The organism is Bifidobacterium sp. B4111, assembly GCF_026537235.1.
Classification (GTDB): domain Bacteria; phylum Actinomycetota; class Actinomycetes; order Actinomycetales; family Bifidobacteriaceae; genus Bombiscardovia.
The window spans coordinates 56,653-171,995 of record NZ_JAFNMO010000005.1; the positions used below are offsets into that span (position 1 = coordinate 56,653).

The 115,343-nt window shown below is 60.4% G+C and carries 90 protein-coding genes, 1 tRNA gene and 2 pseudogenes (2 of these 93 only partly in view); 63 read left to right on the forward strand and 30 right to left on the reverse strand.

The features are described 5' to 3' along the window. The 4 genes from J3T93_RS08315 to J3T93_RS08330 form a co-directional block, all read left to right on the forward strand. Positions 1 to 3,689 carry the 3' portion of an acyl-CoA dehydratase activase-related protein gene (locus J3T93_RS08315; protein ID WP_267431291.1) on the forward strand. Its footprint begins 1,615 nt before the window's first position, so 3,689 of the gene's 5,304 nt are visible here — the last part of the coding sequence; its start codon lies beyond the left edge, outside the window; it ends in the stop codon at positions 3,687 to 3,689. A 133-nt stretch (positions 3,690 to 3,822) separates the two neighbouring features. After that, positions 3,823 to 4,107, forward strand: a complete 285-nt coding sequence (locus J3T93_RS08320; RefSeq protein ID WP_267431292.1) for a hypothetical protein — start codon at positions 3,823 to 3,825, stop codon at positions 4,105 to 4,107. After that, positions 4,100 to 4,477: a DapH/DapD/GlmU-related protein gene (locus J3T93_RS08325; RefSeq protein ID WP_267431293.1), complete on the forward strand. Its 378-nt coding sequence runs from the start codon at positions 4,100 to 4,102 to the stop codon at positions 4,475 to 4,477. Before J3T93_RS08320 ends, J3T93_RS08325 begins: the two co-directional genes overlap by 8 nt. A gap of 113 nt (positions 4,478 to 4,590) precedes the next feature. Then, a complete protein-coding gene (locus J3T93_RS08330) occupies positions 4,591 to 5,220 on the forward strand; it encodes a TetR/AcrR family transcriptional regulator (RefSeq protein ID WP_324123871.1) in 630 nt (209 codons plus the stop codon). Positions 5,221 to 5,276: 56 nt separating this feature from the next. On the opposite strand, the gene J3T93_RS08335 is transcribed toward J3T93_RS08330, so the two are convergent. Then, positions 5,277 to 7,556 (reverse strand): alpha-L-rhamnosidase C-terminal domain-containing protein, encoded by a 2,280-nt coding sequence (locus J3T93_RS08335; protein ID WP_267431295.1) that lies wholly within the window; start codon positions 7,554 to 7,556, stop codon positions 5,277 to 5,279. Between the two features lie 247 nt (positions 7,557 to 7,803). Here J3T93_RS08335 and J3T93_RS08340 point away from each other — a divergent pair, with 247 nt between their 5' ends. From J3T93_RS08340 to J3T93_RS08370, 7 genes are all read left to right on the forward strand, one after another. Continuing rightward, entirely contained in the window at positions 7,804 to 9,144 is a 1,341-nt protein-coding gene (locus tag J3T93_RS08340; RefSeq protein WP_267431296.1) for an MFS transporter, read from the forward strand. A gap of 267 nt (positions 9,145 to 9,411) precedes the next feature. After that, positions 9,412 to 11,685: a glycoside hydrolase family 3 N-terminal domain-containing protein gene (locus J3T93_RS08345; RefSeq protein WP_267431365.1), complete on the forward strand. Its 2,274-nt coding sequence runs from the start codon at positions 9,412 to 9,414 to the stop codon at positions 11,683 to 11,685. A gap of 74 nt (positions 11,686 to 11,759) precedes the next feature. After that, complete coding sequence (locus J3T93_RS08350) at positions 11,760 to 13,034, forward strand: glutamate-cysteine ligase family protein (protein WP_267431297.1); 1,275 nt, start codon at positions 11,760 to 11,762, stop codon at positions 13,032 to 13,034. Positions 13,035 to 13,143: 109 nt separating this feature from the next. Next, on the forward strand, positions 13,144 to 13,611 hold the full coding sequence (locus J3T93_RS08355; protein ID WP_267431298.1) for a GNAT family N-acetyltransferase: 468 nt from the start codon (positions 13,144 to 13,146) through the stop codon (positions 13,609 to 13,611). Then, positions 13,608 to 14,528, forward strand: coding sequence for a ribonucleoside hydrolase RihC (gene rihC / locus J3T93_RS08360; RefSeq protein WP_267431299.1), 921 nt, complete (start codon positions 13,608 to 13,610; stop codon positions 14,526 to 14,528). The genes J3T93_RS08355 and rihC overlap by 4 nt, the downstream gene beginning before the upstream one ends. A 31-nt stretch (positions 14,529 to 14,559) precedes the next feature. Further along, positions 14,560 to 15,939 carry a C4-dicarboxylate transporter DcuC gene (gene dcuC, locus J3T93_RS08365; protein WP_267431300.1) on the forward strand — a complete coding sequence of 460 codons (1,380 nt, stop codon included), beginning with the start codon at positions 14,560 to 14,562 and terminating at the stop codon, positions 15,937 to 15,939. A gap of 229 nt (positions 15,940 to 16,168) precedes the next feature. Next, a complete protein-coding gene (locus tag J3T93_RS08370) occupies positions 16,169 to 17,296 on the forward strand; it encodes a LacI family DNA-binding transcriptional regulator (RefSeq protein ID WP_267431301.1) in 1,128 nt (375 codons plus the stop codon). Positions 17,297 to 17,478: 182 nt separating this feature from the next. Here the strand turns inward: J3T93_RS08370 and J3T93_RS08375 are convergent, their stop codons facing one another. Next, positions 17,479 to 18,906 carry an MFS transporter gene (locus J3T93_RS08375; RefSeq protein WP_416378847.1) on the reverse strand — a complete coding sequence of 476 codons (1,428 nt, stop codon included), beginning with the start codon at positions 18,904 to 18,906 and terminating at the stop codon, positions 17,479 to 17,481. 60 nt (positions 18,907 to 18,966) lie between these two features. Further along, positions 18,967 to 19,923, reverse strand: a complete 957-nt coding sequence (locus tag J3T93_RS08380) for a nucleoside hydrolase (RefSeq protein ID WP_267400737.1) — start codon at positions 19,921 to 19,923, stop codon at positions 18,967 to 18,969. Between the two features lie 471 nt (positions 19,924 to 20,394). On the opposite strand from J3T93_RS08380, the gene ileS reads away from it, so the two are divergent. Beyond that, positions 20,395 to 23,739 (forward strand): mupirocin-resistant isoleucine--tRNA ligase, encoded by a 3,345-nt coding sequence (gene ileS / locus J3T93_RS08385; RefSeq protein ID WP_267431302.1) that lies wholly within the window; start codon positions 20,395 to 20,397, stop codon positions 23,737 to 23,739. 85 nt (positions 23,740 to 23,824) lie between these two features. Here ileS and J3T93_RS08390 read toward each other — a convergent pair whose 3' ends face one another. Next, on the reverse strand, positions 23,825 to 24,772 hold the full coding sequence (locus J3T93_RS08390) for an aldo/keto reductase (RefSeq protein WP_267431303.1): 948 nt from the start codon (positions 24,770 to 24,772) through the stop codon (positions 23,825 to 23,827). Positions 24,773 to 24,938: 166 nt separating this feature from the next. Between J3T93_RS08390 and J3T93_RS08395 the strand changes: the two genes are divergently transcribed. Continuing rightward, positions 24,939 to 25,907, forward strand: a complete 969-nt coding sequence (locus tag J3T93_RS08395) for an SPFH domain-containing protein (protein ID WP_267431304.1) — start codon at positions 24,939 to 24,941, stop codon at positions 25,905 to 25,907. 78 nt (positions 25,908 to 25,985) lie between these two features. Here J3T93_RS08395 and J3T93_RS08400 read toward each other — a convergent pair whose 3' ends face one another. Together J3T93_RS08400 and murI are read right to left on the reverse strand one after the other, a co-directional pair. Further along, the gene (locus J3T93_RS08400; RefSeq protein ID WP_267400733.1) at positions 25,986 to 26,837 is read right to left on the reverse strand and encodes a patatin-like phospholipase family protein; all 852 of its coding nucleotides are present in this window, start codon (positions 26,835 to 26,837) and stop codon (positions 25,986 to 25,988) included. Between the two features lie 68 nt (positions 26,838 to 26,905). Continuing rightward, positions 26,906 to 27,691 (reverse strand): glutamate racemase, encoded by a 786-nt coding sequence (murI, locus tag J3T93_RS08405; RefSeq protein WP_267431306.1) that lies wholly within the window; start codon positions 27,689 to 27,691, stop codon positions 26,906 to 26,908. A 67-nt stretch (positions 27,692 to 27,758) separates the two neighbouring features. Here murI and dapF point away from each other — a divergent pair, with 67 nt between their 5' ends. Beyond that, the gene (dapF, locus tag J3T93_RS08410) at positions 27,759 to 28,724 is read left to right on the forward strand and encodes a diaminopimelate epimerase (RefSeq protein WP_267431307.1); all 966 of its coding nucleotides are present in this window, start codon (positions 27,759 to 27,761) and stop codon (positions 28,722 to 28,724) included. Here the strand turns inward: dapF and J3T93_RS08415 are convergent, their stop codons facing one another. After that, the gene (locus tag J3T93_RS08415) at positions 28,725 to 29,333 is read right to left on the reverse strand and encodes a vitamin K epoxide reductase family protein (RefSeq protein WP_267431308.1); all 609 of its coding nucleotides are present in this window, start codon (positions 29,331 to 29,333) and stop codon (positions 28,725 to 28,727) included. A gap of 71 nt (positions 29,334 to 29,404) precedes the next feature. Between J3T93_RS08415 and J3T93_RS08420 the strand changes: the two genes are divergently transcribed. Further along, the gene (locus tag J3T93_RS08420; RefSeq protein ID WP_267400730.1) at positions 29,405 to 30,292 is read left to right on the forward strand and encodes a PHP domain-containing protein; all 888 of its coding nucleotides are present in this window, start codon (positions 29,405 to 29,407) and stop codon (positions 30,290 to 30,292) included. Positions 30,293 to 30,356: 64 nt separating this feature from the next. Here J3T93_RS08420 and J3T93_RS08425 read toward each other — a convergent pair whose 3' ends face one another. Both J3T93_RS08425 and J3T93_RS08430 read right to left on the reverse strand, forming a co-directional pair. Beyond that, entirely contained in the window at positions 30,357 to 30,596 is a 240-nt protein-coding gene (locus J3T93_RS08425) for a DUF3107 domain-containing protein (RefSeq protein ID WP_220237019.1), read from the reverse strand. Positions 30,597 to 30,685: 89 nt separating this feature from the next. Then, the gene (locus tag J3T93_RS08430) at positions 30,686 to 32,314 is read right to left on the reverse strand and encodes a phosphotransferase (protein WP_416378846.1); all 1,629 of its coding nucleotides are present in this window, start codon (positions 32,312 to 32,314) and stop codon (positions 30,686 to 30,688) included. A gap of 103 nt (positions 32,315 to 32,417) precedes the next feature. On the opposite strand from J3T93_RS08430, the gene J3T93_RS08435 reads away from it, so the two are divergent. Beyond that, positions 32,418 to 33,908, forward strand: coding sequence for an ATP-dependent helicase (locus tag J3T93_RS08435; protein WP_267400729.1), 1,491 nt, complete (start codon positions 32,418 to 32,420; stop codon positions 33,906 to 33,908). Between the two features lie 36 nt (positions 33,909 to 33,944). Here the strand turns inward: J3T93_RS08435 and J3T93_RS08440 are convergent, their stop codons facing one another. Next, entirely contained in the window at positions 33,945 to 35,561 is a 1,617-nt protein-coding gene (locus J3T93_RS08440) for a zinc-dependent metalloprotease (protein ID WP_267431309.1), read from the reverse strand. A 94-nt stretch (positions 35,562 to 35,655) separates the two neighbouring features. On the opposite strand from J3T93_RS08440, the gene J3T93_RS08445 reads away from it, so the two are divergent. After that, positions 35,656 to 36,522 carry a S16 family serine protease gene (locus J3T93_RS08445; RefSeq protein ID WP_267400726.1) on the forward strand — a complete coding sequence of 289 codons (867 nt, stop codon included), beginning with the start codon at positions 35,656 to 35,658 and terminating at the stop codon, positions 36,520 to 36,522. Between the two features lie 51 nt (positions 36,523 to 36,573). Beyond that, a complete protein-coding gene (locus tag J3T93_RS08450) occupies positions 36,574 to 36,990 on the forward strand; it encodes a DUF3052 domain-containing protein (RefSeq protein WP_024627263.1) in 417 nt (138 codons plus the stop codon). A gap of 147 nt (positions 36,991 to 37,137) precedes the next feature. On the opposite strand, the gene J3T93_RS08455 is transcribed toward J3T93_RS08450, so the two are convergent. Beyond that, on the reverse strand, positions 37,138 to 38,682 hold the full coding sequence (locus J3T93_RS08455) for an MDR family MFS transporter (protein WP_267431310.1): 1,545 nt from the start codon (positions 38,680 to 38,682) through the stop codon (positions 37,138 to 37,140). A gap of 129 nt (positions 38,683 to 38,811) precedes the next feature. Between J3T93_RS08455 and J3T93_RS08460 the strand changes: the two genes are divergently transcribed. From J3T93_RS08460 to J3T93_RS08500, 9 genes are all read left to right on the forward strand, one after another. Then, positions 38,812 to 38,885: transfer RNA gene (locus J3T93_RS08460), tRNA-Val, on the forward strand. Between the two features lie 100 nt (positions 38,886 to 38,985). Beyond that, the gene (locus J3T93_RS08465) at positions 38,986 to 40,749 is read left to right on the forward strand and encodes a DivIVA domain-containing protein (RefSeq protein WP_267431311.1); all 1,764 of its coding nucleotides are present in this window, start codon (positions 38,986 to 38,988) and stop codon (positions 40,747 to 40,749) included. Next, positions 40,746 to 42,029 carry a 1-deoxy-D-xylulose-5-phosphate reductoisomerase gene (gene dxr / locus J3T93_RS08470; protein WP_267431312.1) on the forward strand — a complete coding sequence of 428 codons (1,284 nt, stop codon included), beginning with the start codon at positions 40,746 to 40,748 and terminating at the stop codon, positions 42,027 to 42,029. The genes J3T93_RS08465 and dxr overlap by 4 nt, the downstream gene beginning before the upstream one ends. Then, positions 42,026 to 43,255 carry a flavodoxin-dependent (E)-4-hydroxy-3-methylbut-2-enyl-diphosphate synthase gene (ispG, locus tag J3T93_RS08475; RefSeq protein WP_416378845.1) on the forward strand — a complete coding sequence of 410 codons (1,230 nt, stop codon included), beginning with the start codon at positions 42,026 to 42,028 and terminating at the stop codon, positions 43,253 to 43,255. Before dxr ends, ispG begins: the two co-directional genes overlap by 4 nt. Before the next feature lie 101 nt (positions 43,256 to 43,356). After that, positions 43,357 to 45,009, forward strand: coding sequence for an alpha/beta hydrolase family protein (locus J3T93_RS08480; protein ID WP_267431367.1), 1,653 nt, complete (start codon positions 43,357 to 43,359; stop codon positions 45,007 to 45,009). A gap of 15 nt (positions 45,010 to 45,024) precedes the next feature. Further along, positions 45,025 to 45,747, forward strand: a complete 723-nt coding sequence (gene recO, locus J3T93_RS08485) for a DNA repair protein RecO (protein WP_267431314.1) — start codon at positions 45,025 to 45,027, stop codon at positions 45,745 to 45,747. A 3-nt stretch (positions 45,748 to 45,750) separates the two neighbouring features. Next, a complete protein-coding gene (locus J3T93_RS08490) occupies positions 45,751 to 46,545 on the forward strand; it encodes an isoprenyl transferase (protein WP_267431315.1) in 795 nt (264 codons plus the stop codon). Between the two features lie 165 nt (positions 46,546 to 46,710). Then, a complete protein-coding gene (locus tag J3T93_RS08495; RefSeq protein WP_267431316.1) occupies positions 46,711 to 48,141 on the forward strand; it encodes an amidohydrolase in 1,431 nt (476 codons plus the stop codon). Between the two features lie 88 nt (positions 48,142 to 48,229). Next, on the forward strand, positions 48,230 to 49,426 hold the full coding sequence (locus J3T93_RS08500; protein ID WP_267431317.1) for an MFS transporter: 1,197 nt from the start codon (positions 48,230 to 48,232) through the stop codon (positions 49,424 to 49,426). Between the two features lie 240 nt (positions 49,427 to 49,666). Here J3T93_RS08500 and J3T93_RS08505 read toward each other — a convergent pair whose 3' ends face one another. The 4 genes from J3T93_RS08505 to J3T93_RS08520 all read right to left on the reverse strand — a co-directional run bounded on the left by J3T93_RS08505 (position 49,667) and on the right by J3T93_RS08520 (position 54,269). Beyond that, on the reverse strand, positions 49,667 to 51,190 hold the full coding sequence (locus tag J3T93_RS08505) for a glycoside hydrolase family 32 protein (RefSeq protein ID WP_267431318.1): 1,524 nt from the start codon (positions 51,188 to 51,190) through the stop codon (positions 49,667 to 49,669). Positions 51,191 to 51,242: 52 nt separating this feature from the next. Continuing rightward, the gene (locus tag J3T93_RS08510; RefSeq protein WP_267431319.1) at positions 51,243 to 52,535 is read right to left on the reverse strand and encodes an MFS transporter; all 1,293 of its coding nucleotides are present in this window, start codon (positions 52,533 to 52,535) and stop codon (positions 51,243 to 51,245) included. A gap of 266 nt (positions 52,536 to 52,801) precedes the next feature. Continuing rightward, positions 52,802 to 53,875 (reverse strand): LacI family DNA-binding transcriptional regulator, encoded by a 1,074-nt coding sequence (locus J3T93_RS08515; RefSeq protein WP_267431320.1) that lies wholly within the window; start codon positions 53,873 to 53,875, stop codon positions 52,802 to 52,804. A 58-nt stretch (positions 53,876 to 53,933) separates the two neighbouring features. Next, positions 53,934 to 54,269 (reverse strand): MTH1187 family thiamine-binding protein, encoded by a 336-nt coding sequence (locus tag J3T93_RS08520; RefSeq protein WP_267431321.1) that lies wholly within the window; start codon positions 54,267 to 54,269, stop codon positions 53,934 to 53,936. A gap of 199 nt (positions 54,270 to 54,468) precedes the next feature. Between J3T93_RS08520 and J3T93_RS08525 the strand changes: the two genes are divergently transcribed. The 16 genes from J3T93_RS08525 (at position 54,469) to glnA (ending at position 72,813) form a co-directional block, all read left to right on the forward strand. Further along, complete coding sequence (locus J3T93_RS08525) at positions 54,469 to 55,986, forward strand: glycine--tRNA ligase (protein WP_267431322.1); 1,518 nt, start codon at positions 54,469 to 54,471, stop codon at positions 55,984 to 55,986. After that, entirely contained in the window at positions 55,973 to 57,151 is a 1,179-nt protein-coding gene (gene dusB, locus J3T93_RS08530; RefSeq protein ID WP_416378844.1) for a tRNA dihydrouridine synthase DusB, read from the forward strand. Before J3T93_RS08525 ends, dusB begins: the two co-directional genes overlap by 14 nt. A 231-nt stretch (positions 57,152 to 57,382) precedes the next feature. Then, positions 57,383 to 58,555, forward strand: a complete 1,173-nt coding sequence (gene ftsZ, locus J3T93_RS08535) for a cell division protein FtsZ (protein WP_267431323.1) — start codon at positions 57,383 to 57,385, stop codon at positions 58,553 to 58,555. 18 nt (positions 58,556 to 58,573) lie between these two features. Continuing rightward, positions 58,574 to 59,041 carry a cell division protein SepF gene (locus J3T93_RS08540; RefSeq protein WP_267431324.1) on the forward strand — a complete coding sequence of 156 codons (468 nt, stop codon included), beginning with the start codon at positions 58,574 to 58,576 and terminating at the stop codon, positions 59,039 to 59,041. 41 nt (positions 59,042 to 59,082) lie between these two features. Further along, positions 59,083 to 59,367, forward strand: coding sequence for a YggT family protein (locus J3T93_RS08545; protein WP_220237037.1), 285 nt, complete (start codon positions 59,083 to 59,085; stop codon positions 59,365 to 59,367). Between the two features lie 91 nt (positions 59,368 to 59,458). Beyond that, positions 59,459 to 60,751 carry a DivIVA domain-containing protein gene (locus tag J3T93_RS08550; RefSeq protein WP_267431326.1) on the forward strand — a complete coding sequence of 431 codons (1,293 nt, stop codon included), beginning with the start codon at positions 59,459 to 59,461 and terminating at the stop codon, positions 60,749 to 60,751. Between the two features lie 21 nt (positions 60,752 to 60,772). Further along, complete coding sequence (locus J3T93_RS08555) at positions 60,773 to 61,303, forward strand: signal peptidase II (protein ID WP_267400702.1); 531 nt, start codon at positions 60,773 to 60,775, stop codon at positions 61,301 to 61,303. After that, positions 61,300 to 62,229 (forward strand): RluA family pseudouridine synthase, encoded by a 930-nt coding sequence (locus tag J3T93_RS08560; RefSeq protein ID WP_267400701.1) that lies wholly within the window; start codon positions 61,300 to 61,302, stop codon positions 62,227 to 62,229. The genes J3T93_RS08555 and J3T93_RS08560 overlap by 4 nt, the downstream gene beginning before the upstream one ends. A gap of 43 nt (positions 62,230 to 62,272) precedes the next feature. Next, the gene (gene dnaE, locus J3T93_RS08565; RefSeq protein WP_267431327.1) at positions 62,273 to 65,830 is read left to right on the forward strand and encodes a DNA polymerase III subunit alpha; all 3,558 of its coding nucleotides are present in this window, start codon (positions 62,273 to 62,275) and stop codon (positions 65,828 to 65,830) included. A gap of 82 nt (positions 65,831 to 65,912) precedes the next feature. Beyond that, the gene (gene hisD / locus J3T93_RS08570; protein WP_267431328.1) at positions 65,913 to 67,310 is read left to right on the forward strand and encodes a histidinol dehydrogenase; all 1,398 of its coding nucleotides are present in this window, start codon (positions 65,913 to 65,915) and stop codon (positions 67,308 to 67,310) included. Then, complete coding sequence (locus J3T93_RS08575) at positions 67,307 to 68,455, forward strand: histidinol-phosphate transaminase (RefSeq protein ID WP_267431329.1); 1,149 nt, start codon at positions 67,307 to 67,309, stop codon at positions 68,453 to 68,455. Before hisD ends, J3T93_RS08575 begins: the two co-directional genes overlap by 4 nt. A 98-nt stretch (positions 68,456 to 68,553) precedes the next feature. Then, positions 68,554 to 69,156, forward strand: a complete 603-nt coding sequence (hisB, locus tag J3T93_RS08580) for an imidazoleglycerol-phosphate dehydratase HisB (protein ID WP_267400695.1) — start codon at positions 68,554 to 68,556, stop codon at positions 69,154 to 69,156. After that, positions 69,153 to 69,905 carry a hypothetical protein gene (locus J3T93_RS08585; RefSeq protein WP_267400693.1) on the forward strand — a complete coding sequence of 251 codons (753 nt, stop codon included), beginning with the start codon at positions 69,153 to 69,155 and terminating at the stop codon, positions 69,903 to 69,905. The genes hisB and J3T93_RS08585 overlap by 4 nt, the downstream gene beginning before the upstream one ends. A 31-nt stretch (positions 69,906 to 69,936) precedes the next feature. After that, the gene (gene hisH / locus J3T93_RS08590) at positions 69,937 to 70,695 is read left to right on the forward strand and encodes an imidazole glycerol phosphate synthase subunit HisH (RefSeq protein WP_267400691.1); all 759 of its coding nucleotides are present in this window, start codon (positions 69,937 to 69,939) and stop codon (positions 70,693 to 70,695) included. A gap of 2 nt (positions 70,696 to 70,697) precedes the next feature. Then, entirely contained in the window at positions 70,698 to 71,429 is a 732-nt protein-coding gene (gene priA / locus J3T93_RS08595) for a bifunctional 1-(5-phosphoribosyl)-5-((5-phosphoribosylamino)methylideneamino)imidazole-4-carboxamide isomerase/phosphoribosylanthranilate isomerase PriA (RefSeq protein ID WP_267400688.1), read from the forward strand. Between the two features lie 46 nt (positions 71,430 to 71,475). Continuing rightward, a complete protein-coding gene (glnA, locus tag J3T93_RS08600; RefSeq protein WP_267431331.1) occupies positions 71,476 to 72,813 on the forward strand; it encodes a type I glutamate--ammonia ligase in 1,338 nt (445 codons plus the stop codon). A gap of 9 nt (positions 72,814 to 72,822) precedes the next feature. Here glnA and J3T93_RS08605 read toward each other — a convergent pair whose 3' ends face one another. Genes J3T93_RS08605 through J3T93_RS08615 form a run of 3 tightly spaced genes read right to left on the reverse strand, consistent with a single transcriptional unit; the run spans position 72,823 to position 78,433 of the window. Beyond that, positions 72,823 to 73,710: a hemagglutinin gene (locus J3T93_RS08605; protein WP_267431332.1), complete on the reverse strand. Its 888-nt coding sequence runs from the start codon at positions 73,708 to 73,710 to the stop codon at positions 72,823 to 72,825. Further along, the gene (gene hrpA, locus J3T93_RS08610) at positions 73,707 to 77,774 is read right to left on the reverse strand and encodes an ATP-dependent RNA helicase HrpA (RefSeq protein ID WP_267431333.1); all 4,068 of its coding nucleotides are present in this window, start codon (positions 77,772 to 77,774) and stop codon (positions 73,707 to 73,709) included. The genes J3T93_RS08605 and hrpA overlap by 4 nt, the downstream gene beginning before the upstream one ends. After that, complete coding sequence (locus tag J3T93_RS08615; protein ID WP_267431334.1) at positions 77,771 to 78,433, reverse strand: class I SAM-dependent methyltransferase; 663 nt, start codon at positions 78,431 to 78,433, stop codon at positions 77,771 to 77,773. Before J3T93_RS08615 ends, hrpA begins: the two co-directional genes overlap by 4 nt. 222 nt (positions 78,434 to 78,655) lie before the next feature. On the opposite strand from J3T93_RS08615, the gene hflX reads away from it, so the two are divergent. From hflX to J3T93_RS08630, 3 genes are all read left to right on the forward strand, one after another. Next, positions 78,656 to 80,122 carry a GTPase HflX gene (gene hflX / locus J3T93_RS08620; protein WP_267400796.1) on the forward strand — a complete coding sequence of 489 codons (1,467 nt, stop codon included), beginning with the start codon at positions 78,656 to 78,658 and terminating at the stop codon, positions 80,120 to 80,122. A gap of 99 nt (positions 80,123 to 80,221) precedes the next feature. After that, positions 80,222 to 81,184, forward strand: coding sequence for an L-lactate dehydrogenase (locus J3T93_RS08625; RefSeq protein ID WP_024627229.1), 963 nt, complete (start codon positions 80,222 to 80,224; stop codon positions 81,182 to 81,184). A gap of 71 nt (positions 81,185 to 81,255) precedes the next feature. Beyond that, a complete protein-coding gene (locus J3T93_RS08630) occupies positions 81,256 to 82,185 on the forward strand; it encodes a cation diffusion facilitator family transporter (protein WP_267400677.1) in 930 nt (309 codons plus the stop codon). 3 nt (positions 82,186 to 82,188) lie between these two features. Here the strand turns inward: J3T93_RS08630 and lexA are convergent, their stop codons facing one another. Next, positions 82,189 to 83,004, reverse strand: coding sequence for a transcriptional repressor LexA (gene lexA, locus J3T93_RS08635; protein ID WP_267431335.1), 816 nt, complete (start codon positions 83,002 to 83,004; stop codon positions 82,189 to 82,191). A gap of 322 nt (positions 83,005 to 83,326) precedes the next feature. Here lexA and J3T93_RS08640 point away from each other — a divergent pair, with 322 nt between their 5' ends. Continuing rightward, on the forward strand, positions 83,327 to 83,584 hold the full coding sequence (locus J3T93_RS08640; RefSeq protein WP_267400675.1) for a LysM peptidoglycan-binding domain-containing protein: 258 nt from the start codon (positions 83,327 to 83,329) through the stop codon (positions 83,582 to 83,584). A gap of 158 nt (positions 83,585 to 83,742) precedes the next feature. Beyond that, positions 83,743 to 84,225, forward strand: a complete 483-nt coding sequence (nrdR, locus tag J3T93_RS08645; RefSeq protein ID WP_024627226.1) for a transcriptional regulator NrdR — start codon at positions 83,743 to 83,745, stop codon at positions 84,223 to 84,225. A gap of 130 nt (positions 84,226 to 84,355) precedes the next feature. Here nrdR and J3T93_RS08650 read toward each other — a convergent pair whose 3' ends face one another. Next, a complete protein-coding gene (locus J3T93_RS08650) occupies positions 84,356 to 86,590 on the reverse strand; it encodes a HelD family protein (RefSeq protein ID WP_267431336.1) in 2,235 nt (744 codons plus the stop codon). A 276-nt stretch (positions 86,591 to 86,866) separates the two neighbouring features. Here J3T93_RS08650 and mraZ point away from each other — a divergent pair, with 276 nt between their 5' ends. From mraZ to J3T93_RS08710, 12 genes are all read left to right on the forward strand, one after another. Further along, the gene (mraZ, locus tag J3T93_RS08655) at positions 86,867 to 87,349 is read left to right on the forward strand and encodes a division/cell wall cluster transcriptional repressor MraZ (RefSeq protein ID WP_024627224.1); all 483 of its coding nucleotides are present in this window, start codon (positions 86,867 to 86,869) and stop codon (positions 87,347 to 87,349) included. An 11-nt stretch (positions 87,350 to 87,360) separates the two neighbouring features. Further along, positions 87,361 to 88,452 carry a 16S rRNA (cytosine(1402)-N(4))-methyltransferase RsmH gene (rsmH, locus tag J3T93_RS08660; RefSeq protein WP_267400669.1) on the forward strand — a complete coding sequence of 364 codons (1,092 nt, stop codon included), beginning with the start codon at positions 87,361 to 87,363 and terminating at the stop codon, positions 88,450 to 88,452. After that, positions 88,449 to 88,940: a hypothetical protein gene (locus tag J3T93_RS08665; protein ID WP_267400667.1), complete on the forward strand. Its 492-nt coding sequence runs from the start codon at positions 88,449 to 88,451 to the stop codon at positions 88,938 to 88,940. The genes rsmH and J3T93_RS08665 overlap by 4 nt, the downstream gene beginning before the upstream one ends. Then, the gene (locus J3T93_RS08670; RefSeq protein ID WP_267400664.1) at positions 88,937 to 90,718 is read left to right on the forward strand and encodes a peptidoglycan D,D-transpeptidase FtsI family protein; all 1,782 of its coding nucleotides are present in this window, start codon (positions 88,937 to 88,939) and stop codon (positions 90,716 to 90,718) included. The genes J3T93_RS08665 and J3T93_RS08670 overlap by 4 nt, the downstream gene beginning before the upstream one ends. Positions 90,719 to 90,764: 46 nt before the next feature. Beyond that, entirely contained in the window at positions 90,765 to 91,646 is an 882-nt protein-coding gene (locus tag J3T93_RS08675) for a UDP-N-acetylmuramyl peptide synthase (protein ID WP_121914017.1), read from the forward strand. Between the two features lie 9 nt (positions 91,647 to 91,655). Next, a complete protein-coding gene (locus J3T93_RS08680; protein ID WP_267431337.1) occupies positions 91,656 to 93,182 on the forward strand; it encodes a UDP-N-acetylmuramoyl-tripeptide--D-alanyl-D-alanine ligase in 1,527 nt (508 codons plus the stop codon). A 74-nt stretch (positions 93,183 to 93,256) separates the two neighbouring features. Then, positions 93,257 to 94,360 carry a phospho-N-acetylmuramoyl-pentapeptide-transferase gene (gene mraY, locus J3T93_RS08685; protein WP_267400657.1) on the forward strand — a complete coding sequence of 368 codons (1,104 nt, stop codon included), beginning with the start codon at positions 93,257 to 93,259 and terminating at the stop codon, positions 94,358 to 94,360. A 79-nt stretch (positions 94,361 to 94,439) separates the two neighbouring features. After that, positions 94,440 to 95,879: a UDP-N-acetylmuramoyl-L-alanine--D-glutamate ligase gene (gene murD, locus J3T93_RS08690; protein ID WP_267431338.1), complete on the forward strand. Its 1,440-nt coding sequence runs from the start codon at positions 94,440 to 94,442 to the stop codon at positions 95,877 to 95,879. Next, positions 95,863 to 97,086, forward strand: coding sequence for a peptidoglycan glycosyltransferase FtsW (locus J3T93_RS08695; protein WP_267431339.1), 1,224 nt, complete (start codon positions 95,863 to 95,865; stop codon positions 97,084 to 97,086). The genes murD and J3T93_RS08695 overlap by 17 nt, the downstream gene beginning before the upstream one ends. Before the next feature lie 70 nt (positions 97,087 to 97,156). Beyond that, a complete protein-coding gene (locus tag J3T93_RS08700) occupies positions 97,157 to 98,389 on the forward strand; it encodes a UDP-N-acetylglucosamine--N-acetylmuramyl-(pentapeptide) pyrophosphoryl-undecaprenol N-acetylglucosamine transferase (protein WP_267431369.1) in 1,233 nt (410 codons plus the stop codon). Between the two features lie 99 nt (positions 98,390 to 98,488). Then, on the forward strand, positions 98,489 to 100,099 hold the full coding sequence (gene murC / locus J3T93_RS08705; RefSeq protein WP_416378849.1) for a UDP-N-acetylmuramate--L-alanine ligase: 1,611 nt from the start codon (positions 98,489 to 98,491) through the stop codon (positions 100,097 to 100,099). 362 nt (positions 100,100 to 100,461) lie between these two features. After that, a complete protein-coding gene (locus J3T93_RS08710) occupies positions 100,462 to 101,358 on the forward strand; it encodes a cell division protein FtsQ/DivIB (RefSeq protein WP_267431340.1) in 897 nt (298 codons plus the stop codon). On the opposite strand, the gene dtd is transcribed toward J3T93_RS08710, so the two are convergent. From dtd to J3T93_RS08725, 4 genes and pseudogenes are all read right to left on the reverse strand, one after another. Beyond that, entirely contained in the window at positions 101,351 to 101,851 is a 501-nt protein-coding gene (dtd, locus tag J3T93_RS08715; protein WP_267400646.1) for a D-aminoacyl-tRNA deacylase, read from the reverse strand. The genes J3T93_RS08710 and dtd overlap by 8 nt on opposite strands. Positions 101,852 to 101,869: 18 nt before the next feature. Then, complete coding sequence (locus J3T93_RS08720; protein ID WP_267431342.1) at positions 101,870 to 102,472, reverse strand: helix-turn-helix transcriptional regulator; 603 nt, start codon at positions 102,470 to 102,472, stop codon at positions 101,870 to 101,872. Positions 102,473 to 102,508: 36 nt separating this feature from the next. Continuing rightward, positions 102,509 to 102,736 (reverse strand): annotated as a pseudogene (locus J3T93_RS10070) (AraC family ligand binding domain-containing protein); the annotation flags it as partial. Between the two features lie 57 nt (positions 102,737 to 102,793). After that, the gene (locus J3T93_RS08725; RefSeq protein ID WP_267431344.1) at positions 102,794 to 105,112 is read right to left on the reverse strand and encodes a beta-L-arabinofuranosidase domain-containing protein; all 2,319 of its coding nucleotides are present in this window, start codon (positions 105,110 to 105,112) and stop codon (positions 102,794 to 102,796) included. Positions 105,113 to 105,570: 458 nt separating this feature from the next. Between J3T93_RS08725 and J3T93_RS08730 the strand changes: the two genes are divergently transcribed. Next, positions 105,571 to 107,136: an oligopeptide:H+ symporter gene (locus J3T93_RS08730; protein ID WP_198219728.1), complete on the forward strand. Its 1,566-nt coding sequence runs from the start codon at positions 105,571 to 105,573 to the stop codon at positions 107,134 to 107,136. Positions 107,137 to 107,217: 81 nt separating this feature from the next. On the opposite strand, the pseudogene J3T93_RS08735 reads toward J3T93_RS08730, so the two are convergent. Continuing rightward, positions 107,218 to 107,514 (reverse strand): annotated as a pseudogene (locus tag J3T93_RS08735) (DMT family transporter); the annotation flags it as partial. Between the two features lie 109 nt (positions 107,515 to 107,623). On the opposite strand from J3T93_RS08735, the gene J3T93_RS08740 reads away from it, so the two are divergent. Continuing rightward, the gene (locus J3T93_RS08740; RefSeq protein ID WP_267431349.1) at positions 107,624 to 109,063 is read left to right on the forward strand and encodes an FtsX-like permease family protein; all 1,440 of its coding nucleotides are present in this window, start codon (positions 107,624 to 107,626) and stop codon (positions 109,061 to 109,063) included. 195 nt (positions 109,064 to 109,258) lie between these two features. Here the strand turns inward: J3T93_RS08740 and J3T93_RS08745 are convergent, their stop codons facing one another. The 5 genes from J3T93_RS08745 to J3T93_RS08765 all read right to left on the reverse strand — a co-directional run bounded on the left by J3T93_RS08745 (position 109,259) and on the right by J3T93_RS08765 (position 114,491). After that, on the reverse strand, positions 109,259 to 110,014 hold the full coding sequence (locus J3T93_RS08745) for a triose-phosphate isomerase family protein (protein WP_267431350.1): 756 nt from the start codon (positions 110,012 to 110,014) through the stop codon (positions 109,259 to 109,261). A gap of 158 nt (positions 110,015 to 110,172) precedes the next feature. Continuing rightward, on the reverse strand, positions 110,173 to 110,622 hold the full coding sequence (locus J3T93_RS08750) for an RpiB/LacA/LacB family sugar-phosphate isomerase (RefSeq protein WP_267431351.1): 450 nt from the start codon (positions 110,620 to 110,622) through the stop codon (positions 110,173 to 110,175). Between the two features lie 2 nt (positions 110,623 to 110,624). Further along, positions 110,625 to 111,677, reverse strand: coding sequence for a 4-hydroxythreonine-4-phosphate dehydrogenase PdxA (gene pdxA / locus J3T93_RS08755; protein WP_267400634.1), 1,053 nt, complete (start codon positions 111,675 to 111,677; stop codon positions 110,625 to 110,627). Between the two features lies 1 nt (position 111,678). After that, positions 111,679 to 113,079 carry a four-carbon acid sugar kinase family protein gene (locus J3T93_RS08760; RefSeq protein ID WP_267431353.1) on the reverse strand — a complete coding sequence of 467 codons (1,401 nt, stop codon included), beginning with the start codon at positions 113,077 to 113,079 and terminating at the stop codon, positions 111,679 to 111,681. Positions 113,080 to 113,123: 44 nt separating this feature from the next. Further along, complete coding sequence (locus J3T93_RS08765) at positions 113,124 to 114,491, reverse strand: MFS transporter (protein WP_267431354.1); 1,368 nt, start codon at positions 114,489 to 114,491, stop codon at positions 113,124 to 113,126. Positions 114,492 to 114,618: 127 nt separating this feature from the next. Here J3T93_RS08765 and J3T93_RS08770 point away from each other — a divergent pair, with 127 nt between their 5' ends. Continuing rightward, positions 114,619 to 115,343: the 5' portion of a sugar-binding transcriptional regulator gene (locus J3T93_RS08770; protein WP_267431355.1), read on the forward strand. The gene runs 241 nt beyond the window's last position; only the first 725 of its 966 coding nucleotides appear in the window; its start codon is at positions 114,619 to 114,621; its stop codon lies off the right edge, out of view.

The following is a 115,343-nucleotide window of genomic DNA, read 5'->3' on the forward strand; positions in this document are numbered from 1 at the left end:
TTGCCGTCAACGATGGGGTCATTGATTCGATTTGCGTCAATGAGGCCTGCTCGGCAGGCTGCGGATCCTTCCTGCAGACCTTCGCCCAGTCCATGGGCATCAGCATCCAAGACTTCACCAAGCAGGCGCTGGCCTCCGAGGCCCCGACCGATCTGGGCTCCCGTTGCACGGTATTCATGAACTCCTCGGTCAAGCAGGCTCAGAAGGAGGGCGCATCCCCGGAGGATATCGCCGCCGGTCTTTGCTACTCGGTGGTCAGGAATGCCCTCTACAAGGTCATCAAGCTGCGTGACGCCAACGCTCTGGGGCCGGTGGTCGTTGTCCAGGGAGGGACCTTCCTCAATGATGCCGTTCTGCGGGCTTTCGAGCTCCTGACCGGTCGCAAGGTGACCAGGCCCAACATTGCTGGGCTCATGGGAGCCTATGGTGCTGCACTCACGGCCCGTATGCACTGCCCGCAGAATGAAGAGATCGAGGATCTGACTGTGGCCAGCTCTATCCTGGCAGGGGACGACTTGGATAACCTCTCCATGACCACCACCCACGATGTCTGCAAGCTCTGCCAGAACCACTGCAAGCTGACCATCACCGAATTCAAAGATGGCGGCCGCTATGTGACTGGGAACCGTTGCGAACGTGGCGGAGACAAGAACCGCAAGCGCTCCGACAGGCCTAACCTCTACGACTTCAAATACAAGCGGGCCTTCGCCTACCGCCGTCTGACCCCGGACAAGGCCACCAGGGGCGATATCGGCATTCCCCGTGTGCTCAACATGTACGAGGACTACCCCTTCTGGTTCACCCTGCTGACCTCATTGGGCTTCCGGGTCATGATCTCGGGGCGTTCCAACCATGAGCTCTTCGAGAGCGGGATGGAGTCCATCGCTTCCGAGAACATCTGCTACCCGGCCAAGCTGGTCCACGGGCATATCCACTCCCTGGTGGACAAGGGCATCAAGACCATCTTCTATCCCTGCGTCACCTACGAGCAGGAGCTGGTTCCCGATACGGACAACCATTACAACTGCCCCATCGTGGCCAACTACCCGGTGGTGATCGAGGCCAACATGGCCGAGCTCAAGGAGAACGGTGTCCGCTTCATGCGGCCCTATTTCAACCTGTCCAACAAGGAGAAGATGGTCGAGCGGATCGTCAAGGTCTTCGACTGGGCCAAGGTGAGCGAGGAGGAGGCCCGGACCGCCGTTCAGGAGGCTTACAGGGAGGATGCCCGGTTCAAGGAGGACATCCGCCAGGAGGGGCTTCGCGCTCTGGCTTACATGCAGGAGTACGGGGTCAAAGGCGTGGTGCTGTCCGGACGCCCCTATCATGTGGATCCCGAGGTCAACCACGGCATTCCCGAAACCATCTGCTCCTTGGGCATGGCCGTGCTCTCCGAGGACTCCATCTGCGAGCTGGACGTACATGACCTGCCTAAGCTGAGTGACTACATCATTCCAGCGGCAGGTGAACGGGCGCTGGCCTCCAACAACCCCACGGCCGCCAAGTTCCGCAAGACCGTACCAAGCTTCGGCGACGATCATCAGAAGATGCCCTTGAGGGTGACCGACCAGTGGGCCTACCATTCCAGGCTCTACTCGGCCGCCAAGTTCGTCTCCGAGTATCCCGACCTGCAGCTGGTCCAGCTGGTCAGCTTTGGATGCGGTGTGGATGCCATCACCACCGACCAGGTCCAGGAGATTCTAGCTGACAAGGGCGATGTCTACACGCAGTTAAAGATCGACGAGGTCTCCAACCTGGGTGCGGCCAAGATCCGTCTGCGCTCGCTGAAGGCCGCCATGGACGAACGTCACCAGCGGGGTCTGGCCCAGGAGAACAGCGAAGACCAGGAGGAAGCCCCCGTTATGGAGCAGGCGCATGTGAAGGCCGGGGTCAAGGAAGTTGATTCGTTGCCTGACCTTGTTCAGGCGGAGGATCCATCTGATTCCCATGATTCTCAGGAATCTCAAGAGTCTGCCAGCCATATTGCAGTAATGGATGCAGGTGCGTCTGACAAGCAGAAATCCGATGGGTTCCGGTCCACCAACGCACAGAAAATCAACCTGTCTCAGCGCAAGGCCGGCATTGTGGCTCTGGCCCGGTTCGTGGCCCTGCACGATAAGAGCGATCAGGGTCTGATAGGCCTTCATCCCATGGGCGTCAGGCACATCCGGGAGGACATGGCTTCGCAGCAGAAGAAGCAAGAAGCCGACAACCAAGGCAAGGATGTCCAGGCTACCGGAGCCGCCGCCAAACCGACCCTGTCCAAGTACGCCACAGAGCATCGCTTCACCAAGGAGATGGGGCACAAATTCACAGTGGTGGCACCGCAGATGTCCCCTGTGCACTTCTCTCTCCTGGAGGCAGTCTTCTCCAGCGCCGACTACCACTTCGAGCTTCTGAAGCATGCCACGGCCGAAGACATCAACACCGGTGTCAAATACGTCAACAACGATGCCTGCTTCCCGGCCATCATCGTGGTGGGGCAGCTGGTCAACGCCTTCCTTTCCGGCAGGTTCGACCCGCACAAGTGCGCGGTCATCGTCACACAGACCGGCGGCATGTGCAGGGCCACCAACTACTATGGCCTTCTGCGCAAGGCCCTGGCTGATGCGGGCTACGGCTATGTGCCGATTATCACGCTGAGCGTGCAGGGCTTCAAGGCCAATCCCGGCCTTCAGGTAACCCCGGCGTTGCTGCATCGTGCTGTCAAAGCCTTCTATCTGGGCGATGCCATGATCGAGTGCCTGCTCAGGGTCCGTCCCTACGAGCAGGAGCCAGGATCAGCCAACAGGCTCTACAAGCTTTGGGACACGATCTGCAAAGAGACCATCGAAAACCACGGGTATTCCAAGACTGCCAAGGAGGTCTACGGTCATGGATATCTGCCTTACCGCACGCTGATGAAGAGGATGATCCGGGCTTTCGACCAGCTGCCGCTGCGCGATATTCCCCGCAAGCCTCGTGTGGGGGTAGTAGGCGAAATCCTGGTCAAGTACCATCCGGATGCCAACAACCATGTGGTCGACCTGATTGAGAGCCAGGGCTGCGAGGCCGTGCTCCCCGGTGTCTGTGACTTCATGGTCAACGGCATTTCAAACGCCGAATGGAACGAGGAGATGCTGGGCACAGGCGGCCGGGTGGGTGTCAAGAAGATCGTCCTGAAGGCGGCGGATGCCTACCGCGCCCCCATGATCGCCGGGTTCAAGGCCTCCCATGGGAAGTTCGACATTCCCGCCCATATCAGTGATCTGAGGGAAAAGGCCGCATCAGTCACCTCCCTGGGCGTTCAGGCTGGAGAGGGTTGGCTCCTCACCGGAGAGATCATTGAACTGATCCAGTCCGGCGCCCCCAACATCGTCTGCGCGCAACCCTTCGCCTGCCTGCCCAACCACGTGACAGGACGTGGCATGTTCGGCAAGATCCGTAGGACCTACCCTGAGGCCAACATCGTCTCGATCGACTACGATCCCGGCGCATCGGAGGCCAACCAGCTCAACAGGATCAAGCTGATGATCGCCGCTGCCAAGAAGCCGGGCGACCAGGAAGACCTGAACCTGGATCAGGGGGATGCCGCAGAAGCAGAAGCATCGGATTCGACCGGTAAGGTTGTGCAGCAGGAAGATCTGGAGTCCAATGGTTCTGGCCTTGTGCAAGACGAGGGCCGGAAGAAGGTCCTAGAGAGCCTGTAATCAAGCCGGGGCCGACGAATGTAAATGGCATCCGCCGACCCTGGAACCGATCGCCTCCCATCCGGGAGTTGGTGAATTCGGCCCGCCCACATCTTGGGAAAGTCTGTCAGAACCAAGGAGAGAGAGGGAACCGATGACCAGCCGCGAGGAGATTGTGGCACTACTGGACACCGACCAGATCTACATTGCCGATACGCTTGAGATGAAGGAGATCCAGGACGCCCAGCAGGATAGGGTCTTTGACTTCAATGCCTGCCGCCCCTCCCAAAGGGAGGAGAAGAAGGCCCTCTGCAGGAAGCTTTCGGTCCCTTCGGCGAGGGAAGCTGGGTGGTGGGGCCGATCCGGGCTAACTGGGTCTGCAACACCTACTGGGGGGGGGCAGGTGCTATGCCAACTTCAACCTGGTTCTGGTGGATGACGGGCGTATCGATATCGGCGACCACACCATGTTCGGACCCAACGTCACCATCGTCACCACAGGCCACGCCATCCGCCCCGATGTGCGCGAGTGCAGTAAACCCCAGTTCACAGTTCCGGTCACCATCGGCAGGAACGTGTGGATCGGGGCCGGGGCCATCATCATGTCGGGCGTTACCATCGGAGACAATACGGTCATCGGGGCCGGGTCCCTGGTCAGCGAGGAAATCCCCTCAGATGTGGTCGCCTACGGCCACCCCTGGAAGGTCGTGCGGCCCATTGACGACCACGACTATGAGTACTTCTGGAAGGACCGCAGGTACTGGGCCCCCTATGACGTCCGCCCCTTCAGGATGGACCAGGAAGGCTGAGTGTCAGAGTCACCGGTTGATCGTATTATAGTCTTCGATAAAGTTCTGTTTCGTTGTTTACGGCAAGCAGGCGACGGGGCTGTAAACCATACTGAGCAAAGGGAGCAATATTGGTGAGTAAAGGGCGCAAGGTTCGCAGGCCGACGGCGGTTCGTAGGCAGGAGATCCTTGATGCCGCTACCAGGCTGATCAGTGAGCGCGGATACAACGGAATCACTCTGACCGATGTTGCCAGGGAAGTCGGGATTTCACAGCCGGGACTCATGCATTATATCGACAGCAAGGAAAACCTGATTTCCTTGGTTATTACCGATGTGTATGACAAGACTGGGACCCCTGAGGAATTTCTGAGTTCCGGTCTTCCAGGCAGTAATCCAGAGGGGCCACTATTCCCGTCGTATATGCGCTATCTCATCCAATGCAACTCGCGGCGCCCAACCATGGTGCAACTCTATAATGTTCTGGGCGCCGAAGCGGTGAACCCGGAACATCCCTTGCATGACATGTTTACCAACCGCCCGGCATCCATCTGGGAGCATTACTCCAAGATTCCTTGGAGTATACCGCCTGCAATCGGTCCTTGGGACAATATGCGTCCGTATGTTCGTCATTGCATGGAGCTCTTTGATGGTATCCAATTCCGTTGGCTTCGCAACCCTCCCATTGATATGTATGCCGAATGGCTGGATATGGAGGGGATGCTATTTCCTTCACCTCTGTGGGATGGATATGTATCGCGCTAAAAGGCCCGACAATAGTCGCTTATGCCTGCCGGGCCTTTGCCGAATTGGCGTGAGAGTCAGTTTTTCTGGATGATCAATTTCATTCCCTCAGGGCCGTTGGCTGTGACGGTTGGGCGGGCATCGAGACTCTCCCTGGACCAGGAGACTGATATTGGGCCACAGGGTGTGGTGACGATTCCTTTGGCATAGAACATCCCTGCTGGGTGGGGGTCTATGATGGCGGATCGGTAACCTGGTTCCGCTGGTTTGACACCCAATATGGCCGAGGGAAGTTCATAAAGCGCTACTGATCCCCAGGCATGGCAGTCGCTCCGTTGGCTAAGATCATCTTCAGCGCTGGTCGTCAGATGGTTGGCCAGCATTTTCTCCCATGGTCTCCACAGTGCGGTGGTTCTGTCGTATAGTCCGGTCATCTCCATGGCTCGGAACAGATAGTAAATCATCGCGATGGAACACTGGGCATAGTGCTGAGTGTCATCCAATGTTGTAGTTAGATTGCGGCGACCCTCTGCAAGGGAAACTGTGTGGGTCAGAACCGCAAAGACTTGGCAGTGCTGGCTGACATCAGTGCAATCCGGCCCATCAGTGTACATTCCCTGGGCATTGCGGCAATGGGTATTCACAGCTCGCTGCATCTGAGCTGCCTGCATCCAGTATTGCTCAGCCAGTACTGTTTCTCCCAGGTGATCGCAGATTTTTGCGGCATATTGGAATCCTAGAATGGCCAGCAGGCTTTCCATGGTGAGAGGACCTTGATTGATCGCTGGAGGAACACCGCGTGTTTGCTTCCATTCAGGTGTCCAGTCGATGAATGACCATCGAGGGTTTGGTGCGTTGATTCCACCAATGACATCAACAAGACCGTCGGTCCTGCGGTTGCTGCTGAAGAACTCCAATATCCGCTCAATCGTCGGCAGACTACGTCTGAGCAGGTCCTTGTCGTCGAAATACATCATGTGGTCAAAGAGTATGGCTATGAAGTAGATTGAGTACCCGGGGATGATGTTCAGAGTGTTACTGGGGGAGCAGGAGTTGAGCAGGCCATCTGGCTGCTGAGAATCGATAAAGGCCTCGATGGCCTGGCGGGCTAACCTATCGTCGGCGCTTACGGAATACGTGTACAGGATCTCGCTTCTGGTGTCCATCACATATTGCAACTGCTCATAGAAGGGGCAATCCTCGTAGGTTTCATGCATGCAACGACGTAGTGTGCGCAGCGACATGTCCTGAATGTCGGTTAGGAGACCACTGTCGATATCCACCGTAGTTGACACCGCGAGGGGGTATTCGAAGCGTCTGTATGTGCAGGAGAGCAGATCAAGAGGTTGATCGCCAGTGTTGATATGAAGCCGTACATATCGAAAAGTCCGAAACCAGAAAGGCTCGAAGACTTCGGGGATTTCTTCCGTACCGAAACCACCAGCTGTGTAGGTATCGGTGTATCCAGCCAGAATGCCGTGTTCAGCGTCGGTCCTGTCGCCTTTGATGGGTTGGTCCTCAAAGTTCTTCGGATTCTCTGGAGCGGACTTCACGTACCCCTCTGATTCCAATATTTCCAAATGTGCGCCTTTTCCTTGAGCCATAGTCAGCCGCAGGAACCCTGTCATTAGTTCTCCTGCGTTTAGGGTGAGTTCCTTGGAATCATGGGCAGGTATTGTCAGCGGGATGGCATCACTTTTCAGGAATTTGCATGCGGTGCTTTGCATGAATGGTATGCTTCTTGGCCGCAGGAATTCGGGCCGGAGAATATCGGACAAAGTGTCGACGGGGTACTCATATGAATCGTTCCATAGATCGGCACTGGAGTCTGGATTTACCGTCCAGTCGTCATCTGTGTCAAAGGGTGCGTAGGCTTCCATAAGTTGTAGAGGAGCGAAGAATGGGTTCTCGCTGACAATTCGTCGGTCGGGCTCAATGATTGACTTCCATGTTGAATCGGTATTCAGACCGGGTGAACTCATCCAGAATCCTGGAGTCGGTGTGGAGACAATACTATAGCTACCTGGCTGGTCGGTAGGGTAGTGAAGGACGACTGCGGTAATGATGTTGTACCCCTGGTGCAGATAACCAGCTAGGTCAATTTCGTCATAAGAGCGAACCCTCCGGCAGGTTTTGGCTGGTCCGGTCTGGACTACTTCACCGTTTACCATCAGTTTGTACCGTGCGTCCGCGCACACCTTGACCGGGAAGGATTCTGGTACCTTGGAGAGATTGATCTTCGTCCGGAAATCAGCGAAAACGGCGCGATGCTTTGCTTGGGCGAGTTCTGCCTGTCCGTCTGCTGTACTTGGCCATATCCAATGGGCCCTACCTGGTTGCTGCGCTAGACCGTTCATATGCAGTCGCTCCTTTGCTTGAATGACGGTTGTTGTAATGATTTATCTTAGTATAACTAGATAATGTGACTAAACTTGGACATGGGAATAAATAGGCTGAACTGCACAGTTTTCTCTCGACAGCTACTGCTAGGTTGACAAAGATATATGTCACATATATGCTTTTCTATCTTAGATGACAAAGATAATCTGTCGTCTAAGAAAATGCGATTAATCAATGGGGATAACCTGTAGAAAGAAGCAAGACATGTCAGGTACTACTCAAGTTGCCAAAGACATCCCTCCCGAAATACGGTTGGAAAAATACCAGGCTTCGATGGAGAAGGCTGAAAAGGATCCAAGTCTATCGCCGGAAAACGGACTGCCATTTTCTAAGGCAACTATCATCCGGTATGGAATCGCCTTCCTGGGTTTTGGTATCTTCTGGATGGTTGGAATCAATGCTGTTTCCGCCTTCATTATTCCGCTTCGCTTGAAAACCATGGTTCATAATCCGGAGAGTGTCATAGCTATAAATGGTGTGGTGTCCTCAGTGTTCTCACTCTTATCCAACCTAATTTTTGGGAATTTTTCCGACAGGACCCGGTCTCGTTTTGGAAGGAGGACACCGTGGATCGTAGTCGGTGCCATTGTTGGCGGCATATTCATGTTCCTGACCGGCATTGCTCCTAACGCCTTCTGCATCGTTATCTTCTTCGGGTTGGCCATGGCCGGTCTGAACATGATGATTGCACCGGTCGTCGCTCTGCTCTCGGACAGGGTACCTTCAGGCATTCGTGCAACGATGAGTGCTTTTTATGGTGCTGGTTCCACCGTTGGGGCTCCTCTGGGCACCTTCTTGGCGACACAGCTGATGGATAACCGGAACATGTCTGCAGTTTGCGCCGGCGTATTCATGCTGGTCAGTGGCATCTTCGTTGTTCTCCTCATTCCTAGAGAGCAGTCGGCCGACTTCCTTCCGAGGGATAGTGGAACGCTGAAGGATATCGCCATGTCCTTCAAACCCCCGGTTTTCCGCACCAATCACGATTTTTACAAGGCATTCTGTGGCCGCTTGTGCATGCTCATGGGGTATCAGATGATTTCCGCGTATCAGCTCTATATCGTTACCGATCACATTGGTCAGGACACAAAGACAGCTGCCAAGACCATCGCAGTAATGTCAGTTATTTCCATGGTTGTTTCGCTGCTTGGTCCTGTTGTTTCCGGGCCATTGTCGGATATTCTGAATCGTCGTAAGATACCGGTCTTCATCGCCTCGGTACTCTTCGCAATTGGTATTGCCATGCCGTGGATTATGCCGACGACTATGGGTATGTATCTTTATGCTGGTTTAGCGGGATTGGGATACGGCGTATACTCCTCTGTGGATCAGGCGCTGAACGTTGATGTGCTTTCCAATAAGGAGGAGGCTGGCAAGGATCTTGGTATCCTCAATTTGGCCACTACTCTCGGCCAGATGATTGGACCTGTGGTCACATCAACCATTGTCAATGTGACCGGTGGATATCCTGTCGCCTTCGCCACCTCCATCTGCTTGGCGATACTCGGTTCTGTTTTCATCCTGTCTATTCGTGGAGTTCGGTGACGTCCGATGAGGGCGCATCAAGGTGATTACTCCTGACCGGTAGCATGGAATGCGCTGCTGAATCTCTGATTCTTTGACAATCCGGTGATGCATTCCATGATGGTAATGTGTTGGACAACGACTGTAGCTATTTTTAACCGCATCTGGTGGGTCGAAGTTGGATGAGGCAGGGGAATTCCCATATTATTTCGCGAAGAATCAAAAACTCCAATATTGCTGATTAAGAAAAGAGAACCTGTTTTGGGTGAGGAAGCGAACAGGCAGGATATGCCTTACAGGAATGCCGCACTGGGGGTGGATGAACGGGTGAACGACCTTTTGGGCCGGATGACCCGTGAGGAGAAGGTCGGCCAGATGATGCAGCTGGATGCTCGTCTGGATGTGGATCAGGAAGTGATCGATCAGCACGCCGGTTCACTCCTGCATGTCTCTCCGGAGAACGTGATCAGGGCCAACCAGGCCACTGGCCGCACCAGGCTGGGCATTCCCCTGCTGATTGGCGACGACTGCATCCACGGCCACTCCTTCTTCCATGGAGCAACCATCTTTCCCGAGCAGCTAGGCATGGCGGCCTCCTTTGACCCTGAACTGGTCCAGCGGATGGGGCGGGCCACAGCCCAGGAGGTCGCTACAACTGGCGTCCACTGGACCTTCTCTCCGGTGCTTTGCATTGCCAGGGACACCCGTTGGGGACGGGTGGACGAGACCTTCGGCGAGGATCCCTTCTTGATCGGCGAAATGGCGTCGGCCATGGTGCGCGGCTACCAGGGCGGATCAGCCATGACCGGAACCCTGCCCAAGGATGCTGTGCTGGCCACGGCCAAGCACTTTGCCGGCTACTCCGAGACCCAGGGCGGGCGCGACGCCTCCGAGGCCGACCTCTCGCACCGCAAGCTGCTCTCCTGGTTCCTGCCGCCCTTCGAGCGCCTGGCCAAGGAGGGTGTGGCCACCTTCATGTTGGGCTACGAGTCCATCGACGGGGTACCGGTCACCATCAACAACTGGCTGCTCAACGACGTTCTTCGAGGGGAGTGGGGCTACCAGGGCACCCTGATCACCGACTGGGACAACGTGGGCCGCATGGTCTGGGAGCAGAAGGTGCAGCCCGACTACGCCAGGGCCGCCGCGGCCGCAGTCAAGGCAGGCAACGACCTGATCATGACCACGCCAGGCTTCTACCAGGGAGCCTTGGATGCGCTGGATGTCGGGCTGTTGCGCGAGGAGGACCTTGACCGGGCGGTCAAGCACATCCTGGCCCTGAAATTCCGCATGGGGCTCTTCGAGGATCCGCGTCTGCCCGACCCCGAGGCCCAGAAGGCGGTCATCAACTCACCGGAGCACCAGGAGCTCAACCTCCAGGTGGCCCAGGAGTCGGCAGTTCTTTTGAAGAACGACGGCATCCTGCCCCTGTTCGGTGGGGTGGGTGCCGATGGCCGCCCTGGCGATGATTCAGCGCATAGCATCGCCTTGGTGGGTCCGTTGATCGACGACGCCCAGAACCAGCTTGGGGACTGGGCCGGCGGCTCGGGTCAGTGCGATTGGATCAAGGACCAGCCTCGGGAGATGATCGCGACCGTGGCCGACGGTCTGCGCAAGGAGCTGCCTGAAAACTGGCAGCTCAACTGTGAGCAGGGCGTTGACGTGCTCCGTCTGGTAGACGACCCGGCGGGCGAGCTTTTCCCCGACGGCCAGCCCAGGCCCAAGGTGGCTGCTCCGGCCAGGATCGATCAGGGCCGCTTCGACAGGGCCATTGAACTGGCTGGGCAAAGCGACTTGGTGGTGGCTGTGGTCGGCGACGTGGTCCAGCTGGTGGGCGAGGGCCGTTCGACTGCCACCCTGGAGCTCTACGGTCCTCAGCGCGATCTGCTTGATGCCCTGGCGCAGACGGGCAAGCCCATGGTCATCGTGCTCATGTCTTCCAAGCCGCTGATCCTGCCCCCGTCTGCACAGTCGGCCAGAGCTCTGATCTGGCAGCCCGACCCGGGAATGCAGGGCGGTCGTGCTCTGGCCAGGATTCTCACCGGCAAGGTTGAGCCCACAGGCAGACTGCCCATCACCTTTCCCAGACATGCCGGTCAGCTGCCGGTCTACTACAACCAGATCCGCGGCCAGCATGGTGACCGCTACGCCGACCTGACCCAGGAACCGGCCTTCGCCTTCGGCCAGGGGATGGGCTACACCACCTTCGCCTACGGAAAGCCCCAGGTTGATGGACCCGATGCCGTCGGCCCCAAGGACACGGTCAGGGTGACTGTAGACCTGACCAACACCGGTCAGCGATCAGGCACCGAGGTGGTCCAGGTCTACATCAGCGACCTGGTGACCTCCGTCAGCTGGGCTGACCGCGAGCTCAAAGCCTTCCAAAGGATTCAACTGGATCCAGGGCAGACCAAGAAGGTAGTCTTCGACCTTCCGGTGTCCGAGTGGACCCTGGTCGATGCTGACTGCAACCGCAGGGTGGAGCCCGGTCAGTTCCAGGTGTTGGTAGGATCGTCCTCGCGTAGGGAAGACCTGCAGGCCGTGACGGTGACAGTGGGCTGACTGACCGCCATCCGGTAGCGGAACTCCTCGCGTGTTGATTGCCCAAGGCCCTCGCCCGCTTCTACGATTGCAGCATGAGGAAAAGCGTAGGCGCTGGGTACGCGCACCTGTTGACGGTCCCTAATCCGCGGCATGTAGCCAGCCTGGCCAACTACTTTTCGCGCGGGTCTAAGCCGCGTTCCCAGTGGCGGTTCGGCATCGAGATTGAGCATCTGCCGGTCCGCAACGACGGATCCGATGCCCCGGTTCCCTATGAGGGGGAGCGGGGCATCGAGGCCCTGCTGTCTGCCTTGGAGCCCTGCTACGACGGCGATAAGGAGTACCGGGAGGACGGACACCTGGTGGGGCTGAGCAGGCCGGGCTGCGTGGTCTCCTTGGAGCCCGGCAGCCAGGTGGAGTGCTCCCTGGGTGTGATGCGGAACAGCCGAGAATTCGAGGACCTCTACCGTCGCTTCCGTGCCGAGGTCGACCCCATTGCCAAGTGCCTGGGGTTCCGGCTGGTCGAGTACGGGTATCGCCCAGCCGGGTCCTACGCTGATGTGGGCGTCAATCCCAAGGAACGTTATGCGGTCATGAACACCTACCTGGGTCGCATTGGCCAGTGCGGACCCATGATGATGCGCAGCACCGCCTCCACCCAGATCAGCATCGACTACCAGGACGAGAAGGATGCCATCGCCAAGATCCGTCTGGGCACGGCCATTGGGCCTATTTTGGCCTACCTATTCCGCAATACTCCAATATTTGAGGGGGAACCCAACCACATGCCCCTGCGGCGCCAGCGGATCTGGGACTGGCTCGACACCCAGCGCACAGGTCTGATTCCTGGGCTGTTTGAGGATGGCTTCGGCTGGGAGGATTATGCCGTGGACATGCTGTCCACCCCGCTTATGGTGGCTGATGTCTCACACACCCCAGAGGTAGAGGGGCCGCAGGGGCAGCAGGTCTTCATAGCCTGGCACGAAAACGCCGGGGAGATCTATCCTGATCGGCCGCTCAATGATGCCGAGATAGCGCACATTCTGACCACGCACTTTAACGATGTCCGCTTAAAGAACTACATCGAGCTCAGGCACTGGGATTCCCTGCCCATGAAACGCGCCAGCCGACTTCTTGAGGTTGTCGGTGGTATCTTCTACGACTCGGATCGATTCGCCAGGCTTGTCGAGCTCTTGGACGGGGTGAGCGAGGAGGATGTGCTCCAGGCCAAGGCTGACCTGCAGGTCCGTGGCAGCCAGACCAGCCCCTATGGCCGCTCTCTGGACTTCTGGCGGCAGGTGCTAGGTGCCGAGGACACTCTGGATGATGTGCCGGGTGACCCCTCTAATCCCAGCCGATTCCAGAACTAATATCTCGCGCAAGCTCACTAAATTGGACAAAACTTTGCTGTCGGTTTAAACTCGTGTTAGTTGATAAAACGTTATAGCAATTCTGGAGACTCGCAGCGGAGGGATTCCAATGGTGGTTGTCATTCGGTATGATGCGCTGACGCCAGAATTATACGAACGGGTGCGTTCGACGGCTGGTTTCCACGCTTACTCACCAATCGACGTAAAGGCGGCCCTTTCTGGTGGCTATTGCTCAGTCGTTGCCGAGGTAGAGGGTGAACCTGCTGGTATCGGCCGTGTCATTGCCGATGGACGAATAGCTTTCTTCATCAAGGATCTTGTGGTGCTGCCCCAGTATCGCCACCACGGCGTGGGTAGCGCTGTCCTTCAGGCACTTCTGGATCGAATCGCTCAAGAAGCATGCGAGCATGCTTACGTGGGGCTGATGGCCACTCCTGGCAAGGAAGGTTTCTACGAGGAACATGGCTTTATTCGGCGGCCAGGTCCGGACCTAGGCAGCGGGATGATCCGTTTCCTGGACGGTGCCTATCGGTCGCAGCTATCAACTGGAAGCAAATCAAAGGAGCAGGAATCATGAATCCAACACCAGTCATCATCGATACTGACCCGGGAATTGACGATGCCGTTGCCATTGCTTTGGCGCTATTTTCGCCTCGGCTGGATGTGCGTCTGATTACCACGGTGGCCGGCAATGTCGGCTTGGACAAGACCACGCCGAACGCCCTGCGGCTGCTGACATATTTCGAACGTCGTGTCCCGGTGGCCAAAGGGGCCTCTGCTCCTCTGCTGGAGCCTTTCGTGGATGCCAGCGATATCCATGGAAAGACTGGAATGGAGGGCTTCGACTTCCCTGAGCCCGATCACTCCCTGCTGCTGAAGGAAAATGCGATCGAGGCCATGCGCAAGGAGATCATGGACTCGTCCGAGCCGGTCACCCTGGTGACCATCGGACCGCTGACCAATATCGCCCTCCTGCTCAAGGTCTACCCCGAGGTCGCCAAGGGGATTGGACGGATCGCCATGATGGGAGGCTCCACTGCCCGCGGCAATCGTGGTGTCATGTCCGAGTTCAATATAGCCACGGACCCCGAGGCTGCCGCCATTGTCTTCGAGTCGGGAATCCCCATCGTCATGGCGGGCTTGGACGTCGGTCTCAAGGCCCTGGTCCTGCCCGAGGACAGCGCTCAGCTGCCTGCCATGGGGAAGGTGGGCACGATGACCCACGACCTGTTCAAGAAGTACCGCGGAGGAAGCTTCGCCACGGGTCTGAAGATGTACGATCCCTGCGCGGTCGCATGCATCCTGGCTCCTGAGCTCTTCAAGTTCGCAGAGACCTCTGTTGAGGTAGAGCTGGCGCAAGGCCCGACCCGCGGCTGCACGGTCGTCGATCTGAAGGGTTATCGGAAGCGCAAAGCCAACGCTTCCGTGGCTATCGATGTGGATTCCAAGGGATTCCGGGCCTGGTTCCTGGATGGCATGAGCAAGTGCATTTGATTACCAAGACCAAGAAAGGGAGTATTACAAGGTGATTGCGGAGATCATTCTGGTTCTGGTCGTCCTGGTGGCGATCGGGTACCTGATCATCAAGAAATATAATCCAGCCCTGACCCTGATTATCGGGGGCCTAGTCCTCCTCCTGGGTGCCTGGGCGCTGGGACATCCTCTGTATGCTGCGGGCAAGGGGACAGGTTTCGGGCTCTTCGATGTCTTCATGGTTTTCAAGGACACCATTCTGGATCAGCTCAAGGCTGCCGGTCTGGTCATCATGGTTCTGTTCGGCTACTCAGCCTACATGAACAACATCGGGGCCAACCAGGTTGCCGTGAACTACATGGTCAAGCCCCTGCGTCACATCAAGCACAAGGCGCTCATCGTGCCGGCTGTCTTCCTGCTGGGTAATGTCATGTCCCTCGTTATCCCCAGCGCTTCCAGCCTGGCAATCATCCTCATGTCTATCCTTTACCCCGTACTGGTGGGCATGGGCCTTTCATCGCTTACTGCTGCCGGTGTAATCGCCTGCACGGCCACCATCATGCCCACTCCTCTGGGTGCAGATAATGTTATCGCCGCCAAGACGCTCAAGTACGATCTGATCGAATATGTCGGCAACAACGCCAAGATCGCTATTCCTTCCCTGCTGATTATGGCCTTGGCCCACTATATCTGGCAGAAGTGGTGCGATAGCCATGAGGAGGGTACCGGCGTCGCCGACCCGGTCGACCATGATGCGAAGGCTGTGCGTGACACCACGGGAATTCCCGGATATTACGCTTTCCTGCCTCTACTGCCCCTCATTCTGATCCTGGTCATCGGCATCGCGGCCATGTTCATCAAGGGTCTGACGATGGATATCGTGGTGCTGACCTTCATCTCCTTCTTCATCGCGGTTATCATCGAGGCCGTCCGGCATCGCTCCTTCAAGGAGATCCAGGGATCGGTTGTCGAGATGTTCACCGGCATGGGTCGCGGCTTCAGCCAGGTGGTCATCCTGGTCTGCGGCGGTTCTCTCTTCACCACCGGTGTTCAGAAGCTGGGGTTAATTGACGCCCTAACCCACTCAGTGGAAGGATCCACTGGAGCCGGCCTGACCGTGGCTCTAATTTTCGCCCTGGCCACCTGCCTGTTCGGCTTCCTGTCCGGTGGTGGCCTGGCCATGTTCTACGCGGTCATCGCCCTGGTGCCTGGCATCGCTGCTGCCGCGGGTGTCGACGGCATCCTTATCGCCATGCCCATGCAGCTGATCGCCAACTTGGCCCGCGGCATATCCCCGGTGGCGGCGGTCATTATGATCGTGGCTGCCAGCATCAAGGTGGAGCCCACCAAGGTACTCAAGCGGACCAGCGTGCCCAGCATCGTGGGCATCATCAGCGTATTGGTTTTGTCGATCTTCCTTCTGCCATACTGATTGCAGTTGTAAACCCCCCTAAGGGCCTCCCTAGTGTCGACGCAGTCGATTCTGGGAGGCCCTTGGTCAACTTTGGGATCACCCATTCTTTTAGAGTGTTCTATTTATATTTGATACATGGAAATAATGGTCGGTGTACCTGGATTTATGCCTATCTGAACGAGTGAGGAGCACCCAGTCGTTTGCGCTGATACAGAAATGCGCTGGCTCAGTGTATTCGTCTGGAGCGATGAATGAACTTTCAGTTGCTGCCGCACTCGTACGACATTCAACACGGACTTCGGGTTATGCTTGGACTGTTACACAATCGGTCAATTCGGAAAGATATTTTATGGGATTCGTGACTATTCGCGATGTGGCACAAAAAGCAGGCGTATCCATCGCGACCGTCTCGCAGATCTTGCATGGGAAGGGCCGTTTCTCCAAGAAAACCAAAAAACTGGTCATGAACACGGTTGACGCTTTAGGGTATATTCCTGATTCAAGGGCCCAGGCTATCCGTATGTCCGATTCTAAGATGGTCGGTTTATTGGTACCTGATTTACGAAACAGATATTTCGCGGATCTGGTCAGTTCTATGGAAAATATACTCTATGAAGAAGGCTTCAACACACTTATCGGTACTTCTGCCGAAAATGTGGAACGTCAGGACTCATTTATTACCAATATTCTAGGGCAGAGATTTGATGGGTTAATTATTATCCCACAAGGAGTGGAATCTGCAGGTTTGAAGGCTTTAGTAAAACGAAATATCCCCACGGTCTTTGTAGACCGCCGTGTGCCCGGTATGGAAACAATTCCTTATGTTGTTTCAGATCCCAGGCCAGGTCTGGTGGAGGCGATGCGTGCCTTATATGCCGACGGACATAGGAAAATCGCTTATCTCGCTCATCCTTCCTTGAAGTCTTTTAGCTTGAATGAACGCGCAGAAGCATTTAAAAAGTTGAGTCCTCAGTTCTTCGGAAAGTCGGGTTCTCTGATTCTGTCTAGTGACAGCAAGAGCGGATCGCTCGAACTGGCGCTGAACCGTATCGATGAATTTGGAGCTACTGCACTCATTTTCGGGTATTCGCCAGATGCTATCAGTTGTTTGGGCATTTTCCATGATCGCGGAATCAAAATAGGTTCCTGCATGTCGCTTATTTCTTTTGATGATATTGATGTCTTCAATCTTATGACGCCAAGAATTTCGATTATCTCCCAGCAGGCCGAGAAAATGGGGCGCAGAGGCGTGGAGATGCTACTTGAACTGATAAGAAATGGAGTAAGTGGCCTGGGGGCTATGGTGAGTATTCCCACCATTTTCATTCAACGTGAATCGGTGGGGCCGGCTCCAGCTTTGGGCTCATACCACTGAGTGAAATTTGCAAAGCGATTCTACCTTGCTTAGACCGAATCGTTAACTGCACAATATCCTTGAATATTATTCAAATGATGCACGGTATTAAATGAAACCGGTGCCAATATGCTTATCGACACCGGTTGGTAGTTCATTAGACTCACAAATCGAACAGATCGTGGTCACGAACGTATTGTTTATTACTTGCTCTCGCCATAAATCTTCTTATTGAAAGCGAAGTAGATAAGAAGGCCAACAACAATCATACCTGCATCAATTAGGAAGAGGTTGGAATAATTGGCGGCGAATCCAGTAGTGCCATTGATGCTGCCTATGGAGAGTGTTGGGGAACTCATCAGACCGCCTATGATGGCGATACCAATGGAACTGGAAACGTTCATAGCCAGGTCATTCATGCCTACGCCGCGTCCAGACTCATCCTTAGACAGGGTGCCAAGAACCGTTGAGACCAGCGGCGAGTAGAGGAAACCGCCTCCACCATAATAAATGCAACCTGCAATGGTCAGAGCAATCGGTCCTAGATTGACGCAGAAGACGGCAAGAACAAAGCCGAGTATTTTCATGCAGCCCGCGGTGATAATTGCGGCACGACGACCGATCTTGCCAACGATCCACCCTGAGCAGATTCCTACAGTGGCCCCTACAACGAAAGCCCAGACGATATGCAGCGATACCTGTGAAGTGGTCAGGTGGAATACCTTGGTGCTGATTCCGTTAAAGAGCGGGGAGAAGGAATAGTTGGGCAGATAGAAGAGGAGGAGCAGAGATATTGCCATCAGCCAGCGCTTGTTGCGGAAGAAAGCCGGAGTGACGAAGGGATTTCTTGCCTTGTGGATGTATATTGCGAAGACAATGAAAAGAGCGGCAGAGGCAGCAAGCATCCACCAGCTTTTGTAGGAGAAGAAGAGGGTAATGAAAGCTGTGGCCAGGCCGAAGATCGTGAAGCCGATCGCATCAACTTTTTCACCGTTTCCTGTTTTATCAGGAAGATTCTTAAGAAGAAGGGGTAGGAAGAGTACAGTCACGGCGGGGATCAGGAATAGATACTGCCAATGAATCGAAGTTAAGAAGCCTGCAGCGAAGACGCCGATGGCAGCTGAGATCTGATATCCAGCGGTAAAGATCCCGAAAAATATGACCTTAAGTGAATCCTTAAGATATTTTGTTGCCACAACCAAATAAACGGAGCCGGCCACCTGCTCGCCAGCCGTCTGGATAGCTCGAGCTACAATGACCGTCCATATATTAGCAGTGAAATAGTAGTTGGCTACAAATCCAAGAACTGAACCGAATACCAGCAAGGTAATGCCTACAACTACCAATTTTTTGAGTGAGACGAAATCTCCCAGAGAGCCGTAGATGAAGCATACGATACCGAGAACAATACTGGGAATCGCTGTTATCAAGGAGGCCTGCCCTGGTGCTCCAACGCTTTCTCCGATTTCCTGGAAGACCAGATTGAATCCTTGTAGGCATAAAGTACCCAGGACGAAAGTGATGAGTAGCGGAATTAAGGCTTTGACAGCCATGTCGCTTGTTATTTCCGCTTGTTGAGAGGAACTCTGTGATTGCGAGCCGTTTTTGGCTGCAGTCGTGCTGTCTGACATGATTGCTCTTATTCTCTCTTTATTATCTATATCAATTAACGGGTTTACCGGTGTTTGGCTTCATTGCTGGTCAGAGACAACTAGGGAGGTTCTGGTCATGAATTCGTGCAGGAAACGCTCTACATCTACTTTGATGGCCACTTGAGTGGTCTTGGTGGCATCGTTGAGCCTGTTCTTGTCTCCAATAGTTCTTCCTCTAGTGGCTCCGTCAGTCTCAACTTTCAAGTTGACACCCAGGGTCTTGACCAATGTGGGGTCAACGGCTACTGCTACGGCCAGGGGATCATGCAAACCGCAACCGCCCAAGCCTGGGGACGTAAGCTCATATGCGTGGATGTAGTAATCTGTCATGTCGCTGAGAAAAGCGGCAGCGGGGGTTCCCAGCGCTCGCCATTGTTTGGTTTCGTTTTTCGTCAGCAAAGTTTGCAAAGTAACGTCAAGACCAACCATGGTGCATTGGGCTCCGGATGTGAACAGTGCATTAGCAGCTTCGGGGTCTTGCGATATGTTGGCTTCCCGCCATGGCGCCACATTGCCTGTAACAGTCAGTGCGCCTCCCATGACCACGATTCCCCCCATGATTTCCTTAATGGAAGGGTCTTGTTTCACGGCTGCGGCGATATTGGTCAGTGGCCCCGTGGCCACATAAGTCAGATCCTTGCCGTATTTATGAGCTGAATTGATAATAAAATCGACCGCTGATGATACTTCCTGGCAGCGAGGCGAATCGGGTATTGTCACATCGCCGATTCCATTTTTACCATGGATCAGCCGTGATCCCTCCAAGACCTCGAAGAAGTCCTTGTTGGTTGCATGGGGTAGACCAGGGTAAACAGGGACTTCTGCATGACCAAATAAATCGGTGATAGCCAGGTCATTGCGGATTCCTTGCCTCATGGTTACGTTGCCGTAGGTTGCGGTGATACCGATCAGCTCTACCTCTGGGCTTCCAAGAGCGTAGGCGATGGCAAGGGTGTCATCAATTCCGGTATCAAGGTCGAGTATGAACTTCCTCAATTGTTCGCCTTTCCAATAGCAGCAATGAGTGAATACAAAGCATCTGCGCTCCCTCTAAGCATCTTTGCCTCACTTGCATTCTTTAAAACAAAGAAGATAAAACCTTTTATCGTCTCTGTGGTGAATAAAATATCAAATAGGATTTAACTTGTCAAATCTTTGGGTGAAAAAGGTGATGAGCAATAGATCTCCATAGTTGTTTCCGCGAGGTGAATGAGCGGAAAGAAATAGTAGATGGGTGGTGTATTCTTAACTATCAATAGGCCTTGATCCGTCATCAGCGGGGAGCCTTCGGAAGAACGGGACTGCTTGCGGCGATCCTCAGTAGAACCGACGGGTGGGCCCGCATAGCCCATATCAAGCGGTCCGGTGCGAGTCATTGGCCGGGCAAGCGAGGTGGTACCGCGGTGGGCCCCCTGGGTCCCTCGTCCTCGGTATGGCGACATGAACGACCAGCGAGGAGCGTGAACGGTGAATCAGACCACTGATACCTCAGATGCGACAAATCGGGATGGCGAAGTCTATCCCAAGGCGGTGGTGGACCCGGCTCTGGCTAAGGTGAAGCCCAATCCTTCCTTCCCTGATATGGAGGAGTCCGTTCTGGACTACTGGGATCAGGACGACACCTTCAACAAATCGGTGGATCGTCGCCCTTCCGGCGATCATGCCGACAACGAGTTCGTCTTCTTCGATGGCCCGCCCTTCGCCAACGGCCTGCCCCACTATGGGCACCTGCTGACAGGCTACGTCAAGGATGTCGTTCCACGCTATCAGACCATGAAGGGTCACAAGGTCAATCGGGTCTTCGGCTGGGACACCCACGGTCTGCCCGCCGAGTTGGAGGCCCAGCGCGAGCTCGGCATCGACAGCGTGGATCAGATCGAGCAGATGGGCATCGAGAAGTTCAATGACGCCTGCCGCGCTTCAGTGCTCAAGTACACCAACGAGTGGAAGGACTACGTCCATCGTCAGGCCCGCTGGGTGGACTTTGACCACGGATACAAGACCCTGAACGTTTCCTATATGGAGTCGGTCATGTGGGCCTTCAAGACCCTCTACGAGAAGGGCCTGGCCTATAAGGGCTACAGGGTGCTGCCCTACTGCTGGAAGGATCAGACCCCGCTGTCCAACCACGAGCTGCGTATGGATGCCGATGTCTACCAGGACCGGCAGGACACCACCGTCTCCGTGGCCGTCAAGCTCAGGGACGAAGATGCCTATGCGGTCTTCTGGACCACCACCCCCTGGACTGTTCCGACCAACCTGGCCATCGTGGTCGGCGCTGACATCGAGTACTCGGAGGTCAGCCCGGTGTCGGGGCCCTTCGCCGGTAAGCGCTTCTACATCGCCACGGCCCGTCTGGGCGACTACGCCAAGCAGCTGGGGGAGGACTACCAGGTGGTTCGCACCCTCAAGGGTTCCCAGATGGAAGGCTGGCGGTACTGGCCGGTCTTTCCCTACTTCGCCGGAGAGCAGGCCGAATCCGAGGGCGGCACCCCCGGCCCCAATGCCTATACCATCTACACGGCTGACTACGTCGACACTGTCGAGGGCACCGGCTTGGTCCACCAGGCTCCCTATGGCGAGGACGATATGAACACCCTGAACGCCAAGGGCATCCGCAGCGTGGATGTCCTCGATGCCGGGGCCGTCTTCACCGAGCAGTGCCCTGACTATCAGGGCCTGCAGGCCTTCGACGCCAACATGCCCATCGTGCGCAATCTGCGCGCAGGCGACGGCCCCCTGGTACAGATCCCAGCCGAGCATCGTGCCCTCCTCTTCCAGGAGAAGAGCTACGTCCACTCCTACCCCCACTGCTGGCGTTGTGGCACCCCGCTGATCTACAAGCCGGTCTCCAGCTGGTTCGTCTCCGTGACCAAGATCAAGGACCGCCTGCTGGAACTCAACCAGCAGATCAACTGGATCCCCGAGAATGTCAAGGACGGCCAGTTCGGCAAGTGGCTGGCCAACGCCCGCGACTGGTCCATCTCCCGCAACAGGTTCTGGGGCTCGCCCATCCCGGTCTGGGTCTCGGACGATCCCAAGTACCCCCGGGTGGATGTCTACGGGTCCCTGGATGAGCTCAAGAAGGACTTCGGACGTTACCCGACCGACGAGAAGGGGCAGATCAACATGCACCGGCCCTGGATCGATCAGCTGACCAGGCCCAACCCTGACGATCCGACCGGCAAGTCCACCATGCACAGGATCACTGATGTGCTGGACTGCTGGTTCGAGTCAGGCTCCATGCCCTTCGCCCAGTTCCACTACCCCTTCGAAAACAAGCAGTATTTCGAGGACCGGGATCCATGTGATTTTGTGGTCGAGTATATTGGTCAGACCCGCGGCTGGTTCTACACCATGCACATCATATCCACGGCCCTCTTCGATAAGCCGGCCTTCAAGAACGTGATCTGCCATGGCATCGTCCTGGGCTCCGACGGCCAGAAGATGAGCAAGCACCTGCGTAACTATCCAGATGTGAATGAGGTTTTCGACAAGTACGGATCCGATGCCATGCGCTGGTTCCTGATGAGCTCGTCCATCCTACGCGGCGGCAACCTGGTCGTCACTGCCGAGGGCATCCGTGACACGGTCCGTCAGGTTATGCTGCCGGTCTGGAGCTCCTACTACTTCTACACGCTCTATGCCAACGCGGCCAATAAGGGAGCCGGCTACCAGGCCCAGGCGCTGACACCGGACCGGGTGGCGAGTCTGCCGGAGATGGACCGCTTCCTGCTGGCGCGGACCCGCCGGCTGATCCAGTCAGTGCAGAAGGCCCTGGACGACTTCGCCATCTCGGATGCCTGCGATGCGGTGACCGACTTCATCGATGTGCTGACCAACTGGTACATTCGCAACAATCGCGACCGTTTCTGGAGTGAGGACCACCAGGCCTTCGACACTCTTTACACGGTCCTGGAGGCCTTCACCCGCGTTCTGGCCCCTCTGGCGCCCATGGAAGCCGAGCAGATCTGGCGTGGTCTGACCGGTGGGGAGTCGGTCCATCTGGCCGACTGGCCCTTCCTAGCCGACGAGTCCACCGGACAGGAGACCGAGCTGGGACAGGTCCTGCGTGACGATCCTGCCTTGGTAGCTGCCATGGAAAAGGTTCGCGAGGTGGTTTCGGCCACCCTGGCCCTGCGCAAGGCCGAGCAGATCCGCGTCCGCCAGCCGCTGTCCCGGTTGACCGTGGTGGTTCGCGACCCCGATGCGGCCCGTTCTTACGTGGACGTGCTCAAGTCGGAGCTGAACATCAAGGATGTGGAATTCTGCACCCTGGACCAGGCCGGCAAGCACGGCCTGCGAATCATCCACGATCTCAAGGTCAACGCCCGTGCGGCTGGGCCTCGGCTGGGCAAGCAGGTTCAGCTCGTCATCAAGGCTTCCAAGCAGGGCGACTGGTCCGAGCAGGACGGGCACGTGGTCGTCACCACCCCCGACGGATCGGTGGCCCTGGAATCAGGCGAATACGAGCTGGACAACCGGATCGAGCGGGAGGATGGCTCCCAGGCCGACAGATCGGCCTCCGCAGCCCTGCCCACCGGTGGCTTCGTCATTCTCGACACCCAACTGGATGACGACCTCCTGGCCGAGGGCTATGCCCGAGATCTGATCCGCCAGGTTCAGGATGCCCGGAAGACTGCCGGTTTGGACATTGCTGATCGAATCCGGCTGACCCTGACCTTGCCAGAGGAGGATGCCCACAAGGCCCAGCAGTTCAGTGACCTGATCGCTCGCGAGACCCTGGCCACCAATCTGACCGTCAATGCTGGCGATCTGGACCAGCCGCAGGTCGACCTGGTCAAGGCCTGATCCTAGTTGCACAAAGGGCTTCCATCCTACATCAGATGGAAACCCTTTGTGATGCGTCCTGCCGGGCGTGATACCCGGCTGCCGATCAGCTCTTGACCTTGTCGCTGACCTGGTCCAGGGTCTGCATATCCTGGTCGCTCAGTTCCAGGTGGGCGGCAGCCAGAAGGGACGGCAACTGTTCCGGGGTGCGTGCAGAAGCGATGGGGGCTGCGATTCCAGGCCTGTGGTTGAGCCAGGCCAGGGCGACGGTGGCCAGTTCAACATCGTGGGCCTTGGCGACGCCGTCCATGGCGGCGACCACGTCCAGCCCCTCCTGGGTGAAGAAGTCCTTGACCATGCCCTCGCGCTGCTTGCCCCTGAGGTCGTCCATGGTACGGTACTTGCCCGTCAAGAAGCCCGAAGCCAGCGCGAAGTAGGGGAAGACCGCCAAATTCTCGTCCCTGGCGATCTGCATGAGGCCATCCTCATAGGTCCTGCGGTATACCAGATTGTATTGGGGCTCCAAGGCCACTGGCAGGGTCAGGCCCTCCTGGCGCGCGATCCTGAACCATTCACGGATCCGGTCCGGTGTGTAGTTGGACAGGCCGATGGCCCGGACCTTGCCCTCCTTGACCAGCTTGTCGAAGGCTGCCGCCGTCTCCTCCAAGGGGGTGGAGCTGTCGTCGAAGTGAGCGTAGTAGAGGTCGATCACATCCAGGCCCAGCCTGAGCAGGGAGGCATCGGCAGCGGCCTTGATGTTCTTGGCTGAAAGACCGGAGTACTGGGGGTGTTGGCTGACCTTGGTGGCCACCAGGACCTTGTTGCGGTTGCCGTTCTTGGCCAGCCAGCGGCCTAGGACGATCTCGGATTCGCCGCCGGAGTGTCCGGGGGCCCAGGCCGAGTAGACGTCAGCTGTATCGATCAGGTTGCCTCCGGCTTCCGTGTAGGCGTCCAAGACCTGATCGGATTCTGATTCGTCACTGGTCCATCCGAAGGTGTTGCCGCCCAGAACCAGAGGAAAGATATCGATGTCGATGCCGCGTAGTTTTGCCATATTCATCCTTTCGGGTTGGAGTCTTGTCAGGCCGAGTCTATTACCATTCCAGACGCCAGAACCGATTATTCAGGCGTGTGCCTCATGTATAGTGATGGAGGGAGGTCGGAATGGGGCGGTTTGCAGGTCCGGCATCCAACGGTTTTCAGCTCGAAGGAGAACACTCATGCATCTAGACATCGCCATTGTGATCGCCGTACTGATCCTGGCGCTGATCATTTTCCTCTTGGGAATCTTCGTGGTGCCGCAGCAGCAGGCGGACATCATTGAGCGCTTCGGCAAGTACCACCGGGTGGCACAGGCGGGTATTCACGCCAAAATTCCCCTGGTGGACCGGATAGCCACCAAGACCAACCTGCGCGTCAACCAGCTGAACGTCAAGCTGGAGACTAAGACCAAGGATAATGTCTTCGTCACCGTGGAGGTCTCCGCACAGTTCCGGGTGGAGGCGGCCAACGTGGTTACGGCCTACTATGAGCTGGTCGACCCGGCAGGCCAGCTGCGCTCCTACATGGAGGATGCCCTCAGATCGGCCATTCCCGCCCTGAGCCTGGATGACGCCTTCGCCCGCAAGGATGACATCGCCTCCGATGTGCAGCAGACTGTTGGCCAGGAGATGCAGCGCTTCGGATTTTCGGTTATCAAGACCCTGGTCACCGCCATCGACCCCTCCGCCCAGGTCAAACAGGCCATGGACTCCATCAATGCGGCCCAGCGCGAAAAGGAGGCTACCCGTGAACGTGCCGAGGCCCACCGTATCGAGATCGAGACGCAGGCCAGGGCGGATGCCGAGAAGACCAGAATGCAGGGCGAGGGCCAAGCCAACTACCGGCGGGAGATCGCCAATGGCATTGTGGACCAGATCAACAGTCTGCGGGCCGTGGGCATGGATATTGATGCCGTCAACAATGTGGTGCTCTTCAACCAGTATCTCGATGTTATGCGCTCGCTGGCCGAGTCTGACAATGGCAAGACCCTGGTCCTGCCCGCGGCGACCCCTGGTGGCTATAACGAGCTCTTTAACCAGATGACCGCAGCGCTGATGACCGCCCAGAGCAGTCAGGGAAGTGCGGATCCCAGCCACGACCGCAAGAGTGCGGACGCAGAGAGCGGATCTGGAACGCCAGTTCTGTAAGTTCTTCTAAAAAGATTTGAACAAAACAAGAAAGCAACAACCCCCCGTATGGTAGGTCCGGCGGGGGTGGGGGGGGGGTCAGCTTTTCAAGAAGTCGGCTATGGCCTCGGCGGCTCGATAGCCCTTGTCGTACATGGCGTTGAGCCCCTTGAGCGACTTGCTCAGCGTGGTCAGCCCACACAGGCTGTCCGGGGCCAGGATGAGCGCCTGACCCTCCTTTTCGGCTTGCTTGGCCAGAGCCACCTCGTCGTTGTAGGTGCGGTAGCGCTCCATTAGGCGCTCGCCGGCCGCCGGATAGGTCCTCGACAGGATTCGGGCCGGCAGGACATCCTTCTTCTGCTCACGCAGAATGTCCCTCTGGCGTGTCAGGACAAGGACGATGCGTTCATAGCCCTCGTCCATGGCCTTGCGGATCGGGACCGGGTCAGCGATACCGCCGTCCAGATAGGGCACGCCATCGAGCATGTATGGCTTATTGGCCACCGGCACGCTGGATGAGGCCTTGAGTATGTCATAGTTGTCCTGGGCCAGGTCGGACTTGTCAAAGTAGGCGGTGGATCCGTCAGTGGCCTTGCAGGCCACTACGGTGAACAGGGCCGGGTTGGCCTTCAAAGCCTGATAATCCAGCGGGTATTCTCCGTCATGGGCCGACAGTTTGCCATAGACGTAGTCCAAGTCGACAAAGGCGTGCTTGGTCAGGAAGTTGCTCACACTTGCGTACTCCTTACGCGAGGAGTAGACGGTGTAGAAGCGGTAGCAGCGTCTGAGCTGGCCCGACAGGAAGGAGGCCAGATTGGCGCTGCCGGCCGAGATCCCATAGCAGTGGTCGAAGGCGATGCCCTGCTCCATGCAGCGGTCGAAGACGCCGGCGCCGAAGATGGACCGGTAACCGCCGCCTACGTCAATGACGGCTGTTCTTTTGCGTGCCATGGGCACCTCGATTCCTGACAGGTATCCTCCCTTGATGACAGCTTATGCGTGAACGTTGGACAAGCCGTTCAGGGGCGGCATGAGGCCAGTAGCCGCTTGGACAGATCCAGCATGGCTGGCGAGGGATCAGAGTTGGCGATCTCTACTCTGCCGGGGCCGGGGTCCGGGTTGAGGGCATCGGCTTGGGCCAGCAGATCCTTGAGGTGGCGGGCCGTTCCCGGGTTGCCGTCAATCAGTGCCAGGCCTGGCGGGCAGATGCGGGCGATGGACTTGCGGAAGAAGACGAAGTGGGTGCAGCCCAGGACCAGGGCATCCAGGTTCTGCAGATCGTAGGGGTCCAAGTAACGGTGCAGAGTGGCGTCGACCAGGGTCTGGTCATTTAGCCTGTCAGACTCCACAATGGTCACCAGGTCTGGGCAGGGCTGGGTAAGGATGGTGTGCCTGCCGGAGAACCGTGCCATCAGGCGCGAGAACTTGGCCTCTTTCAAGGTCAGCGGGGTGGCAGTGACCAGAACCCGCTGAGGTCGGCCTCCGCTGCGCGTACAAGCCAGTTTCAAGGCCGGCTCCATGCCGATGACAGGGACCGGATAGCGCTGGCGCATCTGATCAACGCAGACGCTGGTGGCGGTGTTGCAGGCGATGACCATGGCCTTGACGCTCTGGTCCATGAACCGGTCGCCGATGACCTGGCAGCGCTTGGCAATCCGGTCCGGCTCCTTGGTGCCGTAGGGGGCGTAGGCGGAATCTCCGAAGTAGAGCAGACTTTCTTGGGGCAGAAGGTTCTGAATGGCTGCGGTGACGCTCAGACCGCCGAGCCCGGAGTCGAAGATCCCGATCGGTGCATCTGATGCCATGTGATCTGCTCCTTTCGCAGCCGAAGAACCAGCCTAGCCTGTCGCCGAAGGGCCGTACCCTACAAGCATGAGTATTCCCCGGACTGTTTACAAAATGCAAGCCACCGGCAACGATTTCGTGGTCTACGCCGATCCCCGGGGGGATCTGGAACCTACGGCCGACCAGGTGCGATGGCTGTGTGACCGGCATTTCGGGGTCGGAGCCGACGGGGTGATTCGGCTGACCCACCCGGCCGATGTCAGCGACTTGGACCAGGCGCAGGTGGATGCTTGTGACCGTTTCGGCTGTCAGTGGTTCATGGACTACCGCAACGCGGACGGATCACTGGCGCAGATGTGCGGCAACGGGACGCGGGCTATCACCCTCTTCGCTCAGAAGCAGGGGCTGACGCCAACTATGGAGGGGTCCTCCTTCCTGCTGGGGACCCGAGCCGGGGTCAAGCGGATTGTCTCGTGCAGTCCGATGAAGTGCGATGGCGAGCATGTGTTCATGGTCAAGGTCGGGGCCTGGCGGATGGGGCCGGTGGGGCAACAGCTGATTGACGGCGGCGCCCTAGGAGGCTCGGCTCCTGGCACCATGGTGGATATGGGCAATCCCCACGCAGTCGTTCTGACGGCAGTCGCTGCCGAGTTGGAGGCCAGCGGGTTGCCGGGGACCGTGGCCGACCTGCTGGCCAAGACCGATCTGCCTGATCCGGGCGATCTGGACCTGTCGGCCCCGCCGCGAGTCAGGCCCGGGCTTGCCGAGGGGCAGAATGTGGAATTCCTGCGTCTGGATGCCCTGGATGCCGACAATGGCAGCGGTCGGGCCACCATGAGGGTTTATGAGCGAGGCGTGGGCGAGACCCTGTCCTGCGGGACGGGCCTATGCGCCAGCGGCGTGCTGCTGCGAGCCCTGACTGGAGTCGATCATTGGACCATCCATGTGGGTGGGGGCTGTCTGAAGGTGGATGTGGATCCGCAGGATGTGTGGCTGACCGGACCGGCCAGAATGGTCGCCCGTCTGACCCTGGAGCACGTGCCAGGTTGCTGATCAGCCGAAGAGGGCAGAGCCTTCCACAGCCAAGACGATGGTTGCCAAGGCGACCAGCCAGATCAGATCGACCATCAGATCGAAGTGCCGCTGGTAGTAGATCTGCAGCCATCCCGACCTCTTGCGCGAAAGACCCTGCTGGGTCACCGTGGCGTGGCTGAAAGCCATGAATTGCAGGCTGGTGGCGAAGGTCATGACCAGGCACCAAGGGCATAGGGCGTGGATGACGAAGAGCGACTGGGTGAACAGCCAGAGCGCATAGGCCAGAGCTGCGAGCGAGGCCAGCCAGGTCCCTGCTGCCAGCAGCGCGGGCATCTTGATCCGGCAAAGGCCCACAACGGCCAGCGTCAGAAAGACGGATTCAGCGATCAGTCCAAGGAAGGCATTGGGAACCGGCAGGGTGCCCAGACGAAACAGCTCGGCCTGGGGTGAGTGGGCCACGGCTGAGCAGGAGACCGCTGAGTTGATGTCACAGCTGAGCTGGCCCTGGGGGTGACGTGCCAGCTGTAGGGTTTCCGCTGACAGAACCAGGCTGGCGTAGAGGGTTGCAAGTGAGGCCAGGGCGGCAATCAGATAGCTGGAAGGGGCTGAAGAGGTCGATTCACTCATGGGGTCCATCACCTCAATGGCTGGGGAGGTTCTCTGGGACAGGAACGCGTTCACGAGTTTAGGATGGAGGCATGACGCATGAGGATACTGCCACGGTTTCCGGGTGGGATCTGCACTGCCACACCGTGTTCTCGGACGGCACCGTGACGCCCAGGGGGATGGTCGAGCAGGCGCAGCAGCTGGGTCTGGAAGGTTTGGCCATCACCGACCATGACACCAATGCGGGCTGGGATCAGGCCCGTCAGGCTGCCCAAAACTTGGGGATGCCACTGTTGCCGGGCACTGAAATCACCGCGCAGGATGGTCGTGTCTCGGTTCACATGCTGGCCTACCTCTATGATCCGGAGGATCCGGTCATCGCCAGGCTCTTTGCCAAGACCAGGGAGGCCAGGCTGGCTAGAACCAGGACCATGGTCGAGCAGATTTCCCGAGATTATCCGATCACCTGGCAAAATGTGCTGGACCAGGTCAAGGAGGGGTCGAAGACAACGGTGGGCCGTCCGCATATTGCCGACGCTCTGGTAAAGGCCGGTGTCTATGCCGACCGCAGCCAGGCCTTCGCCGGGGTCTGCTCCTCCAGAAGCGCCTACTACCTCCCCACGCCCTCGCCGACCACCCACCAGGTGCTGGCAGCCGTTAACGATGCGGGGGGCGTTTTGGTCATTGCTCACCCGGGTGCGGTCAGCCGCAATCCCGTCCTGCTTTCCGACCAGCAGATCGCCGCGCTGGCCAGAAAGGGCCTGGGAGGCTTGGAGGTCTGGCACCGGGACAATCCGCCCGAGCAGCGTCGACGGCTGTTGGCTCTGGCTCAGCGCTGGGGGTTGCTGGTGACCGGCGGATCGGACTGGCACGGCCAAGGCAAACCCAATCACATGGGGGAGAACAGCACCAGTGACGAGGTGGTGGCCCGAATCGTGGACAGGGCCCGGGGGAGCCATCCGGTGGCCTGGAAGGGTTAACGGATACGAATCGGGGGCGGTCGGACCACAAGGATCCTGCCGCCCCCGTCAGGCGATCACAGCCTCAGTCGGAGGAGCCTCCCAGAACGCCGAAGCCCACAGGATGGGTGGTGTCGGAACCAACCACTGCGTAGCCTAGCGACTCCTTGGGAACGATGATGTGCCGACCCTTGTCGTCCACCAAATCGATGGGTCCGCCCTCGTTCAGTGCCTGGGCGATGTGGGCAGCCACCTCGTCCGCCTTGGCGTTGGTGCTGAAGCTGACCGTGCGGGCCACATTTTTGATGCCGAATTCGATATCCATCGTTACCTCCAAGGTTTTTCTCCGTCGCCCAGACCTGCCGGTCCACGGATCTTCCGGTCTCATTATTCGCTGACCCTGGTGATTACGCTCTAAGCGTCCCCGTGGGGCTCCTCCTGGGGAGAGCTCGTCTCTGGCGGCGATGCCGATGCTTGTCCGTCTGTGGTGAGTGTGGGGATCTGCTCGGGCAGAGGTTTTCTGGGAAGGACGATGGTCTCTGTCTGATCGTTTGCAAGAGCCTGAGTTGACGAAGCATCATGCGGCTGGGAAACGGCGTCTCCTGAATCAGCGGCGTTCGAGGGCTGGTCATCTCCGGACGAGTGGCTTATTGCAGCCTGCGAATCCGCTTCGCCATCTGCATCCCCGTCGCTGGGGGCTGGGTTGCCGATGCCGCGGAAGTGATCGCTCAGGCCTGAGTCTTCGTCTTGGGCGGCAGGAGCAACAGCTGGCTGCTTGCGTTGATCGTCACTGCCAAGGTCTGTGCTCTGGTCCTGCCCAATGGGCTTATTCCTGGCATCGGAGTGCCCCATGGCGGTCTGGGCCACAGCCAGATCAGCCATTTCCGCCCTGTTGATGGCGATGGTGGCTGAGCTTTCATCGGACGCTTCTGTCGGGGCGGGGTCCGGTTCTGGTGCCGGATTCTCCTGCAGCTCGGCTACAGAGGGGGCTTCAGCATTATCGTCGCCCAGCAGGGTGCCTACGGTGATGGTGGAGGGTGCACCGGCAGGTGACGGACTTGGCGTCTGCTCCTGGCGACGGGTGCGCTGGACCTGCTCATGATCGCCCAGCTGCTGGGCCAGGCGCTCAACCTGGGCTTTGAATTGGATGATCCGTTCGTTGTCCGCATGATCCAGGGCGGTGATGAAGTCGCCCACTTGCTCCATCTGCAGCCAGAGGTTGGCTCGGAGCATGATCAGATCGTCCAGCCGAGCCCCCATCATCCTGCCGTAGGCTGCAATGACTGCATTGCGGCGGGATCCGTCCAGCTTGGCGAAGATCCAGGCCAGATCACGGGCAGGATCGTTGACCTGCATATCCTGCCAGCCGTAGAGTCCGCTCAGCCCGGAGCCTGCATAGAGCAGGTCTCCATCGGAGAAGCCTCCGTGCACGGTGCAGGTTTCAAAGGACCAGAGTCCGTCGGTCGCCACGATGGAGGCCCAGGAATCGGTGATTTCCTTGGGCACGTGGCCATCCATGCGCAGCCGCTTGATCCATCCCCGCAGTTGGGCTGCGATTTGAGCGGTGGAGAAGACCGGATATCCGTGGGTTTTCAGAAAATCAGGACGCACCCGGTGGATGGCGCCGATGGCGGTGCCTGCGGCGGTGCATTCGTTCAAGGTCAGCAGATGAAGGGGACGGATTCGGCCTGGGCAGTGGGTCATGACGGCAACAGCGGTGGTGCCGGTCGGACTATCGGCCCTCTCCCCGGGCTGGTAGGCCAATATGCGCTCGACCCGGAAGCCCATGGCCGCTATCTCTTTGGCATCGGCCAGGGCCTGAGCCGCCTTGACCCGAGCGGCCAGCCGACGTTTGCCGGCCTCCGAGCTGGTGGCCCAGACGTCGTAGACGTTGCCGGTTGCATCCTGGACCACGGCGCAGTCCACGCCCTGTGTACGGTCCAGGCTGCTGAGCTGGTCGCAGTCCCGCGCACCGGTCATGGGCACCTCGGGCATGGTGGCCGATGCCAGGGCGGCCAGGGTCAGCTTCGTTCGTTCACTCACACCCTCAAGGATAATACAAGGACTGTTGTGGATACGGTTGCCCACTAGACCACATGGGCACGCCGCCGCCGGTTCCGGTACCGGCCTTTGACACAATGGGGGTGTGCATGAGGATGAGGAACGATTGCTGGAGGGTCTGGATCCAGCCCAGCGGCAGGCGGCTAGCGTGCTTGACGGGCCTGTGCGGATTGTCGCGGGGGCCGGGGCTGGCAAGACCAGGACCATCACCCGGCGGATGGCCTATGCCTGTGCCAGCGGCAGCTGGGAGCCCTCCAGAACCTTGGCAGTTACCTTTTCGGTCCGTGCCGCAGCCGAGATGCGTGATCGTCTGACCAAGCTTGGCGTGTCGGCCTCCCTGCAGGCGGCGACCTTCCATTCGGCGGCCCTGCAGCAGCTCAGACGGGTCTGGCCCCAGGTCAGCGGGACCTACCCTCCCGATCTGATTGAGGATGTGGGTCCTCTGGTGTCCTCCTCCTACCAGAGGGTCTGCGGGCAGGAGGCCGACCCGGGCCAGGTCAGGGACCTGACGGCGGAGATCAATTGGGCCAAGGTGGGGCTGATTGCCCCTCAGGACTACGTTCGTGTCTGCGCGGCCAGTCACCGTCTGCCGCCGGCCGGTCTGGAGGCCGATCGAATGGCCGACCTGTACACGGTCTTCGAGAGCTCCAAGGCCGCCCACAATCAGATGGACTTCAATGATATCCTCCTGCTGGTCTGCCACATATTGGAGGAAGACGGCCAGGCTGCTGCAGATATTCGAGACCGAATCGGCTGGCTGACCGTGGACGAATACCAGGATGTCTCGCCCCTGCAGCACCGGCTGCTCAAGCTCTGGCTCAACGGCAGGCAGAACCTCTGTGTGGTGGGGGACCCAGCCCAGACCATCTACTCCTTTGCTGGAGCCACTTCCTACTATCTGCTGAACTTCCCCCAGGAATTCCCCGGCATTAAGGCAGATTTGGATCTGTCCACCGATTACCGGTCCACGGGTAGGGTAGTCCATTACGCCAACGGCATTCTGGCGCGCTCGCCGGTGCGTGACGACTATCTGAAGCTGGCCTCGGCCCGTCAGGCGGGCAGCAGGGTCGCGATGACACGTTATGAGGACGATGGCGATGAGGCTGGAGCCGTGGCCTCCCGCATATCCTCCATGATTCGGAAGGGGGCGCGGCCCGGCCAGTTTGCAATCCTGACCCGGATCAATGCCCAGCAGACCCTGATCTGCCGTGCCCTGCACGAACGCGGAATCGGCTATCGGGTGCGTACCGAGTCGGGCTGGCAGAACCAGTCGGTCGATCTGAGCAGGCAGGAAGTACTGGAACAGCTTGAGGGCGGCATGGGCCAAGGGAGGGTCACGGTCTCCACTATTCACGCTGCCAAGGGATTGGAGTTCGCTCATGTCTTCATTGTTGGCTGCGCCGAGGGGCTGATTCCCTTTGGCTCGCCGCCGGAAGGAGATGCCCTGGAGGAGGAGCGCCGCCTCATGTACGTAGGGGTGACCCGAGCAGAGGACACCCTGCATCTTTCCTACGCGGAGCACAAGGATGGCAGCGCCTTCGTCCGACGCACCCCCAGCCGGTTCATTCACCGCTGAGGACCAACGTCTCGTCCATCGGAACGTAGAGGGTGTTCAGTCTTGGCTGCTGTCAGGATCGCTCCTGTCTGAGTCATCCTGGTCCGGGTTGCTGTCGCGGGTGCTCTTCTGGTCGCCCGGAGCCTCGTGGCCCGAATGTTCCTGGTCATTTGCAGCGTGGGAATCAGAAGCTCCGGAGTCTGCGGAGGCGGTCGAATCGGCAGAGGAATCCTTTTCCTCGGCATTCAATAGTTTGTCCAGCTCGGCATCCCAGTCCACCGAGGGAGCGGAAGTGGCGGCCTTCTGCTCGGATTGCCCGTCTGCGGATGTAGATGCTCCGCCCTGGCCGCCTTCGACCTTAACAGGCAGCGAAGGCAGCAGATCAGGATGGGACCAGTGACTGTCACGGCCTTGGATTCCCTCCTCTGCGGTGATGCGCTCCCAAAGGTCGGCGGCCTCACGTAGCTGCTTGGGATGAAGATGCAGGCCCAGCAGGGACTCAAAGGTCTGTTCAGCCGGCCCTCCCACGGCACGCTCGCGTCGGGTCATCTCCCGCAGCTGCTCCAGGTGGGGCAGGTGGGCCATGCCGGCGTTCCAGACCACGCAATCCACCCAGCCATCCACCAGGGCCAGCAGGTCGCCCAGGCTGTGCAGGGCCTCTTTTTGCTCAGGGGTATCCTCAATGCCGACATTGCTGAGGTTGATGGCGCCAGCGATCGATTCGGGGTTGATTTGCTCAGCGTCGCGCAGCTGATCCTCCACAGCGTCCAAATCGATAGAGACTCCCCGGGCATACTTGCCGATCAGGGCCTCGAAGCGCGGCATCAGCCAGGGGACGGCAGCGTAGAGCCGGGCGTGGGCGGCTTCCTTGAGGGCCATGTAGCGGGTGACCTCGTCCAGATCCAGCTGCAGGGATTTGGCGTAGGCCTTGATGTTCTGAGGTATGAGGGCTCCGGCGGGGTTCTTTAGCAACGGTATGCCCTGGTCGAATCCTCCGCGCACCTCCTTGGCCAGCTCGCCGGCTGCCTGACCCAGCTGCATGGCGAATGAGGTGTTCCCCAGCAGCCTCATCAGCGTGGTCGGATCCTTGAGGTTGTCAGGCAAGGGGATGGGCACAGGTCCGGCGAACATCCCCGAAATCTCACCCTGGTCGAAACCTTGGAAGCGCTGGCTTATGACGGAGGTCAAGGCCTCGCTGACCGCCTGGGCCACCGGCGAGGCGAACTGAACCCAAGCGTCTATGCTGCCCTCGATCCATCCTGCACGGGTCAAGGCTTCGGTTTGGCCTGGGGCGGGGTCAAAGGCGCAGACGGTGTCCAGCCAGAGGTTGGCTTCGCTCATGACTCGGGCCACCCGGTCGCTGTCCTCGGCTGTGACAGCGGTGTCGGACTGGTCGGCCCTGGTGCGCCCCAGGGCGATGTTCTTGGCCAGCGCAACGTTGATGGGCCCCTGGTCAGCCTGGGCCTGCATGTCAGCCGGAGTGTTCAGTCCTCCAGCCGTGAAAGCCTGAATCAGGGCCTGGACTTCGGCGGGTTTGGGCAGCTGTTCGGCTCCCTGGGCAGCCATCTGGGAGCGGATGGACTCAGGCAGCTGAGAGAACTGACTCCAAGCCAGCTCGCCCTGCACCGGGCCGAAGCACTCAATGAGCCATTGGTGGATTGCATTCTCGTCCATTGCTTTGTTTCCAGTCCTCGCCAAGGCAGGTCGCCCGCCGCTTAGGTTGACGTCTGCCGGGATTATCGTCTTCATCAACCATAATATTGGAGCTATGACACTTCCGCACGGGAAATCGGATCACTGCGCCACAGGCGCACCCGAAAGGCAAATCGGGACACTTGGCGGACCCACCCGCAAAATGCTGGTCGGTGGTCTTTTGGTCATTCTGGCCCTCTTGGTGCTTTTCCTTCCTTCGCCCTACACCATCGAGACGCCCGGCCCCACCCAGGATGTGCTGGGAAGTTCAAAAGGATCACCAGTCATCAAGGTGAAGGGTGGTCAGGTCCATCGTGACAAGGGCAGGCTGCTGATGACCACGGTCAATGCCCGCGGAATCCCCGGCTACCCGGCCTCAAATCTGGATGCCCTGGTGGGCTGGGCCGACCCTCACGCCACGGTGCTTCCCCAAGAGGCCGTGGTGCCTCCCGGACAGAGCGTGGAGGAGTACAAGCGCCAGGAGCAGGGCGATATGCACGGCTCCCAGAAGGCTGCCTCGGCCCAGGCTCTGGCCTTCCTCAAGGCTCGTGGATATGACGTATCAGGTCTGCAGTTCAGCATGAGGGTGGCCGACATAGGCGGCCCTTCGGCCGGACTCATGTATACCCTGGGGGCCATCGACAAGATCACCCCCGAGCAGGAGACCGGTGGCCTGACCATTGCCGGGACCGGCACCATGGATGAGAAAGGGCGAGTCGGGGCCATCGGCGGCATTCAGCTGAAGATGCTGGGGGCCAGACGGGACGGCGCCGCCTGGTTCCTGGCCCCAGCCGCCAACTGCTCACAGGTGGCAGGCCATGTGCCCGAAGGACTGCGCGACGTGCGGGTGTCCACCCTGGATGAGGCCTACAAGGCCCTGGTGGCCATCGGCCATGGCCAGGGGGAGGTGCTGCCCCGCTGCACGGCCGCCAAGGGCAGGTAAGACAAGGCCGGTCCAATTGGTGAATTCCGGCAGTCTTGTTATGCTGAAGCCGTGGCTGAGACTACAACCTATACAGCGGAAGAGTTCGGTTTTCATCCCGGCGATATCGTCCAGGAATGGATGTGGGACGACGATGTCGACGACGGGATCCGGACTAGGATCGAGGATCTGACCGGCGAAGAGCTGGTGGACGAGGACTATGACGCAGCCGTGGATGGGGTCATCATCTGGTGGCGGGACGGTGATGCCGAAGACGATCTGGCGGATACCATCATGGATGCCTCGGCCATGGTCAACAAGGGCGCACCTTTCTGGGTGCTGACTCCCAAACCCGGCAGACCTGGAGCTTCGGCGCCAGGGGTCGTCTCCAATGCGGCCAAGACTGCGGGCATGAACGCCCTGATGCCCACCACCGTCAGCAAGGATTGGAACGCCACCCAGCTGCGGGCTTTCGGCAAGGGCAAGTAAGACTCCTGGCTGTAACGGCGCCTGCGTCGGCTCGACATATCGCATAAGCGCCAATGAACGAGGTGTCGGGCATCAGGATCAAACATGCCCGACACCTCCTTGTCGTTCATGAGGAATTCACGGAGGAATCCGTCTGGACAACGGCCCTTACCGCTCGCCCTTCTCAGCAACGGCAGGAGCCACCGTCGTGGCCTTGTTTTGATATTCAGCCAGCAGCGTGCACGAGCGGATATCGCAGAGGTTGGCCACCAAGGCGATTATCAGGATGACCAGGCCCACCAGGAAGATCCAATGCAGGCCGTCGAAGACGATGGTGCGGGCCGGTCCCAGCAGGCGAGAGGGGATGCTCCCTGCTGTGGCCGGGTTGATCATGCTGTTCATCATGTCTTCGGTCAGCCCCTTATGCTGGGGCACCTCGCGGGCGATGACCGTGTTCATGACGATGCCGAAGATTGAGACCATCAGGGTCTGCCCTAGGGAACGGGCCAGTGTGTTGAAGCTGGTCGAGGCGCCCACATCACCTGCTGGCACCACGCTCTGGGCGGTGATGGTCGAGGTGGTGATGGTCAGGCCGAAGCCGAAACCGACTACGGCGGAAATGACCAGAAAGACCCAGTAGGCGGTGGCCTGTGGGACGGCTATGTAACAGACGCAGGCTGTCAGGATGAAGGCCAGGCCGATATTGGTGGCCCGGTGCGGCGGGTGGTGCATGGTCAGAGGTCCGGCCAGGTAGGCGCCCAGGAGCCAAAGAATGGAAGAGGGGGTGACCACGAAACCGCCCAGGGAGGGGTTCATTCCCAGAACAGACTGCATCCAGATGGGCATGTAGGTGTCGAAGCCCATGAGGAATCCGGCCACCAGGAGCATGCAGATGTTCTGGATGACGAAGGTCCTGATCCGAAAGAGTCGCAGGGGCAGGATGGGATCTTCCTGGCGGCCCTCGACATGAAGAAGCAGGGCAAAGGTGACCACGGTGGCCGCAATCAGAACCAAGGTGATCCGCGCATCGCCCGCCGATCCCAGGCTCTGCAGGCCGAGCATCAGGCAGATCAGGCAGATGCTGAGCAGCCCGATGCCGATGTAGTCGACGCGGGTTTTACGCGCCTGGATATGCTCGCTCAGGAAGAGCTGGATCATGATGATGACCAGCAGGCCGATGGGCACGTTGATGGCGAAGACCCAGTGCCAGCTTATCTGCTGGACGATGAAGCCTCCCAGCAGGGGGGCGATGATGGAGGCGATGCCCCAGGCCGAACCGTTCAGACCGATCATGCCCGCCCGCTTGTCCAGGGGATAGATGTCGGCCAGAACCGTGTATGTCAGCGGCTGGATGGCGCCTGCCCCCAAGCCCTGCAGAAAACGCGCGCTGATCAGCTGGGGCATGGATTGGGAAAGGGCGCACAGGGTGGACCCGATCACGAAGACCAGCAGGCCGATGGTCAGCAGCGGCTTGCGGCCGAAGCGGTCCGAAAGCTTGCCGTAGATGGGTGTGGTGACCGCCGTCATGAGCAGATAGATGGAGTAGACCCAGTTCATGATGGACAGCCCATGCAGGTCCCCGATGATGGTGGGCATGGCGGTGGAGACGATGGTCCCCTCGATGGCCGTCATGAAGGTGGCAATAAAGACCGCCACCGTCACCAAGGTGCGGTTGGTCTTTCTGCCACTGCCTGTATCGACTGTCTGTGACAATCCGAACCCCCCTCTTATGCGGTATATACGGTGTGTTTCTCTTCTTTTACGGGCAAGGCCCGAATTCCTAGAGGATTATAGCCGCACCTTGCGGCCTTGTCACCGTGTATTCTGCTAAGGTAGTGTGCTGGTCCCGTGGCTCAGTTGGTTAGAGCGCCACCTTTACACGGTGGATGTCCCCGGTTCGAGTCCGGGCGGGACCACAGGGGTTTTAGGGGTGTGTGCCCGAAGTTGCGTCTTAGCGCTCACGTAGAATCAATGCACGAAGATCGTTGGCAAGAAAGGTCAGGAGGTCGATGCCTGATGTCAGCTAAGCCTGATGCCCGTGGAACCGAGGCGACCATCGCGCGCTCGGGCAAGCGCAAGTGGGGATATGACACCAAGCAGGTTGATGCTTTCTTGGAGCGGGCTCACTCACTCTATGAGAGCCAGGACCCCGATCTTACCCAGGAGGAGATAGCCAATGCCTCCTTTGACCTGTGCAAGAACGGTTATATCATCACCCAGGTGGATGCTGCCCTCTCGCGGCTGGAAAGGGTGATTTCCGACAGGCAGACCAGTCTGGAGATAGCCCGGGTGGGCGTGGATGGCTGGACGACTAGAATGGTCAGTTTGCAATCAGAGCTGACCGCTCATGCCGGCAGACCCTCGGGCAGCGTCTTCAAGCGCGGGGATCCCGGCATGCCCTCATACGACTGCAAGCAGGTGGAGCGGCTGATCGAGCAGGTCCTCAACAAGACTTCTGATCAGCTCAACCTGCATGAGGGACGGAAGACCGACTCAGGCAAGTCGAAGAACACCGACATCACGGCTGACCGCGTCTCCAACGTCATCTTCACCCAGCGGCGGGGGCCCAAGGGCTATGACGAGCGCCAGGTGGACTTCTTCCTGGCCAAGGCCGTCGAGCTTCTGGAGCAGCTGGAGTCCTTTGCCAGGGTCAGCGAGAGGGCCAAGAGAGCAAGCGTTAATGCAACGGCTCCAGCTGCTGTTTCTGGGCACTCGCAGCTTGCCGGGCAGAACCCTTCAGTTTCGGGCGTTCAGCCGCTGATCGGACAGAGCCAGGCACCAGCCTGGAGCATTCCCGATGATTCCGCTGTCGTGAGCGACAAGGGCAGCCAGGATGATTTCGCTCAACTGCACCAGGCGGAGCGGGCTATCTTTGAGGCGCCGGCCGCCAGCACGCAGACAACGCCTACAGCACCGACGGCGCAACCCAACAGTTCGCTGAGTGCTCTGGCTTCGACCGTCAACCAGCGACTGACTCAGGAAGGCGCTGGGGCAGCCTCAGCAGCATCGGCGGCAGCTGTTCCTGCCTCTTCCACAGCCAGGTCGGCCTCCTCAGCAGGAGTGAGTGGCGGAGCCCCTGTTGGCTCTGCCAATCCCACCCCTGCCGATCCTTTTGTCTCCGGTCGACAGGAATCGGTCATGCCCGCCTCCGTGCCGCCCGCGGCTGCACAGCCGGCCTCTGCGCCAACCAGCCACACTCCTGCGGCTCCCACATCAGCGTCAGCAGCACCCGCGTCGGCTGCGCAATCCGTGCCATTCAACTCGGTGGCCGCTTCTTCGCCTTCCCCCGCACCACAGACTCCTGAGCCTGCGGTATTCCAGCCGACCTCTTCGGCACCCGCGGCCTCCACTCCGCCTACTTCGGCAGGGAACGCTTTCGTCTCCTCCACAAGGCCGGAATCGCCAGTGTCTCCCTCAACGGCAGGTGCTGACACTGACGGCTCGTCTATGCCGGGATCCGCCTCAATCATCTCCTCGCCCTTCGTCGATGGTCCTCTGGGCGCAGGCGGGCCCTTGGGCAGCTATGGGGAACCCTCGCCAGCAGCGCCTGAGGCCCATGAGCGGTCCTGGGCTGAAACAGCCGGAAGCAGCACGGATACGCCCGACTGGGCCAAGCCCCGTTATTCGCAAAACACGCAGGGCAATAAGCAGGACAAGGATCCGGATTCCTACCTGGCCTCCCTGCTCAACCAGGATCTGCCCAAGATGGATTTGGACATTCCTGATATTGCTTTCCCGGCCTTCGGTGACGAGGGGGAGCAGGATAAAGGCGGTCGATGAGTCATTTGGAAACAATGAATGCAGGCAGTGAAGGCAGGCAGGTTGGTTTGTCGGTCGAGCATGAGCGCATCTTGTCGGATTGGTCGCCCAGGGACGATGCCGGCCAGTCTTGCAGTCTGGTCATCCTGGGATCCACAGGATCCATTGGCACTCAGGCTTTGGATCTGATCAGTCGTCATAGGGACCGGTTCCAAGTGACTGGATTGGCCGCTGGCGGCGCGCATGTCGAACTGCTGGCCCGCCAAGCTCGCGATTTTGGCGTGACCCGTCTTGCTCTGGCCGACAAGGCCCAGGTTCCGGCTCTGCAGCAGGCTCTCGAGGCTCTGGAGTTGACTGGCATCCAGGTAGAGGCAGGCATGGATGCGGTTCAGGCTCTGGCCGGTTCCGGCAGTGACTTGGTCCTCAATGGCATTACCGGTTCAGTTGGTCTGCGTCCGTCTATTGCAGCCCTGCAGGCCGGATCCCAGCTGGCTCTGGCCAACAAGGAGTCCGTTGTGGCCGGAGGCCATCTGCTCTTTGACGCCGAGATAAGGCCGGGCCAGATCAACCCTGTCGACTCCGAGCATTCGGCCATCTGGCAGTCTCTGCGTTCGGGGCAGCATGGAGAGGTGGCCCGTCTGGTGGTCACTGCCTCAGGGGGTCCCTTCCGGGGTTGGAGCAGCCAAGCCATGCGCGAGATCACCCCTGAACAGGCCCTGAACCATCCGACCTGGTCCATGGGTCCGGTGGTCACCATCAACTCCTCCACCATGGTCAACAAGGGTCTAGAGGTCATCGAGGCCAGTCGGCTCTTCCGGATCGAGCCCGAGCGGATCACCGTGGTGGTCCACCCCCAGTCTGTGGTCCACTCGATGGTCCAATTCCAGGACGGGGCCACCATAAGCCAGGCTTCGCCACCTGATATGCGTCTGCCAATCGCCCTAGGCCTGTCGGCGCCCGTCCGTCTTGACCATGTGGCTGCGCCCTGCGACTGGTCCAAGGCCAGTACTTGGACTTTCGAGCCCTTGGATGACCAGGCTTTCCCGGCGGTCAATCTGGCCAGGCGGGCTCTAGGGAGCTGCGAGCCCATGACTGCGGTCTTTAATGCCGCCAACGAGCAGGCGGTCCGGGCTTTCCTGGATCATCAGCTGCCTTACCTGGACATCGTCGAAACCATCCGTTCAGTCATGGATGCCATGGAAACGCATCTTCCGGGAACATTCACATCCGTGGAGGTAATGGAGCAAGTCGAGCATGAGGCACGCCAAAGGGCCGATGCTTTGATAGACATGACAGCGTGAGTAGCATTCCCAAGACCGAACAGCCAGCACCCTCCCAAGGGTTCCGCAAGACAGGTGAGCAGGCTATCAGCCAGACTCCGCTGCATCCTCGTCGCCGCTCCCGTCGGATCATGGTGGGGCCTGTGCCGGTCGGCGGAGGCGCTCCCATTTCGGTGCAGTCCATGACCAACACGGTCACCGCTGACATCAATGCGACCTTGCAGCAGATCGCCGAGCTGGCCGCAGCTGGATGCGATATCGTACGGGTGGCTGTGCCCAGCCAGGACGATGCCGACGCGCTTCCCATCATTGCGAAGAAGTCACCCATACCGGTCATCGCCGACATTCACTTCCAGAGCAAGTATGTCTTTCAGGCCATCGATGCGGGTTGTGCAGCTGTCAGGGTCAACCCGGGCAATATCCGAAAGTTCGACCAGATCGGCCCAGAAATCTGCAAGGCCGCCACGGATGCGGGCATCTCCCTGCGTATCGGGGTAAACGCCGGCAGCCTGGACAAGGACATCTACGCTCGCTACGGCGGCCCCACCCCCGAGGCCTTGGTTGCTTCGGCCTTGAAAGAGGCCCACATGTTCGAGGATGTGGGCTTCCACGACTTCAAGATCTCCGTCAAGCACCACGATCCTGTGACAACGGTCCAGACCTACCGGCTCCTGGCCTCCAAGGGCGACTGGCCCCTGCACCTGGGCGTGACCGAGGCCGGCCCCTCCTGGCAGGGGACCATCAAGTCCTGCCTGGCCTTTGGCGCGCTCCTGGCCGAGGGCATCGGCGACACCATCCGTGTCTCCCTGTCCGCACCGCCTGTGGAAGAGGTCAAGGTGGGCTGCAAGATTCTGGAATACCTGGGTCTACGCCAGCGCCACTTCGACATCATCTCCTGCCCCTCCTGCGGCAGGGCCCAGGTGGATGTGATCGAGCTGGCCAAGGAAGTCACCGAGGGTCTTAAGGACATCACCGCTCCCATCAGGGTGGCTGTCATGGGCTGCATCGTCAATGGGCCAGGCGAGGCCAGGGAGGCCGACCTTGGGGTGGCTTCGGGCAACGGCAAGGGCCAGATTATCATCAAGGGCAAGGTGGTTCAGACCGTCCCTGAGGACCAAATCGTCCCCACACTGCTGGAGCGGGCCAAGGAAATCGCCGCCCGGATGGATGCAAAGGCGGCGGTCCAGGGTGAAACCCTGCCGGAGGCAGGGCCCATGGTGGTTCCGGTCACCGGCCGTGCCAGCTGAGCGCATAAGCACCATCCTCGCCACCGGTTACAATGGCCGTCGTGTCCCAAGAGGTTGAGCGTTCCCTCCCCGCAAGTCGGTGGAGCAGGGTCAGGCGGCTGATGACCAGCCTGCCCATCTTCGTGATTCTCATGGGTCTGCTGGCTTCTGTCTCCCACCTGACCGCCGTTCCCTGGAAATACGAACCAGTGGATCAGAATTTCCCCACACTGACTCCGGATACCGCGGTCACTTTTGACTGGCCTGCCGGGGTTGCCAGGGATACCGTGGGGCAGTACCAGGTCGAATCCCGTCACCAGGAACTGAGCATGGAAAGGCCCGCCACTGGCGAGCGCCAACGTATTCGGATTCTGATTCGTGCTCCTCAGGGGGCTTCCGGCCATCGGCCGGCTGTAGTCTTCATGCATGGCGCCGGTTATGGCACATGCGACAACTCCTTCGGGGACGTGGCCCGGTCCATGGCCTCTGCTGGCTTCGTCACTGCCGTGCTGGACAAGCCGGTCTGGTCAACCACGGATGCTGACCGGGACTATCCCGCTTCGGCCAGGGCCTACGAGCGGGTTGCCAATTTGCTGCGCGACCGGGATGATGTGGATGCATCCAAGGTGGGCATCTATGCCACCAGCGAGAGCACTTGGATCGCCGCCATGCTGCTGACCATGGACCACCGGATAGCCTTCCAGATCCTGCTGAGCCCAATGGTCTATTCCCCGCGGCACGCCATGGGTTTCTTCGTGGCCCAGGACTTCGCTATTGCCGGGGCCAACCAGGGCTACCAGTCGGTGGTCCGTCGGCTCTTCAGCACCGATGCTTCCCTCTTGGGACTGAACAATCTGGATATCGACCCTACTGACCGCTACACCTACGCCATTCCCACCCTGCTGGCCTACGGGGCCAAGGATGTCATGACCGCCCAGGTGGAGGGCGTGCAGCGCGTGCTCTCCAAAGCTCATGCTTCCGGCAATGAGAACGTCACTGTGCGTTCCTATCCGGTCTCCAACCATGTGCTGCGGCTGGGGGATGAGGCCCGGACCGGCACGCCCCTGGCCGACCACTACCAGCAGGACATGATCGACTGGGCGGTGGGTCAGGCCCATGGCCTGCATCAGACCAGCCCCAGCGTGGGCGGGGCCACCATCCACCAGTCCATCGCCGTGCCCACTGATCTGAGGGGGCGGCGCTCGCTGACTATTTATATGCTGGTCCTGCACCTGCTGACCCTGGTGCTATTGCTGGCGGCCCTGGCCATGGCCCTGGTGGCCGGTCTGACGAAACTGTACCGTCTGCGCCGACGCAAGGACCCGGTCCTGGGCTTCAGCCATGGCTTCGGCGGCACCTTGGCAACCATCACCGGCACCACTATGGCCACCCTGGTCCTTTTCGGAGCCGGTCTGGGCCAGGTCATCATGGCGGTGGTACGTCTGGGCTGGGGCGGCGTGCCCGACCAGGCTGGGGTCAGCTACTGGAGCTGGCCGGTCATCCAGGTGGTCTGCGCCTTGGTCATCTGGGCCTGGTCACGCACCTTCGCTCGCATGGTCGAAGTAGCCTCCCTGAGGGGATTGGACCGGCTGCCCGACCAGGTCCGCACAAGCAAGGCCGGCGGCCCCAGTCTTCGCCAGCAGATGCGGAACATGGACCCCAGGCCTGTACTGGCCTCCACCCGCTTGGGTGTTGCACTCTTCATCGTCACCACCCTGGCCATGTTCGGGGTCCTGCTGATCTTCGCCTTCTGGGGCCTGTTCATCTACCAATGAAAGGACGGGACCGTCGTGGCCATCTATCGTGACGAGGGCCTGGTCCTCAGAACGGTCAAATTGGGCGAGGCCGACCGAATTGTCACCATTCTGACCAGGGGACACGGCAAGGTCAGGGCCGTAGCCAAAGGGGTGCGACGGACCAAGTCCCGCTTCGGCGCCCGGCTGGAGCCATTCATGCGTGACGACCTGCTCATCTCCCGTGGTCGCAACTTGGACATCGTATCCCAGGCGGCCTGCACAGCTCCCTATGCGGATGCCATATGCGCCGACTATGACCTCTACGCCAACGGGGGTGTCATGCTTGAGACCGCCGACAAGCTGGTGGTGGGCGAGCACGAGCCGGCTCCGGAGCAATACCGTCTGCTGGTCTCCGCCTTGGCCAGTCTGGCAGGTCACCGGCATGACCCCCGTGACATCGGCGCCTCATATCTGCTGCGCTCCCTAGCGCTGGCTGGCTGGCGGCCCCGGCTGGATTCCTGCATCGTCTGCGGGCGGACTGATCAGCTGACCCACTTTTCGGTGCCCGGCGGCGGAATGGTCTGCAGTCGGGACAGGCCTACTGACGCTGTGGCGGTAGATCCAGCCACCCTGGCCCGCTTCCGGGCGTTGAGCAGCGGGGACTGGCCCAAGCTGGACGGCAGGGGCTCAACTCCCCTCTGCGATGGTCTTGTCGAGAAATGGGGCGAATATTATCTGGAGCGGCCCATCAGATCTCTGCGGCTATTAGATTCGTGAAGCATGAGTTTTGACCCCGTTGACTACACCTCCCTGGATGTGCCTGCAGCCCCCTTCTCCGATCCCGCGCGTATCCCGCAGTTCCCCAAGGGTTCAGTCCCTCGTCATCTGGGTGTGATCATGGACGGCAATGGCCGCTGGGCCAAGCAGAGGGGCATGGAGCGCACCCAGGGTCACCGGGCTGCCGAGCCGGTGGTCTTCGACACCATAGCCGGGGCCATTGAGGCTGGGGTCCGCTACCTGAGCCTGTACACCTTCTCCACGGAGAACTGGAAACGCTCGCCGGCTGAGGTCCGCTTTCTGATGGGCTTCTCCAGGGACATCATCCATCGGCGAGTGGCCCAGATGGACGACTGGGGAGTGCGCGTGCGCTGGGCGGGTCGTAGGCCCCGGCTCTGGAAGTCGGTCATTGACGAGCTGGAGGCGGCCATGGAGCGCACCCGCCACAACACCAGGATTGATGTGATCTTCTGCATCAACTACGGGGGCAGGGCTGAGCTTGCCGATGCAGCCACTGACATCGCCCGGGAGGTGGCGGCCGGGCAAATCAAGGGCTCCAAGGTGACTGAAAAGATGATCGCCCAGCACCTCTACAACCCCGACATACCGGACTGCGACCTGGTTCTGCGCACCTCGGGGGAGCAGCGCACCTCCAACTTTCTGCCCTGGCAGGCGGCATATGCGGAGCTGGAATTCGTGCCTGAGCTCTTTCCTGACTGCGGGCGCGAGGTGCTCTGGCGGGCCATCGACGATTACATTCACAGGGACAGGCGCTTCGGCGGCGTGGAGAATGGCTGAGAAAACTGTCCCTCCCATGATGTGAAGCCAGCCATGGTCGTCCGAATTTACATGTCTGAGCACTCTCGCAATGCCCTTGAAAGGTAGTATGTGTCTTATCACAGCGAAGCAACCCATGGCCGCTGTGGGAATCAGGGCAGCAAACGAAGCGAAGGAGCGACAGGCATGGACGACAAGCAACGCATCATGCAGATCATCGAAGATAAGTCACAGGAGTTCATTGAGGCCGCCGACCATATTTGGGGTACCCCCGAGACCAGGTTTGCCGTGAAGGAGTCGGTCCAGCAGCACTACAAGGTGTTGGAGCAGGAAGGCTTTGGCATCGAGAGGGGCGTGGGTCATATGGACTATGCCTACGTGGCGACCTGGGGCTCGGGCCGTCCGGTGATTGGCATCACTGGCGAATACGATGCCTTGGGAGGCCTCAGCCAGGTGGCTGATTTGGGTGAACACAAGCCCTTGGTCGAAGGCGGCAACGGGCAAGGCTGCGGCCACAACATTCTGGGTATGGCAGCCGTCGCGGCCGGGGTCGGGATTAAGACCTTCATGGAGGAGAAGGGGCTCAAGGGGACCATCAAGGTCTTCGGCTGCCCTGCTGAGGAGTCGGGCTATGGCAAGGCCTTCATGGCCAGGGACGGGGTTTTCGACGGGCTGGACCTGGCCCTGTCCTGGCATCCCTCGGATGTGACCCAGGCCTGGGGCTCCTCCAGCCTGGCAGTCCTGCAGGCCTACTTCGACTTCACCGGCGTGCCAGCGCACGCGGCTGCGGCCCCTGAGCTGGGCCGGAGCGCCCTGGATGCTGCGGAGCTGATGAACGTGGGGGTGCAATTCCTGCGTGAGCACATGATTGATGAGGCCCGTGTGCACTACGCCTTTATCGACGCAGGCGGCGAGTCGGCCAATGTGGTGCAGTCCCACGCCCGTCTTTACTACTTCGTACGTGCCCCCAGGATGGATCAGGCTCAGGATCTGTTCAAGCGTGTGGTGAAGATCGCCCAGGGTGCGGCCCTGATGACCGAGACACAGGTCAAGGAGGAGTTCGACGCGGCCTGCTACAACTTCATTCCCAACCATCCGCTGACCGAGGCCATAGACAGGAACTTGGACGTCGTCGGCCCCCTGCCCCTGGACCAGCAGGAGTTGGACTACGAACGCCGTTACACCGACACGGTTTCCGAGGCCGGCAAGCAGAGGGTGCTCAGCCGCACCAAGGCAGCTTTCCCGGATCTTCCGGAGGAGGAAGTCCAGAAGATGGCCGAGTCCACCATGGCCCTGAAGAAGTATCCGCTGGCCTTCACCGATACGGCATCGGGGTCCACCGACGTTGGCGATGTCAGTTGGCAGACGCCCACCGCCCAGTTCAGCGGCGGGTTCGAGCCCCAGGGAACCTCACCACACTCCTGGCAATGGGCGGCCAACGGCAAGTCCTCGGTGGCCCACAAGGGTCTGCTTGCGGCGGGCAAGACCCTGGCTTTGACCGCTTATGATGCGTTTACCAACCCGGACCTGGTAAAGGCCGCCAAGGAGGACTTCAGCAAGACATTCGCCGGCCAGGAGTACAAGGTTGTCATCCCTGACGATGTGATGCCTCACTGACTTGCTATTCGGCTGCCGCCGGGCCCTGTGATCCCTGTGGATCGAATCGCCCTGCGGCGGTTGGCTTCGACTGAAGGATGACAGACCAATGGCAATCAAGCAATCCTCAAAAACGGCGAGCGGAACGCTGATCTTTTCCCTGATGGCCGGTTACTCGATCGTGTACATGGACAAGAACATGATCTCGACCGCCATCATCCCCATCTCCGAGCAGTTCCACCTTGACTCGGGGCAGACAGGCATCATCATGTCGGCCTTCTTCCTGGGATACTCGCTCATGCAGATTCCCAGCGGCTGGCTGGCCGACCGGCTTGGGGCCAAGCGTGTGCTGATGGCCTCCATGATCATCATCGGTCTGTTCAGTTATCTGTTCGGCCTGGCCAATGGTCTGGCCTTCTTCATCATCGTCCGGTTCTTCGCTGGCATGGGCCACGGTGGCTATCCGCCCTCCTGCTCCAAGTCGATCGCGGAGAACTTCCCCCAGGAACGGCGCACCTTCGTCCAGTCCCTGATCCTGTCGACCTCGGGCATCGGCGGCATCCTGGCCTTCGTCCTGGGCGCCAACCTGGTCGCCATCAACTGGCACTTGGCATACGCTGTGCTGGGCACCCTCTACCTGCTGGCCTTTATCTGCATCCTGATCTTCGTGCCATCCAAGCCCCGCCAGCCCGAGGCTGACCAGAAGCCCGGAGCCAAGGGGGCAGGGTTCCTCGAGGTTCTGAAGAATCGGAACGTGCTGGTCCTCTTCGTGGCCATGCTGCTGCTGAACATCCTCCTGTATGGCAATATCTCCTGGATGCCCACCTTCATCAAAAATACCTTCGGGCTCTCGATCGGCCAGGCAGGCATCCTGCTGGCGGTCAATGCGGTCTTCACGACCGTTGCCACCATCTACGCCGGTCAGTTGCTCTCGAAGCTCTTCCTGGGCAGGGAGAAGTTGGCCATCCTGGGTGCCGGGGTGATCAGCGCCGTCCTGGTCGTATGCTTCGTCTTCTCGCGCAACATCTGGCTCTCCCTCCTGCTGCTGATCCTGGTATCCTGCGTCTCCGTGGTGGCCTTCACCGGCATCTTCACCTGGCCCCACAAGATCATGGACCCGCATATCATCGGCTCCGCCATCGGCATCATCAACACCGGCGGCACCCTGGGCGGATTCCTGGCCCCCATGATCATCGGCTATCTGGTCAAGGCGGCCGGCGGTTCCTTCGTCGGAGCCTTCCTCTTCATGGGTGCGGCGGCCATTGTCTCAGGGTTGATGGCTCTGCTGGTCAAGGTCGGCAAGTAAAGCCTGGGCCGGATCGGCCACATCAATGGTTTCTGGTCTCGAAGATTAGGCGGCTGTGGCGCAGTCATGGCCGCTGGTCCATGGCAAGGAGTCAGTGTCAAAAAGTCGGTACCTCTTCTGGGATCTTCGATTCTTTGGTGCTCACCACGGATACTTGAAGGCGATGCTTACCAAGTAAAAGGCCCGCCCCCTGAGTAATTCAGGGGGCGGGCCTTTCCTGTGCCGACTAGGACAGTCGGATCAGCGATCCGGCTCTTCCCAGATGGTGCCCAGTCTGGCGATGGAGAGGGAGTCGATCAGGGCCTGGCCCTCGCCGGACTCGGCGATCAGGCGGATGCCGCGGGGTCCTTCGGCGGGGAAGGAGTAGGAGGACATGATCTCCAGCCCGTCGTTGATGATGACCTCGATCGAGCCCCGGTCCACGATGATACGCAGTTTGAGTTTGCCCGAGGACTTGTCGACGGGTGCTGTGCGGTAACCCCGATCCCCGTAGGTGTTGCAGTGGCGGTCCAGCACCACGCGGTCCAGCTGGTCGTCATAGCAGACCAGCGTATGATCGCCTGACTGGGTTCGGTGAATCTCCAGACCGATGCGCTCGGCCTGGGACTTGGCCAGGTCAATTTCCATAGTGATGTCGGCGGTCTGCGCGTCGTCCAACAGATCCTGGCTGCCGTTGACCTTCAGCTCGATGGGGCCGAAGTCCTGCTGGTCCTGGTCCAGGTTGGAGAACTCGCGTATGGGCAAGCAGCGCAGATGATCACCGGCCAGGGTGACCTCGCGGGGTACGGTGAACTGGCCGCACCAGCCATCCTCCTGCATGGGGATGGGCTCGGTGAAGGGACTCATCCAGCCGAATACCAGCCGACGGCCGTCAGGAGCCTGGAAGGTCTGCGGGGCATAGAAGTTGTGGCCGTCATCCCAGAGGTGGAATTCGGTCTCCTGATGGAAGTCGCCGCCGGGCTGCCAGCTGCCGATTACATAGCCGGCGTTGTTGTGGTTGCGGGCTTCGAATCCATGGGGTTTCAAGCCCATGGCCGAGTAGCAGATCACCCACTTGTCCTCCAGGGGGAACATATCGGGGCATTCCAGCATGAAGACCTCGGGGTCGGGGTGCCGATAGATCACCCGGTCGAAGGTCCAGTGCTCCATGTCATTGGAGGTATACATCCAGATCTCGCCCCGGTGGGCTGGGGTGCTGACTCCGAAGACCATGTACCAGAGCCCGCCCATCTTCCACACCTTGGGGTCACGGAAGTGCAGGATCTTGTCGTCGGGGCAGGGGACCACGACACCCTTCTTTTCGAAGTGGATACCGTCGGAGGAGACGGCCATGCACTGCTCCTGGAGGTTGCCGTCATCATCGTTGACCCCATTGCGCCAGCGGTGACCGGTGTAGTAGATGGTCAGACGGCCGTCGTCGCCCACCACGGCCGATCCGGAGAAGACCCCGTCCTTCTCGACCTCCAGGGTGGGCGCCATGGCCAGGGGCTCGCGCCGCCAGGTGACCAGGTCGGCGCTGGACACATGCCCCCAGTGCATGTTTCCCCACTCGCTCCCGTAGGGGTTGAGCTGGAAGTAGGCATGATAGCGTCCCTTGTAGTAGCTCAGGCCGTTGGGGTCGTTGATCCATCCGGCCTTGGAAGCGATGTGGCACTGGGGATACCAGCGGTCATTGCGGGTGGTGAAGAGCCGATCGATGCTCTTCTGGGCCTTGTCCAGCTGGGCGCTCATATCGGCGTTTTCCTTGGTTGCTGACTGGTTCATCCTTGAATCCTTTCGGGGTTGGAGGGGTGCTGATTATGGTTGACGTGGGGAATCAGCCTTGGGTCACGGCGGACTTCCGGGAATCCCTGATGAAGGGATCGCCGTCGACCTGCTGGTCGTCGCGCTTGAGCACGAAGGTGCCGTAAATCAGGGCGACCAGCACCACCAATGAGATGGTGTAAAAAGTGACCCGGTCGCCGGCGCGATCGTGGAGCATGCCCAGCGGGGTGGACAGGGCCACCTGGCCGACCTGGGAGGCAATCTGGAAGCCCACCATGTAAAGGGTGGCGGACAGCTTGGGGTTGAAGTGCAGTGTGAAGTAGCGGAAGGCCGGCAGGCTGAAGAGCGGGACCTCGATGGAGTGGAAAAGCTTGACGATGGAGACCATGACCGGGTCGTGGAAGAAACCGCACAGTCCGATTCTGGCGAACATGACCGTAGCGCCCAGCAGCAGGGAGTTGCGGACGCCGATCTTGCGCATGATGACGGGGACGACGCCCATCATGGCCGATTCCAGGAAGACCTGGAATGAGTTGAGGATGCCGTAGACCTGGTTGCCCAACTGCGGCGTGGCAAAGAGGTTGGCGTAGTAAGTGGGGAACATTTGCTGGTCGAAGACTGTGTAGAAGGTGTTGGTGAAGATCATGAAGACGATCAACAGCCAGAGGGCCGGCATGCCCAGTACGTGGAGCATATCTCTCAGTGAAGGCTGGGATTTCTCACCGTCAGGGGTCGATTCGCGGTGGATCTCTTCGCGCTGCTCATCAGGGATCCAGAAGGCGTAGACCAGCAGCATGCACAGGCCGAAGACGGAGCCCAGCCAGAAGTTGATCATGGGGTTTATATTGAAGACGAAGCCGGCGATCAGTGCCACTATGGCGTAGCCGAAGGAGCCCCAGGCACGGGACTGTCCGTATTCGAAGCCGAACTTGCGGGAGTAACGTTCGGTGATGGCTTCAATCAGTGAACAGCCGGACATGAAGCCAGCCGAGAGGACCACGGCGCCCAGCACGGCGCCCAGCATCATATTGGTACGCATGAGCGGCGCATAGATGAATTGGACGAATGGCCCGACCAGGGCGGCAATGGCGGCGATGAATACGGCCAGCCGACGCTTGACGCCCAGCTCGTCCTGAATGACCCCGTAGACGAACATGATGATCAGGGTGGCCACGGAATTGATGGAGTATATGTTGCCGACCTGGGTGTTGGTCATGCCAAGTCCCGTCACCAGCCACCGCTGGTAGAAAGACCACCAGACTCCCCAGGCGCAGAAGAAGAAGAATATTCCGGTAGAGGATTCCAAATATGATGGATTCCTCCATGCCGATAATTTGGCGGCCATGCTGCCCCTCTTTCCTTGTCGTGCACCGCTTCCCCGCAGTGTCTCCCAGTCCGATGCACTTTCTGTGTGCAGAGCGGACCTGGTAGGTATAGTAAGCCGTCAATCGATTTACGTCAAACGATTAACGATTGTTGTGCCTTCCTGTCGAACACGATGAGCAACTAGCAGGGGATGTTGACTGATTGGTGACTGGCGCCAAGCCAGCCAGAATCCGGCCTTGGCTCACCATCTTGCGACAGGGAAGGGGGGGGGATGTGACTCTGGCTTTAGGGACTAGCTGGGACCGGGTCCGAGGCGGCATCGAGGCGGGTGGAGCCCTTGCGAATAAGGGCGCAATGAATGCGCACTCCACCAGCCTGATCAAGCGGCGGCAGGACGGCACGGGTTTTGGGCAGGGGCAGAGCAACGCGACGGGGATTGATTTGCGCCAGCAGTCGTCGCACTGCCCAGAAGCCCATCTCGTAGTGAGGCAGTTCGACTGTAGTCAAGGGGGGTGCTGCGGTTTCTGCGACGACCTGGTGGTTGTCCACGCCCACCAGATTGAGGTCCTTGCCGATGATCAGATGGCGGGTTGCGGCGGCCTGGTAGAGGTAGAACGAACGTGAATCATTGAAGCAGAAGACCCCATCGGGGTGCTGTTCGTCGACCAGGTCGTCCGCCTGATCCATGGCATCCTGGTTGAATCCGACCAGTCGGATCAAGGTCTGGCTTGTAGGCAGGCCAGCTTCCTTGAGAGCTGTGTGATATCCGCGCATTCTGTCTTCTTGCGCCGGCAAATCCTGTGTGGTGCCCAGGTAGGCTACCCGATGGCAGCCTGACTCGATCAGGTGGCGGGTGGCATCGTAGCCAATCAGAAACTCGTCAGGGGCTATGCTTGGACAGCGGCTGGCCCGCTCCGTCGCGTTGACCACCACGGCGGGGCAGGAGCGCAGAGACTGTGGCAGGTCAACATCCTGGTCGTACATCTTGGCGAAGAGGAATCCGTCCACCCCATAGCGCTTCAGGGCCTGGATCTGCTCGGCTTCCCGGATGCCCCCATCGGTGGAGACAGTGAGAAGCACATAGCCACGCTCAGCGGCCGCATCCTGCGCACCCTGAATGATGGCGCCAGCATAGGGCGTGGTGGCCACCTCTTCGCTGATGAAGCCCAGCATGCCGGTCTTGCTGGTGCGCAGCGACCGGGCCATGGGATTGGGCCGATAGCCTAAGGTCTTGGCTGTACTGCGCACCCTCCGTGCAGTCTCCGACTTGACTCTGCCCTTGTCATGGCCGTTGAGCACCAGAGAGACTGTGGAGACGGATACGCCTGTGCGTTCGGCGATCTGCTTCATCGTGATCATGGGCACACCTTAACTTGCTCAGGCGATTTCAGCCCGGCTGATCTTGAGTGGCAGGGTTTCAGCGGTTTTTCCCGCCTAGAATCCGGTTGACTCGCTCCACCTTCTCGTGAATCTGATCCCGCTTGCCGGGACGGATGTCCAGCCTGAGGCTGACGCTGGTCCGATGCCCCTGCTCGGCCAGGACCCGTGCAGCTTCTTCCACGACCTCCATGACCCGATGCAGATCCCCCTCGACGACGGTGCTCATGGCATTGGTCTGGTTAGGCAGTCCCGAATCCCTGATGACCTTGATGACCTGGGCCACGTAGGTGGACAGCTCTTCACCCTGACCTGAGGTTGCGATCGTGACCTCGGCTACGGTATTCATGTAGGATGAATCGTTTATGTCGGGCATATCGGGAACCTTCCCACATCGATTGGTGTGTTCGTAGGCAGGATGCCCGGTGTCCCCTGCGGCCACCTGCGCGGCCTCCCGCACCTGTCTCGATGGTAGGCCTCTACGCTGACAGCAGGTCACCAGCCGAAGGTATGCTGGAGGCCGGTCATCAGGTCGTATGCCCCCAGGAGGGGTTCCCAAGCAGAAGGTGTGATCAGTGGCAGTATCGAAACTGGATGAGGTCATCTCCCTGGCCAAGCGCCGGGGATTCGTCTTTCCCGCAGGGGAGATCTACGGCGGCACTCGCTCGGCCTGGGATTACGGACCCCTGGGCGTGGCCCTCAAGGACAACATCAAGCGTGAGTGGTGGCGGACCATGGTGGTCACCCGCGACGACGTGGTTGGCGTGGACACTTCGGTCATCCTGCCCACGGCGGTCTGGGAGGCCTCGGGCCACGTGTCCGTCTTCAATGACCCCCTGATCGAGTGCCTGAACTGCCACAAGCGGCACCGGGCCGACACCCTGGAGGAGGCCTACGTCGAGAAGCACGGCCACGATCCGGAAAATGGTCTCAAGGACATTCCCTGCCCGGACTGCGGCACCAAGGGACAGTGGACCGAGCCGCGCGATTTCAACATGATGCTGCAGACCCACCTGGGACCCGTCCAGGACGAGAAGAGCCTGCATTATCTGCGTCCCGAGACCGCCCAGGGCATTTTTGTGGACTTCAAGTCCGTCATGGCCTCCTCCCGCTCCAAGCCCCCCTTCGGCATCGCCAACATGGGCAAGAGCTTCCGCAACGAGATAACGCCCGGCAATTTCATCTTCCGTACCCGGGAGTTTGAGCAGATGGAGATGGAGTTCTTCGTTCACCCCGGCACCGACGAACAATGGCATCAGTACTGGATCGACGCCAGAACCCGCTGGTACGTGGATCTGGGCGTCAAGCCCGAGAACCTGCGCCACTACGAACACCCCAAAGAAAAGCTGGCCCACTATTCCAAGCGGACTGTGGATATTGAGTACCGGTTCGGCTTCCAGGGCTCCGAGTGGGGTGAGCTGGAGGGTGTGGCCAACCGCACCGACTACGACCTCAAGGCCCATGCCGAGCACTCGGGCGAGGATCTGAGCTACTACGACCAGGCCAGCGGGGAACGCTACATCCCCTACGTGATCGAGCCTGCGGCCGGTCTGACGCGCTCGCTGATGGCCTTCCTGGTGGATGCCTATGACGTGGACGAGGCTCCTAACACCAAGGGCGGGGTCGACCGGCGCACCGTGTTGCGTCTGGACCCGAGGCTGGCCCCGGTCAAGGCTGCCGTCCTGCCCCTGTCCAAGAAGCCCGATCTGCAGCGGATTGCCCATGACCTGGCCGCCGACCTGCGCCAGAACGAGTGGATGGTGGACTACGACGAGTCCGGCGCCATCGGACGCCGCTACCGTCGCCAGGACGAGATCGGCACCCCCCTGTGCATCACCGTGGACTTCGACACCCTGGACGACAAAGCGGTCACCATCCGCAACCGCGACTCCATGCAGCAGGACCGCGTGGCCCTGGACCAGGTGGAGGACTATGTGCGCCGGGTCGTTGGCGAGCAGCGGGTGCGTTACCCCATGGGCCCATCCGACCTGACCGGCTCACGTGCCGCTGACGGCTACACGGACCTGGCCAGCGAGCCGGGCACGGACGAGAGCGAACCCATCAAGGTGGCCGAGGCCGGTGGCCGGTACTGAGGCTGATCGCCCGACCCCGAAGGTTGCTTCGGTGCAGCTGGGCCCGATAACCGTGCCTGTGCCGGTCATGCTTTCGCCCATGGCGGGCGTGACCAACTGGCCCTTCCGTCTGCTCTGCCGCGAGTACGGACCTGACGGACTGTATGTGGGGGAGATGGTGACGGCCCGGGCCTTGGTGGCGCGCAATCCCAAGGCATTCAGGCTCTGTCGCTTCGCCCCTCAGGAAAAGGTGCGCTCCCTGCAGCTGTACGGGGTAGACCCGCAGATTATGGAGCAGGCCACCCGGATGGTGGTCGATGCAGGGTGGGCCGATCATATCGACATGAACTTCGGCTGTCCGGTCCCCAAGGTCACCAGGCATGGCGGCGGGTCCGCCCTGCCCTGGAAGACTGACCTCTTTGCTGAACTGGTCCATCGTGTTGTCGCTGTCTGTTCGCCTGCCGGAATCCCCGTCACTGCAAAAATCCGGGTGGGCATCGATCATCAGCACGAGACCTTCATGGAGGCGGCCCACATCGCCCAGGAGGAAGGCTGCGCCGCCGTCACCCTGCACGCCAGAACTACAGCTGAATACTATGGCGGCCATGCCGACTGGGACCGGATCGCCGAGCTTGCCCAGGCCATAGACATCCCTGTCTTCGGCAACGGCGACATCTGGACCGCCGAGGATGCCCTGGACATGTTCGCTCAGACCGGCTGTGCAGGCGTGGCCATTGGCCGGGGCTGTCAGGGCCGTCCATGGCTCTTTGCCGACATAGCGGCAGCCTTAGCCGGCTCCCCGGAGCGGCAGGAGCCCACTTTGGGCCAGGTTGGGGCTATCGTGGCCCGCCATGCCCGACTCCTGGTCGAGTTCTACGACGGCGACGAGCGTATGGCGGTCCATGATATGCGCAAACACGTGGCTTGGTATTTGAAGGGCTTCGCCGTGGGCGGCCAGGTGCGCCGCGACTTCATGGCCTGCGAGAGCCTGGAGGATATGGACCGCTGCATCGCTGACCTGGACCAGGACATGCCCTATCCGCAGGCCGTGGCCGGCAAGCCTCGGGGTCGGGTTCGCTATGCCAAGAAGGTCCGCCTGCCCTATGGCTGGCTGGATTCTCGGACCACCACTCATCAGGAGCGCGAAACGCTCTTCGGCAACGACCCTATGGATGCCTCCTACTGAAGCTGGAAATATTCCCGTCACCAACCATGCGCATCCGGGTCTAGAATCAGGGTTTAGAATACGGACAGAACGGCGTGGAGGTTCTTTCGGAAGGCTGGGGCGGTTGGCTCTGACCTCCCGGACCCTAGGCCCACGGCCGTCAGGGAGGGTCGGAACGCCTGTGGGCAAATGCGTGTTGGCGTATATGACCTGCGCTAGAGTTGAGCGTAACGTGAGTGACGGGAGCATACTGTGAGCGAGATTGCCCAGAATGACAATTTCAATGACAAGACCAACATCAAGGTCGTTGGTGTTGGTGGAGCCGGTGGCAATGCTGTCAATCGCATGATTGCCGAAGGCCTGCAGAATGTCGAGTTTGTGGCCATCAATACCGATGCCAAGGATCTCCTGCGCTCAGAAGCCGATGTGAAGATCTCCCTTTCTGATGCGAACAGCCGCGGCCTGGGAGCCGGAGCTGATCCGGAGAAGGGCGCCAAGGCTGCCCAGGATCATCAGTCCGACATCGAAGAGGTCCTCAAGGGCGCCGATATGGTCTTCGTCACTGCAGGGGAGGGCGGCGGCACAGGCACCGGTGCCAGCCCCTTGGTTGCGCGTGCAGCCCGTCAGCAAGGCGCGCTCACCATCGCCGTGGTCACCCGTCCCTTCACCTTTGAGGGGCCCAGGCGCTCCGCTTCCGCCGAATCGGGCATCGAGAACCTGCGCAAGGAGGTCGATGCCCTCATCGTTATCCCTAATGACCGGCTTCTGGACCTCTCGGATCGCACGGTCTCGGTCATGGATGCCTTCAAGACAGCCGACACGGCCCTGCTGGCCGGCGTTCAGGGCATCACCGACCTAATCACCATGAACTCCTACATTCACGTGGACTTCTCCGATGTCACCGCCATCTTGAAGGACGCCGGCACAGCCCTCTTCGGCATCGGCGCAGCCAGGGGCGAGGATCGAGCCACCCAGGCCGCCGAGATCGCCATCTCCTCTCCGCTCTTGGAGGAGAGCATCGAAGGTGCCCATGGGGCCCTGATCAACGTGGCCGGCCCCACCGACCTGAGCATGCAGGAGGCATCTGCAGCCGCCCAGCTGGTCCAGGATGCCATCCATCCCGAGGCGCAGATCATCTGGGGCCTGGCCCTGGACGACGCTTACGGGGACGAGGTGCGGGTCACGGTCATCGCCGCCGGATTCGATCCCACCCCAAAGAAAGATGAGACTCCGGCCCCTGCAGTGGACGCGACCACCACACCTACGGCGGCCACTCCGGTCCAGGAGCCCCAGCAGCCACTGACGACCCCGTCTGTCCAGGCGGAGTCCGATGAGACCTCCGAACACGATGTGGTGCCCCCTGCCTCCGGCGATGACGGCACCTCCGACCCGGGATATCTGGATATCCCTGACTTTCTGCGGTAATCAGGCGAAGGAGCAGGTATGGCAGGATTGATGAAGAACGCAATGTCCTTTTTCGGCATGTCGGATGTCGTGGACGACGATGACGACGACCTGGCCGACGATGAAGAGGCCAGCGATGGCTTCGACACTGATCACTCTGTGACTCCCATGGCTCCGCAATCCACGTCCAGCAGCCAGGAGACCGAGTCCACGCCCTTCAAGAGCCGGATCAACCGCATCACCACCATCCATCCCAAGTCCTATGAGGATGCCCAGATGGTCGGCAGGGCCCTGCGGGATGGGGTGCCGGTGGTCCTCAACCTGACTGGCGTGTCCGAGTCGGTGGCCTATAGGATCGTCGATTTCTCAGCCGGCGTGGTCTTCGGGGTGCGTGGATCCATCGAGCGGGTCACCCCCAGGGTCTTCCTGCTCAGTCCTGCACAGGTCAACATCAAGGTGGAGGAGCCCGAATCAGGCTCTTCGGCCAAGGGGCTTTTCGCCCAGTGACCGACCCTCTGGCAGCCGTGTCCGCAGGAGCCTAAAGACGCATGCTTGTTCCCTTTATCCGATATCTGGTAGACATCTGCATTGAAACCTACCTGCTCATCCTATTCGTGCGGATGATTCTGGACTGGGTCATGGTTCTGTCACCTCGCTGGTATCCCCGCGGCTTCCTGGCCTCGCTCATTCGGGTCATCTATGCCTTGACTGAGCCGCCCCTGCGCTGGCTGCGCCGGTACATCCCGCCCCTGCCCATGGGCAGGATCCAGCTCGACGTCTCCTTCATGGTGCTCTATGCCGCCCTGATTATCATCCAGGTGCTGCTGGGATAAAGGCAAGACCGCGGATACGGCAGACTCCGTGCTAGCATGCAGTAAGAGAACACAATCGGGCTGGTTGGCCTGAAGCGAGGTGGAGAAACATATGGCTCTATTGACGCCTAATGACATAAGGGAGCATACCTTCCAGACAGTGCGGTTCAAGGAAGGCTACGACGTCGACGAGGTTGACGACTTCCTGGATCAGGTCACCGACACGGTTGAAGCCTTGGGCAAGCAGGCCATGCAGGGCAACACCGCTTCCACCCAGTCCCTGGGTACCGACGTGGCCTCGCTGAACTCCAAGATCTCTGACCTGACGGCTCAGGTGGAATCCCTGCAGACAGAAAACCGGGATCTGAAGCAGGCCCAGGGTAATGCCGCCCAGCAGCCTGCCGTGGATGCCCAGACCAAGCGTCTCCTGGCTGAGTCCCAGAGTCAGGTCAAGACCCTGGCCTCCCAGAACGACCAGCTCAAACGTCAGGTCGAGCAGCTCAACTCGCAGATCGACCAGCTGACTGCCCAGGCCGCCGCGGGCAACAACACCCAGGCTCTGACCAACCAGCTGACCGCCATGCAAAAGGAGCGCGACCAGGCCCGCCAGCAGGCCCAGGCTCTGACCAGCCAGCTCAATGCCTCCAAGCAGAGCATGGCCGCGGCTCGCCAGCAGGTCGCTCAGGCCCAGAAGGCCTCTCAGGAACAGCAACAACGCACTGAGCAGCTGAACAAGCAGCTGGAGGAGTCCCACAAGCGCGAGGAGCAGCTGCGCCAGCAGGTCTCCAAGTCTGAGCCCTCCACCGAAACGGGCAGCCTGCAGCGGATTGCTGGTGCTGGCGCCGAGGTCAGCGAACCCGAGAGGGCCACTGCCATGATCTCCCTGGCTATGACCCTGCACGACCAGTACGTAGACAAGGGCAAGGCCGACGCTTCTCAGCTGGTGGCTGAGGGCCACGCCCGGCACGACGACATCGTCAAGAAAGCGGAGGACTACTCCAAGAGGACCCGCGCCGAGGTGGACGAGTACTCCAAGCGAGTGCACTCCGAGGCTGATGGCTACTCGCAGCGTGTACGCTCCCAGGCTGACGAGTACTCGGTCAAGACCCGTTCCGATGCTGACGCTTATTCCAAGCGCCAGCACACCCAGGCCGACGAGTACGAAACCCAGGTGCAGACCCGGGCTCAGGAGTACGACAAGAACACTCGCGACGGAGCGGACCGCTATGCAGCCGATGTCAAGAACAAGCTCATGGATCAGTCCAAGGTTCTTGAGGAGAACATCCAGGGGCTCAAGCAGTTCGAGGCGGGTTACCGCAGCAAGCTGACCGAGTTCCTCAACCAGCTGATCAACCAGATCTCGGACACCAGCAATTACCAGTCCATGGAAAAGAAGCCTGAATAGCCCCACTGATTCCATCCGGTAATGACCAAGAACATATACAAGAGACGGCTGCGCGGGCGCGTGGCCGTCTTCGTTGCTCTGGCGGCAGTGGCCATAGCCCTGGACCAGGTGACCAAAGCCCTGGCCGTGGCACGGCTGGGCAACGGGATCAGAGTGGCTCTGCCTGGACCGTTGCGTGGCCTGCGTCTGGTGCGCAACCCCGGGGCTTCGCTTGGATTGGGGTCCGGGAGCACCTGGGTCATATCCCTTATTGCTCTGGCGGCCTGTCTGCTTATCATTGTTCTGGCTCTGCGCACCACCTCCATGGTCTGGACCCTGGTCCTCTCCCTGGCCTTTTCCGGGGCAGCAGGCAATTTGATCGACAGGGCGGCCTATGCTTCCGGTTTTCTTGACGGTGCCGTGGTCGACTTTCTGGACTACGGCTGGTCGGTGGGCAATGTGGCCGACGTGTATCTGACCCTGGCAGGCATGGCCGTAGTGGTGCTCATTATCTGCAATGTGCGGTTCAGCGACAGGGACAAGACACCGGATCATGGGGGAGCGGCCAAGTGACCCGGCTTCTTCCCGCGCCTGATGCCTTGGTGGGTCGGCGCCTGGACATGGCCCTGTCCAAGATGCTGGGCCTGTCCAGGGCCAAGGCCAGCGATCTGGTGGCCCAGGGCCATGTGCGGATCATGGGCCGTCGGGTAAACAAGGCCACAACCCTGATGGGCGGTGATCTTATCGAGCTGGACGAGCCCGAGCCAGCCAAACAGGTTGAGCCGGTGGCCGAAGACATGCCTGTGGTCTACGAGGACGAGGACGTGGTAGTCGTAGACAAGCCGGTGGGGGTGGCGGCCCATCCCTCCATAGGCTGGACCGGCCCAACCGTTCTGGGCAGCCTTTTGCAGCGGGGCACCCACATCACTTCCATGGGGGCCCAGGGCCGTCAGGGCATCGTCTCCCGCCTGGACGCGGGCACCAGCGGCCTTATGCTGGTCTGCAAGTCCGACCTGGCCTACAAGGAGATGCGTCGGCAGTTCGCCCGGCATGAGGTGGTCAAGATTTACCACGCCTTGGTCCAGGGCAACCTGACCGAGGACAAGGCCACCATAGAGGCCCCCATTGGACGGGCACGCGTCTCGGACTTCCGCTTTACGGTCACGCCTGCCGGCAAGGAGGCCATCACCCACTGGGATGTGCTGGAGCGCTTCGGCTCGGCTACCCTGGTCAGCGTCAATCTGGAGACCGGGCGTACCCATCAGATACGTGTGCACTTCTCCTCCATAGGTCATCCCCTGGTGGGCGACCACATGTATGGGGCCAACCCCGACCTGGCGGACAGACTGGGCCTGAAGCGGCAGTGGTTGCATGCCATGCGCTTGGAATTCCGCCATCCGCGCACCAAAATCTGGACCCAGGTGGTCTCCTCCTACCCGGCTGATCTGCGCCGCTCCCTACAGATCGAGCGTCAGAGCGCCACTGGTATACGCAGCTAGCGGACTCCGGCGATTCGGCCAGGGATCTGGGTAGGTTGGAGATATGTCCTCAACCCGGTCAGACTTCGTTCACCTTCACACCCACACCCACTATTCCACCTTGGACGGGGCCAGCAGGATTCCCGATCTGGTAACCGAGGTGAGTCGCTTGGAGCAGCCGGCCGTGGCCATCACCGACCACGGCAACATGCACGGGGCCTACGAGCTCTGGCGGACGGCCGTGGATGCCGACATCAAGCCCATCATCGGCATCGAGGCCTACGTGACCCCTGAGACTGCCCGCCAAGACAAAAGCCGGGTCCACTGGGGAACCGACGAACAGCGTTCTGACGACGTCTCCGGCGGCGGCTTCATCACCCACATGACCCTCTGGGCCAGTGACGACACAGGCCTGGTCAACCTGATCAAGGCTTCCTCGGTGGCCAACCTGGAGGGCTTGGTGGGCAAGTGGCCCCGCATGGACAAGGATCTGCTGTCCACCTATCACCAGGGGGTCATCGCCACCACTGGCTGCCCATCTGGCATCGTTCAGACCAGACTGAGGCTGGGCCAGTTCGACGAGGCCCTGAGGGCCGCCGGGGAGTTCCAGGACATCTTCGGCAAGGACAATTACTACGTGGAGCTGATGGACCACGGGCTGGAGATCGAACATCGGGTGACCAAGGATCTGCTGGAGATCGCGCGTCGTCTGGATGCACCCCTGGTGGCCACCAACGATTCGCACTATGTGCGCAAGGACGATGCCTCGGCCCAGGATGCCTTGCTCTGCATCAACTCGGGGTCCCGGCTGACCGACCCCGGCCGCTTCAAGTTCGATGGCAGCGGCTACTACATTCGCTCCGCCCAGGAGATGCGCGAGATTTTCAAGGAGTTCCCAGAAGCCTGCGACAACACCTTGGAGATCGCGGAACGCTGCAACGTCATGTTCGACGACCACGAGGACGGGGCCTTCATGCCCCGCTTCGAATGCCCGGAGGGCTGGGACGAAACCTCCCTCTTCCTGAAGAAGGTGGACGAGGGGTTGAAGAACCGCTACCCGGACGGGGTGCCCGAGGAGGTCTCCCACCAGGCTGACTACGAGTGCGGCGTCATCTGCCAGATGCAGTTCACCGGATACTTCCTGGTCGTGGCCGATTACATCAACTGGGCCAAGAACCACGGAATCATGGTGGGGCCGGGCCGTGGATCGGCGGCAGGATCCATGGTGGCCTACGCCATGGGCATCACCGAGCTGGACCCGCTCAAGCACGGGCTGATCTTCGAGCGCTTCCTCAACCCCGAGCGCGTCTCCCTGCCTGATATCGACGTGGACTTCGACCCCGAGGGGCGCATGAAGGTCCTGGACTATGTGGGCCGCAAGTACGGCTCCGACAAGGTGGCCCAGTGCGTGACCTACGGCACCATCAAGACCAAACAGGCCTTGAAGGACTCAGCCAGGATCATGGACTACGAGTACTCCGTTGGCGACCAGGTCACCAAGGCCCTGCCGCCTACGGTCAACGGCAAGGACATGAGCCTCAAGGAGATCTTCGACCCCCAGTCCAAGCGCTACCCGGAGGCCAAGGAGTTCCGCGATCTGTACGAGTCCAACCCGGATGTCAAGCGGATCACCGAGGAGGCCAAGGGCATCGAGGGCATCATCCGCCAGACCGGTGTGCACGCCTGTGCCACCATCATGGCCTCCAATCCCATCACCAATACCTCACCGCTGATGGAGCGCACCGACGGCACGGTGACCACCACCTTCGAGTACCACACCTGCGAGACCCTGGGGCTGGTCAAGATGGACTTCCTGGGGCTGTCCAACTTGACGGTCATCAGGGACACGGTCACCAACATCGAGCGCAACGGCAAGGAGCCCATCAGCATCGAGAAGGTCCCCTTGGATGACAAGGAGACTTACCAACTGCTGTCCCGGGGCGACACCCTGGGCGTCTTCCAGCTCGATGGCGACGGGATGCGATCCCTGCTGCGCATGCTTAAGCCCGACAACTTCAACGACATCTCCGCCCTGATCGCCCTCTACCGGCCGGGGCCCATGGATATGAACTCGCACATCAACTATGCAAAGCGCAAGAACGGACTGCAGAAGATCGAGCCCATCCACCCCGAGGTGGCCAAGCCCCTGGCGGGCGTGCTGGACGAGACCTACGGCCTGATCGTCTACCAGGAGCAGGTCCAGTCCGCAGCGCGAATTCTGGCCGGGTACTCCCTGGGCCGAGCCGATGTGCTGCGAAGGGCCATGGGCAAGAAGAAGCCCGACGTCCTGGCCAAGGAGCAGGTGCCCTTCTTTGAGGGCATGAAGGCGCACGGCTACTCCCAGGAGGCCGCCCAGGCGGTCTGGGACGTCCTGGTGCCCTTCTCCGGCTACGCATTCAACAAGGCGCACTCGGCAGCCTACGCCCTGATCGCATACTGGACCGCCTACCTGAAGACCCACTATCCGGTGGAATTCATGGCCGCCCTGCTGCAGAACGAGCGGACCAACAAGGACAAGACCGCCCTCTACCTCGGCGAGGCCAGAAGGATGGGCATCCGCATTCTGCCGCCTGACATCAACGAGTCCGTGGCCGAGTATTCCGCTGTCGGCGACGTGGTTCGCTTCGGTCTGGGGGCCATCCGCAATGTGGGCGACAAGGCGGTTGCGGACATCATCAAGGAGCGCCAGGGACCTCGGGGCAAGTATGTCAATTTCATGGACTTCGTCAAGCGGGTGCCCATGGAGGTGCTCAACAAGCGAACCGTGGAATCCCTGATCAAAGGCGGTGCCTTCGATGGCATCGACCCCAACCGAAGGGCTCTTTTCCAGATCCACGACGAGGCCGTCGACCAGGTCATGCCCATCAAACGCAAGCAGGCCGAGGGCCAGTTCGACCTCTTCGCCGATGCCGATGACGGCGCGCCCCAGCAGGACGCATTGGGCGACGCCCAGGTGACTGTGCCCGACATCGACGAGTGGGACAAGTCAACCAAGCTCAACTTCGAGCGGCAGATGCTGGGTCTGTATGTGTCTGACCACCCGCTGAGCGGCATGACCTCGATTCTGGCCGGCATGCGCGACATGTCCATCGCCCAGCTGCTCAACCGGTCCAAGGGCATGGACGGCAAGGCGGTGACCCTGGCCGGGCTGGTCACTGCAGTGGACCGACGGGTCTCCAAGAAGGGCAATCCCTGGGCCATCGTCACCATTGAGGACCTGGAGAGCTCCATCCAATGCATGTTCTTCGGCAAGGTCTACGACGCCCACTCCGACGACCTGGCCCTGGACTCGGTCATCCGAGTGAGGGGGTTGGTCGAGCTGCGCGATGAGGCCACCAATATCCGCGTCAACGATATGGAGGTGCCCGTCCTGGAGTCGGCGGACGAGCGGCCATTGACCATCACCCTGCCCAGGCAGGCCCTGGATCGGGGGCACATGGAGCGGCTGGCCCGGATACTCAAGTCCCACCCCGGCTACTGCCAGGTCCGCCTGGCCGTCACCGACGACCGGGGCAACGTCCGTCTGCTGACCTTTGGCGACGGATTCCGCACCGGGCACGACACCTCCATGATGGCCGAGATCAAGTCGGTGTTCGGGCCCTCCTGCCTGCCGTCGGCCTAGGACGCGCCCGAAACCGTCTCACCATTTGGGACGGTGGTCAGTCACTGGCTTTGGCGACACAAAAGTTCACTACCATCAAAGTATGACAAAGCTCATGATGAGAACCATGGATCTGCGCGGGAAAACCATGTCCCGCGCCCAACTTCTCGCCGCCATGCCCCGTGCCGATATGGGTACCCGGGAGGCCAGCGCCCAGGTGCAGCCCATACTGGACCGGGTGCGCGAGCATGGGGCCGCTGCCCTGCGTGACCTGGAGGAGAGGTTCGACCATGTGCGTCCCCATGATCTGAGGGTCCCGGCATCGGCCATGCAGAAGGCCTTGGAGGGGCTTGATCCCAAGGTCAGGGCGGCAATCGAGGAGTCCGTTACCCGCATCCGCAAGGTCTGCACCACCCAGGTGCCCAAGCCCATGGCCACCGACCTGGCACCCGGTGCCCGGGTCAGCGAGCGGTGGATCCCGGTCCAACGCGTAGGTCTCTACGTGCCGGGAGGCAAGGCCCTGTATCCTTCCTCGGTCATCATGAACGCGGTGCCCGCCCAGGTGGCCGGCGTCGATTCCCTGGCCGTGGCCACTCCGCCCGCCTCTGACGATCCCCGTGGTCTGCCAGCGGCCATCATCCTGGCCACCTGTGCCATCCTGGGCGTGGATGAGGTCTATGCCGTGGGCGGTGCCCAGGCTATAGCCATGTTTGCTTACGGGGCCAAGGGGTCGGAACCTCAGGACGGGGAGATTCTCTGCGACCCGGTCGATAAGATCACAGGCCCGGGCAACATCTTTGTTGCGACGGCCAAGCAGATGGTCTCCGGCATGGTGGGAATCGATGCCGTGGCAGGACCCACGGAAACCGCTATTCTAGCCGACGGCCAGGCCAACCCCGACTGGGTGGCAGCAGACCTGATCGGACAGGCCGAGCATGACGAGCTGGCCGGCTCGGTGCTGATCACCGACAGCCAGGACCTGGCCCAGGGCGTTCAGGAGGCCCTGGATCGCAGGGTGCCTAGGACCGAGCACGCCGACCGGGTGCGCACCTCCCTGGGCGGCAACCAGTCGGGAATCATCCTGACCGACGGAATCGACCAGTCCATCGACGTGGCCAATGCCTATGCCGCCGAGCATCTGGAGGTTCAGACGGCCGATCCTGATGCCGTCATCGACCGGATTCGGAATGCAGGGGCCATCTTCCGCGGTCCTTACGCTCCTGTGCCCTTGGGCGACTACATGTCCGGGTCCAACCACGTCCTGCCCACCGGCGGCACCGCCCGGTTCGACGTGGCCCTGGGCGTCCACACCTTCATGAAACCTGTCGAAGTCATCGAATATGACCAGGAAGGGCTCAAGCCCATCGCAGCCAAGATCAATGATTTCGCCGTATCCGAGGATCTGCCCGCCCATGGCGAGTGCGTCCTGAGCCGGTTCCTGGAGGATCCCTACGACAAGGCCGACCTGGAAGCCAACGAAGAGAATGCCGGTCTGCGGTGAGTGCCATACCTGCCGATTTTCCCCTCCGTAGGGACTTGGTAGGGGAGGAGCCCTATGGCGCCCCCCAGCTGGATGTCCCGGTCTGTCTGAATGTGAACGAGAACCCCTACCCCCTGGACCAGGAGGTGGTCGATGCCATCTGCCAGCGTGTGCGCCAGGCGGCCCCCGGTCTCAACCGCTATCCGGACAGGGAGCATGAGGATCTGCGGCGGGCCTTGTCTGCCTATCTGAAGAAGGAGTCAGGGACCTCGCTCCAACCCGAGCAGATCTGGGCGGCCAACGGGTCCAACGAGATCATGCTCCAGCTCTTCCAGGCCTTCGGTGGACCGGGCAGGATCGCCTTGGGCTGCGATCCGACCTACTCCATGTATCCCGAGTACGCCAGAGACACCTTCACAGACTGGGAGCTGGCTCATCGGCAGCCTGATTTCAGCCTGGATATTGAAACGACCATCGAGCGCATCAAGACGCTAGGCCCCGCCATGGTCCTGGTCACCAGCCCCAACAATCCCACGGGGACGCCCCTGCCCATGGATCAGCTGACCAGGCTCCTGGAGGCCTGCTCCAAGGTCCCTGTAGCGGGCGCGGATAAGTCCGCCCAGCCCATCGTGGTCGTGGATGAGGCCTACATCGAGTTCCGAGACCCGGGCACGCCCTCGGCGGTCAGTCTGATCGGGCAGTACGACCATCTGGCAGTCACCCGGACCATGTCCAAGGCCTTCGCCTTCGCCGGCGCCAGGGTGGGCTACCTGGCAGCATCCAGGGGAATAGTTGACGCGGTCCGCATCGTTCGTATGCCCTACCACCTGAGCGCCCTGACCCAGGCTGCGGCCCTGGCTGCCCTGGAGCACACCGACCTCCAGCTGGCTCGGGTGGATCAGCTTCGCCAGACCCGTCGGGAAACCGCTGAGTGGCTGGCCGGACAGAAGTTCCATGGTCGTCCCTTGACCGTGGTCCCCTCGGCCTCCAACTTTATCCTCTTCGGTACCTTCCCCGACCGCGATGCCATCTTCGAGGCCATGAAGGATGAAGGCGTGCTGATCCGGGCCGTCGGTCCTCAGGGCTACCTGAGGGTCTGCATGGGCACGGACGCGGAGATGGAGCGATTCCGTCAAACCCTGGTCCATGTCCTCAAGCGGTTCTGAAGGATCAGACCAGCGGCACGGCTATGCTGGTGGTCTAGATGCCGTGCAGGAGCCGCAGTGCGGACTGGAATGCGCGGCAAGAAAGCGGAGGAGCAGCAATGGCAGGCAGAACAGCCACCATCACCCGCCAGACCAGTGAATCCAAGGTGAGTCTGAGTCTGGACCTGGATGGCACCGGAGTGACCGACATCGACACCTCAGTTCCCTTCTATGACCATATGATGACGGCCTTGGGCAGGCATTCCCTGATTGACCTGACCATCAAGGCCAGCGGGGACACACAGATCGACGTCCACCACACCGTCGAGGATGTGGCCATCGTCTTTGGCGAGGCCCTGGCCCAAGCTTTGGGGGACAAGCGGGGCATCAAGCGCTTCGCTGACGCCACTGTTCCCCTGGACGAGGCTCTGGCCCGAGCCGTGGTCGACATTTCCGGCAGGCCCTATGCGGTCTGCGCCGGCGAACCGGAAGGGTTCGAGTACGCCATGATCGGCGGGCACTTCACCGGCTCCCTGGTAAGGCACGTCATGGAGTCCATCGCCCTGCACGCCGGCATCTGCCTGCACCTGATTCTTTTGTCGGGCAGGGATCCGCACCACATTGCCGAGGCTGAGTTCAAGGCCCTGGCCAGGGCCTTGCGCTTTGCTGTGGAGCCTGATCCCAGGGTGAAGGGCATCCCCAGCACCAAGGGGTCGCTATGAGCGCTGATGAACACGATAACAAGGACGGCAAGGATCAGGACCTGCCGGATTCCGGCCATCATCTGAGCGAGGAGGAGGTCGAGCGGGCCCTGGCCAGCTTTGAGGCCGAGTTCAATGAGGGCCAGGATCAAGCGGATCAACCTGTTGAACGGTCTGCATCAGGAGTGGATGACGAGGCTGGTTCGGATTCTGCGCCCACTGACGAATCGTCGGTGGAACCAGATGGGACTGATGGTGTTGCTGCCGATTTCGATCAGGAACTGGAAGGCCTGATCGGCAACCGGGCCAAGGCCGCCGTCATGGTGACCCGTCTGGCTTCGGCAGAGCTTCTGGCGGCCTTCTGCCAAATCTCCGATATCTCGGCCTGGTGCATTCAGGCCCGTGAGGGTGCCGTGGCCGTCCTGAGAAACCTGGACGGTGACGGACCCGAGGCAGCCATCCGCGATCTGACTACCGTCGTATCCGGGCTCAGCGCCATCCTGGCGGTCAACAGGGCCGACAAGCTCGAAGTGACCCTCTGGATCAGCGGACAGTCGGGGCAAACGCTTGCGCCGCCCATTCTCTTTGCCGCTACCGCCGACTTCGTGGAGGACCTGATGATCGGGACCACTACGGTGGACAGGCTGCGCCAGGATGGGGCCACCATCTTCGACTCGGGGGAGTACAACCGCGAGAAGGCCATGGGCATCATCGCTTCGCACACCAGGTTCGGGGCCGGAGGATCGACCCGCCAGGGTCGCGTCGAGTAATCGTTGAGACCAAAGACCTGCTAGGAGGAACATGACCAGGATACAGGTGCTTGACTATGGGTTCGGCAATGTCAGATCCATGGTGCATGCCCTCTCCCAGCTGGGGGTAGATGCCCAAATCAGCGCCGACCAAGACCTGGCCATGAAGGCCGACGGCCTGGTCATTCCCGGCGTGGGGGCTTACGGGGCCTGCATGGCGGGGTTACGCGCCGTCGGCGGCGATCGGATCATCCTGGACCGCCTGACCCAGGGTCTACCGGTTCTAGGGGTCTGCATAGGTCTTCAGATCATGTTCCAGTTCGGGGACGAGGATGGCCGCAGCGAACCCGGAATGGGCCTGATCCCCGGTCGGGTGACCAAGCTGGATGCTGATGTCGTGCCCCATATGGGCTGGGATCATGTCCAGGCACCTCAGGGAACACAACTGCTGGCGGGGGTTCAGGATCAGCGTTTCTACTTCGTCCACTCCTATGCAGCTATGGCGGTGCAGGGGGATGACCGGGCCGGCGAGACACAGCACGACCTGGCCCTACGAGTTTCGGCGTTGAATGAACAAAGCGGCAGCCAGCCGGAGTCAGGCAAGACCTCACAGGGCGTCACTTTTGGTGAACCGCTGGTTACCTGGGCCACCTATGGGCGCAGCAGGTTCGTGGCTGCCTATGAGTGCGGTCCCTTGAGCGCCACTCAGTTCCATCCGGAAAAGTCCGGTCAGGCCGGGGCACGGTTGCTGACCAATTGGGTGCGGACCCTTCCCGGGGCTTCCGGACTCCCCTCCGAGAAAGGTGAATGAAGATGCTGACGCTGCTACCCGCTGTCGATGTCCGCGACGGAAAGGCGGTCCGTCTCAGGCAAGGGGTCTCCGGCTCCGAGAAGGTCTACGGCGAGCCTGCCGATGCAGCCAAGGCCTGGGTCGACCAGGGTGCCGAGTGGCTCCACCTGGTCGACCTGGATGCGGCTTTCGGTACCGGAGACAACCGTGACAAGTTGGCCGCCCTGGTCAACCAGCTGGGCGATCGCGTCAAGGTGGAGCTCAGCGGCGGCATCCGCGACGACGCCAGCTTGAAGGCCGCCCTGGATGCCGGTGCCACCCGGGTCAACATCGGCACGGCGGCCCTGGAGGATCCGGAGTGGACCAGCCAGGTCCTGGCTCGCTACGGACAGAAAGTCTGCGTGGGTTTGGACGTGCGTGGACACACCCTGGCCGCCCGGGGCTGGACCAGACAGGGCGGAGATCTCTTCGAGGCCATGGAACGATTGGACCGGGACGGGTGCAGCCGGTACGTGGTCACCGACGTGACCTGCGATGGGATGATGACCGGCCCCAACCTGGATCTGCTGGGCCAGGTGGCTGACCGGACTCCGGCCAAGGTGACCGCTTCCGGGGGCATCTCCAGTCTGGATGACCTGAGTCACATCCTGGACCTGGTCGATCGGGGCGTGGACAGCGCTATTCTGGGCAAGTCCCTTTATGAAGGGGCCTTCACCCTGGAGCAGGCGCTGGACCTGGTCTCGGGGCATTGTTAACGCTATAAGCAAGTCTGCGAAATATAGGAATGGGAGCATAAGCTCTATGGATAAACAAGAGGAGTTCGCGCTGCGCACTGTCGAGGAGCGCGATGTCCGGTTCATTCGCCTCTGGTTCACCGACGTCTTGGGAACCCTGAAGTCGGTGGCCATAGCGCCTACCGAGCTGGAGGTGGCCTTCGAGGAGGGACTGGGCTTTGACGGCTCGGCCATCGAGGGCATGACCAGGGTCTCCGAGGACGACATGATCGTCAAGCCCGACCCATCCACCTTCCAGATACTTCCCTGGAGGGGAGGGCCGCAGGGCACAGCGCGAATCTTCTGCGACGTGCTCACCCCGGACGGCGAGCCCAGCAGCGGGGATCCCCGGCACGTGCTCAAGCGGGCCTTGGCCAAGGCCAAGGAGAAGGGCTTCATCTTCTACACGCATCCGGAGATTGAGTTCTACCTGTTTGAAAACCAGGATGACTGGTCCCAGACCCCGACCCCTATCGACGAGGGCGGCTACTTCGACCACGTGCCCCGCAGCCCGGGGATGGACTTCCGCCGGGCCTGCGTCAACATGCTGGAGCAGATGGGCATCTCGGTGGAATACTCCCACCACGAAGCCGGACCGGGTCAGAATGAGATCGACCTGCGCTATGCTGACGCCCTGACCACCTCCGACAACATCATGACCTTCAGGACCGTAGTCAAGGAGATCTCCCTGGAGCGGGGGATTTACGCCAGCTTCATGCCCAAGCCCTTCACCGACCAGCCGGGCTCGGGCATGCACACCCATCTGAGCCTGTTCGAGGGCGACACCAACGCCTTCTACGAGGTGGGCCAGGAGTTCAACATGTCCCAGACGGCCCGGCAGTTTGCAGCCGGCATCCTGGCCCATGCGGCTGAGATCTGCGCGGTGACCGACCAGTACGTCAACTCATACAAGCGGCTCTGGGGCGGGGCCGAGGCGCCCAGCTACGTCTGCTGGGGGCACAACAACCGGTCCGCCCTCCTGCGCATACCCCAGTACAAGCCCGGCAAGGGCAACTCGGCCAGGATGGAGTTCCGCGGGCTGGATCCAGGGGCCAACCCCTACCTGGCATACTCGGTGCTGCTGGCTGCCGGCCTGGACGGGATCGAGCAGAAGATGACTCTGGGCGAGCCCACCAGCGACGACGTCTGGGAGCTGACCGACGCTGAGCGTCAGGCCTTGGGCATCGAACCCCTGCCTGACAGCCTGGACGCGGCGCTGAAGGTCATGGAGAAGTCGGACTTCGTGGCCCAGGTGCTGGGCGAGCAGACCTTCGAGTATTTCCTGCGCAACAAGCACCGGGAGTGGGCCGGGTACAGCCGGCAGGTCACCCCCTACGAGCTGGCCTACTACCTGCCTAGGCTTTGAAACCGGGGCTCACTGGTCCGATCGGCCGAACCAATTGTTGTAGATGATGACGAAGTTGCGGTTGCCGTAGCTGGAGCAGCGGTCGCCTTCGCCGTCGCCTGCCTGTAGCGCTGCCTCGTTGGGTTGGTAGGGCGTATAGATGTAGAGCAGGGCAGTGGCATCATTTTCGATGTAGACTTTGCCGCTGCCACAGGAGACATCGGGGCTGAAGCGTACATCGTTCAGAGCCTTGGTCTGGTAGGCATACTGGTTCCGATGGGCCTGGTAGTAGCGGAATCGGTGGGCAGCCCCGTAGACCTGATTGAAGAATCCGGCATAGCGGGTGTCACAGTCTGCATCATCTGGGCAGGAAAGGCCCATGGCCGACCGAAGCTGGACCTGGGTGGGGGGATGATTGGTGGCCACTAGATGCTGCTCCTTTTCCAGCATGGTCAGGAGGACCTTCTGGCTGATTCCACAGGAGCGGGCGGCCCCGTCGATGATCTGAGCCGCGCTCTGTTTCTTGCCGCCCTTGTAGGCATCACATAGACCGTCACCGGGACGGTCGGGAACATCCATCTGCAGGCTGCGCAGGCAGGTGGATCCGTTGCATGAGGCCTCGTGTTTGTTTAAAAAGGCCTGGACGTCGTCGGCGTTCATGTCCACGGTGTCATGGAAACGGTGATCGGTGATGATTTTGCCTGGATTGAAAACGTACTCCTGGGACAGCTCCTCCTGGTGGCGGATGATGCGGCCTACCATCAGCCGGTAGGAGACGAAGCGGACAGCCAGGATGCATAGGGCGACCACCAGGACTACGGCCATCAGGGCGGCCCCCAAGGTCTGCGCGCGGCGGAGGCTCGTCCCTCCGCGTTTGGTGCCGCCCTTACGTGATCGTCCCGATGGTCTTTTGCTCATGGCTTTCCTTCCAGCACCTTCCTGATTCGTTGCAGACTGACAGGGATTGCTGTCCCCAACTCCTGGGCCCAGATGGAGACGAAGTACTCCTCCATCATCCAACGTCCCCTTCGCGCACGGTCCATGGCCTGGTCTCTTCCGGGACCTGCGGGCAGAGCCTGGGCCGTCTTGGCCGCCTGGCCCACCAGATCCTGGGCGGTCTGTGCCTGCCATGCCCATCGTACGTCACGGTCCTTGTCCCTACGGGCCTTGTCCAGGCGCATCAGGTCCGCCTTCAGGTATGTGCGCAGGCGGGGAAGGGCATAGGGCGGGTCGGCGCCGATGAAGCCCTTGGCCACCAGGCTGGCCGAGTGCTGGCGTATCCACTGCAGGACGGAGAGCAGGGGCAAATCGGCCGGGCCAGACACGGCCTTGTCCACCTGGGCCGAAGTCTCCAGAATGGCAACCACATCCTTGGCCACCTGATACACAGTGTCCTCGTAGACCTGGCTGACGCCGGCCACAGCCTCCTGCAGGGTCTGATCGTCGGTGATGGTCTCGGTGTGGGGGATCAGTCGCTTGACAGCGGCCATCTGCAGGTCTTCGGCAAGGGCAGAGGTGTCCGGGTAGGGGGCCGAAGCCAACATCAGGGCTTCCCGGCTCAGCCAGCGTGAGGAGATCCGCTGGGCAGGCAGGTGGAGCTTGTCCAGGGCGACCTGCCAGATCAGTTCCTCGCGCGGTTTGGTGGTGGCGCCGGACTGGTGGAGGAGGTCGGCGCTCTTGACCACCTGGCCCTGTTGGGCGGCCTTGCTGGCCTGGGAGTCCACCCGTGACCGGGCCGACTGTCGGGCCTGTCCAGCCAGGTTTCGCTGCAGATCGGTCAAGGACTTGGACCGGCCCAGGACCTTGGGGTGGCCGTGGCGCCGTTTCTCCTCCACCTGGAAGGTGGGCCGCAGGTAGTCGGGCAGTCGTTCCAGCCTGGCCTGGGTGAAGACCTCCGGGTGTAGCTGGGCTCCGAGAGTATCAATGGCCGCGGCTGTGAAGACCTGCTCGAAGTCCGGCCAGCCCCCGGTGGGGATGGCTCCTGCACCATTTTCGTCTCCGTCCGCATGCTGGTCTGCCGACCCGTAGGTGGCCTGCTCTGCCGACGCAGGATCGGCACCGGGCAGCAGGGGATAGTGGCCGTCTATCCAGGAGCGGATGGTCCGGGCGGCGTCAGGGGCGGGAACGAACTGGACCCGGAGGGCCTTGGGCAGGGACTTGATGGTGGCTGTGATCAGGTCGTCCAGGAGGCCGGGCACAGTCCAGCTGAACTGTCCTGGCGTCAGCTGGTTCAGGCAGTGCAGGGGGATGTGGACTGTGATGCCGTCGTCAGGCTCTCCCGGCTGGTAGCGATAGGTCAGGGGCAGATCCATGGGCCGGCCGTCGGTGCCCAGGGTGTGCCAGTGGTCGGGGTAGTCTCCGGGTCGATAGGAGGCGGACTGGTCGTTCAGGCGCTCCACCTTGTCAGGGTCGAAGTCCAACAGGTGCGGGTCCGCATCGTGGTGCTTCCGCCACCAAGAGCCCAGTGCGGCCAGGGAGGTGGCCTCCTGGGGAATGCGTTCCTGGTAGAAATCGTAAAGGTCCTCTTCGGTGACGGTGCCGGTCACTTGGCGGGTTCGGCTGGTCCGCTCGCCAGCCTCGCTGAGCACCTGCCGGTTGGCCTGGATGAAGCCGTCATGGGGGAAGCGCTCGCGCACGTCGCCCTGCACTAGGCCCTGGCGTATCAGCATATCCCTAGCCTGGCCCGGGTTGATCCGTGCCCATTGGACGGTCCGGTCGCGCACGATGGGCAGACCATAGAGCAGGACCTTGGAGGTCGCCACCGCGGCACCACGGGAGGCCGACCAGTGGGGTTCGGCGTAGGTGGTTCTGGTCAGGGACTTGGCCAGGGGCTCGGCCCAGGCCGGATCGATGGCCGCGCAGCAGCGAGCCCAGAGCCGGGAGGTCTCCACCAGCTCAGCAGCCATAATCCAGGGCGGATTGGCCTTGGAGAGTGCAGAACCTGGGAAGATGGCGAAATGTGTGCCGCGCGCACCCTGATAGTCGTTCTTGGCCTGCCGGCGTGCCCGCTTCATAGCCTTGGCCCGGGCCGCGCCATGCAGGCCGGCGAAATCGGAGGCCTTGGGTTCGTGAACCACCTGCATGCCCATGCTGGAGAGCAGGCCAGCCAGCATGGAACGGTGGATGCCCTGGTCGTCCCAGGAGCAGACCAGGGCGTGTGCTGCCTGCTGCCCAATAGGCAGGTCCAGCAGGGTCTGGTCCGGTCCCTTGACAGGTACTGGGGAACCCACTTTCATGTGCAGGCCTCGGCACATCTGGGCCAGCTGCCGGTAGAGGTCATGCCACTGTCGCATGCGCAGGAAGGCCATGTACTCCTGCTTGCAGGCCTTGCGCAGGGTCCCGTTGGAGGGCTCCTTGTCCTGCGGGAAAAATCGGTTCCAGATGTTCAGGGCCGTCAGGAAGTCGCTGGAGGGGTCCTCGTAACGGGCGTGGATCCGGTCGGCCTCCTCGCGCTTCTCCTCCGGGCGCTCGCGAGGGTCCTGCAGGGAGAGGAAGGCCACGACCACCAGAACAGCGGCCAGGGTGTCCGGGGTGGCGTCCTGACCGGCCTGCAGGATCATTCTGCCCAGGCGGATGTCGATGGGGATTCTGGCCAGCCGCCGTCCCAGATTGGTCAGACGGATGAGGCCCTGCTGCCGGGATATGGCCTGCAGCTCGGTCAGTTCGCGTAGACCGTCGCTGACCGCACGGGTGTCGGGCGGATCGATGAAGCCGAAGTCGGTGACGTCCTCGGCCGTATGGGCCACACCCACCGAGAGCATGTGCAGGATGACCGACCCCAGGGATGTGCGCAGGATCTCCGGGTCGGTGAACTTGGGACGGGTGTCGTAGTCGTCCTTGGCATACAGGCGGATGGCGATGCCGTCGGCCACACGTCCGCAGCGGCCTGCACGCTGATCGGCCGAGGCCTGGGAGATGGGCTCGATGGGCAGCCGCTGGACCTTGGCCGACTTGGAATAGCGGCTGATTCTGGCCAGTCCGGGGTCCACCACGTATCGGATGCCCGGCACCGTCAGGGAGGTTTCGGCCACATTGGTGGCGATGACGATGCGCTGATGGCCGTGGTGTTCGAAGACCCGGTGCTGCTCCTTGGCGGACAGGCGGGCGAAGAGGGGGATGATCTCCAGGGCATCCGGGCGACGCATGTCGGAAGTCCGCGGGCCGAAGTAGCGCCGCATGGCAGTCTCGTACTCCCGGATGTCGCGCTCGCCGGCGGCGAAGACCAGGATGTCCCTGGGGCCGTCGACATGGGTGGAGTGGATGACCAGTTCAGCGCAGGCCCGGGCCACCGCCTTGGGTATGTCCGGCTCCTCCCTGTCCTGGCCCTCCTCCTCGGAGTCGAACCCGGGGACATGCCGCATCAGGGCAGGGGCCGATCCGGCAGGCTCGTAGAGGGTCTGGACCGGATAAGTGCGGCCGGAGACCTCCAGCACGGGCACCTGGGTGTGCAGGGCCTTGGCGAAGTGGTCCCGGAACTTGACCGAATCGATGGTGGCCGAGGTGATGATCAGTTTAAGATCGGGCCGTTTGGGCAGCAGGGCGGTCAGATACCCCAGCAGAAAGTCGATGTTGAGGCTGCGCTCGTGGGCCTCGTCGATGATGATGGTGTCGTAGGCCCGCAGTTGCGGATCGCCCTGGATCTGCGCCAGGAGGATGCCGTCGGTGACCACTCGCAGGCGGGTGCTTCGGCTGGACTTGTCGGTGAAACGTACCTGGTAGCCGATCTGGTCGCCCAGCCTGGTGCCCGTCTCCGAGGCGATACGCTCGGCCACGGTTCTGGCGGCGATCCTCCTGGGCTGGGTGTGCACAATCTGGCGGCCGTGGTCGCCACGGCCCATTTCCAGGAGGATCTTGGGGATCTGGGTCGTCTTGCCCGAGCCGGTCTGTCCCGAGACGATGACCACCTGGGAGGACTGCACGGCATGGACGATGTCCTCCTTGGCCGCGCTGATGGGCAGCTCGGCTGGATACTCGAACCTCATGCCCGGCCCACCTCGATGACCCGGTAGCCCTTGGCTGAGGCGTATTTCTCCGCCGTCCAGCCGGAGCCCAGGGTGTCAGCCAGCCAGGGAATCAGGGAGTCGGCACCCAGGTTGCGCTGGACCACCAGATAGGCACGGCCCTGGGGCTTTAGCCTGGGTAGGTAGGTCATCAGTATGTCGTGCAGGGCCGCCTTGCCCACCCGGATGGGCGGATTGGACCAGATCAGGTCGAAGTGCAGATCGTCCGGCACCTGTTCCGGGGTTAGGGTGCGCACCCTGTCAAGACCCTGGGTTTGTGCGTTGCGGGCGGTAAGGTCCAGGGCTCGCAGGTTGGTGTCCACAGCGTAGACGTCAGCCTTGGGCGACTGCATGGCCATGCTCAGGGCTATGGGCCCCCAGCCGCAGCCCAGATCCAGAAAATCGCCCTCGGCCGGAGGCTGGGGGACGCGTTTGAGCAGGACCGAAGTCCCCAGGTCAAGCCTTCCTGACGAGAAGACCCCGTGGGAGACCTCCACCTGGCAGGTACGGCCGGCCAGCTCCACCTGGATGGTCCGCCGCTGGTCGGGGGAGGCCGGACGGGCCACGAAGTACTGTTCGCCTCCGTCCGTCCCGGTCCTGGAGGATTGTCCCCGGCTGCTGCCATGGTCCCTGTGCGTCATGTCCATCCTGTCCGTCTTCGAATCCTGCCCGTCCCTCGGGCACTCACTGATGTCTGCTAAGAAGATGATAATAAAGTCTGTGTCATGATTCCGCCTATACCGGATTCGTTCCCTAGTTCATAAACCAGTGCAGAGGTGCCTTTGACCCAAGAACAACCGACCCAAGAGCTTGGCCCAACAATTGTCGATGCCCACCAGGACCCGCTCGCCCACAAGTCCGAGGTGCTGACCGGCAGCGAGGGGCAGGTCGGGCAGGACCAGGATCAGGAGTGGCAGGAGCGCAGCCGGCGCAACGCCTTCCGCCATGTCGAGGGGCTGGGCGAGCTCCAGGACGTGACCGAGGTGGAGTATCGGAAGGTTCGTCTGGAGCGGGTGGTCCTGGTCGGCGTCTGGTCGGGTTCGCGCACCACGGTCGGTCAGGCCGAGGAGTCCCTGCGCGAGCTGGCCGCCCTGGCACGGACTGCCGGGGCTCAGGTGCTTGATGGACTGCTCCAGCAGCGGGTCAAGCCCGATCCGGCCACCTACCTGGGTTCAGGCAAGGCGCGGGAGCTGGCGGATATCGTGGCCCGGCTGGGCGCCGACACCATCATCACCGATGACGACCTTCATCCCTCCCAGCGACGGGCCCTGGAGGATGTCACCAAGGTCAAGGTGGTCGACAGGACGGCCCTGATCCTGGACATCTTCGCCCAGCACGCCACCAGCCGCGAGGGCAAGGCCCAGGTGGAGCTGGCCCAGCTGGAGTACATGCTGCCTAGGCTGCGCGGCTGGGGCGGATCCCTCTCCCGGCAGGCTGGCGGCCAGGCTGCCGGGCAGGCCGGCGGCATAGGCTCCCGAGGCCCTGGTGAGACCAAGATCGAGACCGACCGACGGGTCATCAGACGACGGATTTCCCGGTTGAAGCGTCAGATCGCCCAGATGGCCCCCTCGCGTCAGGTCAAGCGTGGATCCCGGCGGCGCTACCAGCTGCCGGCAGTGGCCGTGGTGGGGTACACCAATGCCGGCAAGTCTTCGCTGACCAACCGGCTGACCGGGTCCGAGGAACTGGTGGAGAACGCCCTCTTCGCCACCCTGGATACGGCCGTCAGGCGCACCAAGGCGGCGGACGGCCGGCTCTACGTCTACGTGGACACGGTCGGGTTCGTCCGCCGTCTGCCTACTCAGCTGGTCGAAGCTTTCAAATCCACCCTGGAGGAGGTGGGTCAGTCCGACCTGATTCTGCACGTCGTGGACGGCTCCCACCCCGATCCTTTTGGGCAGATCAGGGCTGTGGATGCCGTGCTGGCAGACATCCCCGGCGCTGAGTCCATCCCCCGTCTGCTGGTTTTCAACAAGGTGGATCTGATCGATCAGGATGCCCGGCAGCGGCTCGCCAACCTTGAGCCTGATGCCTTTTTGGTCTCGGCCAGGCAGGGTCAGGGCCTTGAGTCCCTGCGCAGACGAGTGGAGGAGCTGCTGCCCGCCCCCGCCGTGCATGTCGAGGCCATCCTGCCCTACACCAGTGGCTCCCTGCTGGAACAGGTGCGGCAGTTGGGACGGGTGAATTCGTTGGAATACCGGGCCGATGGGGTTGTGCTGAGCGCTGATGTGGACGACCGGCTGGCGGCTGCCGTGCTTGACCAGGCCATCGACGAGAAGCCCTTGCAGGCTTCAACGGGTGACACGCCAGCAGCCGGGTTGGGCTCCTAAGGGGCAGGTGCACGCCAGGTCACCTATGCTGGGTAAACTACGTATGTTGTCAGCGGCAAACCCGTTTCCCGGGTTCCGATAAGAGAGGTCCATAAAACTATGGCGGAATCATCAATCAAGCCAACCAAGCTAGCGATCGTAGGAGCCGGAGCCGTGGGGTCGACCCTGGCCTTCTCGGCGGCCCAGCGCGGTGTGGCTCGGGAGATCGTCCTTGAGGATATCAACGCCCAGCGTGTTGAGGCCGAGGTCCGCGACATGCAGCACGGATCCAGCTTCTACCCCACAGTCACCATCGACGGCTCGGACGATCCGCAGATCTGCGCCGATGCCGACATGGTGGTCATCACTGCCGGAGCCAGGCAGAAGCCGGGGCAGACTCGGCTTGACCTGGCCGGCGCCACCATCAACATGATGAAGTCCATCATCCCTCAGATGGTCGAGGTGGCCCCCAATGCCATCTTCCTGCTGATTACCAACCCCGTCGACATCGTGACCAGGGTTTCCCTGGAGCTGTCCGGGCTGCCGGTCAACCAGATGTTCGGTTCGGGCACCAACCTGGACTCCGCCCGCCTGCGCTACCTGATCGGCCAGCAGACCGGCGTCAACGTCAAGAACGTCCATGCCTACATTGCCGGTGAGCACGGCGACTCCGAGGTCCCCCTCTGGAGTTCGGCCACCATCGGCGGCGTGCCCATGTGCGACTGGATGGAGCTGCCTGGCCATGAGCCCCTGGACGCGGCCAAGCGCGAGGAGATCCACCAGGAGGTGAAGAACGCGGCCTACCAGATTATCGAGGGCAAGGGGGCGACCAACTTCGCCATCGCCATGTCCGGCGTGGACATCATCGAGTCCATACTGAACGGCACTGACCGAATCCTGCCGGTCAGCTCTCTGCTGGAGGACTTCCACGGGATCTCCGACGTGTGCATGTCAGTGCCCAGCGTGCTCAACCGTGATGGGGTCAACACCCACATCAACACCCCTCTGAGCGACGGCGAGCTGGCCGCTCTGAAGCGTTCCGCCGAGACCCTCAAGGAGACGGCAAGCAAGTTCGGTTTCTGAGTATTTCTCAGAAGACTCTTGCCTTATGACCCCTGGTGACATACTTTGGTGACTGATGAATCGGGGTATGCATGAGCGCTCACGAAGGTAATGTCCGGGGTGGCGGATCCGCCCATCGTCGACAGTTGCTGATGACCCTGGCGCTGACGGGATCGGTCTTCGTGGCTGAAGTTGTCGGCGCCGTGGTCACCCGTAGCCTGGCTCTGCTGGTGGATGCCGGGCACATGATGACCGACATGGCTGTGCTGATCGCCTCCACGGTCACTGCCGTGTTGATGGAGCGTCGCCCCACGAACCGACGTACCTGGGGCTGGTCCCGTCTGGAGGTCATCACGGCGGCTGGCGGTGCTCTGGTTCTGCTGGCTGTGGGCATCTACGCCATTGTGGAGGCCGTCTTGCGACTCTGGTCACCTGGGCGGGATCAGGTCCATCAGCAGGGGCTGCTGCTCTTCTTCGGCATTTTGGGCCTGGCTGCCAACGTAGGGTCAATTTTTGTCCTGGCCTCAGGGCATAAGGACAACCTGAACATGCGTGCCGCTTTTCTCGAAGTGGTCAACGACGCATTGGGCTCGGTGGCGGTTCTGATATCAGCTGTGGTTATGATGATCACCGGTTGGGCCGGGTTCGATGCCGTGGCGGGAGCCCTGATCGCCCTGCTGATGATTCCCCGCGCAATCAAGCTCCTGGCCTGCAGCGTCTCCGTGCTTCTTGAGGAAACCCCGCCGGAGCTCGACATGGCCAAGGTCAGGAAGCACCTGGAGGGAGTGCCTGGCGTACTTGAGGTTCATGATCTGCATGCCAGCAGCGTTTCCACTGGTCTGCCGCAGCTGACGGCACATGTGGTAGTGCGTCAGGGCACGACGGCTGTCGAAAACGAACGTATTCTGACCAGCATGCAACGCTGTCTGCGCGATCATTTCCCGGTCTCGGTCGAACACACGACCTTTCAGATAGAACCGCAGGGCCACCGGAACAGCAGCGGCGAGCATTTGGATATGTAACCCTCAGACCTTGCGCAGAACGGTGACCACCTTGCCCATGATGACGGCGTGGGTGCCGTCAATGGGGGAGTAGGCCGGGTTGTGGGGAATCAACCAAACGTGGCCCTCCTCGCGGCGGAAGGTCTTAACCGTAGCACCATCGTCCAGCAGGGCTGCAACGATATCTCCGTTCTCGGCCTCCTGCTGGCGGCGGACGACGACAAAGTCTCCGTCACAGATGGCGGCATCGACCATGGAATACCCATGGACCTCAAGCATGAAGAGCTCGCCGGATCCGGTCAAACGTTCCGGCAGGCGCATGACATCGTCCACATGCTGCTCGGCCAGAATGGGCTGGCCGGCGGCAATTCTGCCGACCAGGGGTACATCGCGTGACTGCATGATGGCCTCGTCGGCCTTTGCGTCAGGGAAAGGAACGATTCTGGCGGTTCCTGCGGTCGGCTCAGGATGGTTCTGGACCAGTTCTATGGCACGGCCCTTGTTTGCAGTCAGACGAATGTAGCCCAGATCCTGCAAGACCTGAAGTTGGTGCTTGACAGAAGAAGTACTGCGCAGTCCAGCGTCTCTGCCGATCTCCCTGTAGGAGGGCACGAATCCGCGCTCTGACAGGTGACGCTTGATGGCTTCCAACACCCTGGCCTGTCGATCGGTCAGCTCAGGCCTGGATCCTTGATTCGAGCTCTCAGTGGTGGCGGCGTTTTCTTTCGCTTCGTTTTTGGCTGAGGTCTCGGCCTTTTCCTGAGAGGTTGCGTTGTCAGTGGTGGTGGACTGGCTGGCGGAGCTCATGGTCGCAGACCCGGCAAAGGGGATGGTGCTCACTGATGGCTCCTTTCCTTGGAAACTGAACCCAGCTTAACCTGCCTGAAGTGAAAAATCAAACAAATGTTCGAATCGGTCTTGCCAAATGACGACTGCAGTGCCACAATGAGAACATCTGTTCGATAGAACAAATGTTCGAAAGAGGTGTGCCATGGTTGTTCGTTCCTGCGCCAGTTCCCGCATGTCCGCGCCTTCGAACCTGTTTTCGGACTGCCGGACGCGTATCAGTGCTGTGTTCTCATCCATCATGGCTCGTCTGCGTGGAGCTATAACAGCATGTTTGTCCGCGCAGGGGTTTGCGAGCGTCACCATACGCAGATCTGTGGTTTTCCTAGCAGTGAGCGCCTTGGCCCTGACTGGGGTCGGATTGATGGCTCGTCCGGCAAGCTCCGCTCCAGGACCACAGGAGGTCGTCACCCGTACAGTTCGTCCGGGCGATAATGTCTGGTCCTATGCGGCCTCAATCACGCCGCAAGGCGAGGACGTCACTAAAAACGTAGACCGCATCATGCAGATCAACAATATGTCCTCACCCAATCTGCGCGTTGGGGACCGAATTCTGATTCCCAGCGACGAGTGAGGCAGTGATCTTCGGTTCAGGAAAACACCAATGGGGCTTCAATAGCTTGTCGACTGGAAAAGGGTAACTAGCTGAGTTTGAGGAGTTTGTCCAGTGTTATACGCTGATAGGCCCGGTATACGTGGGTCTTGAGGTTCTTTGGCGCTATGATATTGCACATGCACTGTCCTTTCTGCCAAAATCCCGATACCAAGGTTGTGGATACGCGAATCAGCGACGACGGCCATGCCATCAGACGCCGCCGTGAGTGTCCGCAATGCTCGCGTCGGTTCACCACGGTGGAGACCTCAATCCTCCTGGTTATGAAGCGCTCAGGCAATGCCGAGCCCTTCAATCGGGACAAGGTCATTGCTGGCGTGAGGAAGGCCTGCCAAGGTAGGCCCATTGATGAAAATGACCTGAAACTTTTGGGCCAGCAGGTCGAAGAGGATCTGCGTTCGCGTGGCCTGGCACAGGTCGATTCGGAAGAGGTCGGCAGGGCTATCCTGAAGCCTCTCCGGGAGCTGGACGAGGTGGCCTATCTGCGCTTCGCCTCGGTCTACCGCAACTTCAGCAACCTGGAGGACTTCCAGCAGGCCATCGACACCCTGCGCGCCGAAGACCAGTCAGCTGAAGAGCAGTCTGCTACTGCACAGTCCTGAATTCGGCTATTCGGGCACCGGCCATTCTGCCTGCAGCAGGCGAGCAGCTTCCGTCATTGTGTGACGGGGCTGGCCTGTGACTGGAAGTGAACGCGGTGCCAGGCCTGATACTGGCCCGGCTCTAGATACTTCATCCCAGGTTCAATAGTTTCTGATCCCCGGAAGTTTGGGCAATGACCAGCTCCTGAGTGGGGCGCGTCATGGCCACATAGAGGTCAGACGCTGCGCTCAGCCTGGAAGGAGCCTCATCCTGAATGGCACCAGGCTCCACGAGAACCACGGCATCAAACTCCAGGCCCTTGGTGTGGCCGGTGGTCGTGACCGTGATCTGATGCTCCTGAGCCTTATCAATATGCAGGCGCGAGCTGACTTCGGCTTGCAGGGCGCTGGGAACGATGATGGCCAGGCGTCCGGTGCCGTCCTTGCCCAGATGACGTTCCGCCAGTTCGCGCACCAGGTCAGGCAGCTGGTCCAACAGACTGACCCGATCCTCTGCCCGTAGGCGGCTTACCGATCCTTCCACTTCGCGCACAGCCTTGAGGGTCGAAACCTCAAGGCCCTCGGAGGCTGCGAAGGAGGAGGCCAGGTTGGATACCTGACGAGGGTTGCGATAGTCGATGGTCAGCTGCCGCAGATCCCATCCATCCGGTCCGAAAAGCGCGTCCATGGTGGAGGCCCAGGACCGGGTGCCACCCAGTGCGGCCGTCTGCGCCACGTCCCCGACGATGGTGAAGGATCGGGAGGGACAGCGCCGGACCAGCATCCTCCAGTCCATGGCTGTCAGCTCCTGGGCCTCGTCGACCACGATGTGCCCGTAGACCCATTCGCGGTCGGCGGCCGCCTGAGTGGCTGCCTGGTTCTCGTCCTGGCCGTTGATGGAATCAAGCAGCATCTGCGAGGTCACGATGCCCGTTCCGATGCCATTCTGGGCCAAGGTGTCGCTGGCAAACCGTCGTTCCTCATCGCGGCGGGCCTTTTCAGCCTGGTCGCGGTCCGCCTGACGGGGGTCAGGGCCCAACAGCTCCATGGCCTCATCCAGGATGGGAATGTCGGATACGGTCAGTTCGGCGCCGTCCTGGCGGGTCAGCAGATCAATCTGTTCAGGAGTCAGCCAAGGGGCGAACCGGCGCAGACGATCCGGCCTGGACCAGAGGTCATTGACCAGCCAGCGGGGGTTCATGGGCAGCCAGGCTAGATTGAGGGTCCGCCGCACCTGGTCGTTCAGTCTCAGCAGGGAGGTGACCCGGGCGAGTTCCTCGGCTCCAGGCTGATAGTCCACGCCCTCGGCATAGCGGGCGGTCATGGCGTTCAGGGCCGAACGCACGAAGGTATTCCTGGCTTTGTTGTGGGGCTGGTGGCTGCGTCGGGCATCGACCAGGGCCTGTTCCAGGTCGACCGCCAGCATAGGGACGGCCACCCCATCCACCTTGACCGTGGGCAGGGAGGCAGGCACCCGCTCCCGGGAGGCGACGGCATTGGCTACGGCCTCGGCCATGCGGATGTCTCCCTTGAGCCGGGCCACGTGCGGGTCCTCCTGGCGTTCGGTGCTGATGCCGGGGATGAGGTCGCCCATGGTGCGGCTGAGCACTCCGGTCTCGCCCAGGGAGGGCAGGACCTGATCAATATAGTGCAGGAAGGCGTTGCTGGGCCCGACGATCAGCACGCCTGAACTCTCCAGTCGACGCCTATGGGTGTAGAGCAGATAGGCCGCCCGGTGCAGGGCCACGGCCGTCTTGCCGGTGCCCGGCCCGCCCTGGACCACCAGTGGACGGGTCATGGGGGAGCGGATGATCCGGTCCTGTTCAGCCTGGATGGTGGCCACGATGTCGGTCATCTGCCCGGTGCGCCGGCTGGACAGGGATGCCATGAGCGCACCCTCGCCGGCCAGGGTGCCGCCCTGGGCCGCCTTGTCCACTTCTGGGGCCGACAGGTCCAGAACCTCATCCTCGATGCCGGTGACTTGGCGGAAGTTAAGGGTGATGTGCCTACGCATGACGATGTCGCCGTGGTCCGCTGGAGTGGCCTCGTAGAAGGGGCGTGCGGCCTCGGCACGCCAGTCGGTCAGGATGGGCTCATGGTTGCTGTCGAGCAGGCCCAGTCGTCCGATATATCGCCGACCGCCCTGGGCAGTATCCAGTCGGCCGAAGACCAGACGGTCCTCCATGGCTCGCAGTTGGGTGAGCCGGTCCTCGTACATGTTGGCAAAGGAATCCCGTTCGGTGCGCTGGGTGGGGGAACCGTGGGAGCCGGCGGCCCGAACCGCGTCCAGTCTGGTCCTGGCCTGCGTCCGCAGCTCGTCCAGACGGCCGTAGGCCCTGTCCACCGCCGTCTGCTCTTCATGCAGCTGTGAGGAATAGCTCGACATGTGCGTCCGTTCTGTGGAATGTTCAAAATCGGATGATCCAATATACCGCCCGTCCTCTACTTTTTCGGTTCAACTGACCCTTGGCCGTGCCCTCTTTGCCGGGTGGCGAAACGCCGAGGTGAACCCTTCGGCGGGGCGAATGGTTGGGTTTGGGCCTGAAGTGGTGTCAAGGTGGTGAGCAATGGGGATAAGTGGGGTAAAGTGGGGAGCACTGCGTAGGGGACGCTACCCGGTGGGGCCGTCCCATGGATACCAAACTGGCATTGGAGGTGGGGCATGGCCGATACATACGACGCAGATGCCGCCTCGCCTTCCCTGCCGCCCATGCTTCTGGGCACCTACACCCCCAAGATGGATGCCAAGGGCCGCCTGGCTCTGCCCGCCAAGTTCCGCGCTCAGCTGGGTCAGGGCCTGGTCATGGCCCGTGGCCAGGAACGCTGCGTCAGCCTGCTGCCCACCGAGGAATTTCGGCGGATGGCCGTGCGCATCCAACACACCTCCATGGGTGACAAATCGGCCAGGGACTACCTGCGCGTATTTCTGTCAGGCGCCGTCGACCAGGTCCCGGACAAGCAGGGCCGCATTCTGGTCCCGCCCATGCTGCGCTCCTATGCACGGCTGACCGGCCCCGTCGTGGTCATCGGCGTGGGCACCCGTGCTGAAATCTGGGATCAGGATTCCTGGACTGCCTACCTGGAGAGCAAGGAGCAGGGCTATGCCGACATTGCCGATGATGTTCTTCCGGCGGTGGATTGCTGATGGAGGCCCTGATGTCAGAACGCAATCCTCTCGATCAGGAGGCCGTGGACAGCGGCAAGGTCCACCGTCCCGTCCTACTGGAACGCTGCCTTGCGCTGGCTCGGCCCGCCTTGGAGCACCCTGGGGCCGTGGCTGTGGATTGCACGCTGGGCCTGGCTGGTCACGCCACCGCCTTTCTCAAGTCCTGCCCTGAGGCCCGTCTTATTGGCATAGACAGGGATAGCCAGGCCCTGGATCTGGCCACTGGCCGGATGCGCGACGAGGGCCTGGCCGACCGTTTCACGCCGGTTCACGCCCCCTTTGATCAGCTGGACCAGCAGCTGGATGCCCTGGATGTAGGCCAGGTGGACCTGGTCTTCATGGATTTGGGATTGTCTTCTCTGCAGATCGACCAGCGCGACAGGGGATTCACCTACCGTCAGGATGCTCCGCTGGACATGCGCATGGACACCAGCCAGGAGCTGACGGCTGCGAAGGTCCTGGCCGAGTACGACCAGGACCAGCTGGCTGACATCTTCTCCCGGTATGGGGAGGAGCGCTATGCAGGACGCATCGCACGAGCCATCGTTGAAGCCAGGCAGGAGCAACCGCTGACCACCTCGGCCCAGCTGGACCGTCTGGTCGATAGGGCAGTGCCGCGTGGCCACCGTCCTCCTGGCAATCCGGCCAAGAGGGTCTTTCAGGCCCTGCGCATCGAGGTCAATGGAGAGTTGGATCGTTTGAGGCGCACCCTGCCCCAGGCCATTCTGCGGCTGGCCAAGGGCGGTCGTCTGGTCGTGGAGTCCTATCACTCCCTGGAGGACCGCATGGTCAAGCGCTTCATGGCGCCAGGGCTGCATGTGGATCTTCCTGCAGGCATGCCGGTGGTGCCCGATCAGGCCCGACCCTACCTGTCGGACCTGACTCATGGTGCTGTTAAGGCCGATGCGGCCGAGCGGGAACGCAACCCCAGGTCTGCTTCAGTGCGCCTGCGGGCTGTTGAGAAGATCGGAGCCATCCCCGAGGAGCGTCGTCGTCGGCTTCAGGCCGAGGCCCGTGGGCAGGGCTCAGCCGGTCACCATCGTCATGTCGGCCACGGTTCGGAATCGAGGCGCCGGTCATGACCATGCCAGCACGTTCGGTCCGTTCCAAGACATCTGCGGACAAGGGTCATCCTCGCATCCAGGAGATGCCCACCAGGCCTGAGCTCAGTCTGATCAAGGGCACAGGCAAGGCAGGCAAGGCCCGCCGTCCCGAACGAGGTCCATTTGCTGAGGGGGCTCGGCGTCTGATCGGCTGGACGCGGACCCGCGGCAATCCTCTCTTGCGCATCATGACCTCCGTGATCTTTTTGGCCGCCTGCATGTTCGGATCCCTGATGCTGCGTACCCAGATGGTCCAGGACTCCTTCGAGGCCACCAGGGTCCAGCATGAAATCAGCAATCTGACCCAGGACGTCCAGGATGACCAGAACAAGCTCGACCAACTCCAAGCCTCCCTGCCGGACAAGGCCCAGCAGTTGGGCATGCAGCCCCAGCAGGGCCTGAACTCCATCGATCTGCAGGGCTACAAGCCCCCTCAGGATGCCCAGAGCAAGGCGGGGCATCCATGAGCGGCAACGGAACCAAACGCTCCTGGCACCTGTCTTTCTGCAAACGTTCCTTGTCTGTGGGTCTGATTCTGGTCCTGGTGGCCGCCTTGGCCCTGGGTAAGCTGGCCTATATCCAGCTCTTCGACGGAAGGTCCATGGCGCAAGCGGCTGCGGCGGGCCGCACTGTGCCGCACACCATCAAGGCCCAGCGTGGCCGCATCCTGGATGTCAATGGCCGGGTGCTTGCCCAGAGCCTGGAGCGGTACAACATCATCGGCGACCCCGAGGCGGCCGCCTCCTTCATACCTATCAACTGCACCAAGCGCACAGGCAGTGACTGCCATAGCATCAAAGGCCATCCGGTGGGCGCTGACGGTGCTGCCGGCGTGGCCCGCCTCCTGGCGCCGGCCCTGGGCATGAACGCCATGGAGCTGGGCGGCAAGCTCAGCGTCCCTGGACGGTACGTGGTTCTGGCCAAGCGGGTGACTCCCGAGGTCAAGCGCTCCATCGACAAGCTGGGGCTGCAGGGGATCATCACGGCAGAACTGAGCAGTGAGCGCACCTATCCGCATGCGGATCTGATGGGAGCCCTGATCGGGGGCATCGACGACAGCGGCAAGGGCGTGGCCGGGATCGAGCAGATGGAGAATCGGCAGCTGACCGGTACTGACGGTTACACGGTCTACCAGCAGGGAATGCTTGGTCAGGAGATCCCCGGAACCGTGACCCGTCAGCGCAATCCGGTCAACGGCAAGGATGTCACCCTGACCGTTGATCAAGACGTTCAGTGGTACGTCCGTCAAGCCCTCAAGTCAGGCTGTCAGCGATTTCATGCCGACTGGGCCCTGGCTGTCGTCCAGGACACCCGCACCAACGAGATCCTGGCCCTGGCCGACACCGATGACTACCAGGCGGGCAGCGACCAGGCCAAGGTCAACTCCTCGCGGGCGGTGGCGGAGACCTTCGAACCCGGTTCCATCGGCAAGACCATCTCGATCTCCGGCATGCTCCAGGAGCAGGTGCACTCCATGAGCGACCGCTTCACCGTGCCCGACCACATCACCGTGGACAACCAGCAGTACAAGGACGCCTTCGACCATCCAGCCGAGCACTGGACCCTTGCCGGCATTCTGCAGAATTCCTCCAACGTGGGCATGGTCATGGCCGGCGAACACTACCCGGACCAGAAGCGCTACGACTATCTGACCCGTTTTGGCATCGGCCAGGCTTCGGCACTAGGTCTGCCGGGGGAGTCCAAGGGCCTGCTGACTTCGCCTCAGACCTGGGATCGGCGCACCCGCAATACGGTATTGTTCGGCCAGGGCTATGCCACCAACGCCATCCAGCTGACCAACGTCATCGCCACCCTGGCCAACAAGGGGGTCCGCGCTGATCAGACCATCATCCACGGCCAGGGTGCCGTCAATGCCAACCGGGTGAGGGTAGTGGACGAGAAGGTGGCGGCTACCGTTATGAACGGCATGGAGTCAGTGGCTGAAAAGTACCAGAATACGGCCAAGGTAGAGGGCTATCGGGTGGCCTCCAAGACGGGCACTGCCGAGGTGGCCGACAGCTCGGGCGGCCTGGGTGGCATCATCAGCGACTGGGTGGGCATCCTGCCTGCTGACGACCCTCATTTTGTGGTCACCGTGGTGCTGAAGAATCCCCACAGCAGCGATGGCGTTTTCGGCAGCATCACCGCCGGTCCCATCTTCGCCCAGATCGGTGAATTCCTTATGCAGAAATACCAGGTCCCCACGTCCCCGCCCAGAACCGATGCTATCCCGGTAACATGGTGATACCGGCAGGCATCATGGCGTTCCCGGACGAAGGAGAGATTGCAGCATGAGTGCGCTGAGTGAATCAATCTCCCGACGACTGACCCTGGGTCAGCTCAAGGGGCGCTACGGGCTGACCTTGGTCCCTGATTTCGCTGAACCAGTTACGGTGACTTCACTGGTGGACGACCTGCCCTCAGTGCGGCCCGGTAGCCTTTACGTGCCTGCAGACCGGCAGGTGGACCAGGGCATGATTGAGGAGGCTGAGCTTCGCGGCGCCTATGCGGCCCTGTTGCCGACCTCGGCCCGTCAAGAGGTGGGCCGAGCCCGTATACCCCTGCTCTTCGGTACTATGCATGCCTGGCAGATGGGCCAATTGCTGGCCAATGCCGCCGGTGATCCTTCAGGAGCCTTGGCTGTCTTCGCTTTGGTCGGTTCCCAGGTGCAGGACCAGGTGGATCTTTTGGCTGACTTCCTGCATGTGCTGGGCAATCCTGTCGGCATTCTCAGCGCCAAGGGCTCATACTCGCTGGACAGGCGACTGGATCTGGAATATCCCTTGAGCATGTTCGATGTGCAGCGCAGTCTGTCCATCGCCCTGGAGGATGGAGCGGCCGCCGTGGTCATATCCGTGGACGATCAGACCCTGGCCAGGGACGCTTTGCAGGCAGTGGATCTGGATGTGGTGGCCTTGGGCGCCCAGGAGGGCTCCACCCGCGATATGCGGCACGTTCGGCTGATTTCCAGGGCCCGTCGATACGGGTTCAACCTGGGCGGGCATACCATCGTGGCCAAGCGTAACGAGGAATCCGATGGGCTGGCCCGCCAATCCCTGCCCGCCGATGCGAATAGTGACGATCTGTCCCTGTGCATCGCCATGACCATGGCCGCCGGCGTCAAACGCAACAACATCAGGAGCGCCCTGCGCGTCTCCCGCGAGATGTCCTGAGAGGTGAGGATGAGTCAGTCTGTAAGGGCCGGGTCCATGCCCATGACCCTGGATGAGGTCGTCGAATATGTGCACGGTCGGCTGGTTGAAGTCGGTTCTGGTCGTGAACCTGACCGGCGGTCCGTGCGCATGCGGGTGGTGACCGACTCCCGGCAGGCGGGGGCCGATGGCCTCTTCGTAGCCATCAAGGGCGAGCATGTGGATGGCCATGACTATGTTCCCGGCCTGGGAGCCAAGGGCTGCCGCGCGGCCCTGGTCGATCATCTCGTTCCGGGCGCTGACCTGCCCCAGATTCTCGTGGACGATACGGTTGCTGCCCTGGGGCTGCTGGCCCGGGCCAATATGGATCGTCGGCGTGCAGCGGCAGAACCCTTTACTGTGATCGGCATCACCGGATCCGTCGGCAAGACCACCACCAAGGATCTGCTGTTCTCTCTGCTGGCACTCCTTGGTCCGGTGGTGGCCCCTGTCGGGTCTTTCAACAACGAGATCGGCCTTCCTCTGACCGCCTTGGAAGTGGGGCCCGACACCCGATATCTGGTGGCCGAGATGGGCGCTAACCACGTGGGTGAGATCGCCCGGCTGACCAAAATGGTTCCCCCGGACATGGCTCTGGTCCTCAAGGTGGGAGTAGCACACCTGGGTGAATTCGGCTCCGTGGAGCGCATCGCCCAGGCCAAGAGCGAGATCGTGCAAGGCCTGGTGCCGGGCGGGGCCGCCGTGCTCAATGCCGACGATTCCCGGGTGGCCGCCATGGCTGATCTGGCCTCTGGGTCTGTTCTGCGATTTGGCATGGCCGCTGATGATGGCGGGCAGGACCGCGACCTGGATGGCTCGGCTCGCTACCTGGACAGCGACAGTCTGGACAGGCCGGCCTTCGAGCTGCGTCTGCGTGGCCAGCAACCAGTGCGGCTGCGTCTGGGCATTCCGGGACGGCACAATGTCATGAATGCTCTGGCTGCCGCCACGGTAGCCCACGCCCTGGGTCTGGACGCAGAACGCATCGCCGATGAGCTGGGTCGGCAGCGGCAAATAAGTCCGCATCGGATGGCTTTGTCTTCGGTCCGGTTGCCGGATGCCTCCTTCACCCTGATCGATGATTCCTTCAACGCCAATCCCGATTCCGTGCGGGCTGGTCTGGACGCCTTGGCTACCTGGAGGGGATCCGATGGCCCGGTCTATCGGATAGCCGTCCTGGGGGTCATGCTTGAGCTGGGCGATCGAGGCGAGCAGCTGCACCAGGAGATCGGCGCCTACTGCCGTCGGTTGGGCATCGATGCATTGGTTGCGGTGGGCTGCAGGGATCAGCAGATGGACAGGTTGGTTCATGCCCTTGTCCGTGGTGCTGGTGGCCTATCTGATCCCAGCGAGGAACAGTCTGGGGCCATGTGCGTTCTCTTCGCCCAGGATGCTGACCAGGCCGATCAGATGGTCCGTCGCCTGTGCGCCAGGCATCCGGACCGGCAAAATCTTGTCCTGCTCAAGGGTTCGCACATGTCCGGCCTGTCCGGTCTGGCCGACCGCTGGCAGGGCTGAGCCATGAGTGCACTGGTATACCCGCAGCGGGTTCGAACGTTCAAGGACAGAATTCAAGAGTTGGAGTACACACTGTGATTGCCCTCATCATCGGAATCCTGGTCGCCCTGGTGGTGACGCTGGCAGGGACCCCCCTGCTGATACGGCTGGTCCACCGATTGCATTACGGCCAGTACATCCGCCAGGACGGGCCCAAGTCCCATCTGGTCAAGCGTGGCACCCCGACCATGGGCGGGTTGGTCATCAACCTGGCCATCCTGCTGGGCTGGGCAGCCTCGGCGCTCTACCGCTACCTGTCCCGGGGGGAGTCCGTGTCCCTGTCGGCCATGCTGGTTCTGTTTGCCATGCTCTCCATGGGCTTCCTGGGCTTTATCGACGACTTTGCCAAGGTGCGTAAGAAGCAGAATCTGGGCCTGTCGGTCAGGGCCAAGTTCATCGGCCAGTTCATTCTGGCCACCATATACGCGGTGCTGGCCCTCAAGCTGCCCACCAAGAACGGCTATCCCAGCGCTCAGGCAGGCATATCCTTCGTTGAGCACCCTATTATCGACTTCCGAATGGCGGGCAGCGTCCTGTCCGTGGTGCTGTTCATCATCTGGGTCAATCTGTTGATGACGGCCTGGAGCAATGCGTTCAACCTGACCGATGGCCTGGACGGTCTGGCCTCGGGTTCCTCCATGATTGCCTTCGTGGGCTATACGGTCATTGCAATCTGGGAGAGCTACCACTTGAAGGGTGGCGGCCATCCCGGCCATGCCTATGCGGTCTCCGACCCCTTGGACCTGGCCATCATCGCCTGCTGCGCCGCCGTGGCCTGCTTCGGCTTCCTCTGGTACAACACCAATCCGGCCTCCATCTTCATGGGGGACACCGGATCCCTGGCTCTGGGCGGGCTTTTTGCAGCCCTGTCCATCGCCACCCATACCGAGCTTCTGGCGGTCATCCTGGGCGGACTCTTCGTGGGCGAGGCCGCCTCCGACGTCATCCAGGTGGGTTACTTCAAGCTCACTCACAAGCGTGTCTTCAAGATGGCGCCCATCCACCACCACTTCGAGCTGATGGGTTGGCAGGAGTCCAAGGTGGTTGTCCGGTTCTGGATGGTGGACCTGATCTTCGTCCTGCTGGCCCTGGTCTGCTTCTATGCAGACTGGGTGGTCCGTTCCGGGTTGCCTATCTGAGTGCGTCCATTCACGGTACCGGACTTCGGCAGCCGGTATCATGCCAAGCAGATGCCGGAGCTAGCGGAATGAGGTGTTCATGGATATGGACTTGAGCCAGAAGCGTGTACTGGTTGCCGGGTTGGGCATTTCCGGACGGAGCGTGGCCGCAGCCCTGCGAGGCCGGGCGGCCGGAGTGACTACTGTGGATCAACGCGCCCCCCAGGTCGATCTTCATGACTTCGACCAGGTGGACTGGAGCCAGGTGGACCTGGTCATGGCCTCGCCCGTCTTCAATCCGCGCACCCCATTTATCCTTGAGGCGCAGCGTCGGGGCATCCCTGTGGTCAGCGAGGTGGAGATGGCTTGGATGCTGCGGGTGCCCGCAGCGCGGACCGGCCGGCCAGCCCCCTGGATCGGAATCACCGGCACCAATGGCAAGACCTCCACCACCAGGATGGTCGCCGCCATGATGCAGGCCAGTGGGTTCACGGCCCCTGCGGTGGGCAACATCGGCAAGGCCGTCTCCACAGCCGTCCTGGACCCCGACAATGACATGCTCTGCGTGGAGCTGAGCTCCTTCCAGCTGCACTTCACCTTCTCGCCGGCCCTGGAGTGCGCGGCCATCACCAATCTGGCCGACGACCACCTGGACTGGCACGGGGGCTTCGAGGCCTATGCGGCCGACAAGGCGCGCATCTACCAGGGCGTGCGCAAGGCCTTGGTCTACAACGCTGATGACTCCCGGGTCTCCGATCTGGCCAGACAGGCACAGCCGGCTCCCGGCTGCCGACGGGTGGGCTTCACTCTGGGTCGGCCCGAGCCTGGGCAACTGGGCGTGGAGGACGGCTGGGTCATAGACCGCAGCGGATTGACCGGTCAGAACCCTGAGGAGGGCGTCCGGCTAGTCCGGGTTGCCGACCTGGCGGATCTATGCGAGCCTGACGGCACGGTTTACCCCCATCTGTTGGCTGATGCCCTCTGTGCCCTGGCCTTGGCACTAGGAGCTGGGGCCAAGGTCGACGTGGCCATCGAGGCCATGCGTACTTTCACACCCGGCGACCATAGGATCAGCACCGTGGCGACCCTGGGCCAGGGTTCGCAGGCCATCCGTTTTGTAGACGACTCCAAGGCCACCAACGCCCATGCCGCCGAGGCTTCTCTGGCCAGCTACCATGACGGCCAGGTGGTCTGGCTGGCAGGCGGGTTGGCCAAGGGTGCCCGCTTTGACGATTTGGTTCGGTCCCGCAGGTCCAAGCTGGCTGCAGCCGTGGTCATCGGCCAGGTTCAGCAGCCCATGGCCCAGGCCATCAAGGACCAGGCGCCCGATCTGCCGGTGACTTTCATCGATCCTGGTGCCGGCGATCAGGTTATGGCCCGGGCCGTCCGTGCGGCTGGCTCCTATGCACAGCCTGGCCAAGTGGTTCTGCTGGCCCCCGCCTGCGCCTCAATGGACCAGTTCGCCTCCTATGCTGACCGGGGTGACCAGTTTGCCCGGCAGGCCGAACAGTGGGTCCACGAGCATGAAGCGCGACACTGATCCGCACAAGGATCCCTCCCGGGGGTCTGGCGGCAAGGGGAACTACCGGGGCTGGCGGGCCATTCTCAACCCGCTTTGGTGCTACTACGGCTTTTTGGCCACGGTCGTCGCCACTACGGTTTTCGGCCTGATGATGGTCTTTTCCTCCTCGGCTGTGGATCTGGTGGCCCAGGGCAGCTCTCCCTGGAGCCAGGTTATTCGTCAGAGCATATACGCCGTGGTGGGGCTGTTGCTGGCCCTTCTGGCTGTGCGGATCAGCATCGACCGCTACCGGAGCTGGAGTACGGGGTTTCTGATTGTCAGCCAGGGTATTCAGCTGCTGACGCGTACTCCGCTGGGGCGGTCCGCCAACGGCAATGAGGGATGGATCTCGGTGGGGGGCATCTCCATGCAGCCGGCCGAGCTGCTCAAGCTGGCCCTGTGTCTGTGGCTGCCCCAGGCCCTGATCGAAGCCCAGCGGCAGGCTGGCAAGGATTCCGACCTGAAGAGCCTGGCCAAGGCCTATGCCAAGCCTGCCGCCGGTTTTATCGTCAGTTTCCTGCTGATCATGCTGGGCAAGGACCTGGGAACGGCCATGATCATCGTCATTATCGGCTTCGTGGCCTTCCTGGTTTCGGGCTTCCCCCTGCGCTGGCTGCTCAGCCTGGCAGTTCTGGGGATGGCCGCGGTCATCGGCTTTTCGGTCTACGGCAACAGCAACCGGACCCAGCGGATCATGGCCGCCTACGGCAAGTGCTCGGCGGATGACATTCAGGGTGTCTGCTACCAGTCCATACACGGGCTGTATGCCATGGCCTCGGGGGGTCTGACCGGGGTCGGGCTGGGCAACTCCAGGGAGAAGTGGAACTACCTGCCAGAGGCGCATAATGACTTCATCTTCGCTGTCATCGGCGAGGAGCTGGGCTTTGTAGGGGCGGCCATGCTTATTCTGGTCTTCGTGGTCATGGGCTGGTGCATGCTGAGGATCGCCCTGACCACCAGGAACCGGTATGCGGGCATGGTACTGATCTGCCTGGATGTGTGGCTGGTGGGTCAAGCCCTGGTCAACATCTGCGTGGTTCTTGGCCTGTTGCCGGTCATCGGCCTGCCCCTGCCCTTTGTTTCGGCTGGAGGGACCGCCCTGATCTCCTGCCTGGCTTCGGCCGGTGTGGCCCTGCAGATGATTCGGACTCAACCGGACGTGAAGGCGGCCACGGACGGGTCCTGAGATAGGCAATGGATATGGCGGAAAGGAAGCGGATTCGCGGATGACGACAGCGACGAGGACTGAGAACGGGATGCCTGGGGACGGTCAGGAGCATCCCGGAAAAGGTACTGGTCCCCATCTGGTGCTGGCCGGAGGGGGGACGGCAGGGCATGTCAACCCTCTGCTCAGTGTGGCTGCGGCCATTCGGGAGTGCTGCCCCCAGGCTGCTGTCAGCGTGATCGGTACCGCTGTCGGGTTGGAGCACGACCTGGTGCCGGCCGCCGGACTGCCCCTGGACCTGATTGAGAAGGTGCCCTTCCCTCGTCGTCCCAGTAAGGCCGCTCTGGGCTTCCCTCGGCGTTGGCGGCATGAGGTGCAGCGGGTTCGAGGCTATCTGCAGGATCGGTCGGCCGACCTGGTGGTCGGCTTTGGCGGCTATGCCTCGGCGCCGGCCTACAGGGCTGCACGGAACCTGGGTCTGCCCATCGTCGTCCACGAGCAGAACGCCCGGGCAGGCATGGCCAACAAACTGGGCGCTCGCTGGGCTGATTTTGTAGGTACGGCCTATGAGGATACCGGCATCCGAGCCCGGGCCGGAGTGCCCGTGCGCCGCGTGGGTCTTCCCCTGCGGCCGGCCATCGCCCGACTGGCCAAGCAGATGGAGACCGATCCCATGGGCGCTCGCAGGAAGTCTGCACAGTCCTTGGGTTTGGATCCCGATAGGCCCATCCTCCTGGTCACCGGGGGATCCCTAGGTGCGCTCAGTCTCAATACGGCGGTGGCTGGCGCGGCACGGCAGCTACTGGATCAAACCCAGGTCATCCATTTGACGGGCCGTGGCAAGGCCGACCAAGTCAGAGAGCAGGTGGCGGCTGATCTGGGCGATGGGGTCATCAACGATTTGGACCCGGCTCACCAGGGCCAGGGAGATTACCATATGGCCGAATACTTGGAGCGGATCGATCTGGCCTTCGCCTGCGCCGACTTGGTGGTCTGCAGGGCTGGTGCCGGTTCTGTCAGTGAGCTGGCTGCCCTGGGTGTACCTGCCGTCTATGTGCCCCTGCCCATTGGCAACGGTGAACAGCGATTCAACGCCCAGCCAGTCGTTCAGGCCGGGGGAGGCCTTATGGTCGATGATGCGTCACTGGATGCCAAATGGGTGGCCGAGCACGTCCCTGCTCTTATGGCTGATAAGGATAGGCTGGCTGACATGCGCCGCCGGGCCTGGGGGTACGGGATTCGCGACGCTGCTCAGGTAATGGCCGAGCAGATTCTGACCATGGCCGGCCAACACATTGCCCGCAAGGACTCAGGGAGGGCCTAATCGGGCATAATGGAGGCAGGCGACGGGCGACCCCGTCCTGGATGGTCCTGAACTGTTGGAGGAGATGCAACTACTGTGCCCAAGCATGAATTGAATACCGTGTCCGGTCGGCAGGACGGCGGCGACCGGTCCCTGCCGGTTCTGGACCCCTGCCTGCCTGCCTTGGCCCAGGCCGGAGTGCGCGACCCCAAGGATCTGGGGCCTACACACTTCATTGGCATCGGTGGGGCTGGGATGAGCGTGCTGGCCGAGATGCTCCACCAGGAGGGGGTGCAGGTCTCGGGCTCCGACCGCGCCGAGGGGGGCAAGGCCCGCCGTCTGCGTCAGCTGGGAATACCGGTCACCATCGGTCAGGACGCCAGCAACGTGGCCGGGGCCCGCACAGTGGTTTGGTCCAGTGCCATCAAGCCCGACAATCCAGAGATTCTGGCTGCTCGTGACGCTGGTGCCCGACTGGTTCATCGCAGTGACATTCTGGCCTTGCTCATGGCCTCCAGGATTTCGGTCACCGTGGCTGGTGCCCATGGCAAGACCACCACCAGTGCACTCTTGGCCCACCTGCTGACCAAGGGCGGCCAAGGGGATCTGGCCGATCCCAGCTACGCCATCGGGGGCAGCCTTCAGAGCGACCAGGGGCCTATGGACGGAGGGCATGTGGGAGCCGGACGGGTCCTGGTGGCCGAGGCGGACGAGTCCGACGGCAGCTTTGGCAAGTACACTCCCGACATCGCCATCATCACCAACGTGGAGCCCGACCATCTAGACCACTACGGTACGGCTGATGCCTTCCATCAGGCCTTTGTGGAACATGCCCGGCATGGCCGCCGCTTCCTGGTGGTCTGCGGGGACGATCAGGGCGCCCTGGAGGTGCTGCGGCGGCTGCACGGGGACTGCCGGGCCAAGATCATCGTCTATGCCTCGGATCCACAGCTGAATACTGACTCCCTGCCCGGGGTTCTGGGCCTGGTCCGCATCGAATCCGAGTCCGAAAGCAGTGGCAGCGGTCGTGAGCATTGCCGTCTGGCTCTCCCGGCGCAGGTGCTCCAGGCTGCAGGGTTGGATGCCGGCAAGCCGCTTGATTTGCAGGTGGACTTGGCGATTCCCGGCATCCACAACGCCCGCAATGCCGCCGCGGCCATCATCGCCGCCATCCTGTTGGGAATGGATCCCGATACGGCCGCCGCTTCTGCCGCCGACTTCCGCGGGGCCTCTCGACGCTTCGAGGTCCGCGGAATCCAGCATGGGGTCACCGTAGTGGATGATTACGCCCATCATCCTACGGAAATCGCTGCTCTGTTGACCGCCGCCAGACGGCGTTATCCGGGGCAGACCATCAGGGTGCTCTTCCAGCCCCACCTGTATTCGCGCACAGCCATCTTCGCTGACCGGTTCGCAGATGCTTTGTCTCTGGCGGACGACGTGACCGTCACTGACATCTTCCCTGCCCGTGAACTGGCCAGTGATTTTCCGGGCGTGGATGCCGGGACCATTCCCGCGGCTGCCCGCAAGGCATCGAACCAGGAGTCCCGAGATTCCGGGAAGAGGTCGACCGAAGCTGTCTTCCGGGCCTGCCCGGACATGCATCAGGCCGCTCTGGATCTGGCCGAGCGGGCGGAGCCTGGGGATGTGATCCTGACCGTAGGCGCTGGCGATGTCACAGCCATGGGACCGGTCATTCTCGACAAGCTGGCTGAACGGGACGAACAGTGAAGACCGGTAAGGGTCGCAGCGCCTCAGGTGGAGCCTCTTCCAGGACCAGGGCTGTCCGGGCTGCCAAGGCCGCACGGACAGCCCGGTCTGGGCGCACCAAGTCTTCGAAAGAGGAACCGCGGACCGGTAGAACCGCCAGATCAGGCAGGTCGACCGTTTCCGATGCTGCTGAACTGGCAGGTCACCGGTCTAAGGCTGAAAGGACAGGCGGCCGGGGCAGGCGTCTTAAGCGGTCTAAGCGCCTCAAGGGTCGTCCGAATCGTGCCAAGAATGCAGGAGGATCCCGGACACGTAGTCCAAGGTCGGCCTCCTCATCCTCCCGCTCGCTGGTCAAAGGCAGCAGTGCCTCAGCCTCCAAGTCTGTGACATCCAAGTCTGCAGAATCTCGTTCGACGAGTTCGGCCGGCGGATTCGTCGATGCCCGGACCATACCGCCGGATCGACCCGTCTCAGGCAGGATAGGCAGCGACCAGGAGGATCAGGGGCTGGGGATCTTTGTTCGGCCCAAGGTTCTGGACTTTCAGGCCCGGGTGCGCGAGAAGAAGAAGGTCAGCCGCAGGCTGGTTCTGATCCGAACAGCTGTCGTCGTCCTGGTCATGGCTCTTATTGCAGGACTGTCATGGTTGCTCTTTCTCTCGCCGGTCTTCCGCCTACAGACTGACAAGATCGGTGTCAGCGGCGGCAATGCCTGGGTGTCCAACGATCGGGTGGCTTCAATCGTGGCCCATCAGGGGGATCGCTCACTGTTGCTGATTTCCACCAATGGCGTCGAGGAGGAGATCAGTGGCATGGCCGGGGTGACCGATGCCAAGGTCCGCAAGAGTTTTCCTCACGGTCTGCAGGTGACCTTCGATGCCCAGGAGCCCACTGCGGTCTTCAAGGATGCGCAGGACAAACTGACGGCCGTCGACAGACAGGGGAGGGTGCTCAATACTGTGTCCAAGCCGGTGAAGGGAGTGCCGGTCATCCAGGTGTCCACCGTCAATCGTGCCCAGCAGGATCAGGCGGTCAGGCAGACCCTGCGGATTCTGTCGACCATGCCCGAGGCCATGCGTCATTCGGTGACTAAGGTGACTGCGGAAACCCAGGACTCTATCACCACTGAGCTGGACCAGGGCAAGCATGTCATCGTCTGGGGCGACGGCTCCGACCTGAAGCTCAAACAGGCCGTGGTCGACAAGATCATCAACGATCCGTCCAAAATCGGCGACAAACATCAGCTGGATGTGTCGGCGCCCCTGCGGCCCATCGTCAAATAACCGCTGAAGAGGTCGCCGTCTTCATCAGTTTGTCGGTGTCCAGCAGGATGGTCACAGGGCCGTCGTTGACCGAATCCACTCGCATGTGGGCACCGAAGCGTCCGACGACAACAGGGACACCGGTCGCGGCCAGGGCCCGGTTCAGGTCCTGCCAGACGCTTTGGGCGTGTCGGGGCTCTCCGGCTGCCATGAAACTGGGACGATTGCCGCGACGCAGATCCGCATAGAGGGTGAACTGGGAGATGGAGAGGATGGAGCCGCCGCAGTCCAGGACCGACCGGTTCATTCGGCCCTCCTCGTCGGAGAAGATGCGCATCCGGGTCAGCTTGCGGACGGCATAGTCCACCTGGTCAATCCCGTCGTCATCCTGGATGGCCACCAGAAGCAAGAGGCCCGTGCCAATGCTCTGGGGTTTGAAATCGGGATCCGGCTGTCCCTGTTCGTCGACAACATCGACCCGGGCGCGACTGACCCGCTGTATGACGATTCTCATGCTTCCAGTCTAGAGACTTCAGGCGTTGTTGTAGTGACGCAGGGAAAAGCTGGACCTGTACCTGGTTGGGGTCAGGCCTGAGAACCGCTTGAAGACCCGCATGAAGTACTTGGGGTCGTCATACCCGCAGGCCTCGGCTATCTGTCTGATGCCCATGGAGGTCGACAGGAGCAGCTCCTGCGCCCGTTCGATGCGCACACGCCTGATCTGCCCAGTGATGCCCATGCCGAACCGTCGCTTGTATATGGTCGACAAGTAGGAGGGCGAGTAATTGAAGTTTTCCGCCACGCTGCCCACACTGATCCGGTCGCAGGCGTTGATGCGGATCCAATCCTGGACCTTCTGGAGGGTGCTGTCCTCGTCGTCCGCTTCTTGAGAGTCCTTGGGTGCAGGCCTTCCCATGGAGATCTCCATGAGCAGACAGGTCATGAAATAGCTGCAGTAGGGGCTGGGATCCGGGTAGGTGCGCTGATAGATGTCCAGCAGCTGGTTGAACATGACGGTCATCCGGTTGTTGTCTGCCAGACGAAAATCCAGGGGCAGCACCACGCGTGCCGCACCCTGGTCCTTTCCGTCACTCTGTTCGTCAGGCAGGCCCTGGACCCGTTGCCAGTCGGGCAAGGTGAAGTGGGCCCAGTAGAAGGTCAGCGGCTCCTGTCCCAGCCGTCGACTGCCCTCATGAGGGATGCTGGGAGGGATCAGCAGCAGGCCGCCTGCCTTCAGATCATGATTCCGCCCGGCTACGGTCAGCGGGAGGACGCCCTCTTCAACTAGAATCAGCTCAAAGCTGTCAACGATGCGGCGCTCGTGGATCCATCCGGGGGTGCCGATGAATCGCCCGGCGGATTTGAAGACCGCCGCATCGTTGGGGAAACTTGTGATGATTGCCTGATCCGTGCTGACCGCCCTTCCTGTCGCTGAAACCTTGGCCTTAGAACGCGGTCAGTGGCTGGCCACTTCGACATAGGCATGATAGGGCTGGTTTTCGTCAATGGTCCAGAGGGGGACAAATTCCAGGCCGCTGTCCCGGTGACGGAAGACCAGCTTCTCGCCTTGGCGCTCGAAGGCGGACCCGGGATCCTTCCGATTGATGTCCAGACTCTGCATATCGGTGCTGGGACTCAAGGCGGCAAGCACGTAAGGGCCCCAGGCCACGGCGGCCAGGGAGGGTCTGTCAGGGGTGCCGATCAGCCGGATAGTCGGGTCGAACGTCAGCGTAACGGTGGCCCCTGACCAGGAATCCAGCCCGCAAGCGCTCGCCTCCAAGATCGCTACAGCCGGGTCGGTGCCCATGAGAGCCTGGGATGCCGGGGCTCCGTCGATGTCGATGTGGACCCTGCCACGGGTCCAGGCTGGAACTCGCAGAGCCAGGCGCGGTCTGTCCAGGGCTTCTATGGTGATGGTCACCTTCTCGGGGTGGCGGTCGTCCACCTTCATGCTCAGCGCCATCTTCTGGTCGATGTCGTTCAGGCTGCAGGGCAGATACTGCTCGATCCACAGGGTCGTTTCATCCGTGTAGAAGGCTCCATCGGCGTAGTAGAAGTGCGATTCCAGGCCAGTGCCGTGACAGCAGCTGTTCTCCTCGTCGAACTCCTTGCGGCCGCCCGGCTGGGTGGGGAAGAAGTAGAGGCTGCCGCCTTGGGGCACATGGTCGGTGCCGGCAGCGATGTGGTTGAGTGTGGTCAGCTCAGTGTAGTCTGCATAGGTCTGGTCGGGATCGAAGGAGAACAGGAGCGCCGACAGTTTGAGCAGATTGTAGGAGGCACAGGATTCGGCTGTGTTGTCCTTGAGCAGGGCACCGATCACATCGGGCTGCTGGAACATCTCCCCCTGACCGGTGCCGCCCATGGCGTAGATGTGATGGCCCATGACCGACTTGAGGAAGAATTCGGCTTGATGCAGGTAGTAGGGCAGGCCGGTATGGCGGAAGAGCTCCACCGAGCCGATGACCTGGGGGATGTGTTGGTTGCCATGCAGCCCGCCTAAGGCATCCACTTTCTGACGCATGGGGACCATGAGGCGGTCGTTGTCGAAGAGGCGGGCGGCCTCCAGGTGCTCACGGCGTCCGGTGATGGCATACAGATGGGCCAGGGATTCGTTCATGCCGCCGAACTCACCGGCGATGTACATGCTCCACATGTTCTGCAACTGCTCATGGGGAAGCCGGTGGACGCGGTCATAGACCCAGTCGCCCAGATCCGAGGCCACTCGCAGAGCCGTTTCATTGCCCGCGAAGTGGTAGGCGTCGATCAGGCCCGCCAGAATCTTGTGCAGAGTGTAGTAGGGCGCCCAGATAGTGGGGTAGGGCGCGTACTGTTCCAGCTTGTCGAACTGGCTCTCGTCGTAGGCAGACAGGAAGCCCGGCTTGGTGGTCCCGCCCTTTGCGAAGGCGGCCTGGACCTCGGCCAGCCCGTCGACCAGATAGGTCAGCTTGGCCTGGATGTCCTTGTCGCCGGTAGCGGCATACCCCAAAGCGTATGCGGACAGGACATGCCCTGTGGTGTGGCCGCGCAGGTTGGAGTCCGGAGCGTCCCAGCCGATCATGGGCTTGGCTCCCTTGGTGTCCAGGTGGGAGGCTCGGCGGAACTCAACCAGGAGCTGATCGTCGTCCAGGGTCTTCAGAAAGGCTATCCGTCGGCGCTGGTTGTCTGCCAGCATTCCATCGCCGGTCAGCCGAACCCGGCTGATAGGCACGCGGCGGACCTTAGGGCTGGAATCCACTGGCTGTTCGGGGTCTTCGTCAATCACCTGAACCTTGCATTGCACACGGATGCCGCTGCCGTCGATGGATCCTTGGAAGTCGTGTTCACCGGTCTGCCCGTCCCGCTGCTGAACGCCTTCGTCCCAGTTGACCCGCTGGGAGACTTTCTGTCCGTCCTTGGTCAGTACGGCCGTGAACATGGGCAGATAGTAGGTAGCGCCCTTGCGAGCCTTGATCTCGATGGGGTAGACCTTGCGCACTTCGATCCTGTTGGGCATCTGCAGTACGGTCACATCAAAGCTGCGCTGGGCCTTGGCCTCGCCCTTGGTGACGGTCGCGGTCAGGGTCACGTTACGGTCGCCTCGACCGTATTCGGGCTGATTGACCTTGCCCTGAGGATTCACCCATCGATCGTCGCTGCTGGCCCATTCGATGGTGGCTTCCTCCACCCCTTTGGTCGGCAGCGTCAGGTCAAAGTCCACGGTGCCTGTGTTGCCGATATATATCCGACGGGCTGTCTCGTCGACGCAGTCCTGATCAGTGTGCATGGGTGATGTCATGATGAATTACCTACTCCCTCCGCTGACGGGCGGATTCTGGCCGGTCATGCTCTCCATCTGGTCGTCTCCGATCCGTCGGCGCCGCTCTGCCCTGATGCCTTTGCGCGCCTTACCTCATCAGTTTATGGACGGCTGCCTTATCGAGAAGGTGGGGGATATCGTCGAATGGGTGGACAATCTTGTGTCTTTGGTTTGGAGTCGTTCTGGTTAGCGTCTCTTTCTTCGTAATCCTTTGCCATGGCGCGGTTTCTGAGCAAGCTACAACTTGTCGGGGGGGCCTTGTCGAGTAGCGTTCAGACAGCATTACCAAGAAATATCCACCTTTTTCCCTTCGGTTTGCACCTAGGCCAGAAAGGCTGGGGATTTACCGTTCCAAGTGGAACAGCTTGTGGTTCCACGCAGAGCAAAAGGGTGCCGGACAACGAGGGTCGGCACCATTGAGAAGCGAGGAGAAGCGTATGGCTACACCAGCGGAAAACGGTGACGAGCAACCGGATATTGTGGTCGATGAATCCGGTCTCAAGGTTGACCGACAACAGGAGGAGGAGCTGAACCGGCTGAGGGCGGACCGCTCCTTTTTCGGCTATCCCAAGGGCATCGGCGCCCTGGCAGCCGGCAATTTCTTCAATTCGATCTGTTGGGCCTCCTACGGGGCCGTGACGATCTACTACCTCTATAAGCCTTGGACCCAAGGTCTGGGATTCAGCCAGGGGGAGGCAGCCCAGCTTATCGCTATCGTGGCGGCCATCAATTCCATGTTCGGCATTGTGGGCAGCTGGCTGGCGGACCGGGTGTTCGGGGCGCGCAAGGCCTTGGTCATCGGCAACATCGTCAAGGGGCTGTCCTGCGGGCTCTTGGCTATTCCGGCTTTCTCCGTCAGCCAAGGTCGAGCTATGGCCATCGTGGGCATGATCCTCATGAACCTGCCCATTATGGGAGCTTCGAACGCCTCGCTGACCGGCATGCTGTTCCACCGCAAGGACAACCGTCGTGATGGTGCTTTTGCTATTCACGCCATCGCCAACAACATCGCTGGGTTCATTACCCCGATCATCTCCGCGCAGCTGGGACTGATCAACTACCATTATGGATTCGCGATAGGAGCGGTAGCTGCGCTGATCTACGCCGCCATCATCGGTGTGCCGGGCAATCGTTTCTTTGGATCCTTGGGTTCCAAGCCTACGCGTCCGCTCAACAGCCAGGAGCGTAAGCGCTATGGCTTTGGCGCCCTGGGTGTGCTAGTGGCGATCGGCCTGGTCATCGCCGTCCTGCTGATCACCCACAAGGTCAGCGTTAATGCGCTGGCCAGCACAGTAAGCTCCTGCACCTTTGTAGTGGCTATAGCTTTCTTTGCCGTCATCTGGCGGTCCAAGAGGATTGTCGGAGTTGAGCGTCGGCGGCTCAAGGCCTTCGTGCCCATCGTGATCATGCAGATTGTTGCCGGAGTGGATTACGCCATTCAGGGCACCACCCTGCTCATGTTCCTGGACCAGCGGATCAACAGAAAGTTCGGCGGCATTGAAATCGCTCCGGGATCCTTCAACACTCTCGTGGGCATCATCGCCATGCTGGCCGGCATCTTCTTCAGCTGGTTCTGGCTGACCGACACGGGCAAGCGGTGGAAGTCAACCAACCGTCTCTGGTTCGGATTCGCCTTCTTCGGCATTTCCAACCTGCTTCTGATCGTCCCCACTGTGGTGCTCAATCCTCATACGGCAAAGTATTCCGTGCTCTGGCTGCTGCTCTACTATGTGGTCTCCAACTTCGGCGGCTTCCCCTATGGCGTTGCGGCCAACTCGACCGTGGCGGCCATCGCGCCCAAGTCCTACGAGACTCAGATGCAGACCGCTTTCAGCTTGTCGGCTGCCATCGGCACAGCTATTATGCTGCTGATTTATGGGAAGCTGACCACCCTGGACCAGCAGCTGCCGCTGATGCTGATCATCGGCATCGCTGAACTTGTCGTGGCCGTGGCGGTCATGCTCTTCCGCGGCAAGATAGACGCTACCGTCATGTCGGATTGAGCAACTTGATCCCTGCCGGAGGATGGGTCTTCTGCCGGGGATCGTCCCAACAGGCTTCGACCCCCTAGCTATGGCGTACAGGACTGTCAAGGCAGCCCCAATGCCGGCCCAGACAGCGTAGGCCGTGCTGGAAGGGATGCTGAGAATCAATCCCACAATAAAAGCAATGTAAGGAACGATTTCGGTAAAGCCCTGAGATTTTCCCAGGGCGGTGGCCCAGACCGATTCACGGATGCCGGCGAGTATGAGTACGATCCACGAGGAGATGGTTCCCTTCGGCATGTCTTGTCGCTGTCCGGGTGTTTGACCATCGTCCGGGAACCTGAATCTAATCCTGAGTGATGGTGGCCCAAGCAGGGGAGTGGCCGATGGCCTCATGTAAGAGGAATCAGGGTTGATTCAGGGTCGAATAAGGGGTTTGCCGGATACTGTCTTCCGCGTCGATCGACTATACATGTAATAGAGGGATTTGGCAGGTGAATGAATCATGACTTGGGCCTTGCGTGATCTGAAAGCCAATAATGGCATCTGGGCTGGTGTCTTTATCGTTCTTGTGGTCGCCCAAATCCTGCTCTGTGCCATGAGCGTGAGCATGGGCGTCAACAGCTATTACCAAGGTCTATCGGTCAAGACCAGGGATCCTGCCAAGAGTCTGGCTTCGGCCCTGAGTTTGGTCTTCTTCACGGTCATTGTGCTCGGCTGCCTGGTGATCAAGCACACCCTGCAAGCATCAATTCGCCAACGTCGCCAGGGGCTGGCCCTTCTCTCGCTGCTGGGAGCTACGCCTAAGCAGATCCTGGTGCTTACGCTACTGCAGGTAATGATTTTGGCCCTGCTGGCCTCTCTTGTTGCTGCGGCTCTTTCGCCTGTACTGGCTGGAAGGATCCTCGATTGGTATTCCGCCGGGATGCGGAGGCCAGTGCATTTCGCTTTTACCTGGCACGGTTTTCCCAGGTCTGCTTTGACCGGCCTTGCTGTGGGCTTTGCCACGGCCATCTTGGCGACCAGCCTGACTTTGCGAGATTTGGCGAAGATGACACCGGTCCGGGTGGTGCGCCGTGCCGAGGAGAGCGAATCTGTCGAACGGCTCCGACATGGACGCGGTCTTGTGCCGCTTTTCCTTGGGCTGGCCTTGCTGCTATTGCCGTTGCCTGTTTTTGCCTATCTTTCGAGCAGCGGCCCCAGGTCATTGGATCCTAAGCAGGTCTCGGCGGTCCTTAATGCTGTTGGAAGTGGACCGCTGTTCGCCATTCTCTTGCTGCTGATCGCCCTGGCTCGCGCGGGCGAGCCGGTTATTGGCAGGGTCACTCAACTCTGGACCGCTCTGGTGCCGTCATCGTCTGCCGTCTGGCGAATAGCGCGTTCGCAGGCGGAGGCCAGAAGTCGAGACACGACATTTGGCTCTACGGTCATAGCGTTGACCGCCTGCATGTTTCTGGTCGGCGGTCTGTTGACTGCCGGAGGCACCAGTACCGTCGCTATGAACAAAGTACCGGGAATAGAGAACGTCACATCAGGCGGAACCCTGGAGTTGCTCTATGGCTTCTGGGCAGCGCTGCTGATCGCCCTAGTCGGCGTGATCGCGGGGTTCACCATTGCTGCCCGGGATCGTGACCTGGATCTGGCGCTCCTGTCAATTGCTGGTGCAAACCCGCAGCAGCTGACTGCTATATCCATATTGGACGGCACTATCGTGACGACCACAGGCATTATCATCGCAGCTGTCGGTACCGGACTGGTCGGACTGAGTACGGCCCTGGTCTATTGCCCGCTTGTCCACAGTCTGTCCATAGTTTTTCCTTGGCGGTTCTTCCTTATATGTGGGTTGCCGATTATCGTCGTCGGCTCGCTGGCGACCATGCTGACGGCTCGGTCTGCGTTGAGGCGCTCGCCCATAGCCATTCTGCAAGGCGCCATAGGGGAATGATCGACACCAAGCAACTGGAGTAGGTCTATGGCAATCGCTCTAGGGGTTTGGTTATGGGCTGTTGATTGTCGCAAACCAGCAGGACAGTTTGCCTGTCAAGCTGTTCTATTCCCCTTCGTTGTGTAAAAAAGAAAGCTTTATGGGTTTGGATGGAGTGAGCGGGCCCGACTGATCATTCGTAAATTGGTAACAGAATCAGGAAGCCTCCAGTATACAGGCCTCTTGCACAACCGAAATGAAAGCTTCGGGTTCGTGCGCAAATCGGCCTAAGAACAACCCGTCGACAGCTGGCCATAATTCAGTCAGAAGCCCGGGTCCTGCCGAACCTCCATAAATGAGGGATATTTTATCGGCGTATTGTCGGCAATGATTAGAAATAGCGGTACATACCTCGCGCACATGCTCTGTTGATGCGGGATGCTGGGCTCCTATCGCCCATATCGGTTCATATGCCACCCATAGTGGGCCTGGTTTATGACCATCCACAGCGTTATTAATCTCTCTGATACATACTTGCGATGCTTTCCCTGCATCCATGCGTTCTGGCTCGCCCACACACAACAATGGTGTCAGACCGTTGCGCCTAGCAGCAGCCACCTTACCTGAGATAAGGGCATCGTCCTCGTGATAATATCTGCGACGTTCAATGTGACCGATTTCTACAATCGAAGCACCCAGAGCAGCCAAATCTGAGCCGGATACTTCTCCGGTGTACGCCCCTCTGTCGTTGGGACAGACATCTTGGGCTCCGATTAGCACCCCTGCCGGTTTTAGCAACGATTTCACTGGAGCAATCGTAAGAAAATCAGGAAGCACGGCCATAACGACGGAATCGGCGTTATGGATGGGCTTTAGTAATTGAACTAGACGCTGACAATAATCAAGCGTCCTCTTCCGGGGAAAATACATCTTGGTGCTTAAGGCGACGATTGCCATGACTTTTACTTCCACATGTCGAATTATTAGTATCTACTGTATTTTTTGCTACATAGCCCTGTGGCAGAAGCGGCGTCACTATTTCTGTAACGTCTTATTGCACAGGCGCACAGAGACGTTTTTGAGCAGTCTACCGCGCGCCTGAACGCATCTATCCACTTGGACCGGGCGTCTTAGCGTGTTCCGATCGTCCCGCGTTCGTATTCGTTAATCCGGTCGACTTTAGGAGCGCTGCGCGAATTGGGATCAAACGTATGACTCAGGTACTCGTCCATGAACATCTTGGCCGACTCCACTCCCACCACTTGCGCTCCCATTGAAATGAGATTCGCATTATTGCTGAGCACTGCCCGTTGAGCCTGATAGACATCCGTCACGCATGCGCAATATGCCCCGGTGACCTTGTTTGCAGCGATGGACACACCTATGCCGGTTCCGCACAGCAGAATTCCACGGTCCTCTTCACCAGCGGCAACCGACTTTGCCACCGCTATGGCAGTGTTGGCATAAACAGGATCTTCAGAGGGGAAATCGGTTACTTCATGACCGAGCCGCTCAGCCTCCTTTATCAAGGCCTGCTTGAGCTCAGCGGCATTGGGATCACAGCCGAAAGCCAGCTTCATATCTACTCCTCTTCTCCTGCTTTGTGCTCCTGTGAGCGCTTGTAATTCATGCCCATCTCGGCGTACACTGCAGCGACCCGAGTCGCCTCAATCATGCTGCGCCCCTGAGCGGTCCCTTTCCCGGCAATATCGAAGGCAGTGCCATGGTCTACGGAACTTCGCATAAAGGGCAATCCCAGCGTTATTGTTACTGCATGCTCAAAGTCCAAAGTTTTGCAGGCGATGTGGCCCTGATCGTGGTACATCGAAAGAATGCAGTCATTGTGGCCGTCTAGATTCAGCGCGAAAATGGCATCAGCCGAAAGAGGGCCTTCTGCGCAGATTCCAAGCTTTTGCGCATCATCGACAGCTGGGCGGATATCGGTGATTTCTTCGGCGCCGAACATACCGCCTTCACCCACGTGGGGATTCAAGGCCGCAACGCCGATGGCCGGTTGGTTGAAGCCGAGTTTCTTGAATTCGGTGTTGATGTTCTTGAGAAACTCAAGGATGCGATCATGGTTGGCCATATCACAAGCCTCCCGTAACGAAACATGACGGCTGACGAAAAAGACACGCAGCTTATGGACATTGAACATGGTTAAGGCATAAGGTGAATGTGTGAGCTCCTGATAGATTTCGGTATGCCCAATATACGGAACGTCCGCCATTTTCAGCGCGGCCTTATTGATTGCTGCAGTGGAGACTGCATCGATCTTGCCCGCCATTCCTAGGTCGATGGATTTAGTGATGTATGAGTAAGCACGAAGAGCCGCATCGCGCTGAGGGTAGCCATATTCGATCTTTGCGTCATTAGCCACATCGGTCTGCAACAGATCGACTGTGCCATAGCGGTAATATGCTTCGCTGGGGTCATTAATCATATGGATCTTCAGAGCATCTACATTGCATGCTTTCATTGCCTGTTCAAAGCTGTCTCTATGCCCGATGACGAACGGTTTGCTTATGTCGTAAATCATCGAGGATCTCATGGTCTGGACTACAGTTTCAGGTCCGATTCCAGCTGGATCGCCTAGGGTGATGGCCATGACTGGCTTTTGCAATTCTTCGCTCATATTAAATAGTTGCTTTCTCTGATTGGTTTGTTTGGACATGCTGTTCATCAAAAAGGCGGTTGACGACCTGAAGGGATGTCTTTTCTACGCCGGTCAATCCTCCTTTGCATATGACTGGCGTACCCGAGAAGGGTCCGCCGACAATAACTGATTGATCTACTTGAGGAATGAGATAATCGACCATGTGCAGCCCGTGCGCCTTGATGGCTTTGCAGAAACGTACTGTGGTGTCGCCTCCTGTCAGATAAAAGCCGGCGCAACGTTCGGGAGTAACTATATTGGCCACTGTGCGGGCCACTTCACTGAATTTCTCTGTTATCAGGGTTGAAGCTACTTCGGCAGGAAGGCCGCTGATCTTCGCTAATTCGTCATGTTTGGCCGGAAGCTTGTCTTTCAAGGCGTTGTCAACAGCCAGAAGCACTACCCTCGGCAGGTGGGTGCCAGTCGAAAATATTTGAATGGTTTGTTTTTTGACCCGATGCATCTCCTCGCTGCATACTGACGGCTTATTCGAAATCAGTTTCATGGGATCGACTGAGAGAACCGCTGTGCCGGGTTCTGCCGCCAAACGCATCATCTGCATACGAGTGGTCTTCGTGGCGCTGCCGGCGAATGTAAGCACAATGCCCTTGTCGAATTCGCTGGCCTCGGTACGAACTGATCGATCAGGACGAGGACTCGGACGAATGGAGCTGTGTCTCATGGCCAATGCCAGTGTGAGCGGGCCCGGATCGACGGCAACTACTTTCCACCCCAAATCGACGATGGCATCGGCGATCCACTGAATCTCCTGCAATGTAGCGGCATCAATCACAAAGACCCTGCAGCCTCTTGCCCGTTGCAGCAGCAGCTGCGCTGCTATGGTATGGGCGCCGAGCACTACATCGTCGACTGGGACATAAGCTATCTTCTGTTTCATCTGGGACTGCACCAGATCACGCACGTCGGAAAGCACCACAGGTGTGCGCACATCATGTGCGACATCGGTCATTGCCAGGGGAATCGAGTCAATCAGCAAATATCCGCCGATCATGACTTTTTTCGATTGGGGCATCGCCGGCACCACCAAAGCGACATAGTCGTCATCAAGAACCGACAGCATTCCTTCCACTTCAGCACCTATGTTGCCGCGCATGGTGGTATCGATGCGTTTGGAAAACTGGGTGGCGCCGAGTGAAAGTAAACTCTGCGTGGCTTTACGAACCGCTTTGTATGCTTTCACTGGCTTCATGGCACGAGAATCGGTGCTGGTGATAATCACGTCTTCGTCGGGGCTTAGGATATTCGCCATAGTTTGCGTGTCGTAGCACAATGTCGGCTCTATTCCTTCGCGTGCCAGCAACGCTCCCACGGTGGTGCCACCAGTGACGTCGTCGGCCACAATGCCAAGTTCGGTCATCATTGCTCCTTTACTGCTTTTAAAGTTGTATGGATGGGGTGGGAAACTCATTCGGCAGTTGCTCCCACTTTGACGGCCTCGTCTTTTCTCAGCTCAACCGCAGGTTTGAACTCGGTAAGTGTGAGCAATATGAAGAAAGCAAGGACCAGTATCAGTACGAAATAGCTGAATGCCACGGTGTAGTTGTGCGTGGCATCAAGCAGCGCACCCACGATCAACGGAGCGAAGAACCCACCGAGATTGCCACCGCTGTTGATAATGGAAATGGCAAATGGATAGGTTGAATCGGTTGTCATATTCATTGCAAAGGATGTAAAGCCGGACCAGCCGATGTTGAGGAAGAAACCGGCAAGAATCAGTACTATTGCCAATAGTGCGGTGCTGTTGGGTGTAATCAGCAGAATCGCCATCATCACTGCTGTCATCAGTGCCGTAATCAGCATTGCGGGCTTCCTGCGTCCACGGAAAATACGATCTGAGACAAAGCCGCCAAGAACGGCGCCGATCAGACCTCCGATGTACGGAGTGGACGACATCCAGCCCATGGAAATGGTTCCATAGCCTCGTGCGCTCTTCAAATAGTCAGGAATCCAAGTAATCATCCCATAAAGCACGTTGTTCATGCAGAAGTAGGCAAGCGTAACGCCCCAGATGTTCCAGGACTTGAGCACTTCGCCGTTACGACGGAGCCTACGACCCTGGCGCAGTCTGATGGCCTTGTCGATCCAACCCATATTGCCAAAATCGACTGCTGTGGTCTTGCTCCCGTTCTTGTCGCCTTCGATATATTCAAGCTCGGCTTTGTTTACGTGCCCGCTCTCCCTGGGGTGAGAACGGACGACCAGATAAAATACCAAGGCCATAATGAATCCGGGGACCGAGAACCAAATAAATACGGATCTCCAGCCAAATGCTTGAGCCAGGAACACGGACACTATTGGGACAAGAATCGGGGCCACCATGGTAGAGCCGATGTAGACACCTGTCGCGATGCCCTTTTCTTTCAACGGGAACCATGAATTGATTGTGGATGTCATGCCAACGGGTGTGGGTCCTTCAATCAGTCCAAGGAATAGACGCAGGATCAGCAGCGCCAAAGCTCCACCCACATGCCCCATGAGGAATGTGACGATCGAAAAACCTAGAATCGCCACGGAAACAATCTTTCTGGTGCCAAACTTACCCATAACCAAGCCGGCGGGAATTTGTGAAACAGCATATCCCAGGAAGAAGAGGCTGGATACTGCACCTGCCTCAAAGTTTGAAATATTGAATTCGCTTCTCATCATTGGCAGAACTGCACCTATATTGGAGCGATCTGCCATGCAGATGACGTAGCCTACGAAGATTGTCGAAAGGACAACCCAGCGATAACCGCTGCGGCGCGGTTGTGCCGCTTTCTGTGTAGATGCCATATATGCTTCCTTGCAATATGAATTCGGTTGAAAACACGAAAATATATATCAATTGTTCTTGTGATTTGGAACTTGATACTGTATTTTTGAGAAAAAAGGTCAAATAACTGTAGCGATGATGATACAAATGACGAATAAAGCTGATACGAATAAGTCTCGTGACCGTCTTGCCGATGTAGCGGAATTGTATTGGATCCAAGGGCTGAAGATAGAACGGGTGGCACGGGAGTTGGGTATTTCACGCTCAACGGTTTCCAGACTCATTGCAAGGGCCAGAAAGGAGCATGTCATCGAATTCTTTGTTCACAGAACAAAAAATTCAGCACTTGAACTGGAGAACCGGCTTATTAAGAAATACCGTATCCGGGTAGTCGTTGCTGACACCAGTGACAATGCAGACAACACATTGAAAAGAATGGCTGTAGGAAAATCCGCAGCCATCTGGCTCAATACCCTTGTTCATTCCAACACCACAATCGGTGTTGCTTGGGGCCGTACTATAGAGGCTATGTCGTTGCAATTGCAACAGCGTCATTTGCCCGGCATGCGAATCCTTCAGCTGCATGGGTTCGGCAACTCGCAGACTTTTGGAGAGAACTATGCCACGCAGATTCTTTCGCGTTTTCATAAGAACTTCGATGCATCAGTGCGATTTCTTCCGCTTCCCGCTATTTTCGACTCTGAAAATACTCGGAATCTCATGTATGAAGAATCGAGCATACGCAAGATTCTTGAATTACGAAAACACATGAATCTGATGGTCACCTCTGTCGGCACACCGAACGGATCTGACCCGAGCCCGCTGTTTACGCCGGGACTATTGAGCGGCAAAGACATTAAGAGCTTGCATGA

Excerpts from the sequence above, each read along its gene's own strand:
- J3T93_RS08320 (WP_267431292.1), top strand. The coding sequence starts at position 3,823 with ATGACCAGCCGCGAGGAGATTGTGGCACTACTGGACACCGACCAGATC.
- J3T93_RS08335 (WP_267431295.1), bottom strand. The coding sequence starts at position 7,556 with ATGAACGGTCTAGCGCAGCAACCAGGTAGGGCCCATTGGATATGGCCA.
- J3T93_RS08340 (WP_267431296.1), top strand. The coding sequence starts at position 7,804 with ATGTCAGGTACTACTCAAGTTGCCAAAGACATCCCTCCCGAAATACGG.
- J3T93_RS08345 (WP_267431365.1), top strand. The coding sequence starts at position 9,412 with ATGCCTTACAGGAATGCCGCACTGGGGGTGGATGAACGGGTGAACGAC.
- J3T93_RS08350 (WP_267431297.1), top strand. The coding sequence starts at position 11,760 with ATGAGGAAAAGCGTAGGCGCTGGGTACGCGCACCTGTTGACGGTCCCT.
- J3T93_RS08355 (WP_267431298.1), top strand. The coding sequence starts at position 13,144 with ATGGTGGTTGTCATTCGGTATGATGCGCTGACGCCAGAATTATACGAA.
- rihC (WP_267431299.1), top strand. The coding sequence starts at position 13,608 with ATGAATCCAACACCAGTCATCATCGATACTGACCCGGGAATTGACGAT.
- J3T93_RS08370 (WP_267431301.1), top strand. The coding sequence starts at position 16,169 with ATGAATGAACTTTCAGTTGCTGCCGCACTCGTACGACATTCAACACGG.
- J3T93_RS08375 (WP_416378847.1), bottom strand. The coding sequence starts at position 18,906 with ATGTCAGACAGCACGACTGCAGCCAAAAACGGCTCGCAATCACAGAGT.
- J3T93_RS08390 (WP_267431303.1), bottom strand. The coding sequence starts at position 24,772 with ATGGCAAAACTACGCGGCATCGACATCGATATCTTTCCTCTGGTTCTG.
- J3T93_RS08395 (WP_267431304.1), top strand. The coding sequence starts at position 24,939 with ATGCATCTAGACATCGCCATTGTGATCGCCGTACTGATCCTGGCGCTG.
- J3T93_RS08400 (WP_267400733.1), bottom strand. The coding sequence starts at position 26,837 with ATGGCACGCAAAAGAACAGCCGTCATTGACGTAGGCGGCGGTTACCGG.
- murI (WP_267431306.1), bottom strand. The coding sequence starts at position 27,691 with ATGGCATCAGATGCACCGATCGGGATCTTCGACTCCGGGCTCGGCGGT.
- dapF (WP_267431307.1), top strand. The coding sequence starts at position 27,759 with ATGAGTATTCCCCGGACTGTTTACAAAATGCAAGCCACCGGCAACGAT.
- J3T93_RS08415 (WP_267431308.1), bottom strand. The coding sequence starts at position 29,333 with ATGAGTGAATCGACCTCTTCAGCCCCTTCCAGCTATCTGATTGCCGCC.
- J3T93_RS08420 (WP_267400730.1), top strand. The coding sequence starts at position 29,405 with ATGACGCATGAGGATACTGCCACGGTTTCCGGGTGGGATCTGCACTGC.
- J3T93_RS08425 (WP_220237019.1), bottom strand. The coding sequence starts at position 30,596 with ATGGATATCGAATTCGGCATCAAAAATGTGGCCCGCACGGTCAGCTTC.
- J3T93_RS08440 (WP_267431309.1), bottom strand. The coding sequence starts at position 35,561 with ATGGACGAGAATGCAATCCACCAATGGCTCATTGAGTGCTTCGGCCCG.
- J3T93_RS08445 (WP_267400726.1), top strand. The coding sequence starts at position 35,656 with ATGACACTTCCGCACGGGAAATCGGATCACTGCGCCACAGGCGCACCC.
- J3T93_RS08465 (WP_267431311.1), top strand. The coding sequence starts at position 38,986 with ATGTCAGCTAAGCCTGATGCCCGTGGAACCGAGGCGACCATCGCGCGC.
- dxr (WP_267431312.1), top strand. The coding sequence starts at position 40,746 with ATGAGTCATTTGGAAACAATGAATGCAGGCAGTGAAGGCAGGCAGGTT.
- J3T93_RS08480 (WP_267431367.1), top strand. The coding sequence starts at position 43,357 with ATGACCAGCCTGCCCATCTTCGTGATTCTCATGGGTCTGCTGGCTTCT.
- J3T93_RS08490 (WP_267431315.1), top strand. The coding sequence starts at position 45,751 with ATGAGTTTTGACCCCGTTGACTACACCTCCCTGGATGTGCCTGCAGCC.
- J3T93_RS08495 (WP_267431316.1), top strand. The coding sequence starts at position 46,711 with ATGGACGACAAGCAACGCATCATGCAGATCATCGAAGATAAGTCACAG.
- J3T93_RS08500 (WP_267431317.1), top strand. The coding sequence starts at position 48,230 with ATGGCAATCAAGCAATCCTCAAAAACGGCGAGCGGAACGCTGATCTTT.
- J3T93_RS08505 (WP_267431318.1), bottom strand. The coding sequence starts at position 51,190 with ATGAACCAGTCAGCAACCAAGGAAAACGCCGATATGAGCGCCCAGCTG.
- J3T93_RS08510 (WP_267431319.1), bottom strand. The coding sequence starts at position 52,535 with ATGGCCGCCAAATTATCGGCATGGAGGAATCCATCATATTTGGAATCC.
- J3T93_RS08515 (WP_267431320.1), bottom strand. The coding sequence starts at position 53,875 with ATGATCACGATGAAGCAGATCGCCGAACGCACAGGCGTATCCGTCTCC.
- J3T93_RS08520 (WP_267431321.1), bottom strand. The coding sequence starts at position 54,269 with ATGCCCGACATAAACGATTCATCCTACATGAATACCGTAGCCGAGGTC.
- J3T93_RS08540 (WP_267431324.1), top strand. The coding sequence starts at position 58,574 with ATGGCAGGATTGATGAAGAACGCAATGTCCTTTTTCGGCATGTCGGAT.
- J3T93_RS08545 (WP_220237037.1), top strand. The coding sequence starts at position 59,083 with ATGCTTGTTCCCTTTATCCGATATCTGGTAGACATCTGCATTGAAACC.
- J3T93_RS08550 (WP_267431326.1), top strand. The coding sequence starts at position 59,459 with ATGGCTCTATTGACGCCTAATGACATAAGGGAGCATACCTTCCAGACA.
- J3T93_RS08555 (WP_267400702.1), top strand. The coding sequence starts at position 60,773 with ATGACCAAGAACATATACAAGAGACGGCTGCGCGGGCGCGTGGCCGTC.
- dnaE (WP_267431327.1), top strand. The coding sequence starts at position 62,273 with ATGTCCTCAACCCGGTCAGACTTCGTTCACCTTCACACCCACACCCAC.
- hisD (WP_267431328.1), top strand. The coding sequence starts at position 65,913 with ATGACAAAGCTCATGATGAGAACCATGGATCTGCGCGGGAAAACCATG.
- hisB (WP_267400695.1), top strand. The coding sequence starts at position 68,554 with ATGGCAGGCAGAACAGCCACCATCACCCGCCAGACCAGTGAATCCAAG.
- J3T93_RS08585 (WP_267400693.1), top strand. The coding sequence starts at position 69,153 with ATGAGCGCTGATGAACACGATAACAAGGACGGCAAGGATCAGGACCTG.
- hisH (WP_267400691.1), top strand. The coding sequence starts at position 69,937 with ATGACCAGGATACAGGTGCTTGACTATGGGTTCGGCAATGTCAGATCC.
- priA (WP_267400688.1), top strand. The coding sequence starts at position 70,698 with ATGCTGACGCTGCTACCCGCTGTCGATGTCCGCGACGGAAAGGCGGTC.
- glnA (WP_267431331.1), top strand. The coding sequence starts at position 71,476 with ATGGATAAACAAGAGGAGTTCGCGCTGCGCACTGTCGAGGAGCGCGAT.
- J3T93_RS08605 (WP_267431332.1), bottom strand. The coding sequence starts at position 73,710 with ATGAGCAAAAGACCATCGGGACGATCACGTAAGGGCGGCACCAAACGC.
- hrpA (WP_267431333.1), bottom strand. The coding sequence starts at position 77,774 with ATGAGGTTCGAGTATCCAGCCGAGCTGCCCATCAGCGCGGCCAAGGAG.
- J3T93_RS08615 (WP_267431334.1), bottom strand. The coding sequence starts at position 78,433 with ATGACGCACAGGGACCATGGCAGCAGCCGGGGACAATCCTCCAGGACC.
- J3T93_RS08625 (WP_024627229.1), top strand. The coding sequence starts at position 80,222 with ATGGCGGAATCATCAATCAAGCCAACCAAGCTAGCGATCGTAGGAGCC.
- J3T93_RS08630 (WP_267400677.1), top strand. The coding sequence starts at position 81,256 with ATGAGCGCTCACGAAGGTAATGTCCGGGGTGGCGGATCCGCCCATCGT.
- nrdR (WP_024627226.1), top strand. The coding sequence starts at position 83,743 with ATGCACTGTCCTTTCTGCCAAAATCCCGATACCAAGGTTGTGGATACG.
- J3T93_RS08650 (WP_267431336.1), bottom strand. The coding sequence starts at position 86,590 with ATGTCGAGCTATTCCTCACAGCTGCATGAAGAGCAGACGGCGGTGGAC.
- mraZ (WP_024627224.1), top strand. The coding sequence starts at position 86,867 with ATGGCCGATACATACGACGCAGATGCCGCCTCGCCTTCCCTGCCGCCC.
- rsmH (WP_267400669.1), top strand. The coding sequence starts at position 87,361 with ATGTCAGAACGCAATCCTCTCGATCAGGAGGCCGTGGACAGCGGCAAG.
- J3T93_RS08665 (WP_267400667.1), top strand. The coding sequence starts at position 88,449 with ATGACCATGCCAGCACGTTCGGTCCGTTCCAAGACATCTGCGGACAAG.
- J3T93_RS08670 (WP_267400664.1), top strand. The coding sequence starts at position 88,937 with ATGAGCGGCAACGGAACCAAACGCTCCTGGCACCTGTCTTTCTGCAAA.
- J3T93_RS08675 (WP_121914017.1), top strand. The coding sequence starts at position 90,765 with ATGAGTGCGCTGAGTGAATCAATCTCCCGACGACTGACCCTGGGTCAG.
- J3T93_RS08680 (WP_267431337.1), top strand. The coding sequence starts at position 91,656 with ATGAGTCAGTCTGTAAGGGCCGGGTCCATGCCCATGACCCTGGATGAG.
- murD (WP_267431338.1), top strand. The coding sequence starts at position 94,440 with ATGGATATGGACTTGAGCCAGAAGCGTGTACTGGTTGCCGGGTTGGGC.
- J3T93_RS08695 (WP_267431339.1), top strand. The coding sequence starts at position 95,863 with ATGAAGCGCGACACTGATCCGCACAAGGATCCCTCCCGGGGGTCTGGC.
- J3T93_RS08700 (WP_267431369.1), top strand. The coding sequence starts at position 97,157 with ATGCCTGGGGACGGTCAGGAGCATCCCGGAAAAGGTACTGGTCCCCAT.
- dtd (WP_267400646.1), bottom strand. The coding sequence starts at position 101,851 with ATGAGAATCGTCATACAGCGGGTCAGTCGCGCCCGGGTCGATGTTGTC.
- J3T93_RS08725 (WP_267431344.1), bottom strand. The coding sequence starts at position 105,112 with ATGACATCACCCATGCACACTGATCAGGACTGCGTCGACGAGACAGCC.
- J3T93_RS08730 (WP_198219728.1), top strand. The coding sequence starts at position 105,571 with ATGGCTACACCAGCGGAAAACGGTGACGAGCAACCGGATATTGTGGTC.
- J3T93_RS08740 (WP_267431349.1), top strand. The coding sequence starts at position 107,624 with ATGACTTGGGCCTTGCGTGATCTGAAAGCCAATAATGGCATCTGGGCT.
- J3T93_RS08750 (WP_267431351.1), bottom strand. The coding sequence starts at position 110,622 with ATGAAGCTGGCTTTCGGCTGTGATCCCAATGCCGCTGAGCTCAAGCAG.
- pdxA (WP_267400634.1), bottom strand. The coding sequence starts at position 111,677 with ATGAGCGAAGAATTGCAAAAGCCAGTCATGGCCATCACCCTAGGCGAT.
- J3T93_RS08760 (WP_267431353.1), bottom strand. The coding sequence starts at position 113,079 with ATGATGACCGAACTTGGCATTGTGGCCGACGACGTCACTGGTGGCACC.
- J3T93_RS08765 (WP_267431354.1), bottom strand. The coding sequence starts at position 114,491 with ATGGCATCTACACAGAAAGCGGCACAACCGCGCCGCAGCGGTTATCGC.